Below are 114262 nucleotides of genomic sequence, written 5' to 3' on the forward strand. Positions count from 1 at the left end.
GCCCATCACGACCCGATCGTCGCGCGGACTACTTAAACATTTGTCAGACGGTGGCAGACGTCCGCTCGCGTCATTTCCGGAAATAGAAACGTCGAGGCGGCGTCGGATTCCGGTCGCGTCGGGCGATCAAATCCCGGTCGCGTCGGGCGCTTCCGCATCCTCGACCGCGTCTTCTTCGGGGGTCGACCCGTCCGTGACCCCGCCGTCTCTGCCGTCCGCGAGCTCGTCGGTGTCGTCGAGGTCCTCGAGCGCCGACAGCGCCGCGGCCTTGTACGTCTCGGGGTCGAGGTCGTACTCCTCGCGGGCCATCCGCGCGTACTCGTTCCCCTCGTCGTCGAAAGCGGCCACGCGCTCGATCGTCCGCTCGGCCGTCTCGGCGACCCAGCGGTCGCGGACGGTCGCGTCGACCTCCGTGATCGACTCGGGACGGACTGAGACGCGCACCGTCCCGTCGTCGGTCTCGTACGTCCGGGGCTTGCCGACGACCGCGACGTACGCGGGCGGCTCGAGGTCCCGGAGCTTCGAGGCGGCCTCGGGCTGGTACTGCCCGGCGTAGACGAAGAACGTCCCGGTGGGGTCGACGACCCGACCCCGCCAGTACTCCGAGTCCTCGCCCACGTCCTCCTTCTCGGTGAGGGTGCCGACGAAGAAGACGCGGTTGGCGGACTCACCCGTCGGCAACAGCAGGTAGACGGGCGCGCGCTCGTCGTCGGACTCCTTGAACGTGTAGCCGGCGTCGTTGAACTCGCTCGCGAACACGCGCCGGGCGACCTCTCGGGTGGGGGTTGACTGGCTCATTTCAGATCGACCTCGCTTCGATCAGCGCGCTCTCGACGTCGACGGCGCCGGGTTCCTCCAGCTCGTCGACCAGGACGTACCGGCCGAACGTCGGCCCGGTGACGCGGTAGTAGCGGCCGAGGACGTCCTCGCCCATCTCCTCGGCGACGACGGTCGTGTCGAGCGCGTCCATCGCCATGTCCTTGGCCTCCTCGAGACCCATGCCGGTGAGCTCCTCGGTGGCCTCGCGGTCGAAGATCACCTCGGTGACGGTCTCGCCGTCGTCGAGGACGCCCTTGATCCGGAGGTCGAACTCGCCCTCGACCTGGCCGTGCTCGGAGCACCGCCCGTTCTGGAGGACGCGCGTGCAGTCGTCCTCGGGACAGCGCTTGATCAGCCCGGAGCCGGACTGGATGTCGACCAGCGCGCCCTCGACCGTCTCGGCATTGTCGCCGACCTCGATCTCCTCGTCTATCTCCGTGATCCCTGTCGTGCGGTTGAGCTTCACCGAGTAGCTCCCCTCGTACTCGTCGGTGACGACGTTCGAGAGCTCGTAGGACGCTCCCTCCTCCAGTTCGGGGAGATCGGAGGTCTCGAAAGCGACGAACTTGATCGTGCCCGACTCGTCGCCGACGAGTCCGACCTGCGAGATGGAGTCGCTTCGCGGCTCCCACAGGTCGACCAGCTTCACGCGCAGGTCGACCCACTGTTCGTCCTCGTCGATGTCGTTCACTTGGACCCGTTCCGTCCCGCCGCGACCGAGCTCGTCGCGCTCCATCCCGGCGTCGTCGAGGTAGCTGTTGGTGACGCTCCGACGCGCCTCCTCGAGCGGCACGCGGTACTCGTTGACGAGGTTCTCCAGCCGCTCTTCGATCTCGTCGGGACCCACCTCGAGGTGGTCCGAGAACTGTTCCGCTATCGCTTCCGCTTCCTGTCGCAGTTCGCTCATGGGTGTCTCGCCTCCGGTCGTGTTTCAATGGGAGGCGTACGACGGTTGGTTCCTCATGATATTAAAACGACGGTGACCGCGGTGAAAGTGACCGCACGACCGGAATCGATCGGCCGTCATCGGTCGGTTTTCGACCGGGCGTCGGACGAGAGTCTGACGAACGTCAGCCGCGCGCGGGCTCCGTTTCGAGTGGAACGGTCACACGGGTCGCGTTCACGGACGACGGTCGGGCCGTGGACAGCGATGTGTTGCGGGCGGCAACGGACCTATACTCCGGGCGGCCGAAGCCGAGGTATGGACGACCGGCTCGAACGGGTGATACGCCAGCAGCTCCGGAAGGCCGGACGGCAGTTCGAGGAGGCCAAGAAGGCGTACACGGAGGGTCGGGGGGACCGGGAGGGATCGAACGTCGGCGCGGAGCTGTACGACCTGCCGACCGACGACGGCCGAGCGCGGATCGTCTGTCGACGACACGCCGAGCGGCGGGCGGTCACCGTCGACGCCGAGGGCCGCCCGGACTGCTTCGAGTCGGGCCACGCCGACTGCGAGGGGTGTGCCGAGGACGTCCGGGACGGCTACGTCGAGACGTGGTGACCGGCGGGGGAGCTTTTATTCCTCCGTCGCGTGCGGGAGTGACATGCAACGGAAGCGGGTCGTCGTCGCCCTGCTCGTGGTCGGGGCGGGACTCGTTCTCTCGGGGGCACTCGGCGGGACCGCCGAACACCCGGACCCCGGCGAGGTCCCCGCGGAGTCGCTGATCGCGGTCGAGGGCGACCACGAGCTGTGGCCGTACACGAGCCGACGCCGGTCGGTGTACGGACAGACGCTCGCGATCAACGTCGTGTTCCTGAACGACGCCGAGACGGTCGAGCGGGCGCTCACCGCGGATCCGGAGACGGACTGGCAGGAGACGAACGCCTCGGAGGAGACGGACGAGTTCGGGGAGGGATACGGCGACGCCGGGGCGGACCGGATCTCGGAGACCCGCGACGGCAACGGGTCCGACCCCGTACGGGACATCGTCGAGGGCAACTGGGAGACTGCCACCGGGTCCGACCGGTACTCCTATTTCAGGGGGCCCGACGGCGGCGTGTGGAAGGGCGTCACGTTCGAGCTCCACGACGGGACGTACCTCGGGACGCGCGACCACGTTCGGGCGTACGAGTCCCCCGACGGCGAGTACACCGCGGTACAGGTCCACGAGGAGTACTACGACTGGTTCCGCCTGCGTCACACCGTCCCGAGCATCGACGAGCCGGCCACCCGGCTGGAGGACGAGTTCATCGACAACCCCACCGCCGCGGAGGTGAGCCGGGAGTACCGCGGGATCGACGGCGGCTGGAGCGACGGGTGGCTGTCGGTGATCGAACTCGCGCTCCTGCTCCCGACGGTCGGGGCGCTCCTCAGCCGACGAACCCGCGAGGCGGTCGCGGAGACGTCGATGCGGCTACGTCGGGAGGCTGACCGCCACGCGCTCGACGTGGTCCTCGCCGTCGCACTCGCGGGGGTGTTCGTCTCGATCCGGCACGTGGCGGTCGCCCTGGAGGTCGCGTATCTCTCCCTCCCGCCGAAGGCGATCGCCGCGCCGCTGTATCTCGTCATCGCCGTCGGGCTGCCCGCGCTCGTCGTCTCCGGGACCGAACGGTCGGACCCGACCGCCGCGTTCCTCGGCGTCGTGCTGGGGCTCGGCGCCGGATTCGTCCTCGACTTCGCCGCGCTCGGCGTGGCGGTGCCGCCCGGACTGATCGTTCACCGCGTGGCGATCCTCGCCGCGCTCGGACTGGTCGCCGTGGGTCGAGCCACGAGCGACCGCCCGGTTCTCGTCGCCGGCGCGCTCGCGTGGGTCGTCGGACTGGCGCTCCCGCTCGCGGACGTGATCTGAGGCGGCTCGAACCGGCGCGGGAACCGAAAGCCGGCCGACGGATCGCGCGCGGCAGCACCATAGAACTGATATGGTTCCGGAGACGATTCCGGCTGGAGAATGACGCGACGGATCAGTCGGCGCGGCGCGCTCGCAGGGATCGGTCTCGCGGTCGGGAGCGCCGGCTGCGCCGGACGGGCCCGGAACATCGCCGGCCGCGAGGGCTCCTCACAGCTCGTGTTGAAGATCCGGACCACGCCGGCCGACGAGGACCCGAACGGGATCCGGATCGCGCGGTCGCTCGCGGAGAACCTGGCCGCCGTCGGGATCGACGCGCGGGTCGAGACGATGAACGGGACCGACCTCCACCGGACGGTGCTCCTCAACCACGACTTCGACGTGTACGTCGGCCAGTACACCGAGGTGCTCCCGTTCGATCCCGACGTGCTCTACGGGCTCACTCACTCGCGGTTCACCGCCGAGGCGGGGTGGCAGAACCCGTTCGGATTCACCGACCTCGACGTCGACGACCTCCTCGAGAAGCAGCGGGCCGCGGGCGGCCCGGATCGGCCCGAGGTCGTCTCGGAGCTCCAGCGGTCGGTGTGTGAAAAACAGCCGTTCACCGTCGTCGCGTTCCCGGACGCGCTCGCGGCGGCGCGAACGGACCGGTTCGTCGGCTGGGAGATGGGGCCGCCGATCTCCGCGAGCGGGCTGCTCGGCATGGACTACGTCGACGAGGGGACGGAGGACGACGGCGAGCCGGTCACCCTCCGTCTCGCGACCACCGACGGACGGATCTCCGTGAACCGGAACCCGATCGCTGCGGAGTATCGCCGGTACGGGACGTTCATGTCGATGCTGTACGACCGGCTCGCGATCGCCGACGACGGAACCTCCGTCCCGTGGCTCGCCCGCGGGTGGGAGTGGCTCGGGCCGGAAACGCTCGAACTCGAGCTGCGGGAGTCGACGTGGCACGACGGCGAGCCCTTGACCGCGGCGGACGTCGCGTTCACGTACGCCTTCCTCCGGGACACCTCGATGGGGAACGCGGAGTCGCCGGTTCCGGCCCCGCAGTTCCGTGGGCGCGGGTCGATCGTGAAGTCGGCGCTTCCCGTCGACGACTCGACCGTCCGACTGGTCGTCGACGAGACCGACGAGACCGTGGCCGAACGGGCGCTTCAAGTCCCGATACTGCCGAAACACGTCTGGAGCGAGCGGGCCGAACCGGCGACCGTCGGCGGGTTCGAGTTCGACATCGAGACCACGGAGGCGCTCGTCACGGCCAACGAGAACCCCGTCGGGAGCGGTCCAGTACGGTTCGTCGAATCGACCCCCGGAGAGCGGGTCGTCTTCGAGCGGAACCCCGACCACTTCCTCGTTCGCGACGGATCGGCCGACGCCGGGAGCGTCGATGACGATGAGAGCACCGAGGACGCCGGAAGCGACGGGAACCGGACCGACTCGGCGACCGAGGACGGGGGCGGGGGATCGGTCCCGGAACGCTTCCTGGGGAAGCCGGCGTTCGACCGGCTCGAGGTCGCGATCGTCGGATCGGACGTCGAGGCGGTACAGTGGGTCGCGGACGGGTACGCCGACGGGACGGCCTCGAACCTCGGACCCGATTCCGTTCCGCGGATCGGTCGCGAGAGCGACACCCGCCTCGTGAGCACGCGGTCGGCCGCGTTCTACTACGTGGGATACAACGCGCGACGCGCGCCGCTCTCGAACCCGCGGTTCCGCGGGATCGTCGCGTCGCTTCTGGACAAGGCGACGGTCGTCGACGACGCGTTTGCCGGGTACGCCCGGCCGGCGAGCACCCCGCTCGCCGCCTCGACCGAGTGGGTTCCCGATGACCTCGAATGGGACGCCGACCGCGACGCGGACCCCGTACACCCGTTCCGCGGGGAGGACGGGTCGGTCGACGTGGCGGAAGCGCGCGAGGCCTTCCGGGAGATCGGGTATCGGTTCGACGAGTCCGACAGGCTGCTCGCGCGGGATCAATGAATCCGCTCCTGCCGGTCGTCACGAACGTCCTGTTCTGGGTGGCCGCGATGTGTCTCGTCGCGGGTGTGGCGATCATCGGGCCGCGGCGGCTGTACGGGGTGGGCGGAAACCTCGTCCCGTATCTCCGCGAATCGCGTCGGGAGGTCGCCGTCCTGCTCGCCGTGCTCGTCGTGAGCGGGGTCGGTCGGCCCGCGCTCCAGTCGGTCTCGGAGGTGTTCGGCCTGCGGCTGACCGGTGCCATCCTCGCGCTCGAGGGCGACTTCGTCGCGTGGCTTCAGGGGACCTTCCAGAGCCCGCGGCTGACGCTGTACTTCTCGTCGGTCTACGTGTTCGGGTACGCGTTCCTGCTCGTGTTCCCGTTCATCGCGTACGCGGCGCTCCCGAACTCGACGACCCTGAAGCGGCTGATCGTGGCGTACACGCTCAACTACGCGATCGGGCTCGTGTTGTACACCGTCGTGTTGGCGTACGGTCCGCGAAACGTAATGCCCGACGCCGTGACCTCGCTTCTGTACACGTTCAACCCGAACTTCCAGACGCTCACCGGGGAGGTGAACGTCGAGACGAACGTGTTCCCCTCGCTTCACACCTCGCTGTCCGTGACGGTCGCGACCTTCGCCGCGCTCACCCGCGAGGAGTATCCCGCGTGGACGCCGATCGCCTGGTGGATCGCCGGCTCCGTGGTCGTCTCGACGATGTACCTGGGGATCCACTGGCTCACGGACGTGGTCTTCGGGACCGCGCTCGCGCTCGGTTGCGTGTACGCCGCCTACTGGTACGTGGATCCGAACGAGGGGGGCGGAGTTGACGACTCGGAATCCGACGACTCGGAATCCGACGACTCGGAATCCGACGACTCGGAACCCGAAAGCGGGGAGACGAACGCCTGAACGTGGCGGGACGGAGCTACGCGCCCTCGACGAGCCGCCGGAGGTGTTCGGGCGGGACCGCGCCGCGGGCGGCGTGGCCGTCGTACGCGAACGTCGGGACTCCCGTGACGCCCCGACGTTTCGCCTCCTCGAACCGGCCCGTGACCTCCTCGCGAAGCGCGTCGTCGTCCAGCGCGGAGTGGGCTTCGGCGGGGTCGACGCCGGCGTCGTCGGCGAGCGAGACGAGGAGGTCGCGGTCGCCGATGTCCTCGCCCTCGCGCCACAACGCGGCGAAGACGGACTCGTCGAACGCCAGCCACGTCTCGTAGGGGTGGTGTTGTTTCACGTAGTAGGAGAGGACCTGCGCGTCGAGCGAGTCCACGTCGGTCGCGATCTCGAGGTCCATCTCGACGTCGTACTCCTCTTGAAGCCGCCGGACGTTCTCCTTGGCCTGTGCGTAGTAGTCCTCGTCCTTGCCGTCGTCGACGTCGGTGTCGATGGTCCCGTCGGGTCGCCGCTTCCCGCTCCGGAGGTCGAAGGGGTGCCAGTCGATCTCTAACTCGCCCGTCTCCTCGTCGCGCGACTCACGGTACCCCTCGAGCGAGTGACGGCCCAGATAACAGAACGGGCAGACGTAGTCCGAGAAGACCGTGACGGTGACGGGGTCGGTGTCGGTCATACCCGTTCTCCGGCCTCGAGGCGGAAAGCCCGTTCGACGGCGGCGATCGCCAGCCACTAGTACAACTAATGAATACCACCGGAGCATGACGCCTCCCTTCGATCCCGTCTCACCTCCCGTCGCCCTGACGATCGCCGGCAGCGACAGCGGCGGCGGGGCGGGGATACAGGCCGACTTGAAGGCGATGACGGCCCACGACGTCTTCGGCACGTCGGTCGTGACGGCGACGACCGCCCAGAACACCCGCGGGGTCCACGACGTGGTCCCGCTGTCGGCCGAGCACGTGACCGCCCAGTACGACGCGGTCGTCGAGGACTTCGCGCCCGCCGCGGTCAAGACCGGGATGTTGGCGACGCGCGAGGTCGTCGAGGCGACCACGCGGGCCCTCGAGACGTTCGACGGCCCCGTCGTCGTCGACCCCGTGATGGTGGCCGCGACCGGCGACCGACTGCTGTCGGCCGGGGCCGAGGCCGCCTACGACGACCTGATCGCGTCGGCGACGCTCGTCACGCCGAACGCCGACGAGGCGGCGATCCTCGTCGACAGCGCGGTCGAGACGCCGACCGACGCCGAGCGCGCGGGTCGCGAACTCGTCGACCGCGGTGCCGACGCGGCGCTCGTGAAGGGCGGACACCTCGCGGTCGAAGGCGACGCCGACCGCGACGACGCCGACCGCAACGCCGGCGACGTCGTCGACACACTCGTGATCGTGGACGGGAGCGACGACGAGGACCCGCGCGTACGCCGGATCGAGAACCCCCGGATCGACACGGACGCGACCCACGGCTCCGGCTGTACCCTGTCGAGCGCGATCGCCGCGCGGCTGGCCCGCGGCGAGCCGCTCGAGGCGGCCGTCGCCGACGCCGTCGACGGGATGGGCGAGACGATCCGGCGCGGCTACGACGTGGGCGAGGGGCCGGGGGCGGTGAACCCGACCGCGATGGACCCGTAGGGTTTTAGCCGCCGACGGCGGGAGTACGGGTATGCCAACGGGGATCGTCGGGGAGTTCCTCGAACTCAAGGAGGGGACGGACGCGGACGTCCTCGCGATGCAGTGCGGCGACTTCTACGAGTTCTTCGCCGACGACGCCGAGCTGGTCGCCGACGAGCTCGACCTGACGGTCTCACAGAAGTCCTCGCACGGGTCGTCGTACCCGATGGCGGGCGTCCCGCTCTCGGAGCTGACGCCGTACCTGAAGGCGCTCGTCGAGCGCGGTTACCGGGTCGCCGTCGCGGACCAGTACGAGACGGACGACGGTCACGCGAGGGAGATAACCCGAGTCGTCACGCCCGGTACCCTGCTCGAGACGAGCGACGACGACGCGCGATACCTCGCGACCGTGGTGCGCGGCGGCGATGGCGCGGGGCGCGGCACCGGCGGGAGCGGAAGCGGCGTGAACGGCGAGGGGCGCCGGAAAGACGGCGGAGACGCCGACGACGGCCCCTACGGCGTCGCGTTCGCGGACGTCACCACCGGCCGCTTCCTCGCGGCCGAGCTCGCCGACCGGGGCGACCTCCGCGCGGAGCTGTACCGCTTCGATCCCGCGGAGGTGTTGCCCGGTCCCGACCTCCGGAACGACGACGCCTTCCTCGGCGCGGTCCGCGAGGACCTCTCGGGGTCCGTCTCCGTCTTCGACGCGGAGGCGTTCGCGTCGGGGCGGGCGGCCCACGCGGTCCGCGAGCAGTTCGGGGCGGAGACCGCGGACAGCGTCGGGCTCGACTCCGACCCCGCGACGCGGGCGGCCGGCGCGGCGCTGTCGTACGTGGCCGAGACGGGCGCGGGCGTGCTCGCGTCGATGACCCGGCTGACGACGTACGCCGCGGCGGACCACGTCGAGCTCGACGCGACGACTCAGCGCAACCTCGAACTGACGGAGACGATGCGCGGCGACGCCGACGGGACGCTCTTCGACGCCGTCGACCACACGGTCACCGCCGCGGGCGGGCGACTGCTCCGCGAGTGGCTCACGCGCCCGAAGCGCGACCGCGACGGGCTGGACCGCCGACTCGATTCGGTGGAGGCGCTCGCGTCCGCGGCGCTCGCTCGCGATCGACTCCGCGAGACGCTCGGCGACGCCTACGACCTCGAGCGGCTGGCCGCCCGAACGACGAGCGGGAGCGCAGGCGCGCGGGAGCTGTCGTCGGTCCGGGACACCCTCGCGCTGTTGCCGGCGCTCGCGGAGGCGGTGGCGGGGACGCCGCTCGCCGACTCGCCGGTCGCCGAGGTCCTCCGGCGGCCGGACCGCGCCCGCGCCCGCGACCTCCACGACGAGCTGGACGGGGCGCTCGCGGAGGACCCGCCGAAGACGAAGACCGAGGGCGGGCTGTTCCGGAAGGGATACGACCCGGAACTCGACGACCTCATCGAGCGCCACGAGGAGGCGCTCGAGTGGCTCGACACCCTCGCCGAGCGCGAGAAGCGGCGACACGGGCTCTCACACGTCACCGTCGACCGCAACAAGACGGACGGCTACTACATCCAGGTGGGGAAATCGGTCGCCGACGGGGTGCCGGAACACTACCGGGAGATCAAGACGCTGAAGAACTCGAAGCGGTTCGTCACCGACGAGCTGGAGGAGCGCGAACGCGAGGTGCTTCGGCTGGAGGGGGCGCGCGGCGACCTGGAGTACGAGCTGTTCGAGGAGCTGCGCGAGCGGGTCGCCGGGGCGGCGACGCTGTTACAGGACGTCGGCCGGACGTTCGCGGAGCTGGACGCGCTCGCGTCGCTCGCGACCCACGCCGCGGGCAACGACTGGACCCGTCCGACGCTGACCGAGTCGCGAACGCTCTCGATCGAGGCGGGCCGCCATCCGGTGGTCGAGCGGACGACCGACTTCGTCCCGAACGACCTCGAACTCGACGGAGAGCGCGGCTTCCTGATCGTCACGGGGCCGAACATGAGCGGGAAATCGACGTACATGCGGCAGGCGGCACTTATCCAACTGCTCGCGCAGGCGGGATCGTTCGTCCCGGCGCGCTCGGCCGAGATCGGACTCGTCGACGGGATCTATACTCGCGTGGGCGCGCTCGACGAACTGGCACAGGGTCGGTCGACGTTCATGGTCGAGATGCAGGAGCTGTCGAACATCCTCCACTCCGCGACCGAGGAGTCGCTCGTCATTCTCGACGAGGTCGGCCGCGGCACCGCGACATACGACGGGATCTCGATCGCCTGGGCGGCCACGGAGTACCTCCACAACGAGGTGCGCGCCCGGACCCTGTTTGCGACCCACTACCACGAGCTGACGACGCTCGCGGACCACCTCCCGCGCGTCGCGAACGTCCACGTCGCGGTCGACGAGCGCGACGGGGACGTGACGTTCCTCCGGACGGTGCGGGACGGACCGACGAACCGCTCGTACGGCGTCCACGTCGCCGACCTCGCGGGCGTTCCCGAGCCGGTGGTCGACCGCGCCGACCGGGTGCTCGACCGACTCCGCGAGGAGAAGGCGATCGAGGCGAAAGGGTCCGCGGACGGCCCGCGGGACGGGGTCGACGGATCGGCGACGAAACAGGCCGTCTTCGACCTCTCGACCGGGTCGTTCGCGGGGAGCGAGGACGAAGCGAGCGGCGCGCGAAACGGGGACGAAGCGAGCGGCGAACGGAACGCGGACGGACCCGACCGTGACGACGGAAGAAACCGCGGGGACGGATCGGTCGGCACGACGACCGCGCCCGTCGAGGAAGCACGGCCGAACGATCGGCCGCAACTCGACCCGGAGACGCGCGCGGTGATCGAGGAGCTGGCCGACGTCGACGTCGCGTCGACCGCGCCGGTGGAGTTGCTCTCGCGGGTCAAGGAGTGGCAGGATCGACTCGACGAGGGGGAGTGACTCCCCCGACCTCGCGCTCGAGGGACGGATTCGATGACCGTCGACGGGAGGAGCCGACGACCGCGTCTGACGTAAGAACTAATGTGTGACCTCGTCGTAACACGGGTATGGGTATTATGAGCAAGATCCTCGGCGGGGGCGGACAGCGCTCCGTCGACGACTACGTCGAACTCGATATAGACGACTTCGCCGAGGCGAGCGCGGAGACGGGTATGCAGGTACACATCGCCGAGATCGGCGACCAGAGCGACGTGATCCCGATCAAGGACGCGGTGTACGACGGCGACTTCGTCATCGCCGACATCACCCGCCACTCCACGTCGGACCGGACCGTCGAACACATCATCGACGAGCTCCGCCAGGTTGCCGAGGAGGTCGACGGCGACATCGTCCAGAAGGGCGACGATCAGCTCGTGATCGCGCCGACCGGCGTCGCCGTCTCCCGTCGCAAGCTCTCCTGATCTCCCGTCGGACGTTCTCCTGAGCGCGGGCCGCTCGCGCGCGGGTGGGAAACCGCCCAGCGAGCGCGCGGGTCGGCGATCGACGCTCTCGGCAGTCGAACCGTGTCATATATGCCGTCCTCGCGCCCATGGTAGGCTGAATGGACGATCCGGTCCTACTCACAGGCGCGGGCGGGCGGGTCGGCCAGGCCATCCTCGATGGCATCGGCGAGGAGTACGATTGGCGCCTCCTCGACCGCGAGCCGCTCCCGGCCGCGAAGGTACCCGATCGGGTGACCGACGCCGACCAGTACGTCGCGGACATCACCGACGAGCGCGCCGTCCGCGAGGCCGTGCGGGGCGTGAACGCCGTGATCCACCTCGCGGGCGACCCGCGGAAGACCGCGCCGTGGGACTCCGTCCTCCGGAACAACATCGACGGGACGCAGGTCGTGATGCGCGCCGCTGCCGAGGCGGGCGTCGAGAAGTTCGCGTTCGCCTCCTCGAACCACGCCGTCGGCGGCTACGAGACCGACGACCGGACGCCCGACCTCTACCGCCCCGACGACGACTACCGGCTCGACGGCGACGAACTCCCCCGACCGGGCAACCTCTACGGCGTCTCCAAGGCGACCGGCGAGTTCCTGGGCCGGTACTACCACGACGAGACCGGGATGTCCGTCGTCTGCGTCCGCATCGGCAACCTCACCAAGGACCACCCGCCGCGGGAGTACGAGCGCGGACAGGCGATGTGGCTCTCACACGGCGACTGCGCGCACCTCTTCGACCGCTGTCTCCGGGCCGACTACGGCTTCGAGATCGTCTACGGCATCTCCGATAACGACCGGAAGTACTACTCGATCGACCGCGCCCGCGAGGTCCTCGGATACGACCCGCAGGACAACTCCGCGAACTACACCTTCGAGGGCGAACCGATCGCCGAGGACCCGCCGACCGACGAGCCCTGACGTCCCGTCCGTTCGATCGCTCTGCCCGTTCGACTGCTCTGCCCGTTCGATCGCTCCCGATGCGGCCGCTCGCTCGACGGATTCCTCCCTCCCGTTCACTCGAAGAGTCCCGACACGTCCCGTTGCTCGCGACGGTCGAGGTCGACGTGGTCGGCGATCCGCGCCGCGATCTGCGGGCGCGCTTCGGGTCGCCGGAGGAACGCGAACACGAGCTCCGTGACCTGCGTCCGGCCCGTCCCGCGTTCCTCACGCGCGAGCCTCGCCGCCGCCGACAGCGTCCCCTCGTCCCCGGCGTCGACCGCGGTCGCCAGCGCGGGTGCGGCGGAGAGCGTCGCCGCCAGATCGAGGTCCTCGAACCCGACCGCGACGCCGTGGACCCGGATCGGCGGCGGCTCGGTGGCGGCCGTCTCGGACGTTATATCGGCCGCCCCGGGATCGGCGACGAGCCGGCGACATCGCTCTCGCATCGGCTCGACCGCGATGCCGCGATACCCTTCATCGATCCCCTCGAGGAGGCTCACGGCGCGGCCGCCGTGGTCCGCGGCCTCGGATCGGTCCCCGTCTCGCGCGTGATCGGTCGCGGTCGCGACCGCGGCCAGCCCCCGAAGGAGCCGGTCGTCCCCGTGCTTGGTGTCGTCACCGTCGGCGTCGGTGTTGGGTTCGCGCCGGTCGAGACCCGGCCCGTCCCGATCGGTGAGTGCGCCCCGCGTCGACTCCCACAGACCGCGGGCCGCGAGGACGTGCCCGGCGTTGTACAGGGCGGCTCCCGCCTCGATCGCGGCGACGACCGGCCCCTCACGGTCGTCGTCACTGGCCTCGTGATCGTCACGGACGTCATCGCCACGGTCGCCACGGTTGCCACGGTCGCCACGGTCGTCGCGCGTCACGCCCGTCTCTCGGGCCGGGAGACGAATAAATCCCGAGTTCGGCCGCCGCCGAACCAACACGGTAATGTGCGGTGGGTACAATAATCGGATAGACGTGTCAAGTAGCCTCCTGCCGATCGTCGCGATCATCCTCGTTTCGGGGCTCGGCGTACAGCTGCTCGCACACCGGCTGAAGGTCCCGAGCGTGGTGTTCTATCTCCTGATCGGTGTCGTTCTGGGTCCGGAAGTGCTCGGACTCGTGACGCTGGATACGTTCGGAGACGGCCTCGAGATCATCGTCGGCCTCAGCGTCGCGATCATCGTCTTCGAGGGGGCGTTCGCGCTGCGGATCGACCGGATCCGACGTGCCTCGACGGTGTCGCTCCGGCTGGTCACGGTCAGCGCGGCCGTGATGTTCCTCGGAACCGCGGTCGCGGTCCGCACCCTCGAGGGGGCCACTTGGGAGATCGCGCTGCTCATCGGGGCGCTGCTCGTCGCGACCGGCCCGACGGTGATCACGCCGATACTCGAGGTCGTCCGGGTTAGAGACCACGTCGCGACCGCCTTGGAGACCGAGGGGATCGTCAACGACGTGACCGCGGCGATCGTCGCGGTGGTCGTCTTCGAGACGCTGCTGCTCGACGACCTCGGCGTACCGGCGACGCTCGTGTCGTTCGTCCAGCGGTTCGGCACCGGCGTCGCCGCGGGGGTGCTCGCGACGGTCGTCATCTACCTCCTCCTGGACAGCGAGTTGGTTCCCGAACGCGACGTTCAGGCGTCGCAGTTCCTCGTGTTGGCCGCGGCGGTCGGGTCGTTCGCGGCCGCCGAGGCCGTCGCGGCCGAGGCGGGGATCGCCGCGGCGGCGACGAGCGGGATGCTGCTCGGGAACGCCGACATCGACAACAGGGAGGAGATCGAGCGGTTCGCACAGAACACGACGCTCATCGTGCTCTCGTTCGTGTTCATCTCGCTCGCCGCGCTGATCGACGTGGAGGCGATACTCGGGCTCGGCGTCGGCGCGATCGGGCTAGTCCTCGTGATCATGCTCGTGTTGCGTCCGCTGGGGGCGTTCATCGCCACCTTCGGCGTCGAGCGGTTCACGCGGGCGGAGCGGCTGTTCGTCGCGGCCGTCGGCCCGCGCGGGATCATCCCGGCGAGCGTGGCGACGCTCTTCGCCATCGAGCTGGAGCTGGCGGGGAACGTCGCGGCCGGGCAGCTGCTCGTCGGGACGGTCTTCGCCGTCATCTTCGCGACGGTCGCGATCGAGGCGGGACTGGCGCGGCAGATCGGCGAGTACCTCGGAGTGTCACCAATGCGTACGATAATCATCGGCGGGGGTCGGATCGGCCAGGCGCTCGCCACACGACTGGAGAACAGGGGCGAATTCGTCGTCATCGTCGAGTCCGACGAGGACGTGGTCGAGCAAGCGCGCGCGGAGGGATATACCGTTCACGAGGGCGACGGCAGCGAGGCGGAGGCGTTGCGAAAGGCCGGCATCGAGGACGCGAAGCGGTTCGTCACGACGACGGGCGACGACGACATCAACCTCCTCGCGTGCCAGCTCGCCATCACCAAGTTCGGCGTCGCGTCGGTGTACTCCCGCGTGAACGAGCCGGAGAACGTCGACGCGTTCGAGAGCATCGGCGTCGAGGCCATCGACGCCTCGACGGCGACGGCAGTGGCCATCGACGACGAGATCGAGCGCCCGGCGCTCACCCACTGGATGAACGAACTCGGCGACAGCCACGACGTCCAGGAGGTCGAGGTGACCTCCGAGGCGTTCGCCGGCAAGAGCATTCGGGACCTCAACTCGGACATCCCCGACGGGGTGTTCGTCGCCGTCGTCAGCCGGGACGGCGAGAACCACGTGCCGTCGGCGGACAGCGTGCTCGAGTACGGGGACCACGTCACGTTCATCGGCAACGCCGACGGCGTCAAGCGGGCGATGAACCGGTTCCATCCACACGACTAGGCCGTCGGGAGTCGGCGTTCCAAGGCGAAAGCTCCTCAGGGCGGGAGGACGTCAACCGCCGGTTTCAGCGTCGGTAGGGATCTCGAATTCGAGTCGGCCGTCGAGGACGTGTGTTCGGTCGGTCAGCCCCGATTCGACGAGTTCGACGGTGTTTTCGACGACACAGCGATGGGCTGACTCCGGCCATCGGGTGACCGGAAGATCGATGAATACGGTCTCGTCGGCGACTTCGCCGAACCGATGGACTTCGACGACCGCGGCCGTCCCCTCTCGGAACAGCGACACGGACGGATGTGGTTCGTGGTCACCCATGAACGGGCCTTGAAGCGAGACCCGTGGCGGGGTGCCGTCGCCGCCGAGTGCCACGAACCGCTGTGTGAGCGACTGGAGTTCGGTCTCTTCAGGATGCGAGATCGACGTGTGGAAGTGTTTCGGCAGTGGGGCAAACCTCGGGTCAACGCCCACCGTGGCGAGATCGTCGCCGTCTCCGCGAAACTCGAGATACTTCCCGTCATCCCGGGGACCGTCGTCGGTCTGTACCGTCGGATCCGCGTGTTCGATCCGGGATTCGACGGCACTACACCCCGCAGCGGTGGTGGAGGCGGCGGTCAGTGCGGACGCGAGGAATGCGCGACGGCGCATAGCCGGCGGTTTCGATCGTAGCAGTAATGGCTTTGTTGAAATCCGATCCTTCGGATGTAACGCGAATTGAAACGGTCGGTATACCTCGAGTGCGAACGTGTTGATCCGGCAACGTTCCGATTTCCTGATAGACCCCCAATAACAGTTATCCCGGATCACGGTGTACTATTGGGTATGGGAGAACTCGAAACGGAGGAGGAGAAAACACGAGCGGAGATCGCTACCTATCTCCGGGACTTGGCTGACCAACTTGACAGTGGCGGGAACGTGACTCTCGATCTCGGGGGAACGGGAGTACAGTTAGACCCGACAGAGCCTGTAACCTTCAAACTCGAGGGCGAATCAGACTGGTCTGAAGGGGATACAGAGGCCAAACAGAGTATCGAGTTTGAACTGGTATGGTGGCGGGAAGCCGCCACTGCTGAGGAGGGGGAGTTAGACATTCAAGAGTAACTTTACGCTCATTTTTCGAGTCATGCTGATAGACCGATACGGGAATTCAATGGTCCGTCCCTGATCTGTACTGACCGATCTGGTCCCACGGAGAACGTACACGAGTTGTTCTATAGCGTCCTGACGGAGTCCCACGCGAGCGGAGCGAGGGCGATCGAAGGGAGCCCTCGAAAGTGAGCGGCGAAGCCGCGAACGAGCGAGCGTGGGGCACGTTAGGACGCGAACGCGGCGGCTGTCGAACGAAGTGAGACAGCCGCAAAGTGAGCGTCCTGACGGAGTTTTCGGACACACGCACGGCTCGCGATGCTCGCCGTTTGGTGTGTCCGAAAACGTCCTGACGGAGATTTGAACTCCGGTCCCTGGCTCCGCAAGCCAAGAGGATAGTCCACTACCCTACCAGGACTCGATTACACGTATCGCCGAGATACTTAAGACGGTTACGGTCCGTCGTGCGCCGTGCCCGACGGTCGCACGGATCGATCGAGACGCGGCCGGGGCCGACGCCGACCGGCCGGTGGCGACGACTGAACGTTTTTGTACCGAACCGGGACGAGTGCGGGGTATGCCGAGCGAAAACGCGACCCGAAAGCGGGCGGAGGACGCGACCGGCGAGGGCACGGAAACGACGCAAGGACAACGCTTATCCGCGGAGTCGACGACCCTATCAGGTACGCGTATGGGAGCCATAGAGGACGTCTACGAGGACCTCGAGACGGACGTCGAGTTCGAGGAGTTCGCGGCCGCCGTCGAGGACAAAGTCGAGCAGATGGGCGGGCTCGCGGACGAGGAGACCGCCGCGATGCTCATCGCCCACGAGCTCCGCGACGAGGAGGCCGACACCATCGCCGACATCGAGCCCGGCATGAACGACGTGAAGTTCCTCGGGAAGGTCACGTCCATCGGCGACGTCCGCACGTTCGAGCGCGACGACGAGGACGAGGAGGGACGAGTCTGTAACGTCGACGTCGCGGACGCCTCCGGCTCCGTTCGGGTCGCCCTCTGGGACGAGATGGCGACTGCGGCCGAGGAGGAATTGGAGGTCGGCCAGGTGTTGCGGGTCATGGGCCGGCCGAAGGAGGGGTACAGCGGCCTCGAGGTCAGCGCCGACAAGGTCGAACCCGACGAGGACGCCGAGGTCGACGTCCAGGTGCTCGACACCTACCGCGTCGAGGACCTCACGCTCGGGGCCTCCGACGTCGACCTCGTCGGGAAGGTGCTCGACACCGACACGGTCCGGACGTTCGACCGCGACGACGGGAGCGAGGGTCGAGTGGCGAACCTCACCGTCGGCGACGAGACCGGCCGGGTCCGCGTCACGCTGTGGGACGACAAGGCCGACCTCGTCGCGGAGTTCGAATCGGGCGAGGTCGTCGAGGTGGGCGACGGCTACGTCCGCGAGCGCGAGGGCGACCTCGAGTTACACGTCGGCGACCGCGGCACCGTCGACCGTGTCGACGAGGACGTCGAGTACGTCCCGGAGACGACGGACATCGCCGAGTTGGAGATCGGCGAGACCGTCGACGTCGCCGGCGGCGTCATCGAAACGGACCCGAAACGGACGTTCGACCGCGACGACGGCTCCGAGGGTCAGGTCCGAAACGTCCGGATCAAAGACGACACCGGGGAGATCCGCGTCGCGCTGTGGGGCGAGAAGGCCGACCGCGAGATCGAGTTGGCGGATCGGGTCGTCTTCACCGATGTGGAGATCCAGGACGGTTGGCAGGACGACCTGGAGGCGTCCGCGAACTGGCGGTCGACCGTCTCCGTGCTCGACGCCGACGGTGACGGAGCGGGAGCCGGCCGGTCGAACGACGGACCGGATGCCGGCGCGGCGGACGCGACGAACGGAACGGCGGCCGACGCGGGTCTGGGTGCCTTCGCCGATTCGCCGGGAGCGGACGACGAGGTCGAGGCGGCCACCGGCGGGGACGGGGCCGTCACCGACGGCGACGGCACCGCGGCGGCGACCGCCGACCCCGCGACCTCGGACGAAGTGGAGTTCACGGGAACGGTCGTCCAGACGGGGGACCCGGTCGTGTTGGACGACGGGGAGCGGACGAAAAGCGTCGAGACCGGTGCGAGCCTGCGCCTCGGCGAGGAGATCACGGTTCGCGGCCCGGAGCGCGACGGAACGATCCACGCCGAGGACGTGTTCTGAGACACGGTGACGGGAACTCAGTCGTCGGAGGGACGCCGGAAGGCCACGACGGATCCGAGACGAAACGACCCGCAGAGTGGCTTGGAGGCCGTCGTTCGGGCGCGTAAACGCCGGTAACGGAAAGCGTTATACGGTGGACGAACCCGACTGTGTGTATGAGTGTCGAGTTGCCGTTCGCGCCGGTCGATACCATCATCCGGCGGAACGCCGGCGAACTCCGGGTCAGCGCCGACGCCGCGGAGGAACTGGCTCGGCGGATCCAGTCGCACGGCGCGGAACTGGCGATCGACGCGGCCGAGCGCGCGACGGCCGACGGACGAAAGACGTTGATGGCGTCCGATTTCGGCGTCGAGCAGGTCATCCCCCGCGAAGAACTCTCCCTTCCCGTCGCGCCCATCGATCGCATCGCGCGGCTCCGTATCGACGACCGGTATCGGGTCGGCGTCGACGCGCGGATCGCGCTGGCCGACATTCTCGAGGACTATGCCGACAACGTGGCGAGCGCCGCCGCGACGCTGGCCCGTCACGCGGACCGCCGGACCGTACAGGCAGAGGACATCGAGACGTACTTCGCGCTGTTCGAATAGATGCGCTTCGGCTACAGCGAGCGGTGTCTCGACCACGACCCGGGCGATCGGCATCCGGAGAACCCGGACCGGTTGCGCGCGATACGGCGAGGCCTCGCGAAGCGACACGGCGTCGAGTACACCGAGGCGTCACCGGCGAACCGCGAGGCGGTGACCGCCGTCCACGACGACGACTACGTCGCCGAACTCGAGGCGTTCTGTGCGGACGGCGGCGGCAACTGGGATCCGGACACCGTCGCAGGTGAGGGGACGTGGGAGGCCGCGCTCTCGGCGGCCGGACTGGCACAGTGGGCGGCGGACGCGGCGTTGGACGGAGAAAACGGTCGAAAGACGCCCTTCGCGATCGGTCGTCCGCCGGGCCACCACGCGGTCACCGCCGACGCGATGGGCTTCTGTTTCTTCAACAACGCCGCGGTCGCGGCCGAGAGCGTCCTCGAGGCCGGCCGCGCGGACCGAGTGGCGATCCTCGACTGGGACGTCCACCACGGCAACGGAACGCAGGACATCTTCTACGACCGAGGAGACGTGCTGTACGCGTCGATCCACGAGGACGGACTCTATCCGGCGACGGGCGAGCTGACCGAGACGGGCGAGGGCGACGGAGAGGGTACCACGGTGAACCTCCCGCTCGCAGCCGGCGCGGGCGATGCCGACTACCTCTACGCGATCGACGAGGCGATCGAGCCGGCGCTCGACGGGTTCGCTCCCGATCTGGTCATCGTCTCGGCGGGGTTCGACGCACACCGCCACGACCCCATCTCGCGGATGCGGGTCTCCTCGGAGGGGTACGCGCTGTTGACCGATCGGATCCGATCGGTGGCGGAGGGAATCGACGCGGCCGTGGCGTACGTCCTGGAGGGCGGATACGGCCTCGACACGCTCGCCGAGGGCGTCTCGATGGTCCACGAGACGTACGACGGCCGCACGCCGGTTGATCCCGACGACGACCCCAGCGAGAAGACTGAGAGCCGGGTCGCCGACCTCCAGTCGGCGCTGGGATTGTAGCCGGGATCGTTCGCCCGTCGAGGCACCGACGACGTCCCTCGCACTGGCGGTGGCGTCGCCGGCGCTTTGCGCCGGCTGCCAGAGGCGCGTAGCGCCTCGCTGTCGCCGGCGGCTCTGCCGCCGGCGTCAAGCGAGAGCTTCGCTCTCGCCCTGCGCCAGTGAGCGGGTGCGTCAGCACTCGCGAACCCGACCGCGAGACCCCACTCGTTCCGCTCGCTACGCTCGCTTCACTCCCTGGTTCAAACCCCTATCGAAGCGTTCTCGACGAACGGCTCGCTACGCTCGCCGAGTTGTTCGTCGAGAACGCCCGGAGCGGGATTTGAACCCGCGTCACGACCGTGACAGGGTCGTATGATGGGCCACTACACCATCCGGGCAGACAGCGACGAAGCCCCGAAAGAGGGGGACGCCCGGAGCGGGATTTGAACCCGCGTCACGACCGTGACAGGGTCGTATGATGGGCCACTACACCATCCGGGCGCGTCGCAACCTGTCGTATCCGTGTCTGGCAAATAAGGCTTGTCATCGGCGGCGGCGATGGTGACCGCTCACAGGGAGGGCGGTACGTTTTTGTGTGTCACTCCCGAGCGTGAGAACGTGGAACGCCCCGGCGCGGAGAGCCGTGCGCGGCGGAGTTGGCAAACCTTATGGGACTGGAGTCGGTAACGCACTGTAGTATCTCGTGATAGCTTTTCCCCACCACCACCACCCATGGTAGACGTAAGCCAACACGAACTCGTTCCGGATCACGTCCTGATCGACGATCCCGAGGAGATCGAGGCGGTCCTGGCCGAGTACGACGTGAAGAAGACGAACCTACCGAAGATCAAACGCACCGACCCCGCGACACCCGACGACGCCGAAGTCGGGGACGTGGTGAAGATCGTCCGTGATTCGCGCACGACGGATCAAGCGGTCGTGTTCCGACTGGTCGTCTCATGAACAGGCAAGACCGACGCGTGGTGTCACGCGAGTACTTCTCCGACGAACGACTCGCCGAACACCACTTCCGATCCTTCAACAACTTCCTGGGTCGCGGGATGCAGGAAGTGGTCGACGAAAAGGAAACGATCGAGACCGACATCGGCGACAAGGAGGGCCAGGAGCCGGTCTACGTCGAACTCGGCGACGTGCGGATGGTCACGCCCCGAGTCCGCGAGGCCGACGGTTCCGAGGAGCTTCTGTACCCACAGGAGGCCCGCCTACGGAACATCACCTACTCCGCGCCGGTGTTCATGGAGATGTCCATCGTGCGCGGCGGCGAGGACGAACCCGAGACCGTCGTCGACAGCACGGAGACGAAGGTCGGCCGGATGCCGATCATGGTCGGCTCGGATAAGTGTAACATGGCCGACTTCACCGACGAGGAGCTTATCGACATCGGCGAGGACCCGGTCGATCCCGGCGGCTACTTCATCGTCAACGGCTCCGAGCGCGTGCTGATGACTTCGGAGGACCTCGCGCCCAACAAGATCCTCGCCGAGTACGACTCGAAGTACGGCGACGAGATCCAGGTCGCGAAGACGTTCTCCCAACGGCGCGGCTACCGCGCGCTCGTGCTCTGTGAGCGCAACCGCGAGGGGCTGCTCGAGGTCTCGTTCCCGTCCGTGTCGGGTTCGATCGACTTCGTGACGCTCGTCCGCGCGCTCGGGCTCGAGTCCGACGAGGAGATCGTCCACCGCGTCTCGGACGACCCCGAGATCGTGAAGTTCATGCTGGAGAACTTGGAGGAGGCCTCGGTCCAGACTACCGAGGAGGCCATCGAGACGCTCGGCGAGCGCGTCGCGAGCGGCCAGGGGAAGAACTACCAGCTCAAGCGGGCGAACTACGTCATCGACCGCTACCTCCTGCCGCACCTCCACGAGGAGGGCGTCGACGAAGAGGACGTGCGGATCAACAAGGCGTACTACCTCTGCCGGATGGCCGAGGCGTGTTTCGAGCTCGCCTTGGACCGCCGGGAGGCCGACGACAAGGACCACTACGCGAACAAGCGGCTGAAGGTCTCCGGCGACCTGATGCGCGACCTGTTCCGGACCGCCTTGAACAAGCTGGCGCGCGACGTGAAGTACCAGCTCGAGCGCGCGAACATGCGGAACCGCCAGCTCACCGTGAACACGGTGGTCCGCTCGGACGTGTTGACCGAGCGGCTCGAACACCCGATCGCGACGGGCAACTGGGTGGGCGGACGCTCCGGCGTCTCCCAGCTCGTCGACCGGACCGACTACATGGGCGTTCTCTCTCATCTGCGGCGCCTCCGGTCGCCGCTTTCGCGCTCGCAGCCGCACTTCGAGGCGCGGGACCTCCACGCGACCCAGTGGGGTCGCATCTGTCCCTCCGAGACGCCGGAGGGGCCGAACTGCGGGCTCGTGAAGAACTTCGCGCAGGCGATGGAGCTGTCACAGACCGTCGAGGACGAACAGGGGCTGAAACGAGAACTGGCGTCGATGGGTGTCGAGGGGATCCCCGGCATCGAGGGCGTCGAACGACAGACGGCGGACGACTAACATGGCACAAGCAGAACGCGAAGCGAAGGTGTACGTTAACGGGAGCCTCGTCGGGACCCACCCGGACCCGCACGAGCTCGCCGATCAGATCCGCGAAGCGCGCCGACGCGGCGACGTGAGCGAGATGGTGAACGTCTCCGTGAAGGAGCGAACGCGCGAGGTGATCGTCAACGCGGACGCGGGGCGGGCCCGTCGTCCGCTGATCGTCGTCGAGAACGGCGAGCCGCTGCTCGGCGACGAGGAGGTCGCCGCCCTCGAGCGCGGCGACGTCGACTTCGAGGACCTCGTCGACCGCGGCTACATCGAGTTCATCGACGCCGAGGAGGAGGAGGACATCCTCGTCGCGGTCGACGAGGGAGACGTGACCGACGGTCACACCCACCTCGAGATCGATCCGCAGCTCGTCTTCGGCATCGGCGCGGGGATGATCCCGTATCCCGAGCACAACGCGAGCCCCCGGATCACGATGGGCGCGGGGATGATGAAACAGTCGCTCGGACTCCCCTCCGCCAACTACCGGATCCGGCCGGACACCCGCCAGCACCTGCTCCACTACCCGCAGCTGGCGATGGTGAAGACGCAGACGTCGGACCAGATCAGCTTCGACAAGCGGCCGGCCGCCCAGAACTTCGTGGTCGCCGTGATGAGCTACGAGGGGTTCAACATCGAGGACGCGCTGGTGATGAACCAGGGCTCCGTCGACCGCGCGCTCACCCGTTCGCACTTCTTCCGGACCTACGAGGGCGAGGAGCGCCGGTACCCCGGCGGCCAGGAGGACCGCTTCGAGATCCCCGATCAGGACGTTCGCGGGGCGCGCGGCGAGGACGCGTACACCCACCTCGACGAGGACGGCCTCGTCAACCCCGAGACACGGGTCGACGAGTCCTCGGTGCTGCTCGGCAAGACCAGCCCGCCGCGCTTCCTCGAGGAGCCCGACGACATGGGCGGGCTCTCCCCGCAGAAGCGCCGCGAGACGTCGGTGACGATGCGCTCGGGCGAGTCCGGCGTCGTCGACACCGTCACGCTGATGGAGGGCGAGGACGGCTCGAAGCTCTCGAAGGTGAAGGTGCGCGACCAGCGGGTGCCCGAACTGGGCGACAAATTTGCCTCCCGACACGGCCAGAAGGGCGTCGTGGGCCACCTCGCGCCCCAGGAGGACATGCCGTTCACCGAGGAGGGTGTCGTCCCCGACCTCGTGATGAACCCGCACGCGCTGCCGTCCCGGATGACGGTGGGTCACGTGTTGGAGATGCTCGGCGGCAAGGTCGGCTCGCTTCGCGGCTCGCGCGTCGACGGCACGCCGTTCCAGGGCGAGGACGAGGAGGAACTCCGGGGCGGGCTGGAGGAGCACGGCTTCAAGTCCTCCGGCAAGGAGGTCATGTACTCCGGCGTCACCGGCGAGAAGATCGACGCGGAGATCTTCGTCGGGACGATCTTCTACCACAAGCTGTACCACATGGTGTCGAACAAGCTCCACGCCCGCTCTCGCGGGCCGGTCCAGGTGCTCACGCGCCAGCCGACGGAGGGGCGTGCCCGCGAGGGCGGTCTCCGCGTCGGGGAGATGGAGCGGGACACGATCATCGGCCACGGCGCGTCGATGGTGCTCAACGAACGACTGCTCGAGTCCTCGGACGCCGAACAGGTGTACGTCTCCGCGGAGACGGGCCTCGTCGCCGTCGAGGACAGGGAGCAGCGCCGCGTGTACGACCCGGTCACGGGCGACGAGGACGACATCCACGAGCTGGAGGTCAGCTACGCGTTCAAGCTGCTGCTCGACGAGATGATCGCCTTGGGCATCCGACCGAAACTCGAACTGGAGGACGCGATTTAAATGTCAATGCAAACACCGAAGGTGCTCGGCGGGATCGACTTCGGCCTCATGGACCCGGAGACGTACCGGGACATGTCGGCCACGAAGGTGATCACGGCGGACACGTACGACGACGACGGCTACCCGATCGACATGGGGCTCATGGACCCGCGACTCGGGGTCATCGACCCCGGACTGGAGTGTCGGACTTGCGGCTCCCACTCCGGTTCGTGTAACGGTCACTTCGGACACATCGAACTGGCCGCTCCCGTCATCCACGTCGGGTTCACGAAGCTCATCCGTCGACTGCTGCGGTCGACGTGTCGCGAGTGCGGGAAGCTGGCGCTCACCGAGGCGGAACGCGAGGAGTTCGGAGAGCGATTGGAACGCGCCGAGGAGCTCGGCGAGGACCCCCACGACGTGTTGAAGGCGGCCGTCCGGCAGGCCCGGAAGGCGTCCACGTGTCCGTACTGCGGCGAGCCGCAGGCGGACATCAAACACGAGAAGCCGACGACCTACTACGAGGTCCAGGACGTGCTCTCGGGCGACTACTCCGAGCACATCGCGGCCGCGATGCAGCCCGACGAGGAGGAGGACGACCCGGGCACCTCCCCCCAGGAGCTGGCCGATAAGACGGACATCTCCCTCGAGCGGATCAACGAGATCATGGCGGGCGAGTTCCGCCCGCGCAAGGAGGACCGCCGCGCCATCGAGAAGGCGCTCGACGTCGACCTCACCGAGGAGGACATGAACAAGCTGATGCCCTCGGACGTCCGCGACTGGTTCGAGGACATCCCCGACGAGGACCTGGAGGTGCTCGGTATCGACGCCGAACACTCCCGACCCGAGTGGATGATCCTGACGGTGCTTCCGGTGCCGCCGGTCACCACGCGCCCCTCCATCACGCTGGACAACGGCCAGCGCTCCGAGGACGACCTCACCCACAAGCTCGTCGACATCATCCGCATCAACCAGCGGTTCATGGAGAACCGCGAGGCGGGCGCGCCTCAGCTGATCATCGAGGACCTCTGGGAGCTGTTACAGTACCACGTCACGACGTTCGTCGACAACGAGATCAGCGGGACGCCGCCGGCGCGACACCGCTCCGGGCGACCCCTCAAGACCCTCAGCCAGCGGCTGAAGGGTAAGGAGGGTCGCTTCCGCGGGTCGCTCTCGGGGAAACGCGTCAACTTCTCGGCGCGGACCGTCATCTCGCCGGACCCGACGCTCTCGCTGAACGAGGTCGGCGTCCCCGACCGCGTGGCCAAGGAGATGACCCAGACGCTCAACGTCACCGAGCGCAACGTCGAGGACGCGCGCCAGTACGTCCGGAACGGCCCCGAGGCGCACCCGGGCGCGAACTACGTGCGCCGGCCCGACGGCCGCCGGCTGAAGGTGACCGAGAAGAACTGCGAGGAGCTGGCCGAGAAGGTCGAGGCCGGCTGGGAGGTGAACCGACACCTCGTCGACGGCGACATCGTGATCTTCAACCGGCAGCCCTCGCTCCACCGGATGTCCATCATGGCCCACGAGGTGGTCGTGATGCCGTACAAGACGTTCCGGCTCAACACCGTCGTCTGTCCGCCCTATAACGCCGACTTCGACGGCGACGAGATGAACATGCACGCGCTCCAGAACGAGGAGGCCCGCGCCGAGGCGCGGGTGCTCATGCGCGTCCAAGAGCAGATCCTCTCGCCGCGGTTCGGCGGGAACATCATCGGCGCGATCCAGGACCACATCTCCGGGACGTACCTGCTCACCCACGCCAATCCCGAGTTCACGGAGACGCAGGCGCTCGACCTGCTCCGGGCGACGCGGGTGGACGAACTGCCCGAGGCCGACGGCGTCGACGACGACGGCCGGGAGTTCTGGACCGGGCAGACGCTCTTCTCGGAACTCCTGCCCGACGACCTCAACCTCGAGTTCACGTCCTCGACCGGCGACGCCGTCGTCATCGAGGACGGTCAGCTGATCGAGGGGACGATAGACGAGGACGCGGTCGGGGCGTTCGGCGGCGAGGTCGTCGACACGCTCACCAAGCAGTACGGAGAGACGCGAGCCCGCGTCTTCATCAACGAGATCGCCTCGCTCGCGATGCGTGCGATCATGCACTTCGGCTTCTCGATCGGGATCGACGACGAGTCGATCCCGCCGGCGGCCGAAGAGCAGGTCGACGAGGCGATCGGTAGCGCGTACGACCGCGTCAACGAGCTGATCGAGACGTACCGCGCCGGCGAGCTGGAGTCGCTGCCCGGCCGCAGCGTCGACGAGACGCTGGAGATGAAGATCATGCAGACGCTCGGGAAGGCCCGCGACTCCGCCGGCGAGATCGCCGACCAGCACTTCGGCGACGACAACCCGGCGGTCGTGATGGCCCGCTCCGGCGCGCGTGGGTCGATGCTCAACCTCACGCAGATGGCCGGCTCCGTCGGCCAGCAGGCGGTTCGCGGCGAGCGGATCAACCGCGGCTACGAGGACCGCACGCTCGCGCACTACGAGGCCGACGACCTCTCGGCGGAGGCGCACGGCTTCGTGGAGAACTCCTACCGCGGCGGGCTCACGCCCGAGGAGTTCTTCTTCCACGCGATGGGCGGCCGCGAGGGGCTCGTCGACACGGCGGTCCGGACCTCCAAGTCCGGTTACCTCCAGCGACGGCTCATCAACGCGCTCTCCGAACTGGAGGCGCAGTACGACGGCACCGTCCGGGACACCTCCGGACGGATCGTCCAGTTCGAGTTCGGCGAGGACGGCACCTCGCCGATCAAGGTCTCCTCCGGCGAGGGCGACGGCATCGACGTCGACGGCATCGCCGACCGCGTCCTCGAGTCGGAGTTCGCCTCCGACGACGAGAAGGAGCGGTTCCTCGGCGAGCGTGCGCCGCCGACGAACCTCTCGGAGCACGCGGGTCCGGGCCTGAACAAGGCGGACGAGCTGGGGGTGGAATCCGATGACTGAGTACGAACACGTCACCGACGACATGGAGGCCGTCGTGGAGGCGACGGAGCTCCCGAAGCGGCTGAAGACGAAGGTGTACGAGACGCTCGAGGCGAAAGCCGACGATCACGGCGAGATCACCATCGAGCAGGCGACCGACATCGTGACCGGCGTCGAGAACCGCTACATCGAGACCCGCGTGGACCCGTTAGAGCCCGTCGGGACCGTCTCCGCGCAGTCGATCGGTGAACCCGGAACGCAGATGACGATGAACACCTTCCACTACGCCGGCGTCGCGGAGATCGACGTCACGCAGGGGCTCCCCCGGCTCATCGAGTTAGTGGACGCCCGGAAGACGCCGGACACGCCGATGATGACGGTCCACCTCGAGGGCGAGTACGCGACCGACCGCGAGCGCGCCCACGAGGTCGTCTGGTCCATCGAGTCGACGCGGATCTTAGCGCTCGGGGACGTCTCAACCAACGTCGCGGACATGCTGGTGCGGATCGATCTCAACGACGACACCCTCTTAGAGCGGTGGCCGACCCACACCGACCCCACCGAGATCGCCGAGATCATCGCGGAGACGATCGAGGACTCCCTCGGCGTCGACGCCAGACAGGCTGGCACCGTGATCGAGTTCGGCCCCAACGAGCCGAGCTACCGCGAGCTGCTCCAGCTCGTCGAGCGGCTCCGCGACATCGTGTTCAAGGGGATCGAGGAGGTCGAGCGCGTCGTGATCCGCAAAGAGCAGCTCGAGGACGGCGAGGAGTTCGTCCTCTACACCGAGGGGTCGGCCTTCGGCGACGTGCTCGAGATCGAGGGCGTCGACGCCTCGCGGACGACGTGTAACAACATCCACGAGATCTACCGGAACCTCGGGGTCGAGGCGGCCCGCGAGACGATCATCGACGAGACGAAGAACACGCTCGAAGAGCAGGGGCTCGACGACGTGAACGTCCGACACCTCATGCTCGTCGCAGACATCATGACGAACAACGGCGAGATCGAGTCGATCGGCCGACACGGGATCTCGGGATCCAAGGACTCCGTGCTCGCCCGGGCCGCCTTCGAGGTGACGGTCAATCACCTCCTCGACGCGGCGGTCCACGGCGAGTACGACGAGCTCGACGGCGTCATCGAGAACGTCATCGCCGGCAAGCCGATCTCGATCGGGACCGGCGACGTCGACCTCCGGATGGGGTCACGCGTCGTGGGCGACGACTGATGCGCGTCGAGCTCTCCGACGAGGCGCGGCGCTACATCGGCCGGTTCGACGAGCTGACCGGCGTGGCGCCGAAGGACTGCCTCGTGGAGGGCGACCGACTCGTGTTCCTGCTGCCGGCGGGCGAGATGGCGGCGGCGATCGGCCAGGCGGGAGAGACCGTCGAGGCGGCCGAGCGGGACCTCGGCAAGTCGATCGACCTCGTCGAGGACGCGGACACGGCGGAGGCGTTCGTCGCGAGCGCGCTCGCGCCGGCAGCGGTCAACGCCGTGACCGTCTCGGAGCAGAACGATCGGGTCGCCTACGTGGAGGTTCCCGAACCGGACCGCGGCGTCGCGATCGGCGCGGACGGTCGGAACATCGAGACCGCGCGGACGCTGGCGAAGCGCCACCACGACGTCGACGACATCCAGCTGACCTGATCGGGTCGGTGCGGCTCCGCTCGACCGCGAGCGGCCGTCGACTCCGGCGAGCTTTTTCCGATCCACAGCCACGAGCCGGTATGAACGGACGACGCGCGGACGAACGACACACGAACAGGCGGCGAGTTCTCGCGGCGATCGGCGCGGCCGCCGGCGTCGGCCTCGCGGGGTGTCTCGGCGGGAGCGTCGACGGTCCCTTCTCGGACGCCGACTGGCGCGAGGACGACGGGCTCGACGTCGCGACGCTGGCCGAGAGCCACGTCGAGTTGGCCGTCGAGGCCGGCGGCGTGACGCTCTTCTCGACGGCGGAGACGACGTTCGACGGCGAGGGAGACCCGAGCCCGTGGCTCCCGTCACAGGAGTACGAGTCGCGCTACGACCTCGAGAACGGCCGATGGTACTTCAGACGGGAGCTGACCGGCGGCGAGGAGCCGGAGGTGCTCGAACGGTACGTCGCGGACGGCGAGGCGCTGGTTCGCGAACGGGCGGGCGAGGACGTGCGCTACGGTCGGCAGGCGGTCGATCGAACGGCGGACGACTTCGAGAGAGCGCTTCGCGAGGAGGCGTTGGTGGGGATCCGAGTTCCCCAGGGGAACGGCGACTCGGGTGAGACGACGTACGCGGGACTCGGGAACTGGAGCCCGAAGTCGGACGGGGAAGGCGAAGTCGACGGGCGAGCGACCGCCCGTTTCGTCGCCGACTCCTTCGACGGCGACCGGGACGTTCCGGCGACCGTCGAGACGGCGTCGGCGACCGTCCACGTGTTCGAATCGGGGTTCGTCCCCCGGATCGAGCAGTCGTGGGAGGGGCCACACGACGGCGGCACCGCGACCGTCGAGGTCGACATCGCGTACCGCGACCGGGGCGCGACGGTCGCGGCGCCCGAGTGGGCCGAGGAGGCCCGCGAGGAGACGGCGGGCTGAGACGGGCCGGCAGGGCGGCCGGCGACGACGTCTGTTTCCGGTCAACGACGGCCTCTCAGGGTGGCTTATCGGTTCAACGGTCGCGAGCGTCCGCCGTTCACGATCTGAGAAACGCGCGCAGATCCGACGAGAGGTACCGCTCGAGCGATCTACGCGCGTTTCTTCGAGCGGAAAGACGACGCTTAAGTAGCTCCGTCGGGAAGGAGACGTACGATGGCGAACGGCAAATATGCCGCCCGTAAGCTCAAACAGGACCGGCAGAAGCGCCGCTGGTCCGACTCCGAGTACGCTCGGCGAGAGCGCGGGCTCAAGAAGAAGTCCGACCCCCTCGAGGGCGCCCCGCAGGCTCGCGGGATCGTCTTAGAGAAGGTCGGGATCGAGGCGAAGCAACCGAACTCGGCGATCCGGAAGTGCGTCCGGGTTCAACTCATCAAGAACGGGAAGCAGGTCACGGCCTTCTGTCCCGGCGACGGCGCGATCTCCTTCATCGACGAGCACGACGAGGTCACGATCGCGGGGATCGGCGGCGCGAAGGGTCGCGCGATGGGCGACCTCTCCGGCGTCAACTACAAGGTCGAGAAGGTCAACGGCGTCTCGATGATCGAACTGGTTCGCGGAAACGCGGAGAAACCGGTCCGATGAGCGGGGAGGAAGTCGAGGCGGAGTCCGACGCGGACGTCGCCGCAGACGAGCCGGATCCGGACGCGCCTGCCGCCAGCGAGGCAGCGAACGAGAACGCCGAGCTGTTCGGCGTCTGGGACGTCACCGAGATCGCCTACGAGGACCCCTCGACGAAGCGGTACATGACGGTGACGCCGATCGCCCACACGATGGGGCGACACGCGTCCAAGCAGTTCCAGAAGAGCGAGATCTCGCTCGTCGAGCGGCTGATCAACCGGCTGATGCAGACCGACGAGAACACGGGCAAGAAACAGCAAACCACCCGGATCGTCCGTGACGCGTTCGACGTGATCCACGATCGGACCGAGGAGAACCCGGTTCAGATCCTCGTGCGCGCCGTCGAGAACGCCGCGCCCCGCGAGGAGACGGTCCGCCTGAAGTACGGCGGGATCTCCGTCCCGAAGGCCGTCGACGTCGCGCCCCAGCGCCGCGTCGACCAGGCGCTGTTGTTCATCTCCGATGGCGTCGCGAACGCGACGTACAAATCCAGCACCTCGGCCGCCGACGCGCTCGCGAACGAGCTGATCGCGGCCGCCGACTACGACGCCGACCGTTCCTACTCCATCTCCCAGAAGGAGGAGCGCGAGCGCGTCGCCGCCGCGGCCCGCTGACGCGGGCGACCGAGCGACGGGCGGTTTTCCGTTTCTCGAGATCCTCGAAACCGCGAGCGACTGCGCCGTCGAGACGCATCCTTGCCGACGACCACGGAGAGCGGTCGCTCGGTGGAACGGACGAAAGAGAGGAAGAGAGAAAACGTCGAAACGGACGGGTCTTCAGTCGTCGGCGGGGGCGGCGCCGGAGCCGCCGTCGTGCTGCTGTTTGACCCACGAGAGCTTGCCGCCGGCCGCGAGGATGTCGCGCTCGCGCTCGGAGGCGTTGAGCTCGGCGGTGAACTCCCAGTCGTCGTTGACGCGCGCGGTGAACTCCGTCTGGCCGGAGTCGACGCCCGCGGGCACGTCGTCGACGATCTCGATGTCGTCGCCCTGGTCGATCTTCTCGTACGTCTCCGCGTCGATCGCGAGCGGGACGATCCCGAAGTTGAACAGGTTCGCCTTGTGGATTCGCGCGAAGCTCTGCGCGAAGACGGCCTCGATGCCGAGGTACATCGGACACAGCGCGGCGTGTTCACGCGAGGAGCCCTGTCCGTAGTTCTCGCCGGCGACGAGGACGCCGCCGTCGGCGTCGAGCGCGCGCTTCGCGAACGTGTCGTCGACGCGCGAGAGCGTGAACTCGGAGAGCTTCTCGATGTTCGAGCGGAACTTCAGGATGTCCGCGGTCGCCGGGATGATGTGGTCGGTGGTGATGTTGTCCTCCATCTTGAGGAGCGCCTCGCCGCCGTCCACGTCGATCCCGTCCTTGAGGGGCACGTCGCCGATGTTCGGGCCCTTGACGAGGCCGTCATCGATCGCCTCGTCGGGCGAGATGATGTCCGAGTCGGATTTCCCCATGCCGGGGCCGTACTTCGTTCCCATCTCGAGGCCGGGCGCCTCGAGGTCGCCGAGGTCCTCCGCGAGGTCACGGGGGTCGACGATCTCGCCGGTGATGGCCGCCGCGGTGGCGACCTCGGGCGAGCAGAGGAAGACGGAGTCGTCCTCGATGCCGGAGCGACCCTCGAAGTTGCGGTTGAAGGTGCGCAGCGAGACGGAGTCGGAGGCGGGCACGTGGCCGATGCCGATACAGGCGCCGCACGTCGCCTCGGAGAAGTTGACGCCGGCCGCCATCATCTCCGCGGTCCAGCCCTCGCGGGCCAGCATCTCGGAGGCCTGCTTGGAGCCGGGCGCGACGATCATCTCCGTCCCCTTATTGACCTCGCGGCCCTCCAGCATCTTCGCGCTCGGGAGGATGTCCTCGTACGCGCCGTTGGTACAGGAGCCGACGATGACCTGCTCGACGTCGGTTCCCTCGTACTCGCTGACGGGGGCGACGTTGTCGGGCATCGACGGCGCGGCGACGAGCGGCTCGAGCTCGCCGAGGTCGACCTCGATCGTCTCGGCGTACTCGGCGTCCTCGTCGGGCGAGAGTTCGACGAACTCCTCCTCGCGGTCCTGGCGCGCGAGCCAGTCCTTGGTCTTCTCGTCGGTGCCGAAGATCGAGGAGGTGGCGCCGAGTTCGGTGCCGAGGTTCGTGATGGTCGTCCGCTCGGGGATCGTGAGCTTCTCGGCGCCGGGGCCGGTGTACTCGAAGATCTTGCCGACGCCGCCCTTGACGGTCAGCTCGCCGAGCAGGTGGAGCGCGACGTCCTTCGCGGTCGCCCACTCGGGGAGCTCGCCCTCGAGGTGGACGTTGACGACCTCGGGCATCTCGACGTAGTAGGGGCCGCCGCCCATCGCGACGGCGATGTCGAGCCCGCCCGCGCCGATCGCGAGCTGGCCGAGCCCGCCGGGCGTCGGGGTGTGCGAGTCGGAGCCGAGAAGCGTCTTGCCGGGCGCGGCGAAGTTCTCCTTGTGGACCTGGTGGCAGATCCCGTTGCCGGGCCGGGAGAAGTACGCGCCGTAGGTGCCGGCGGCCGAGCGGAGGAAGCGGTGGTCGTCGGTGTTCTTGAAGTCGAACTGGTACGTCTGGTGGTCACAGTACTGCGCGGCGAGCTCGGTCTGTACCTCGTCGAGCTCGAGCGCTTCGAACTGGAGCCAGACCATCGTCCCCGTGGTGTCCTGTGTGAGCACTTGATCGATGTCGATGCCGATCTCCTCTCCGGGAGTCAGCTCGCCCTCGACGAGGTGATCGCCGAGGATCTTCTCCGTAATCGTCTTTCCCATATCGGTCGAAGATGGCCGTCCCGTGAATATAAAACCCGCGAGTGTTCCGCCGGATCGACCGTGTGGAACCGCCGGATCCAGCAAGAATTGGGTGAACGTGCCCGTGATCACACACCGAACGCGCCTCGTTCGGCGGGAGGTTCCGGCGTCCACGACGCGCGGACGACACGGTTTTGCCCGCGCCGCGGTTCAGAGGTGACATGTTCGAATCGGGGGAATTCGTCTCGGCCGCCCTGGAGGCGGCGGGCGCGACGCTCAGGCCGGAACAGCGACAGCCGAACGGAGTCGATCTCACGGTGGAGGCCGTCTTTCGACAGACCGAACCGGGATGCGTCGGCCGCGAGGGGAAACGCGTCGGTGACCGGACCGCACTCGAGGTCGACGACGACGCGTATCGACTCGACCGCGGCACGTACGTCGTCCGGTACGGCGAGCCGGTTCGGATCCCGGAGGGACACGTCGGGTTCGTCCTCCCGCGGTCGACGCTACTCCGCAACTCGTGTACGCTCGACACCGCGGTGTGGGACGCCGGCTACGAGGGCGTCGGCGAGGGGCGGCTCGACGTGGGACACGAACTCGAGGTCGAACCCGGCGCGCGGATCGCCCAGCTGGTACTCGCGCGCGCCGATCACGACGGGACGTACGACGGCGACTACCAGTACGAGGGGCTCTGAACGGCGACTACGAGGCCGTAGCTCGCGGTTCGAAAGGAACGAACGACCCCGCGTGCCGGCAAAAGGTGGCACGCGGGGTCGTTCAGTAGGTCCCCGCTGACGCTTCGGCCCTCCAAGCGAAGCGTCATCTGGTGTCTAACGCGTGAACCACTTAACGGTGCCGGGGGCGGCAGATACGACGTGTTAACGATAGCTGTTTACTTAATAATCATGAGGGACCCGACCGAACCATCCGCTCGCGGTCGACCGCGGATCTCCTCTGGTTGCCGCGCGGAACGCTCCTGTGAGCGGCGCACGCCGCCGACGGCTCGGGCGTGGCCGTCTCGACGCCGTCGCCTACGACGCGAGCGGCGAGGAGCTGGAGACGTACGCCGCGAGATCGGAGGTGGTGATGATCCCGATGGGGGTCCCCTCGTCGTCGACGACGGGTACGTGGTGGAACCCGCGGTCGATCATGGTGGTCGCGACCGCGGAGACGGCGTCCTGTGCGCCCGCCGTGATCGGGTCAGGCGTCATGTACCGCTCGACCGTGGTCTCGGCTTTCGGCTGGCTCTTCGCGACGATCTCGACGAAATCGGTGGTGGTGAGGATCCCGACCAACCGGCCGTCCTCGACGACCAGCGCCGAGCTGATGTCGTTGTCGAGGAGGACCGCGGCGGCGTCCTCGACGAGCGTGTCCGGGGCGACGGTGTGGAGGTCGGTCGTCATCAGTCGAGCCACGAAGACGTCCTCGATGTCGTTCATACGGATGGATCCCGCCGTCGCCGTATAAGCGTTCTCACGGCGGATACCGGTGATCCCGCCGGATCCGAACGCGATCTCACCGGAACCGCGAGAGTCCCGACTGCCTCCGCGGGCCGTTGCCGTCGGGCTCCGCGACCCACGCCGTCCGGTCGTCGCGGAGGCGGTCGCGGTCGATCACCGGGGGATCGTCGGGGTCGCGTTCGGGACAGCAGGGACCGCACTCCCGACCCGGATCGACGACGCGGTCGAACCGCTCGCAGTTGGGTCGACCGTCGTCCGTAGCCGTCGCGTGCGCGCAGGCGGGCGGCTCCGGTCGCCACCCCTTGCCGTAGGCCCGCTCGGCGATCCGTCGGCGCTTCCGCGCCTTCGCCTCGGGGGAGACGAGCGCGACGTCGGTCCGGAGCGACCGCTCCTCGCGGATCTCGACGCCCGGCGCGTCCGGGTCGAGGGAGGTCGGCTCCCGGACCACCTCGCGCTCGCCCGTCTCCGGGTCGAACCGCCAGACTCCGACCGGGTCGGGGATCCGGTTGAGGTGCGCGCGGGTGACGTAGGAGGCGGTCGCGAGCACGACCCGATCGAAGAGCCCGAGCGCGGCGTCGTACCGGAGCTGGGCCGCCAGGTCGCCCGGTGTCCCGAGGTCGGGCTTGTTCTCGATCGCGGTCAGCGACCCGACCCAGTCGTCGGGGTAGCGGGCGGTCGCGCGCACAACCGGTCGCCCCTCGCGACGCTCGCGCTCGAGATAGCCGGCCTCGACGGCGGCGTCGGCGGCCGCGCTCGCCCGCTCCGGCGGGAAGTCGAACGCCTCGGCGACCGGGACGGCCTCGCCGGGGCCGACGCGCGCCTCGATCGCCCCGTCCGGGATCCGATCCGGCGTCAGGGCGGCGCGCGCGTCGAAGCCGGGTCCCGGCGTCAGCACGCAGACGTCGACGATCCGCGCGCCCGGCCGCGTCACGCCCGCGCCGAGCTGCCGGGCGACCACCCGGTCGGACGACTCGAGGGCCGCACAGAGGGCCAGCTCGAACCGGAACTCCATGTGCGGGCGAGGGTCGCCGAGAGGTAAAACGCGTCGGCCTGCGGCGGGGTCGATACCCTCCGTCCGCGGCCGAAACCCGTATTCGACGCCGACTCCTAACTCGCGCATGCGCCCGGTCACGCGGAACCTCCTCGTCGCGCTCGCGGTGATCGCGCTCGCGCTGCTGGCGCTGGGCGCGCTGCCGAGTTACCTCGGGAGCGGCGACCCCTACTACCTCACCGCCGAACCGATCGAGACGGACGAGCCGACCGCGAACGCCACCGGCCTCTCCGAGCGCCGCTACCCGTACCTGACGGGCGCGATCGGGAGCGAGGACGGCCGCTCGGAGCCGTACCTGATGGGTCCGTACGGCATGAAAGAGTGGTTCACCCACACGCCGTTCGACGAAGTGGACGCGCTCACCCGGCGCGCGCCGGCGGCGGGCACCGACGGCGGCGTCCGGATCGAGCGCGACGGGGAAACGTATTACGTCGAGGTGACGCAGTCCCCGACATGAGCGACGACGGACCCGCGGAGGACCCGCCGGAGACGGACGCGCCCGCGAACGACGACCGCGCCGCGAGCGACCTGCGCGACCTGCCGGCCTTCTCGGACGGGCGGCTCCACTCGCTGCCGGGCGAGCCGGAGTGGCCGGTCCGGGAGGTCGCCGTCGAGTACGACCCCGGCTGGTTCGTCGGGGGATACGACCGGGTCGAACAGCCCGATGGGACGGAGAAGAACTACTACTGGGCGGAGCTGCCGCCCGCGACGGTCGTGGTCGCGGTCGCCGACGACCTCGTCCTGTTCGTCGAGCAGTACCGCCCGACGGTGCGGAACACCCAGCTAGAGCTACCCGCAGGGATCGTCGAGCCCGGCGAGTCCTACACCGCCGCGGGAGCTCGCGAGCTCGCCGAGGAGACCGGGTTTTCCCCGTCGTCGACGACGCTGCTCCAGGAGGTGTGGTGTTCGACCGGCGTGTTGCGCCACCGCCGGGGGTACGTGTTCGCCGAGGGGTTGGAGCCGGTCGACGTCGACCACGACAGCAACGAGTTCCTCGTCCCGCGGACCGTTCCGATCGACGAGGCGCTGGTGCTCGCGCGCGAAACGCCGACGAACGACGCGACGCTGGAGGGGTTGCTGTTGGCCGAACGCGACGGGATGTTGAAGTAGCGCGCCGTCGTCGCCGTGGCGGCGACGACCGTCGGGGATCTCCCTTCTTTGTCCTGCCGGCGACCGCACCGCACCTCACGCCTCCCCAGCCTCGGTCTCGACGACCCGCCGGAACCGCCGGCGGGTCCTCTCGACCTCCCTCGCGCGGGCTCCTCGCGCCCTTTCGGGCGCTCGGAGGCGCGCGCCGCCGACGAGACTAGCGCCGAGCACGAGAGTATCGGTTCGTCCACCGTGGGGTCGTTCACCGTCGTCGACTGGAACTCGACGAACGTCCAGTTCGACTCCGGAACGGGGAGCTATTAGTCGGCGCGGCCCCATCCTCCTTCCATGAGCCAGACGCCGGAGCAGTCCGTGTTGCTGTCGGAGGATCCCCCGATCGACCTGCGGCTCTCGGAGGCGGAACTGGAGGAGACGCGCGAGCGTATCGTCTCGTTCATCGCCGACCTCGTCGACGACGCGGGCGCGGAGGGGGCTGTCCTCGGTCTCTCGGGCGGGATCGACTCGACGCTGACGGCTCACCTCGCGGTCGAGGCGCTCGGAGAGGACGGTCTCCACGGGATCACGATGCCCTCGGAGGTGAACGACCCGGACGTGATGAGCGACGCCGAACGGGTGGCCCACGACCTCGGGATCGAGTACGACATGGTCGAGATCCAGCCGATCGCGGAGTCCTTCTTCGCGGCGTTCCCGGAGGCCGAAGAGGACCGGACGGCGGCGGGGAACGTCTACGTCCGGACCCGCGCGGTCCTCAATTACTTCGTCGCCAACGCGGAAGATCGGGTGGTGCTCGGAACCGGCAACCGCGCGGAGGCGATGACGGGCTACTTCACGAAGTACGGCGATCAGGCCGTCGACTGTAACCCGATCGGCAACCTCTACAAACAGCAGGTGCGCCAGCTCGCCGCCCGCGTCGGCGTCCCCCGCGACCTCGTGATGCAGGAGCCGACGGCCGGGATGTGGGAGGGACAGACCGACGCCGCGGAGATGGGTCTCGACTACGACACGGTCGACGCGATCCTCGCGGTCCACGTCGACGGCGGACTCTCGCGGGCGGCGACGGTTCGAGAGCTGGGCGTCCCCGAGGAGGCCGTCGACCGGGTCGTCGAACTGTACGAGGGAAGCGCGCACAAGCGATCGATGCCGCCGGCGCCGGAACCGTAGCGGAGTCGGTTTCGGTCCCTCCGTTCGGATCCGCGCGGATCAGGCGTCGTGTGCCCGTTCCTTCGCGACCTCCGCGATCCCGGCGTTCGCCGAGCAGTTCGGACACGCGTGTATCCGGCCGCGAGCGTCCGCGAACACCCGGACGAACCGTTCGGAGACGTGCGCCTGACAGTGCTCACACGTCGGCATGATGTGTCGAGGTATCGTGGGTCATGTTCGGTACACGTTCCCTTGGCTCCGGAGACTCAAGACCGCTTTCCGAATTCCGTCCAAAATTCGACCCGGATCGGCGGGATCGGTCGCGTGAGCGGGACCGAAAGCGTGCTCGAGCCCGCGCGGTTAGAAGTCGCGGAGCGCCTCGAGGACCTCGTAGGCGGAACCGCCGTCGATGGCCGTACGGGCCATCTCGAGGCCCTCCTCGATCGAGTCCGCGTCCTCACGGGCGTAGATCCGCAGCGCCGCGTTGACCGCGACCGCGTCGGCGAACGCGCCGTCCCGATCGCCCGACAGGACCTCCTCGGTGATGGCGGCCGACTCGGCGGCGACGTCGTCGACGGCGAGGTCGGCCTCCTCGAGGTCCATCCCGTACTCGGCGGTCTCGATCTCGAAGTCGTCGAAGGACGCGCCCTCCGATCCCGCGTCGTCACCCTCCGCGTCCCACTCGGCGACCTTGGTGTACCCCGGCCGCACGTCGTCGTACCCCTCCATCCCTTGGAACATCAGGACGCGGTCGAGGTCGTGGAACTCGCTCTCGACGAACGTGTCGACCACCTTCTTCGCGAACGCGAGGTGGTAGAAGGAGCCGAGGTGGACCGACGCGCCCGCGGGGTTCGCGAGCGTCTCGATGGTGTTGACGAACGTCCGGACGCCCATCGCGTCGCGGCGCTCGAACAGCTCGTCGATCGCGGGGTTGAACGCGGGCTGGTAGTAGAAGCCGAAGCCGGTCTCGTCGACCATGTCGGCGGAGTCGGAGGGCGTCAGCTCGGTGTGGACGCCGAGCTCGTCGAGGACGTGTTTGTACGCGTCCTGCTTCTGCGTGGGGACGCGGTCGCCCGAGTGGACGACGACGGGCGTGCCCGCGGCGGCCGCGACCGCCCCGGCCGCGACGCCTAAGACCGCGGTCCGGCCCTTTCCGTCGTAGTTCGCGCCGCAGTCGACCGGGTCGCAGTCGGGCTCCGCGTACTCGACGCGCTCGCACATCACGTCGACGTACGCGCCCAGTTCCTCGGGCGTGTTCCGCTTCCAGCGGTTCGCGAGCCAGAACGCCCCGAGCGTCGTCGGGTCGGGCTCGTCCGCGAGGATCCGCTCGAACGCCTCCGTCGCCTGCGCGCGCGTCAGGTCGTCCGCCGACTTGTGCCCTGAGCCGCAGACCTCGGTCATCAGCCGCTTGAGGGGCCACTCGCCGAACTCCTGGGTCGCCTGAGCCATACGCGCCGTTCGGGTTCTCGAACGAAAAGCCTCCCGCTCGACTCCCGCGCGACGGGAACGGGCGGGCGGCGACGCGGTCCCGGTTTCGGACGCGCGCGGGCCGAGGCCGGGATCGACGGAACGCGTCCCGCGGGATCCGTGCCAACCGATCACACAACACAACCGATCGAGCGTTTCTATTCTACTTCTATAAAATCTGTTCTTTCATTTATTTTGGGCTAATAGGTGTGTAGTGGGGTGCTAAATCAGTTAGAACTATATGTGCGTCCATTCTGTGGGAGATCGTACCCGATGACGTCCAAATCCGTGGCGACCGCACTCACGCTGTATCGCTCCCGCACGCTGACGCTCGAGCAGGCCGCCACCGTCGGCGGCTGCTCCGCGGCACAGCTCGAGGAGAGCGCGCGGGCGTTCGCGCCGGTCTCCCCTCGGTCCCCCGACGACGACTGAGACTCCTGCGTCCCGAACGACGCGTACCTTTCGGAACGATCGACACCCTCCGAAACCCGTACGTACCCGCGGCCCCTGCTACCGATAATGAGTCTGGACGCCGACTGGCGGGCCGACCTCGACCCGGTCGACGCCGTCCTCATCGACGAGTACCAGAGCGGCTTCCCCGTCGAGTCGCAGCCGTTCGAGCGGGTCGCCGCGGAGATCGCGACCGAAACGGGCGTCGACGTCGACGGCGACGAGGTCCTCGACCGCGTCCGCGACCTCCGCGAGCGCGGCGTGTTCCGGCGGTTCGGCGCGGTGCTCAACCCGCCCGTCATCGGCTCCTCGACGCTCGCCGCCGTTCAGGCTCCCGAGGATCGGTTCGACGAGATCGCCGAGGTCATCAACGGCTACCGACAGGTGAACCACAACTACCGCCGGGACCACGAGTGGAACCAGTGGTTCGTCGTCACCGCCGGCTCCCGCGAGAAGCGAGACGCGATCCTCTCCGAGATCGAGGAGCGAACCGGTTGTGCGGTGTTGAACCTCCCGATGCTGACGGACTACTACATCGACCTCGAGTTCCCCGTCGTCAACGGTGACCGGTTCGCCAGAGAGTCGCTGGAACGGACGGACGTGTCGGCGACTCGCATCTCGGAGAACGCCCGCGGCGATCTCACCGCACTTGAGGCCGACCTCCTCGTCGCGATCCAGGACGGTTTCCCGCTGTCGGCGACCCCGTACGCCGACGTGGCCCGCGAGATCGGTGCCGACGTCGACGACGTGCTCGCGGCGGTCGACTGCCTGCTCGCCGACGGTTGTATCAAGCGCATCGGCTGCGTCGTCAACCACGTCGTCACCGGGTTCACGAACAACTGTATGGTCGTCTGGGACGTGCCCGACGACGAACTCGACGCGCGCGGCGAGGCGGTCGGGAGCCTCCCGTACGTCACCCTCTGTTACCACCGTCCCCGCCGTCCCGAGCAGGGGTGGGAGTACGACCTGTTCACGATGATCCACGGCCGCGAGGCCGAGGCGGTCGACGCGAAGATCGACGAACTCGCCGCGGAGTACCTCCCGTTCGAGCACGAGCGGCTCTACTCGACGGAGACGCTGAAACAGACCGGCGCGCGGTACGACGAGCTCGTCGCGAACGAGAACGACGCCTGAGCGTTCACCGACTCGAGAGGCGAGCGTTTATGACCGAAGCCGCGGCCACCGTCCCCGTGGCCTGATCGAGGCCCGGAACGGGAGGCGGTCGCGCGGCGGTCGTTCCGGGACGGTGACGCGTCGCCTGTTCGCCATCGGTACCGACGACCGGAGGGTCCGCTACAACCGTTCTCGAAGTCGTCGGGCCGTCGTGTCGCCGACGCCGTCGACGTCGACGAGGTCCTCGAAGGAGGCCTCGCGGACGTTCTCGACCGACCCGAACCGTCGGAGCAGTCCCTTCCGCGTCTCCGGACCGACGCCGGGGACGTCGTCAAGAACCGTCTTCACCTCGTCGCGGACGGTCTGGTGGTACTGAACGGCGAAGCGGTGAGCCTCGTCGCGGACGCGCTGGAGCAGGTGGAGCTCCGGCGCGTCGTCGGGCCACCGCAACGGGCCGTCCGGCGTCACCACCAGCTCCTCGGCCTTCGCTAAGGCGATCACCGGCACCTCCCAGCCGGCCTCCGCGAGCGCGTCGCGAGCCGCGCCGAGCTGTCCCTCGCCGCCATCGATCAGAAGCAGATCCGGATCCGGACGGTCGTCGCGGTCCTCGACCGCTCGGGTCGCACGCCAGCGGACCAACTCCCGCATGTTTGCGTAGTCGTCGTTGCGGTCGGTGAGCTTCTTCCGGCGGTACTCGCTCGTCCGCGCGCTCCCGTCGACGAAAGAGACGTTCGAGCCGACGACGGCGGTTCCGGACGCGTGACTCACGTCGAACCCCTCGATCCGCGCCGGGCGGTCGATCCCGAGGCGGTCGGTGAGCGCGCCCACGGGATCGTCGCGGCCGCCGCGCTTCCGGGCGTTCTTCAGCGCGAGCTCGACGAGCTTCGCCTCCCGGCCGGCACCCGGAACGCGGACCGAAACCCCCTCGCGTTCGAGCCAGTCGACCACGTCGTGGTCGGCGGGGCGCTCCGCGAGGAGGACCGCGTCGGGGAACTCGCGTTCCGCGTAGTACTGGGCGAGGAACGCCGACAGTACCGCCGCCGGGGTGTCAGCGTCCTCGGTGACGGCGTCGTCGCCGTCGCTCTCGTCGGTCTTGCCGTCGCTGCCGACGTCGCCGCCCTCCGCGCCGCCGATCGCCGCCTCCGCCGCCTCCGCCGTCGGCGTGTCGAGCCCGTGACGGCTCCGGTCGACGAGCTGGCCGCGCTCGCTGTGGAGCCGCGCGACGCGGGCGGTATCGCCCTCGACCGCGGCGGCGAGCACGTCGACGGTGCGGTCGTCGGAGCGGTCGCTCACCGCCTCGCCGCCCTCGCCGTGGAACGCCTCGGCGGCCTCGAGCCGGTCGCGGAGGTTCGCCGCGCGCTCGAACTCGGCGTTCTCCGCGGCCGCCTCCATTCGGCGGCGGAGCGGCTCCGCGAGCACGCCGGTCTCCCCCTCGAAGAACCGACGTGCGGCGGCGACGTCCTCAGCGTAGCTCTCGTGGTCGATCTCGCCGGTACAGGGGGCCGAGCAGATCCCCATCTCGTAGTCGAGACAGGGGCGGTCGCGGTTCGCGTACTTGTGATCCGAGCAGCCGCGGAGCCGGTACTCGTCGCGGACCGCCTTCACGACCGTCTCGACGCGGCCCTTGTCCGTGAACGGACCGTACGCGACCGCGCCCTCCTCGGGGTCGCGTGTGACCTCGATCCGCGGGATCTCGTGGTCGGAGAAGGCGACGAGCGGGTAGGACTTGTCGTCCTTCAGCCGGACGTTGTACCGGGGTCGGAGTCGCTTTATGAGGTTGGCCTCGAGCAACAGCGCCTGCGTTTCGGTGTCGGTGACGGCGAACTCGACCCGATCCGCCCGCTCGACCATGCCGCGGATCCGGGCCGATCTGGGGTCGGCGTACGACCGAACTCGGTCCCGAATATCGACCGCCTTACCGACGTACAGCGTGGTCTCACCGGACCGAAACTGGTACACGCCGGGTTCCGTCGGGAGATCGCCCGCACGGGATCTCACGACGTCAGAGTCCATCGGTGACACGTAGCCGTCGGACGCGCTTGAACGCTGCGGGCGGCACCCGCAGCGTCGACGTGATTCGTACTCCTCACGCGAGTATCAGATTTGATTCTTCGGAGGCGGATCTTATATGGGCGGTTCGGCGAGGTTCGGATGAACATGACGGGATTTCGAGGGCTCCTCCGCCGCGTGCTCGGACGGGACCGGGGAACACGATCGGTCCCGGACGGCGGGGTCGTCGTCGACGGGGCGTCAGGCGAGGACTTTCCGGAGGCGGACGCGGGGACCGGGACGGACGAACGCGCGAACGAGCGCCACACGGTCAGCGACGAGGACGGCGTCAACCGCGCGGAGACGCTCGCGGACGCGGGATTCGAGCAGATGTTCAACGCGACGGGCGTCCCGACGTTCGTTCTCGACCGTGAGGGCAACGTCGCCGAGTGGAACGAGGCGATCGCCACGCTCACCGGCGTGGACCGCGAGGACGCGATCGGTCACGGACACGTCTCCGAGCTGTTCTACCCGGACGGTCGTCGAGCCGACACGCTCGCGGACAAGGTGCTCGACGCGCCGGAGAACACGGACGAGGCGTATGACGTCGAGCGCCACGATTCCGTCCGGAACCGCTACCGCGACTCCAGCACGATGGTCGACCGCCACGGCGACGAGCGACACATCGAGTTCACCGCGACCCCGCTGTACGACGACGACGGCGGCGTAGTCGGCGTGACCGAGGTCGTCATCGACCGAACGGAGAACGTCGAGGGACGGAAGGCGACCGCGGCGCTGATATCCGAGATCCGAGGGACCGCAGAGGCGATCGGCGAGGGCGACTTGGAGGCTCGGATCTCTCGTGGGGACTCCTTCGAACGGCTCGACGACGACCTGCTCCGGGTCGTGGGCGCGGTCAACGGGATGGCCGCGAACCTCGAGGAGCTCTCCCGGAGCGTCCACGAACAGGCTCGCGAGATCGACGACACCGTCGAGGAGGCGAGCGCGGCGGCGGGCGAGATCGCGACGAACGTCGACGAACAGAACGGGCTGTTAGAGGAGGGCGTCGCGGAGATGCAGTCCTTCTCGGCCGGGATGGAGGAGGTCGCCGCGACCGCCGATCAGGTCGACGCGGCGGCCTCGAACGCCAGAGAGGCCGCCGAGGAGGGGCTCGACGCCAGTAGCGACGCCCGCGAGGCGACGGAGGACGTGGTGGAGATCGGCGACGAGCTGGTCGACAGCGTCGGCGCGCTCTCGGATCGGATGGACGACATCGAGGAGGTGATCGAGGTGATCTCGGACGTCGCGGAACAGACCAACCTGCTGGCGCTGAACGCCAACATCGAGGCCGCCCGCGCGGGCGAGGACGGCAACGGGTTCGCGGTCGTCGCGGAGGAGGTGAAGAAGCTGGCCGACGAGACTCGCGGGCACACCGAGGCGATCACCGACAGCCTCGCCGAGCTTCAGGCGCAGTCGGACGAGACGTCGGCGGCCGTCGAGCGCTCGCACGAACGGATCGAGGACGCGGGCGAGGAGATAGAGACGGTTCTCGACTCGCTGTCGGAGATCGCAGACGCGGTCGACGAGGCGGCGGACGGCGTCGCCGAGGTGGCGCGGACGACCGACGATCAGGCGGCGACCGTCGAGGAGCTCACTGCGACCCTCGAGAGCGTCCGCGACCGCTCGGACCGGACGGAGTCGGCGACCGAACGGATCGTCGACGCGACCGACGACCAGGAGGCCGTGGTGGCGGAGCTGATAGCGCGAGTCGAACGGCTCGACGCCGCCCGCTGAGCGACGAATCGTCCCGTTTTCGGACCGGCCGAAACGCGGACTGCCGAACGTTTAACACCGTTCAGGACCCAGAAATCGTATGTCCGCCACGCCGCCCGGACCCGTCGGGGATCCCCTCTTCGGCAACGGTCGCCAGTACGCCGACGATCCGTTCGGTTTCATGCGCGCCTGCGCCGACAGCTACGGCGACGTCGTGCGGTTCGACCTCGGTCCGCGCGAGACGTACCTGCTCACGAACCCCGACGACATCGAACGGGTGCTCGTCGCGGAGGCGGAGCGGTACCGCAAGCCCCAGTTCGGCGACGACGCGATGGGGACGCTACTGGGTGAGGGGCTGTTGTTGAGCGAGGGTGAGACGTGGCGTCGACAGCGGCGACTCGCGAACCCGTCGTTTCACAGCCGTCGGATCGGCGCGCTCGCGGGGACGATGGTCGAGCACACGGCGTCACAGCTCGCCGAGTGGGAGGACGGCGAGGTCGTCGACGTCCAACTCGAGATCGCGCGGCTCACGGTTCGGATCATCGTCTCGGCGATGTTCGGCGCGGACGTCACAGACGAGGAGGTCCGGACCGTTCAGGAGAGTCTGGAGCCGCTCGGCGCGCGGTTCGAACCGGACCCGCGCCGCTTCCTGATCCCGAACTGGGTGCCGACGCGCGAGAACCGCGAGTTCGCCGCCGCCGTCGACACGCTGGAGTCGGTGATCGACGGGATCGTCGATCGCCGACGGGGGACCGAGCGCGACCCCGCCGTCGACCCGGCCGGTCCCGAGGGGGTCGCCGTGAGCGGTCCGCCGGGCGACCCCGACGGCGACGTGCCGATGGACCTGCTGTCCGTCCTGCTCCGGGCGCGCGAGCGCGGGGAGCAGACCGACGAGAACCTGCGCGACGAGCTGGTGACGATGTTGCTGGCGGGTCACGACACGACCGCGCTCGCGTTGACGTACACGTTCTACCTCCTCTCGAAGCACCCGACGGCTCGAGAGCGCGTGGAGCGGGAGGCGATGGCCGCGACCGACTCGGGGCCGCCGGACGCCGCGGACGCTAGGAAGATGACGTACACGGACCGGGTCCTCTCGGAGTCGATGCGGTTGTACCCGCCCGTCTACACGCTGTTCCGCGAGCCGAAACTCGACGTGAAACTCGGTGGCTACCGGATCCCGGAGGGGTCCGCCCTGATGTGCTCGCAGTGGGTGGTCCACCGCTCCTCGCGGTGGTACGACGATCCGAACGCGTTCGACCCGAGCCGGTGGAGTCCCGAGCGACGGAGCGCGCGCCCGCGGTTCGCGTACTTCCCGTTCGGCGGCGGACCGCGCCACTGTATCGGGAAGGCGTTCTCGCTTCTGGAGGCGAAATTGATCCTCGCGTGCGTCTGTTCGCGCTACGAACTCGAGTACGAAGGGCCGGACCTCTCGCTTCGCGGGTCGCTGACGATGCATCCCGATCACCCGGTGCCGATGCGGATCCGCGAGCGCTGACGCGGGACGCGTCGTGACCGCCACCGCCGTATCGCCGTCGTTTTCGCTACGTCACCCCGCCCTCGCTCGTCGCGTACGCCTCGTGCGCCCCGGTCTCGAGGATCGCCTCGATCCGGTCGACGACCTCGAGGACGTCCGCGAAGGAGGTGTACGGCGCGGCCGGACACACCCGAACGACGTTCGGCGGCCGGAAGTCGACGACGACTCCCCGGTCCGTCAGGGCCGTGCTCAGCCGCTCGGCGTCGGGATGTTCCAGGGCCACGTGGCCGCCCCGGGCGTCGCGGTCTCGGGGTGTCCCGACCGAGACGTCGGGGAGTCGCTCGTCGACCGAGGCGATCAGGAAGTCGGTGAGCGCGAGCGACTTCGCCCGGATCCGCTCGATACCCGCCTCGCGAAGCGTCTCGACGGAGCCCTCAAGCGGGGCCGCCGCGAGCAGCGGCGGGGTGCCGATCTGCCACGCACCGGCCGAGTCGGCGGGGGTATACGTCAGGTTCATCTCGAACTGCGTCGCCTTCTCGTGGCCCCACCAGCCGGCGAGCGCGGGGGTGAGCCCGTGGTGTCGTTCGGCGACGAACAGCGCGCCGATCGAGCCGGGTCCGGCGTTGAGGTATTTGTACGTACACCAGACCGCGAAGTCGACGCCCGCGTCGGCGAAGGCGTGCGGCACCGCCCCGACCGAGTGGGCGGCGTCGAATCCCGCGTACGCGCCGGCGTCGTGTGCGGCTCGCGCGACCCGCTCGACGTCGAACAGCTGGCCCGAGCGGTAGAGCGCGGTCGGCATGAAGACGATCCCCACGTCGTCGTGCTCCGCGAGCGCGGCCTCGACGTCGGCGGGATCGATCGTCCGACCGTCCCGGCTCTCGACGGTCCGGAGCTTCTCCTCCGGATCGATCCCTCGCGAGCGGAGCTGTGCGCGGATCGCGTAGTGATCGGAGGGGAAATCCAGGTCGTTGACCAGTACCGCGGGGTCGACGTCGGGGTTCCCGCCCGGAGCCCACGTCCCGTCGGCGGCCGCGTGTTCCGTTCGATCCGGGCCGTTTCCCGCGAGTAACTCGTCGAGGAAGGTTCCGACGAGCGTGTGGACGTTCACCGTGATCGAGTTGCCGACGACGACCTCCGCGGGGTCGGCACCGACGAGCGGTGCGAGCGCCGACCCGATCCGCTCGCCGACCTCGAACCACGGCGGGTCCGCATCGGTCCACCCGCCGATCAGCAGCTCGCGCCACTCGTCGACGACGCGGTCGAGGCTCGCGAGCGCGGCGTCGCTCGCGGGACCGAGGGAGTTGCCGTCCATGTACAACACGTCGCCGGGAACCGAGAACCGGTCCGCGAAGCCCGAGAGCGGGTCGTCCGCGTCGAGGCGGGCGGCGGTCTCCACCGGGTCCGATTCAAACCCGCCGCGATCGAGTGCCGCGTTCGCGAGGGCGTACGGGTCGTCTCCATTCGTGGTGGAGGACGCCGTTCCTCCGGATTCGCCGTCCATACGAGGAGGGACGCCGCCGGCGACAAAGTCCTTCCGGGGGCCGTTCTCGGCCCGTGATCGCCGCGAGCGCGACGGCGCTCGACGGTCACTCTCGCGACTCGCCGAACCGGTCGACGGAGCCGGAGGCGAGCGCGCCGCAGACGGCGATCCCCGCGAGCACGAAGAACAGCTCCCGGGTGCCGGCGACCGTGAGGACGAACCCGGCGAGGCCGGCCCCGAGCGATCCGACGCCGAAGATCCCGACGTAGGTGTACCCGAACGAGAGCCCCCGCGTTCCCGGCGGCGAGTAGGCGGCGACGGTCGCCTGCGAGAGCGGCTGGACCGTGAACAGCGCGACGCCGAGCAGTCCGGAGACGAGCAGGAACGACCAGATACGGCCGGTGGCGGGCACGAACGCCAGCGCGAGCGCGGCGAGGATCGACATGAAGTAGACGAGCCCGCGCTCGGGCGGGATCCGGTCGGCGATGCGGCCGCCGAGGTACTGCCCGGGGATGCCGACCATCAGGATCGCGACGTAGAGGTACCGCGCGGGGTCGAACTCCTCGGCGTAGGGGCCCTCGGGATCGACGAGTTGGAGGTCGGCGAACCCGCCGAGCGTGTCGCCGAGCAGGCCCGGGAGGAACGTGAGGAACGTCCGGTAGTAGAGCCCGCTGAACGTGACGAACACCAACACGAGCGCGAACCCGAGCGTCAACAGCGCCCGCGTGTCGCCGACGAAGCCGGCGAGCGAGTCGCCGAGGGTGACGTTCGCGGATTCGTTCGTGTCTCCGCCCTCCTCGTCGGTCTCGCCGGCGGCCGCGAGCGCGGCGTCGACGTCGACGGTGAAGCCGTAGCCCGCGACGAGGAACGCGGGGACCGTGAGCAGCGCGGCGACGACCCGCCAGTCGAAGGCGAGGAGCAGCAGGACAGCCGCGAGCGGGCCGAGCGCGATCCCGAGGTTGCCGCCGATGCCGTGGTAGCCGAGGGCGGTTCCGCGGCGCTCGACCGCCTTCGAGAGCAGCGTGAGCCCCGCCGGGTGGTAGACGCTCGCGGTGACGCCCCACACCGCGAGCGCGAGCGCGAGTACCGGGAGGCTCGGAGCGGCCCCGACGAGCAGGAACGAACCGCCCATCCCGAGCAGGCACGCGATGATGACCGGCTTCGAGCCGAAGCGGTCGACGACCACGCCGCCGGGGAGCGCGCCGACGCCGAAGAGCCCGTAGCCGACCGTGACGAGGGCTCCGAGGGTCGCGGCCGTGGTCGAGAACTCCGCGATCCACACCGTGAGTAGGATCGGGATGGACAGCTCGTAGGTGTGGACGAGCCCGTGGGAACTCGCCGTGAAGGCGACGATGCGTCGCTCGTTCGCGTCCATGTGAACCCGACGTTTACCGGGGGCGGGCATAATCCCGAGGGTACATGACGGAGTTGCCGGGACGGCGGCGTCGTGCGGCTCGCGTACCCCAACCGTTTTCGGGGCGTGCGAGGAACTCGAGGTTCGAGAATGGATCCGGTCCTGCTCAGCCACGTGGCGGTCTTCGCCGTCTCCGCGCTCGCCTGCGTGGCGAGCCTCCCGCACGTGCGGAGCATCCGCCACGCCGATACCCGTCGCGGGTTGGCGGCGCTCCTCCTCTCGGTCGCCGTCTGGTCGGTCGGCTACGTCGGGTACTTGCTCGCTCCGACGGCCGCGGGCAAGATCACGTGGTACACGGTCGGGTTCGTGTTCGCGTTCGTCGCCGTCGGTGCCTGGTTGTACTTCTGTGCCGCCTACACCGGACGCCCCCCGAGACAGGCGCCGTACCGAAACGTCGCGATCGCCGTCTTCGTGGTCCTCACCGCCCTCAAGGTCACGAACGCGTTTCACGGGCTCTACTTCACGACCGCGTGGGCAACGGAGCCGTTTCCCCACCTCGCGATCCGCCATCAGGTGCTCTACTGGCTCGTCCTCGGGCTGTCGTACGTCGTGATCGCCATCGGCTTCTTCATGCTGCTCGAGCGGTTCCACTACACGGGCGCCGACAGCCGTCCGCTCGCGGTCCTCGTCGGCGTGACGGCGATCCCCGTCGCCGCGACGCTCTTTGGCGACCGGGTGGAGTGGCTGCTCCCGCTGATGTACGAGCCGCCGGGGGTCGCGCTGTTCGCGGTCGGAACGCTCTTCGTGTACAGCAACCGCCTCGAGACGATCCGGCTCACCGGGGCGTCGGACAAGCCGGCGATCTACCTCGACGCCGACGGCCGCGTTCGCGACTACAACACCGCGGCACGGGAGATCCTTCCGTCTCTCGCGGACTCGATCGGAGATCCGCTCGCGTCGGTGAACGCCGTCGTCGCCGAACGCCTGGAAACGGACGGGGTGTGTTCGATCGATCGGGACGGCGATCCGCGATCCTACGAGGTCGTGAACACCCCTTTCACCGTCGGGGACGTTCCGACCGGACGGCTCGTGACGCTCACGGACGTGACCGACCGGGAGGCGTACCGGCGACAGCTCGAGGTGAAAACGGAGCAGCTCGAGGCGTTGAACCGCGTCGTCAGACACGACATCCGGAACGACATGGCCGTGATCCTCGGCTGGATGGAGACGTTCGAGGGGCGCGTCGACGACGACCTCGAACCGGTCCTCGACCGCGTCCTCCGAAAGGGGACGCACGTCGTCGAACTCACCGAGAACGCCCGCGCTTTCGTCGAGTCCCTCTCGGAGGGCGAGATGACGAACCTCCGCCCGATCGACGTGCGGGAAACGGTCGGTGCGGAGATCGCGGCCGTTCGAGAATCGTTCCCCGACGCGACGTTCCGCGTCGACGGCGAGATACCGGACGTGCGGGTTCGCGGCAACGAGATGCTCTCGTCGGTCCTCCGGAATCTCCTCGAGAACGCGGTCCGGCACAACGACGAGGCGGTCCCCGAGGTGGCGGTCGCCGTCGAGACGACGGACGAGACCGTCAGGATCTCGGTGCGGGATAACGGGCCGGGGATACCCGACGAGCGGAAAGAGGAGGTCTTCGGCAAGGGCGAGAAGGGACTGGAGAGCCCCGGAACCGGCATCGGGTTGTATCTCGTTCACGTGTTGACGAGCCAGTTCGGCGGCGAGGTGTGGGTTGAGGACAACGATCCCAAGGGGTCGGTGTTCGTCGTCGAACTCGTGGACGCGAACCGATCGGACGAGGCAGATCGGTCGGACGAGGCAGATCGGTCGAACTCGTGAACGCGGACCGATCGGACGAGGCAGATCGGTCGGACGAGGCAGATCGGTCGGACGAGGCAGATCGGTCGGACGAGGCGGGCGACGCGGATCGGTCGGTCGATGGAAACCCGAACCTATCTTTCCACGAGGAGAGAATCCCGGCGTTTACGCCGGGAGTGAATCCGACAACGCTGACACGATCCTGACAACAATCGGGTCCGACTCTCGAAAGGCTCGAATCTGAAAGAACACTTCTCAGACTTCCTGCTTTGCGAGTACCAGACCCGGCCAGACGTTGACCTCTCGGAAGTCAACAGCGTACAGAACGTTCGTGCCGTCTGGAACGGTGACGAATGGGAACTTCATTTCGTCTGTAAGGTCGAACTCGAAACAGTGGATTCGGCTGGCGACGGCATCGCAGGGATCGACCTCGGCATCACAAACATCGCCACGGTCGCGTTCCCCGATGAATACGTGTTGTATCCCGGTAACTCGCTCAAAGAAGACAAACACTACTTCACCAGAGCCGAGTACGACACCGAGGGAGAGAACGGCCCGTCAGAGCAGTCGAGGTGGGCGCGTCGGAAACTCTCTGAACGTGAGACACACTTCTACCACACGCTGACGGACGCCATCATCACGGAGTGTGTCGAACGCGGTGTTGGCACGCTCGCGGTGAGTTGGCCTGAAGACGTGCGTGAGTCAGATTGGGGCAAAACCGGCAATAAGAAACTACACTCGTGGGCGTTCGACCGCATCTACCAGTACCTCGAATACAAAGGCGAGATGCGGGGTGTTGCGGTGCTGAAAGAGAACGAGTGGAATACCTCGAAAACGTGTTCCCGCTGTGGAGACGATACGAGATCGAACCGTGTCGAACGTGGCTTGTACGTCTGCTCGTCGTGCGAGTTGGTAGCCAACGCGGATTGTAACGGGGCGGAGAATATGCGTCAGAAGATAACTCCGAGTCCTCACGGCGAGGATAGGAGTAACGGCTGTGTGGCACAGCCATCGACACACTTGTTCGACCGCGAGAGCGGGACGTTTCACACGAGAGAACAGGTCGTGTCGTAGACCAGCAAATATCCCACCTGCGGCACGGGAAGCCTCGCCGTTTACGGCGAGGAGGATGTCACAGCGCGGTCGACCGGGAACGCCCACCCGACATGTCGTGGTACCTCCTGATACTCGCCGGGCTCTTCGAGATCGCGTGGACGGTCGGACTCGAGTACTCCGAAGGGTTCTCCAAACCCGTTCCCACCCTCGCGACCGGCGTCGCCATCGTGGTCAGTATGGTCCTCTTAGCGCGGGCGGTCGAGGACCTCCCCGTGGGCACGGCCTACGCGGTGTGGACCGGAATCGGGGCCGTCGGCACCGCGTCCCTCGGAGTTGTCCTCTTCGACGAACCGGCCACGCTCGTCCGTGCCGGGTGTATCGGCCTGATAGTCGCCGGTATCGTCGGCCTCCACCTCGCGTCCGGCGGGCACTGAGGTCGCCGGGGATCGCTCGCCGGGAGCCGATTCGCCGGCGATCACTCCACCGCGTTCAGATCGTAGGCGTCCGGGTGGTCGGGCTCCTTCCAGCCCTCCTTGCCGCTCCAGGAGTCCACGTCGAGCCGATAGACGGCGGTCCGGTCGATGGACTCGTCGGCCATCTCCTCGTAGTCCTCCCCCGGCGTCAACTGGGGGGCGAACTTCCCCATGAAGCGCTCGAGGACGCGTCGTTTCTCCGCCCGTTCCGTGACGAAGCCGACGGTGCCGTAGGCGACGACGCTCGAGTACTCGACGGTGAAGTTCACCGGCTCGTCGGCCGGGACGTATCGGCCCTTCTCGCTCGTCGTGAAGCTGGCCTTCGGCCCGTCGCCGTCCTCGACGAGATCGTGTGCCCGCCCGGCCTGCGCGCCGTGGAGGTAGATCGCGCCCGCCTCGGGATCGTAGACGAAGAGTTGTGTCACGAGGTGCGGCGCGTCGTCGTCGACGAGCCCGAGCACCCCCGTCTCCTGCTCGGCGAGGAACTCCGGGATCCACGACGAGTCGTCGACCGCCTTCCCCTGATAGCGGATCGAGTCGGAGACGTCGTCGGGCGTTCGGTCGGTCATGCGGGGTGATAGCGATGACGTCGGTAAAATCTTATCGTCGACACGACCCAAAACTCATGGCGGTACGTACGATACGGTCCGTCGAGAGAGATCCGAGGAGATGGATTCGTGATAGTCGAGCAGTTCTCCCAGACGTTCGGCACGAACCCGGTCGTCCACGGCTTGGTGGGCGGCCTGGTCATCGCCACCCTCAACCTCCTTGGTGCCTCCCTGATATTCGTCTGGCGGAACCCCTCGGAGCGCGCCATGGACGGCGCGCTCGGATTCGCGGCGGGCGTCATGCTCGCCGCGAGTTTCACGAGTCTCATCATCCCCGGTATCGAGACGTATACCCCGAGCGGAAGCCCGCTCCCGGTACTCATCGGGGTGGCTCTCGGTGCGCTGTTTCTGGACCGTTCGGACGTGTTCATCCCGCACGCCCACTTTCTCCTCTCGGGGCGGCGCCGAGGGGACGCGGCGGATCCGGGCGATGACCTTCCCGTGGACGACGACCGTCTCGCCGGCGTCGTGTTGTTCATCTTGGCGATCACCCTTCACAACATGCCGGAGGGGCTCGCCGTCGGCGTCGGCTTCGGCAGCGGTGACCTGGAGAACGCAATCCCGTTGATGCTCGCCATCGGGATCCAGAACATCCCCGAGGGGCTCGCGGTGTCCGTGGCGGCGATCAACGCCGGCCTGGACAAGCGGTTCTACGCGGTGTTCACCGGGATCCGATCCGGTATCGTGGAGATCCCGCTCGCGATTCTCGGCGCGTACGCCGTCCAGACGGTGTCGGCGCTGCTCCCGTACGCGATGGGATTCGCCGCCGGGGCCATGCTGTTCGTCATCAGCGATGAGATCGTTCCGGAGACCCACATGGAGGGGAACGAACGGGTCGCCACCCTGGGGACGATATTCGGGACGATCGTCATGCTCTATCTGGACATCTCGCTCGGCTGATTCACGCAGATCACCCCGATTTCCCTCGATGAAATCAGCAGACAGCGAGGACCCGGATATACGGTAGATGTGAACTCTCCGTTCCGGAGTGAGTTAGTTCCGTATTCTAAATAGAGTATTTTGGAGAGAAAGAGCCCGTGCTGTCGAATTTAGGAACCTTCGAAAAGATAACCAACAGTTATGGACTCGCGGGGTCCCCGCGAGCGAAGCGAGCGGGGGCACGCGAGGAAACGAGACGAACGAAGTGAGTCGAGTGGACTCGCGGGGATTTGAACCCCGGGCCTCTTTGCCTTGCTCGGAAGGTTCGGCGCTTCGCGCCTCACAACCTTCCGCACCGCGCCGCAAAGGGGCACACGGGTTCGGTTCAAATCGCCCGCTCGTCCATCCCTCGGCCTTCGGCCATCGGTGCCGCACCGCACAACGGAGCTCGTGTGAACGGTTACAGCAACATCCATGCTCGAACCAACCGCACCACGAGAAGCCGTCGAAAACTACATCGACGACATCAAACACGAACTCGCAGCAACCACCGTCGCAAACCACCGATACAGGCTGGAACAATTCATCCAGTGGTCCGACGAAGCCGGCATCGACGACATGAACAGCATCACCGGGCGGAAACTCCAAGAGTTCAAAACCTGGAAGCAAGGCACCGTCGCGAAAGTGACGCTCAAGAACCACCTGAGCACCCTTCGCCAATTCATCGAGTTCTGCGAAGACACCAACACCGTGTCCACGGGCGTCGGAAGGAAAATACGGCTTCCCACAATGCAACTCGGCGAAGACGTCAACGACACGTTCCTGATGGCCAAAGAAGCCGACCGAATCCTCGACTACTGCGAGAAATACGAATACGCGACGCTCAGACACACCGTCTTCCACATCCTCTGGCACACAGGAATGCGCTCCGGCGCACTCCGAGGACTGGACGTTAGCGACTTCGACAGCCACAACGGGCTCCTATCTATCAGACACCGGCCAGAGAGCGACACGCCGCTGAAAAACAAACAGCGAACCGAGCGGGACGTCGTCATCGCAGACGAGCTCGTCACCCTGATCGAAGACCACCTCGACATGCACCACCCATACGTTGACGACGACCACGGGCGTACGCCGCTCATCGGGACCCGCGCCGGACGAATGGAACAGACGACGCTCCAACGGAATATCTACACACTGACCCGACCGTGCCACTACACGAACGAGTGCCCGCACGACAGAGACATGCAAGAGTGCGAAGCAACGAGCTACAACACCGCCAGTAAATGCCCGACAAGCGTCTCACCACACGCACTCCGGAAAGGTGCTGTGACCGAGCACCGAAAGCAGGACGTTCCAAAAGAGATCGCCTCCGAACGGATGGATATGAGCGGTGATGTCCTCGACAAGCACTACGACAAGCGGACTGAACGCGAGAAAGCGGAGTTACGGAAAGAGTACCTCGACGATATTTGAACCGAGTCTGATTGTATCTCCGGGCTATTACTAATACAAAGTTTAAGAGTGAAAAATCAGACAAGCGTTTATAATACTAAACTGATATACTATCTAACGTTCTGGGCCCAGACTTTGTCTTGGATCGATTCGTTTGTATAAAAACGATAGAAAGCTCGAAATAGTCTCTTTCATCGATGGATTTTGACCAATCATAATGTTAACTCCGAATGAAAAATAAACTGAACCAACAAATAAGAATAGGCCGAATCCTATAAGAATAAGAGACAGAATTAGCAACGAAGGGAGTATAATCGGACCAAGACCCGTGCCTAAGGAAGGTGTTTCAATTATAAGCAGATGGCTCTGTTGAAATCCTTAGCAAGTGATATATTCTCACCCAGTCGCGGTCAGTACAGCACCTGCGCGGATTGACGCACAACCCGGCCAGTAAAGTGTAGTGTGAGCGAACGGCCACTATGCGACGGTCGATTCGGTACGCCCTCTCGACGGTTGTCGGTCTGGGAGTGATGACGCCGGTGGTAATCGTCGGTGGCAGTAGTCTCAGCGTCCTCGTAGTGATTCCGTTCATATACGGGGCGACAACAGAGCTCATGCTCGACAATCTCACAAAATTCCAACAAACTATGCGTGGCGAGTCACGGAAGATCGGGATGATTGGCGCCGGTATCAGCGCTGGAAGCACAACCGGCCTGCTACAGCAGTCAGTCGCAGTAGGAATTGTGGGATTCGGGCTATTCATTTTCGGCATAGCGCTGACCATCGCAGATCCTGTAATCGTTGTAGACCCTGACAGTCAGTAGACCGGTACGGCTCGCGGTAACGGGCTGTATTGAGTGTTAAATACGCAGTTTTCATCGACCGGCTGTTTCAGGCGAGAATATATCTGAAGAATAGGATTTCAACAGAGCCAAGCAGATATAATACATTGATTATCCCGGAAATAGTTATAATCAATATACCAGACTTGGCTAAATTGAAGTCTAACATACTGTCCGTACTGTCAACGCCAATCTCTGCGTCTGGTCTGGGTCTATGGAGATCCCTCAAGGCTTGTAAATAAAGTGCAACCGCAGGAAGTGCCAACGCCACCACCTGTAAGAGTGTCAGTATGGTTTCTTTTGACATCAACTGCTTTTCAACCCACTCACGTTAGTAATATTGGGACAGTTGTTGTGAGTGCCTTGCCCCGCCACGATGCCGACTGAACTGCGAGGCCATGTCCCGCAAATTCTTTTTCGGTCTCGTCCACGTGATACAGCCTATACGAGAAAATTCAAAATGAATCCGTGATGTCAAAATCCTATTTTATTCAGGGAAGACTATTTAATAGAGACTGTTAATAGAGTGATATGAGCCAACACACCGAGCGAGATATGGTGTGGGATCAGGCCCTCCAGTACGCAACTACAGAGCAGTCTTTCGATCTCATAGAAATCCAAGATTCGATTGACCGGGATGTGAGTGAGCTCATAATCCGAGACACCCTCAGCGCGATGGTCGATAAAGAGTGGTTGTCAGAAGAGGACTCGGATATTGGTAAGTGGTCTCCCGGTTCCCAGCTACAGGATGAGGAACCCAGTGAAGAAACAGAAGTAGAAATGGACGACGAACAAGAGATGCCAGACGTGATTTCTATATCGGAGTGCAGTGCCTCTGCGCCGAGTAGTCTTTCAGAAGATCAAGTATATGTCGGAGTGGTTGATCGAGTAACGAGTGGAGGAAGTGGCAATGCGATCGTCGATTTGCCCGATGGTAACGGAGAACTCAATTTAGGACCAATTGATGGATCTGCGGAAGGTCAGAAGGTTCGTTTCATTCCAGAGAATGGTATATGGGCTCGATGTCTTGATGAGGAGTATACCTATGAATCGTATAGTCCACAAGATGGCCAATCACGCTCCAAACGTAAGAAGAGGCGTTCCAGCCGAAGGAGTAGGAAGGTAAACTCGCCGAATCCATACAAATCCAATAACTCCTCTCGATCAAAAGATCCAGATAATTTGAATAAGTTGCTGACAGGCAATCAATAAAGTACGATACTCTAACGGCGGCCTGTGTCGGCCTCATATAGTGCGAGATTCGCTTCGATATCGCTCATCACGTACTCGTGGATCACCGTCTCGAGCTCGTCGATGGTGGCCGCACGATCCTCTGTAATTGCTTGGATGTACTCGGGAGCAAGCTCTTCACCAAACAGCGTATTTGTGAGTTCCTCGCCGCGCCACAGTGTCGGTTGAACTGTTAGACCGTGTTTGTCAAGCACTTCTTCCAACGAAGGCCACTTCACACCGGCTTCGTCGGCTGACCTCTTCCGAGGGACAAACAGGTCAACGTGGTTCTTCGCGCAATTGAGCTCGGGTTGCTGACGGAACTGAAGCGACTCGATGCGTTTTGATAGATAGTCCAAATCGAAGGCCTCGCCGTTGTATGTCACGAGTGCGTTGGGATCAAACTCGTTTATGCGCTCAAACGCTCGACGAATCATGGTTCCCTCATCACCGAGTGCACCTCCAAGGGTCAGCACGTCGATAGACTGCTCGCCAGCCACGGTGTCCTTCAGACCGATCCCGATTGCAACTGTCCGGCCGCTCGTCGGATCGAGGGAATTGCACTCAATATCGATGCTGGCGTATCGAGTGGTAATCTCATCCGAACCGAGTGACTGGCGAAAAACGAACTCTTCCATTGTGTGTAGAACACTGAGCGAGATCATCAAACTGTCGACTTTCTTACGGTACGTATTGGCATTGATATGTAATCTCGGGCTCACGGTTACCCGCATTTCAGTTGCCTCTGGTTCTTAGTCTATATCTGCTATAGGAGCCCGACAGACGCCCGTGGTGGCATTTCAGCTTTATTGTGAATACTATGACACATGGAAATAAGACCCCCTCACACAGCCGCTATCAGCGGTTACAATATCGGTTAGTGACTACTATAATACAGGAATAAACACCCACAGTCGACGAGCGGCGGCACCATCCTACGAACAGCGGAAACACACAATCAATGCAATCACCAACCAACTATAGCGAGACAGATCTGGCCTACACTATGGGGCTGATAGCTGGCGAATCAAGCTTCTTCATCACGTTCAGCCGGGATGATCGGTACACACACGATGTCTACTACGGTCCCAAGTTCAGCATCTCAATGGGCGAGAAGGAGCAAGAGCTACTTGAGAATCAGTGTCAGCTCTACGGATTAGGAACGGTCAATACGACGATGAAGGGCCATCAGTGGGTAATCTCAAGCCGAGCCGAGTGTCGCGAACTGATCGAACTTATCGACCAGTACCTCGAGCAAAACCCTTCCACGGAGTTCCAGAGCGCAGCGAAACACAACGCATATCTGAGCTGGCGAGCCGCGCTGGAACTGCTCCGACCCGGTCGACAACTCACCGCAGATGAAGTGGTCGAACTTGCCGAGCTCCGAGACGAGATCAACTATATTGGCGCGACAAATGCGATACCGACGGAAGAAATCAAAGAGTTAGTCAGAGCGGCTGAAACAGAACAGAATGTCGTATAACCAGAAGGAATATCCCTGGAAAGTGACTATCTCCATATGAGGCCCAGTTAGAGGCCTCACTAACCTGGGGAGGTTAGATATCCATCCGGGTAGCGGACGCTCCGCCCCTACTGGAGGAACGGCATCCAGAGGCCGGGTTATCAGCCCCGGTCGGAACCGTTTCTGCGATTAGTTACTCTACAGCACTGAGGGCCCAGTACACTTGATTTCTCATGAAACTGGCTTCGAGTGCCACGCACAAGCGGTATCAGAGCAAGATGACTGTGTTCCGCATTTACGAGACGTCCGTAATAATTTCTTGACTATCCACTGTGAATAGAAGTAATTACCCATGATAATACGGCGGGGACAATGCGCTTCAACCCGGCAACTCGATCAACTGGATTTTCGCGCGGATACGTAAGGTCGAGTGGGTACGTACGGATGTCATTTTGAACCCCTCCTGCTCGGAGCCCCCAAACGGGTGTTATTTGGGTGGAGATACGTCCTGACCCACTGGTGCGGGCATACTGCTGTGTGAGAAGGAGACGACCGTGGGTACCTCCTGCTGCGTTTGAACTGGAAGTTGGTTCCCTATCACCATGAGCCGACAAATGCCGTCTCGGATCTCACAGAGCCGATGTGTGTTAATCTACCTCGCAGCTATTCGTCACCACCCTCTTCGACTTCGTCCTCGGCATCCGGCTGGAGTCTTACACCCAAGTAAATCAAAACCAGGCCGACAGGAATCCCGACCAACGTTAAACAAAATAGAGCCCCAACCGTCATGAACATCTTGCCAAGATTCGTGTTGCGATCTCTCTTGTGCTCGGCTGGTGTCTTTTTATTTCGGGCTTCCTGTTTGGCGGCTCGTCTCTCAGTGATTTTGTCTTTAAGCTTGCCAACTGTCCGTAGATCCTGATCCGTACCGTGGATCTCGTAGCCCATCCCACAGCTGTAACAGACGAAGGCCTCGTCAATCTCACCAGGTGGAATACCGACGGTGTGAGAGCCACATTCCCCACAGTCACCGTTTCGATCGAAGGAATCGTGTAACCATTCTGGAAGCTGACCGACATCCAGATCCTCGGTTCCGATGAGCGACCCAATCTCCTGTTCAGTTAGCTCGTCAGTCATGCGTCTCTCCCTGGGGATCAGCAAACGCTTCGTGGCCCAGGCGCACCAACGTCGCAAACGCACCTGCAATCTCGTCGCGTAGATCCTCGTCGAGATCGTCTGCTCCCTCGATCTCCCACTTGCGAGTCACAACACGATACGTTTGGTTTCCAGTGATGTCGAGTCCCTGCTCTTCGAACTCAGCTCGCATCCCTTGGAGCTCGGAGACACCATCCACGCTGTTGCCCTTAGCGTCAATGGCGATCACGACAGTTCCGTCATCTGGCTTCGGAGCGAGTCGATACCTGATCGACGTTGGATGATCCACATTCTGACTGACGAGTCGGGGCTCGCGCACGTCGATCCCCTCCGAGAACAACTCACCGACTGACGCCGCGCTCGCTACCGATCGGAAATCCGGATATGCTCTCTCAAGAAGATCGTTGACCAGGCTCGGATACGTAGGACTTGGCCGATCCTTTGGACGGACTCTCCCCTGTGGATAGTCGACGACAGTGGAGCTCGCAATCATCGTCTCAGTATCGTCACCGCTCGGCGAACTGAACGCCTGGATCTCCACGCACTGGAAATTAAGGCCTTCCTCAAGCAGGTACCGTACATTCTGCTCTGTTCGCCTGGTGATCTCCTCTGCGACGACGACCATCCGCTGTGTGCTATTGAACTGATGAGGTTCCAGTGACTCCCCGAATGCCGTCTCAAATCCTGTCAGGAGATTGCCACCACGATCGGAGCCCTCGCTAACATCCCACTCACCACGAGTCAGCCTCGCCCGGTGGTCTTGATAAAGATCGTTGAGTCCCTCGTAGTCGTACGAGCTGAGTGACTGTGCGTAATTCTGCGGTTGACTGAGGATGGTCTCCTCGCTCGCAGAGCCCGATCCCGACCGGCCGATCTTCACCTCAAAAACTACGATATTGCCGTAGTGGTCAATCCCAATCAGATCGGCGACGCCAGTCTCCAGCCGTACTTGCCGCCCGATAATGAGAATCGGCTCCTGCAATAGGAGCTTGGGGCTCCGGTGTAGCCGGTCCTCAAGCATTTCCTCAGACGCAGGGTGAGATTGATCGTACGCAACTAAACTCGATTCTCTGTCCGTCGTAGTCGTCTCATATAGCCGCACGGTTGCTCGTCGCGACCAACCACCCTATACTTTCGTACCGGTAGGATTTCTTGACCGGTCAAGATTTCTTTTATATACTACACGGCAAACCGGTGGAATTTCTTGAGTGAATGTCTCTCATCGGCGCAACAAAGGAGTCGATACTGCGTGAGCTCGACGGCGAGCCGAAGCACGGCTATGCGATTGCGAACGTGGCCGATATCTCGAAGGGCGGGATCTACTCCCATTTGCGGGATCTCGAAGAGGCTGGGATGGTGGCCGTCGACGAGGAGGAAGAAGACGGGCGAGGAGTCAAAACATACCGCCTGACCGAAGCTGGCGAACTGCTTGTTGAAGCATTGAAAAAGGCTGAGTAGCGCGATCCCACCGATTTTGGTGGCATGGATCTGATAGGTCGTCTCACTTGGTCGAATGGATCGGAGCGATAATCTTCGATTCGTTCGTGGTTGCCATTCTATAACACGCTCTGGTAGTCCTCCGAGTAGAGTGTCACATGAACGTACCAGTCTAACTGACAAGTCCACCCCGACGTGGGCTGCGGGTTTTGTCGTATTTCGACTACGAGAATCGCCAGATTACGTTAATTAACGAAGAGTAGATCGACAATTAGTATGAATCGACCGCCGCACATGTTGATATAACAGTAGAACAGACTAACCAGTATACTTATAATACCTCAAAACATATATAAAATATGGTAGAAGCCACACTCCCCGTTTCTCATGATACCCATGAGATTGTCCGGTCAAAGAAACGCGGCGGTGAAACCTTTGATACCCTTATCAAGAGAGTATTTGAGGAGTATGAGCCGAACGTATAGTCAAGGAAAGTGTTGAACGGCTGGCGAAGGTGAGAGATCTGTATGAGGGCCTCTCTCGCCAGCTTCCTACCACACTGGTGACAACCGACTCCAAGGCAAACTGATGCCTTCCGTACAAATACAAACGTACGAAGGCTATTTAATTGCTTTGTAGCTGGTTGTCGCCGAGGTATGCGCCCCACCCTATGAACGGCGCAAACAACAAATGAGAAACGACAATCAGCAAACTGAGGAGGAGGACAGAGCAGACTCAGGCATCCAAACCTGGAAGAAAGAGATCGAGCAGCAAATAACGGAGGTCGATGAGTGATGTCATCCGAACTGGAAACAGACGTTCAGACGGATCTGGGCCCCGGTGACATAGCCGATCTCCTCGAGGAACACGACGGGAAGCCGGTCGTTCTCCTCCAACACAACCAGGCGAAGTACGACCTGGCCGAGTGGAAGGACAACCCAGTTGAGAACAACTTCGCTTGGAACGTCATCCTCGGAGAAGTCAACTGGCACGGCGTCACCATGGCAAAGAGCGACTTCGAAGATTCCGTCGACAAGATCATCGCGGCCTCCGACGGCGACAACGATGTCGGAGCGGATGATGGGTCGGTCGACATTCCGCAGCTGTCGGCGGCCGAGTTCCAGGCCGAGTTTGACTGGAATGGGATGCAGGACCGCAAGATGGCGAAGTTATGCCACGAGTGGATCGTCGAGAACGAGAACATCATCTTCAGTAACGACACTGTCCTGCTGTTTGATGATGGAATCTGGGTGCCTGACGAGCCCCGTGTCGCACGGATACTCCAGGAGCTGCTCGGTGGACACTACGGCAACAACGTCAAGGAAGAGTATATCAACGGCTACGTCAAGGCTCACGACGAATATCGAGTAGACTGGGACGACGGCATGGGGCTCGACCCTGGCATGACCGCCGTCGAGAACGGACTGCTCGACCTCAAGAAGGGGGAGATCATCCGCGATCTCGAACCGGACGACAGAGCGATCGTGAAGCTCTCCACCACCTGGGACGGGATAGATGCCGAGTGCGAGGAATGGGAGAACTACCTCCGAACGAGTGTCGAAGCGAATGGTCGCCCCGTGCTCCAGGAGTACGTGGGTCTGTGCCTCGACACCGGACACTACCCACACAAGAAGGCCCTGATGCTCCTCGGTGGTGGGGACAACGGCAAGGGTGTCTTCGAGGGAATCGTCACCAAGATGCTCGGCAATAACAACGTAAGCAACGACGATCTCCGTGATATGGGGAATCAGTTCGGTCTCCAGCGTCTCCGAACAATGGCGGCGAACATCAACTCCGACATCCACGGCGGCAAGATCAAGGAGACGTCGATGTTCAAGAAGCTGACCGGCGAGGACTTCGTTCGGGTAGAGGGTAAACACCAGACGGCGACTCAGATGAAGAACCCGGCCAAGATGATCTTCGCCGCGAACAGCATCCCGTCTGTGGAAGATGCCCAGCGAGCGTTCTACGCCCGGTGGCTCCTCGTCCAGTTCCCCAATCGGTTCACCAAGAACCCCGACGACGGGTATATGAACGCCGACCTCAGCCTTGAGGCCCGGATCAAGGAGAACGAGCTTTCGGGAGTCCTGGCGTGGGCCGTCAAGGGCTACCAGCGTCTCAACGAGCAGGGGCACTTCACCGGAACGCACACGGCCGAGTACAACCGTGAACAGTGGACCAACTACCAAGACACGACTGGGACGTTCATCCGGAACTACATCCAGCAAGGGAACCCCGTCGTCGACGAGGGTGCCAACGGTCGGATGCCTGTCGATCAGGTGTTCGAGCTCTACAAGAAATTCATCTCTACCACTCCGACTGGGGAGAAGTCCAAGAGAATGCTCAACAACTACATCACGGCCGACTTCCGATACCCGGACGCGGAGACGGTCGTCGACAGCATCCCCGACGGAGAAGGTGGAAAGAAAGCTGGCCGCGTCTGGGACGGCATCTACGTACCGAAGGAAGCTCGAGACGAGATCAGCGAGCAGTACAAAGAATCACTGTAGGGCCTTGTGTGGAACTTCTGACACCACCCCTTCCGACCTGTAGCTGGCCGATCTCGTTCTCCACCCGTGTTAGACCTCTGAGCTGACATACCACCACAATCGCCGGTTTGGGTGCCGTGGATTTACAGAAGGATTTTCAGATTCCTGAGGGTTCCCCCTGAAAACGGACCTTAGAATCCCTCTCGCGTAAGATTTACACTTCTGAAAAGAACTGTAAACGGGTCTCACCCCACTCATCTCCCCGATATAACCGTTTAACCCCGATTTACAGATTTACAGTTTGAGAAAATATAGAGTAGACAAAACACACACTGCGAAAGGAGTTGGAGTACTTAAAGAAAGGAGTGTGTGCAAGATCATAATAATATAAAATATCGACCCCGATCTGTAAATCTCGATTAAATGCTTTTTTCGAGGGCCTAAGGGGTCTGAGACCCATTTACAGTTCTTTTGGGTAAAAAATAGTACTGTAAACAATGGGTACAGGACCATAGGCGCGTGTTTTCGAGGTGTGAAGGTTTTGAGTCTCAAAATCGTCTGTAAATCTGGTGTTCCCCTTCTAAGCAGACATTCGCCGTTGACGATCGATTGCGCCTATCCGATGGCTTCCGGGTGGCTCAAACCCCCCCTATGGGGATGAATATGGCTCTCCACGGGTGTACTCCCTTGTATAACCCAATTCGCTGAAGTGCCACCAGAGACGGTTATAGAGATTCTACTGTCCAGAGAAAGTCTATCTTATTTTTTGGAAGACTTGTAAATGAAACGAATCCCATCCCGCTGTAGTTTCTGATTTATCGGTAGAAGTCTCCGATGTGATCCAGTATTCTCTACTTGGTAGCTCGAAAGGCTACTCGTTCGTGTACTCGATTGCGTATACCGGTATGTGGATTGGGAAATGCTTCGTGAAGAACGGGCCCTCGAGCTCTCGGCGAGTCCGGCGCAGCGACGGGTCCTGATCCGCCGGGAAGATGAGGACGGCGACGTCGATATCAAGCGTTTCCTCGCGCTCGTGAGCCGCCTGGATTTTCATCAGATGCCACCGGGCTCGCATCTGCTCCTTCTTTTCGTGTTCGATGGCAACGCGATGCTTCCGATGATAGGCGTCCAAGAACGGCGTCAAACGCTCGTGATGATCTCGGTGTTCCGGCCCGAGATCGACTTGGACTTGCGTCTCCCATCCACCCAGTTCGTCTAAGGCATCGGACCGCTCCGAGTAGTTCCGCTGACCGGCGTTTGCCGCCCAGATAGCTGGGATTTCGAGAACTTCCTCGAGCACGTCTTTCTCGCGGAGCTGTTTCTCCCCGCCGTTCCGTGAGTAGGCCTCAATTTCCACCATGCTGTTTGACAAGTAAGATCCCGTTCGCATGGATTTCAAACCCCAAGTTCACCAGGTGAAAAGCCTTGACGCTGGTGGTGGCATTCAGATGACAGGATGGATACGGCGATTCGGTAGCAGGAAGATTTAGACGAACGTACCTCGGCCAACCCACGACGTGGGTGTTATAGTACTGGCCTGTAATCCAACACGTATGGCTAACGGGGATCAGACAACTTTGTCTGAAACTGAAACGGATTTACTCACACTTCCTATTTTGGAAAAACATCTGTGGGCGGCCGCGGACAAACTCCGTGGAAGCATTGACTCCGCGGACTACAAGAACTACATCTTCGGGTTGCTCTTCCTCAAGCGGGCCAACGACCGTTTCGAAGAGGAAACTGAGGAGGTTGCTGAGGAGCTCGGTATTCCGATCGAAACAGCCAGAGACGACCGTGACCTCCACGAAGAGTTCTGGATTCCTGAGCGCGCCCGGTGGGACCACATCAAGGCCCAAGAGACCGACGTCGGCGCGGCACTGAACAAGGCGCTCGCGGCGGTCGAAGACGAGAACGATCCCATTGCCGACCGCGTGCTCACCACGGTCGACTTCAACGATAAGGAGCGGTTGCCCGACTCACTGCTCTCCGATCTCGTCTCGCACTTCTCGAAGCACCGCTATCGGAACGTGGATCTGGAAGACCCCGACATATTCGGTCGGGCCTACGAGTATCTCATTCGCGAGTTCGCCGACGACGCAGGCAAGAAGGGCGGTGAGTTCTACACGCCGCGCGAGGTCGTCCGTCTCATCGTCAAGTGCGTGAATCCGGAGCCGGGCCACCGCGTCTACGACCCTTGCTGTGGCTCCGGTGGGATGCTCATCTACTCCGCCGAGCACATCCGTGAACAGGGCGGCGACATGACGGATATCTCGCTCTACGGCCAAGAGAAGAACCTGAACACGTGGGCCATCGGTCAAATGAACGTCCTGCTCCACGAACTATACGACGCGAAGATCGAGAAAGGGGACACCATCACCGGTCCCAAGTGCCTCACGAAACACGACGAGCTGATGGTATTTGATCGGGTCATCGCGAACCCGATGTGGAACCAGAAGGAATGGAACAAGGATTGGGTACAGGAAAACGAGCCGTACAACCGCTTCCCGTACGGGCTCCCGCCGTCGAACCGTGGCGACTGGGCATGGATTCAGCTCATGATCGCCTCGCTCAACGAGACCGGAAAGGCGGGCGTCGTTATGGACAACGGTGTACTGTTCCGCTCGCGCTCGGAGAAGAAAATTCGCAAGCCGATCCTGAAGGAAGATCTCGTCGAGGCCGTGATCGCGCTCCCGGAGAACCTGTTCTACAACACCTCGTCGCCAGGCTGTATCCTCATTCTGAACAAGGACAAGCCAGAGGAGCGAGAGGGCAAGGTACAGTTCATCTACGCCGAGGATCAGACGCTCCGGGAGTCAGGGGTACAGGTGTTCAAGGAGCTCTCGAACCAGAACCAGTTGACTAATGAAGGCGTTGAGTACCTCGCTGAGACGTTCCTAACGGGACGTGAAGAGGACCATCACAGTCGGCTTGTTGATATTAAAGAGATTGAGGAGAACGACTGGAACCTGAACGTTCCGCGCTACGTCGATACGATCGAACCTGAGGAACCGATTGACGTGAGCGAGAAACTACAGGCATTGGATAAGCTGGCCAAGGAACGTCGAAAAACCGATGAGGAACTACAACAGTATATGGAGGAGTTAGACTACCGATGAGCCAGGTACAGAGCGGAAACGGGGAACTACAGGAGGAATATCAAGAAGTTCAAATCGGCCCGGAGAAGCTTGAGATACCGGAAAAATGGACGGTAACAACGGTGAGTGACGTTGCGTCGAGATTCATTTCTGGTGGTACACCGGACTCGGGCAATGAGGATTACTGGGGAGGAGAGATCCCGTGGACAACGGCTGCTGTAGTAGAAGGTCCACAATTCGATGGGGAGAAAGATTTCATAACCCGAGAAGGTCTTGAGAATAGCTCCGCTTCGATCGTTCCGGAGGGTAGTATACTCTTTGGAACCCGCGTAAATGTAGCTAACGTAGGTCGCACAGCGAAAGAAATTGCTATTAGTCAGGACTTGACCGGAATAGTTCTCGATGAGAGTAAAGTTGATCCTGACTTTTTTACTTGGTATTTATTATTTAACCAAAGTAAGATAAAGAATAGATATAGTCAGGGTAGCACTATTCAGGGAATGTTAACAGATGATCTGAAATCTCTTCCATTAATTTCACCTCCACTCCCCGAACAGCGCCGCATCGCCGAGATCCTTTCGACGGTAAACGAGCAGATTCAGCAGACAGACGAAATTAAAGGGAAATTCGAAGAATTGAAAAAGGGGATTGCTCAGATGCTCCTTGACAAAGGGGCTCGAAGCGAATCTGAAAATGAAGTTGTGGTCGGGCCACTCTCTGTATCCCTACCTGAGTCATGGGAATTGAGGCGGCTCGAAAACTTTCCCACTCCAGCGTCAAGTGTGGTTCAAACCGGACCATACGGAAGTAAGCTCCAAAAAGAAGAGTTCACCGATTCGGGATACAAAATATACCGACAAGCGAATATCAATTCTGGAGATTTCGAAGAAGGGGACCAGTACGTGACGGAAGAAAAATACCGTGATTTAGAAAAATATCAAGTTGTACCTGGCGATGTCCTTTTAACCCGGATGGGAACGATAGGAGACGCTGCTGTACTCCCTGATGATGCAAGAAAGGGAATAATGGACTACCACTTGTTCAGGATTCGTATCGATCCTTCGTTCTGTCTTCCGGAATATCTGAGTGGAGTTCTACGAAGTTCACGTATTGTCAAGCATCAAATCGAGTCATTCAGCCACGGAGCGATAATGGACGGATTGAATACTGGTTTGATCAATGAAATTCGTATTCCGGTTCCACCTACCGAAGAACAGCGCGAAATAGTCGACATCTTATCTACTATTGACCAGACAGTATCAATAGAGGAGGAACGAAAGACCGAACTAAAACAACTAAAACGGGGCCTTATGCAGGACCTCCTCACTGGCAAAGTTCGCGTCAACACCGACTAACCATGTCCGACGAGTACGCCGAGTCCGAACGCCCCGCCCTCGACTCGCTCCAGCAACTCGGTTGGGAGGTCGTCGACCAGCAAAGGTCAGCTTGGCACGATCCCCGTGAGACCGAATCCTCGGCTGTACTCGAACCTCGGCTACGAAACGCCGTCAAGCAACTAAATCCCTGGCTCAACGAGAACAATCTGAACAAAGCAGTCCGAGAGATAACGCAAGTTGCTGGGACGAGCACGATGGACGAGAACGAGCAGATCCACGAAAATCTCGTCCGCCACATCTCTGTCGAGCAAGACCACGGCCACGGTAAGCAGCACCAGACCGTCCAGTATATCGACTACGAGAATCCCGAAAACAACGATTTCTTCGCCCTCAACCAGTTCCGGGTTGCGGGACCGGTCGAGATCGTCAAGCCCGACATCGTACTGTTCGTCAACGGCATCCCGCTCGGTGTCGTCGAGTGTAAAAGCCCGCAGATACCGGAGCCCCGTTCGGAGGCACTCGACCAACTCACCCGCTATCAGAACGAACGAGACGGAGAGGCGGAGGGGGCCGAGGAGCTGTTCCGGTACAATCAGTTCTCTGTCGCTACTTGGATGGAGGGCGCAGTTATGGGCACGTACGGAACGCCGAAGGATCAGTACAAGCCCTGGCGGGACGCATACCCGCTGGAAGACGACGAACTCATCGACCTGTTCGACCTCGACGGCTACCTTCCGGATCAGTACCGGATGCTATACGCGCTGTTCGAGCCCTCGCGCCTGCTCGACCAGTTACGACACTTCACAGTGTTTGAGAACCGACAGAGCGGCGCGATCAAGATGGTCGCGCGGTATCAGCAGTACCGGGCTGTTCGGAAGGCACTCGAACGGATCGACAAACGCGGACAGCGTGAGGCCAACGGCGGCGTCGTCTGGCACACGCAGGGCTCTGGGAAGTCGCTCACGATGCTCTTTCTCGCGCTGAAGCTGCGCCGGAACGAGGACGATCCGACACTCCTGCTCGTTACGGATCGTCGGGCGCTCAACGACCAGATCCACGCGACGTTCGAACGCTGTGGCTTCCCGAATCCAAAAAAGACCGAGAGCATCGAGGATCTCCGCGACCGGCTCTCGTACGACGCTGGCGAGACGATCACGACGCTGATCCACAAGTTCCAGACAACGGACGACGAGGAGGAGTTCCCGGTTCTCTCCCGCAACGAGAACGTCTACGTAATGGCCGACGAGGCCCACCGGACGCAGGACAAGGAGCTCGCGAACAATATGCGGACTGCGCTCCCGAATGCCTTCTATGTCGGCTTCACCGGGACGCCCATCGAGAAGGACGAGCGCAACACCCGCCGCACGTTCGGCAACTACATCGACACGTACACCATCGACCAATCGCTGGAGGACGGCGCGACGGTCGAGATCCTGTATCAGGGTCGTCTCGCGGACATCCACCTCGAAGGAGAGACACTCGATCGACTGTTCGATCGCATCTTCTCGGACAAGACGGACGAGGAGAAGGCGGAGATCCAGAAGCGATACGCCCGCACGCAGGACCTTGCTGAGGCCCAGCCTCGAATCGACCGGGTCGCACTGGACATCATCGAACACTTCGAGAATGACGTACCTGAGCCGTTCAAGGGGATGGTCGTCACCACAAGTAAGGAGGCCGCGATCCGCTATAAGGAAACTCTCGACAGTCTAAATGGCCCTGAGTCGCGAGTAATCGTCTCCGAAGGGCACAACGACCCTGAACACATCAAGAAGTGGACGCCCAGCGACTCCGAGAAGAGCCAGTACAAGGAGTCGTTCGTTGACCCGAACGGCGAGGTCGAACTGCTCATCGTTTGCGACATGCTCCTGACGGGCTTCGACGCGCCGGTAGCTCAGGTGATGTATCTCGATAAGCCGCTGCGGGAGCACAGTCTGTTGCAGGCCATCGCCCGCGTGAACCGGCCGTTTGAAGAAAAGACCCACGGGCTCATTATCGACTACTACGGCGTCTCGGACGAGCTGAAGGAGGCGCTTGCGATGTTCAGCTCGAAGGACGTCGAGCGGGCAATGGTGCCGGTCGAGGACAAACAACCCGACCTCGAGGCGGCCCACAGCAAGGCGGTCTCATTCTTCGACGATCTCGATGATGTGGAGCAGTGCGTTCAGTCGCTCGAACCTGATGACCGCCGGATCGAGTTCAAGAACGCGTTCAAGCGGTTTTCACAGCTGATGGATGTCGTCCTCCCTGACCCGATGGCGAATCCTTACCGGGAGGATCTTGAGCGTCTCAGCGAGATCTACGGGACAGCCAAGGAACGGTACCGCGATGAGACGATGAACCTCGAAGGGGCTGGAGCAAAAGTTCGTGAGTTAATTCAGGACCACATCACGTCGCGGGGCATCGAGGTTCTGAACGACGAACCCGTCTCGATTATGGAAGAAGTAGAGTACGACGCGAAGCTTGAAGGCTTAGAAAGCGACGAAGCTCGTGCGAGTGAGATGCAGAATGCGATCAAGCACGAGATCAACGTCCGGTTCGACGAGGACCCGGTACAGTACGGCTCCCTCAGAGATCGCCTTGAGGAGCTCATCGAAAAATACCGAGAAGGGCGATACAACGAGCGTGAGACCATCGAGGAGCTCCGAGAACTGATGGACGAGATACGCTCCCGCGACAAGCAGGCCCGGAACAAAGGGCTCCGTGACGAGACCGACCTCTCGTTCTACCACGCCGTTGAAGACGTACTGAGCGAGCACGATGCTGGCGAGGAAGATCTCATAGAGCTCACGGCCAATCTGGTTGGTACCGTTGAAGGGTTCGTGACGAAGGTTGAATGGAAAGAGAAGACCCAGCTGCAAAACCGGATGCGAAAGAAAGTTACGGGGGAGTTGTATCGGTCTGAGATCGACATCTCTGGTGACGAGCGCAAAGAGCTCACCAACCGCGTTATCGAACTGGCGCGGAATCACTACCAATGAGTGAACGTCTACAGCGCCAACATCATATCGGCCAGACTGTCGTTCCCTACACCATCGATTGGTCTGAAAACCGCGAGACGGTAGGATTGTCAATCGATAGTTCTCTGGAATTGACTGTTACAGCCCCGATGACCGCCACGGTAGCCGAAGTGGAGGATGTACTTAAGTCTCGCCAGGAGTGGCTACTACAGAAGCTCTACGGCCTCCAGGAGCAGGAAGGGCCGCCGTATCCGAAGGAGTACATGACCGGAGAGAAGCTCCAGTATCGGGGGCGACAGTACCCGTTGGAAGTTGTTGAGGCGGACGTCCCTGAACCCACGCTATCATTCGACGAGCAGACGTTCACCCTTGGAGTCCACCGATTTGACGAAGGCGTAGATGACGTGAGCGTTCGTCGCAAGCACCAAGCAGTCGTCGACTGGTTTATTGAACATGCAGAAGTAGAACTTCCGGATCGAGTGTCGCGGTTTGAATCGAGATTGGGGATCGACGACGTGCCAGTATGGGTCGGGGAAATCGACGGTCGGTGGGGTGAATACGACAGCGGAACCGTTCGCCTCAATTGGCGATTGATCCGAGCACCTGTTCGAATCCAGGATTACGTCATCGTTCACGAGCTGGCTCATTCGGTACATAATGAGCACTCTGGCGCGTTCTGGAACACCGTGGGTGCTCTCATCCCGGATTATGAGGACCGCCGAGAATGGCTCCGAGTAAACGGAAACTCTCTGACCATCTAATTACCACTTAGTTCAATCTTAGCCACGGGACGACGTTTTGATACTGATGATCAATAATCGATTACGAGCCCCAGAGGGTGAAGATCCGGACACTACGCCGTTCTCAGCCGATGAACGACTGAATCCGCTCGATGGCTGGCTCGATGTCGTTGAATCCGCGAAGTCCTTGGATTACGAACCGTCCAGTCGAGAACAGTAGGAACGTTACCGGTGGCTCATCGAGTTTGATGATGGCGGCGGGGAATTGCTCAGGTTCATATTCGACATCGACGCCATGCTCACCGATCTCGATAGATAGTGATTCCAGTTTGAGTGGCTTCCCGAGATCACCGCTCACAGCGATGTTAGTGATCTCCGGCCCGTCAACCAGTTCCGCGTCGTGGTCAATCGCAGTCACACGTTTGATAACCGTCTCGACGTGCTCGCGGGCTTCCTCGGATGACTTACTTCCGTAGACGAGAATCCGCTTTTCAGACCAGTCACGGCCAGTAGCTATTACACGTACATTTGAGTTGTCTGGAGTAAACTTGTGTCCAGAGTCTGTACGCTTGAAGCCGTCAAGCATCTCCAATTTCGTCGGGTCCATGCGGACGATGGCCTTGTGCATCATCGAGTGAGGCGTGTACTCGACGCCATCCGCGGTTTCGTAAGATTCGGCCTCACTCGTTGTACCAGTCACGATGTAGTATTTCGGGCAATAAGGCCTAAGACCACCGGTTGATGTTGAGTCCACTGAGCCAGAGTCGTGGAACCGATAGACGAGAGACCGAATCCATGCCACCAGCAAGGTCGGCTCGGACTCCGAACACCCCGAGAAGCGTCCCTCACGGTTTTGGCCTCCGGTCACTTCTTTGCGGATATGACGTTCAGTGGCTCGTGGCACAGACTCCTTGACGAACTCGACGATCTCCCCGAGGGAGCGACGCTAATCACGCCCCTGTCGCACAAGCGATTCCGGATCGACGACGTACAGGAGCAACGCGTCATCATCACCGGAGAGAGCACAGACGAGAAGCGACCACTCCAGCGTGACCAATTCGAGACGTTGTACCGACGTATCACCGACGAGCCGGGGGGCTTCGAACTTGACCGGCTCCCAACTGACGCGGACCCGTACCCGGCGGTGTTGAGCCTACATCCCAAGTTCGAGATCGACGAGGACGCGGGTGTGATCACCGAGATGGACAGCCCGACCTCAACACAGATTCTCGATAACGATGCCGAGCCCGAAGAACGGTCAGAACCGGATTTGGACGTGTATGCGGACTCACTGCTGCTCGTAGACGCCCTCGAACGCCACGACGTGACCACGTTGTCGGAAATGGAGACGGACGCCCTGGTGAACCTCTACACGCTGTTGTCGGATGTTCAGCGCAACGCTAACGACCTCCGCCAGGACGTCGCTGAGGTGCTCCTGACCCGGCTTCACCACGATCGTCCGGTGAGCGGTCCGTTTGGCTCTGTTCAGCGCACGACCCGTCGCAATCGGTCGCTGAAAGATGAGGATGAGGTGCTGGCGAAACTGGAGGCTGAAGGGATCGACCGCGAGCGTGTGACGGGCATTGACCGGAGCGAGGTCGACGACGCGTTAGAGGTCACAGACTTGTCCGAGACGGACGTGTACGACATCGAGGAGAGCGAGTACGTCCGCAAAGCCGACGTCGACGAGGAGGTCAAGGAGACACGCCTCCAGGGCCTCAAGGAGCAACTCGCGGCTACGGAGGGAGAACAGGCTGAAGAGCTGCGTCAGGAGATTGAAAATCTGGAGGATCGCATTGACGAGCTCACGAGCTTTCGGACAGGAACAGAAGTCCACGAGTGAGATGTCGGGTTCGTTTCTTCGGTTGAATCTGGGTATAGCCTCAGAGTAGTATTATCGGGGAGACCGAGGAGGTGCCACTCACAAACGGTTGACAGATAGTGACGGTCTGCGTCTGAACTGACTCCCCTCTATTATCCTGCACGTACGTACTTACGCGCAAATATGTACGTACGGCCGCAGTCTATCGGTTTCTGAAATGGATTATATACTACCGATGGAGATTTCGCCCGACACTCCCCGACTCCTTCTCAATAAAGAGGTCGTGAGTGAAACTCACCGGCAAAAGAAGGAGGGTATTTCAATACTTTTGCTACCGGCGAGAGAGCACACTACGCGTAACCGCCACATGGTAGCTCCAGGGGGATGAGACATCATCCACGCGGACCGGCATAGGTTGCCGATAGACCTCACCAAGTCACTGTCGCTGTGGAGAATGACGGTATAAGCACCCCTACGCCGTCTGCGATATACGGAGAAAGCGGCCTCGGGATGGACTCGCGGGGATTTGAACCCCGGGCCTCTTCCTTGCGAAGGAAGCGATCTGCCGCTGATCTACGAGCCCGCACCCGAAACCAGTCCCCGTCCGTACTTGTACCTTACTTTTCGTCGATCCGCGAGCGAGAGGTTCACACCCGACGAGCCGGTCCGTCAGCCCGCCGGCCTGCGGCGATCGAGGGGCTCGCCGCGACCGCCGCGACCGACGCCCTTAGGTGAGAGCCGGTCGGAGTTCGACACGAAACGAGAGGATCGCATCGGGCGATCCCATACTACGTAACGATTTTGAGAAGCATCGCATATTCGTTATGCTTTTGCGTGCGGAGGTTCTCGATCGAGGTATGTCAGAAGCGACGGCGGCGGCCGATCCGGCGGCGATGGCGGCGTTGAAACACGTCGCGCTCGCGGGCGGGTTGACTGAGACGAAGGTGTCGTGTGCGGCGCTCGGTGACCGCCTCGACGCGTCGACACAGACCGCCTCCAGACGCCTCCAGACGCTCGAGTCCGCGGGACTGCTCGAACGCGACGTGGTCGGCGACGGCCAGTGGATCCGGATCACCGACGCGGGTGAGGCCGCCCTGCGCGGCGAGTACGCCGACTACCGTCGACTCTTCGAGAGCGACGTCGAACTCGTGCTTCGGGGATCGGTCACCGGCGGGATGGGCGAGGGCCGCCACTACATCACCCTGCCGGGGTACGCGAAGCAGTTCGCTTCCCGGCTGGGGTACGAGCCGTTCCCCGGCACGCTCAACCTCGAACTCGACGAGGAGAGCGTTCGTCGACGCGGCGAGATCGCGGGGATCGACGCCGTCCCGATCGACGCCTGGGAGGACGAGGACCGCACCTACGGCGCGGCCGCGTGCTACGCGGTCACGCTCGTCGCCGACGGCGGCCGCTACGAGGACGCCCACGCGATCGTGCCCGACCGCACCCACCACGACGACGACAAGCTCGAGGTGATCGCCCCCGACGAACTCCGGGCGGAACTCGACCTCGCGGACGGCGACGCGGTCGAGGTCCGCGTCGAGGCGACCTCGCGCGCGGACGCGCTCGACGAAGCGGACGAGATCGCGGATTCGAGTGGATCGGAGAATCCCGACGAGCCGCTCGGGGAGGTGGCCTGATGCGCGCCGACGCCGAGGGTCCGGAAGCGGAACCGGACCCGGCCGACGCGCCGGTCGGAGTCGGTGACGCCGACGTGGACGCGGACGTCGAGGCGGAAACTGACGCCGACGCGACCGCGGCGGTCGACCGCGCGTTGGCGGCGTTCCGCGCCGGCGACCCGGTCTGCGTCCACGACTTCGCGGACCGCGAGGGCGAGACGGACGTCGTCTACCCCGCGGGCGCGGTGGACGCCGCGGCCGTGGCGCACATGCGAAACGACGCCGGCGGGCTGATCTGCGTCGCCGTCGACGACGCGGTCGCCGACGCGTTCGGGCTCCCGTTCCTCGCGGACGCGCTCGATCACCCCGCGGTGAACGACGACCCTGCCTACGACGACCGCTCCTCCTTCTCGCTGCCGGTCAACCACCGCGAGACGTTCACGGGGATCACGGACGCGGACCGCGCGCTGACGATCACCGAAGTGGCGAACGCAGCGGCGGCGGCCGCCGCCGACCCGGAGGGGTACACCCCCGAGGACTTCGCGGCGTCGTTCCGCGCGCCCGGCCACGTCCACGTCCTGCGCGGCGCGGTCGACGGGCTCACGGAGCGCGTCGGTCACACCGAACTCGGGCTGGCGCTCGCTGCGGCCGTCGACGCCCCGCCCGCCGCCGTGGTGTGCGAGATGCTCGACGACGAGACCGGCGACGCGCTCGCGCCCGAGGACGCCGCCGCCTACGCGGATCGACGTGGGATCCCCTACGTCGAGGGCGCAGCCCTCGTCGAGGCGCTCCGGTAACGTCGGCAGTGTCGTCCGTGAGGCTCACTCCGTTCGCGAAAACGTAGATCCGGCGGATCGGGGTGGTATGTCATAATTTTAAGCCCGGACGTCTCGACTCCGGTAGTATGGGATTCGACGAGATGGACGTCGATACGATCTGGAAGAACGGGGAGTTCCTCGACTGGGAGGACGCGACCACGCACGTTCTCACGCACGCGCTCCACTACGGCACCGGCGTGTTCGAGGGACTCCGGAGCTACGAGACCGAGCAGGGTCCCGCGATCTTCCGGCTTGAGGAGCACCTCGACCGGCTCTTCGACTCCGCGAAGATGTACGACATGGAGATCGACCACTCCCGCGAGGAGATCACGGAGGCGATCGTCGAACTCCTCGATCGACAGGACCTCACCTCCTGTTACATCCGGCCGATCGCCTACTACGGCTACGACTCGCTCGGCGTCTCGCCGGGCGACTGCCCGACCGACCTCGTGCTCGCCGCCTGGCCGTGGGGGACGTACCTCGGCGAGGAGGCCTTAGAGGAGGGCGTCGACGTGATGGTCTCCTCCTGGCGGAAACACGCCTCCTCGCAGGTCCCCACGAACGTGAAGACCACCGGTCTCTACGTCAACTCCATGCTGGCGGGCGAGGAGGCCCGCCGGAACGGCTACGTCGAGGCGATCGTCTTGAACAAGGAGGGGAACGTCGCGGAGGGTCCCGGCGAGAACGTGTTCATGGTCAACGACGGCGAGGTGTACACCACCGGCCAGGCGCAGTCGATCCTCGAGGGCATCACCCGCGACACCGTGATCACGCTGGCCGAGGAGCGCGGCTACACCGTCCACGACGAGGCCGTCATCTCGCGGGGGCAGCTGTACACCGCCGACGAGCTGTTCTTCACCGGCTCGGCCGCCGAGGTGACGCCGATCCGCTCGGTCGACGACACGGAGATCGGAAGCGGCACGCGCGGTCCGGTGACCGAGGAGCTTCAGGAGGCGTTCTTCGAGGTCATCGAGCGTCGGACGGACGACCACGACGAGTGGTTCACGTACCTCTAACTCGGCTCTCGAGCCGGTAGCCCGGGATAGCTCACGATCCGCCGGCCGGGTTCGACCCGTCGTCGCCGTCGGATCGGTCCGCAGCGGTCTTCTCCGGATGCCCGACGCCGGGGCGGTGGTCCTCGGGGCCGTCGTCGGCGGGCGGGCGCTCCTCCTCGACCGGGATCTGGTGGGCGGACTCGCCGAAGCCGGCCGAGAGGATCCGGGTCATTCCCTCCTCGACGCTCTCTCCGGTGTCCTCGACCCGCTCGGGCTCGACCTCGATGACGAAGCCGGTGGTGATGTTCGGCGCGGTCGGCATGAAGAGGACGATCTTCCCGTCGCGGGTCTTCTTGCCCGTCCGGAACGCGGTCATCCGGATGCCGGGCCACGTCTCGAGATACACCGGGTTCTGAAGCTCGTCGGTGCCGGAGATGGCGGTCTCGGCCGCCAGCTTCGAAGCGTTGTACACCACGCGTAACGCGGGGATCCGGTTGATTGTGTCGTCGACTTTCGCCTCCGCGAGCCGGCCGAGCGTCGTCCGCATGAAGTACCCGACCGCGAGCACGAGCGTCGAGAGGACCGCGATGGCGATGACGACCCGCGAGACCGGCTCCAGCGGAGCCGGGATCCAGTTCGGCTGGAGCGCGTCGATGAGCGGGATCGACGCGATGTGGAGGTAGATCCACCGAACGACGAGGAGCAGAACGAGGAGGGGGGCTAACACGATGAGCCCGCTGGCGAAGTCGCGTTTCCACGTGGACATCTATCGTACCGTTATGCGACGGGGACGCTTAAGAGGGCTTCTCATGTCGTGCGATCGAGGGATTTCCGTCGGGAGGCGACGAGGAAATGCCGCGAGCGACTCACCGACCGACGATCGCCCGCAGCGCGAACGTCAAGTTCTCCTTGCGCTCGCGCACGCGCCGGTAGAAGTACGAGAGCCACTTGTCGCCGTAGGGCGCGTACTGTTTCACGTCGACGCCCCCTCTCGCGAGGTCGCGCTGGGCGTCCTCGCGGACGCCCATCAACATCTGGATCTCGTAGTCGGTGCCGTGTTCGACCGCGAGCCGGTTGGCGAGCGAGACCATCTCGGGGTCGTGGCTGCCGACGGCAACGCCCCGATCGCGGTGCTCGAAGAGGAACTCGATGTCGCCGCGGTACGCTTCGTCGACGTCGGCCTTGTCGGTGTAGGCGATCGACTCGGGCTCGTCGTACGCCCCCTTCACGAGTCGGATCACTCCGGGGACGTCGATGAGGCGTTCGAGGTCCTCGCGGGTGCGCTTGAGGTTCGACTGGACGCACTGACCGACGCTCCAGGGGTAGTCGGCCGCGATCGACTCGAAGGCGTCGAGGGTGGCGTCGGTGGTGTCGGCGTCCTCCATGTCACACCAGACGAACGCGCCGTGTTCGTGGGCGTGCGCGACCAGCTCGCGGTACTGTTCCTCGAAGAGGTCGGCGGAGACGTCGAGGCCGATCTGCGATGGCTTCACTGAGATACACGCGTCGAGGTCCGTGTCGGCCAGATCATCGAGGAGCCGGCAGTACGCGTCCGCGTCCGCGCGGGCCTCCGCGGGGTCGTCGTAGTGTTCCCCGAGCAGGTTCAGGATGACGGCGATGCCCTCCTCGTTGCGGGCCCGTGCGTGATCGAGCGCCTCGGGAACGCTCTCGCCGGCGACGAACCGGCGCGCGATCGGGGGGATCATACCCGGAGGTGGGTGTCACCCGACTTGAGCGTTGTCACCCGTCGATCCGCAGGCGTCGAGGGGGCGACCGCCCCGTGGGTCGCATCCGCGGCCTCCTCGTCGGATCCGCGGTTTATATGACCCGGACGGGCGTGGGATCGTCATGGTCGGTTCCCTCGTCGCGACCGCGTTCTGGGCGATGGTGCCAGCGTACGTGCCGAACAACGCCGCGGTGCTCGCCGGGGGCGGCCGCCCCATCGACGGCGGCCGCGAGTGGCGGGGCGCGCGCCTGCTCGGCGACGGGAAGACTTGGCGCGGAACCGCCGTCGGGACGGCCGTCGGCGTCCTCGTGGCGCTCGGACTCAACGCCGTCGTCGACCCGGCGAGCACCGCTGTCGGGGTGGACCTCCCGACGTTCGAACTTCCCGCGGCGGTCGCGCTCGCGTTCGGCGCGATGGCGGGTGACATCGGCGCGTCCTTCCTCAAGCGGCGCTCCGGTCGCGAGCGCGGGGCGTCGTTCCCCGGGCTCGACCAGCTCGACTTCGTCGTCGGCGCGCTGCTCGCCGTCTTCCTCGTCGCACCCGACTGGGCGACGGCCGTCTTCACGCTTCCCGTCCTCGTCGTCGTGGCCGTGATGACGCCCCTCCTCCACGTGACGACGAACGTCGCCGCCTACGCGCTCGGATTGAAGAACGAGCCGTGGTGACGTTTCCGGTCGATCCCGGCTTTCCAATGAAAGTCCGATTTCCGGGAGAGACGACCCGAACGGAGCGGTCCGCTCGCGTCGCTATCGCTTTCGATGGATCGACAGGTCGACGATCACCTGATCGCCGACCGCAGTGATCGCGTCGCCGGCGATCCTGATGATCTCCTCGTCGATTTCGCGTTCACCGTCCGTGTCACGTTCGATCGGCTCGATCGCGTCGCGTTCGGGTACGGGCGGGTCGGGATCGACGAGGAGCGTCTCGAAGTCGCCGGACCGCGGATCGATGGTGAGGTTGTGAACGGTACCGAGTTTCCTGCCGTCTGCGCTGAGCACCGGCTTTTCGGGGAGGGCGCTCGCGAGGACCGTGGACATGCCGCCTAGAAGTGGGCGAGAAAGTGGCAAAAAAGTACGGATCCGTCGGGTGTACCGACCGGGTGTATCCGCTGTAGGAATCAGTACTGATATCTCGGTCGGAAGCGATTTACGTTGAATCGAAAAAGCGGTGCGTACCAAATACGAGGCTTTCACACGCCGGCTACGAACGGGACGTCCGTCTCGAACGCTCGATCTACAACAGAATGGAGACGAGGAAGGATGAAATACTCGGATCTGCTTTCCAAAGTCAGCGTTCTCTTCCTCGAAGAAAACGACGTTCAACGAGACCTGTTCTCACGGTGGATCACGACCGTCTCGACGAAGACGGTCACGGAACCGGAGGAGGTCTTTCGCGAGTTCGATTCGAGTGTAGCGCTAGTGATTCTCTCTCATTCGGCTCTCGAGGACGAGGAGGCCGAGATCCAGCGGTATATTTTGACACGGAATCCGTCCTGTCAGGTGGTCTTGCTCACCTCCCCGGAAGCGGACGAGGCGCGTTACAGGGCCGAGTACGACGCGACGATCACGCGGCCCGTTTCCGAACGCGAGCTTACCACCTTGGTCGAGAAACGCCTTCGATACGGGATCTATAGCGCGCTTATCGAGGAGTTCTACGCGTTGAACTCCCGGTTGATTACGCTCGAACGGAGCGATTCGGACAGGGACAGTGAACGTACGGAAACGATCCGAGATCGCATCCGGAAGGTGGAGGTCCCGATCCAGCACCTCCGATCGACCATCGATCACGAGGACACCCGAGAGTTGCTCAAAAGCCTCAATTCACACAGGGAGTTTCTGAACAGCCCGTCCCGCGAGACGGAGGCTTCCACGACGTCGACGTCTCCTTCCGGACCGGTGTCCGAATCGCTCACGTACTTGGGGCGTCGATCACGGTAATCTGCTCGGACGGGGGTATACGCGGATGGGCGCGAGCGTTTGGAAGTGCGAAGACCGTGGCCACACCGTCCATCGCGCCGATGCGAGTCATCGATACGTCTCTTGATCACTCACGGTACCCGAGCAGCCGTAGGCCGTTCAGGGAGACGAGCACCGTCGATCCTTCGTGACCGACCACGGCGAGCGGAAGCGGGATCCCTCGGAGCAGGATCGTGCCAACCATGACCGCGATCGCCCCGAACGCGATTGCGAGGTTGACCGTCAGCGTCCGGCGGGTCTCGCGCCCGAGAGTGAGGACGTAGGGGATCTTGCTGAGGTCATCGCCCATTAGAACCACGTCGGCGGTGTCGAGCGCGACGTCAGTTCCGGCCCCACCCATCGCGATGCCGAGCGTCGCGGTCGCCAGGGCCGGCGCATCGTTCACGCCGTCGCCGACCATCGCCACGTTCTCGTGTCGATCGACTAGGGATTCGATGGTTGCCACCTTCTCCTCCGGCAGCAGTTCTGCCTGTACCTCGTCGATCCCGACTTCCTCGGCGATCCGGGTAGCGACGCGCTCGTTGTCGCCCGTCAGCATGACGATGTGGCCGATCCCGAGCGAGCGGAGGTCCGCGATCATCTCGGCGGCGCCGGGACGGACCGTGTCGGTGAACGCGAGCCACCCCAACACGGTGGCTCCGGCGTCGTCTTCTCGAACGACGATGACGCTCGTTTTCCCCTCCGTCTCGAGCGTCCGGAGGCGCTCGAGCCCGGGTTCGATCCCCTCGATCGCCGCGTCTCCGAGAACGGTTCGGTAGTAACTCCGATTCCCGATGTGAACGGTACCGGCTTCGACGTCGGCACGGACGCCCTTTCCCGCGACCGACTGAAATCGCCGTGCGTCGGGGACGTCGAGTGATCGCTCCTCCGCTGCCGACACGGTCGCACGAGCGAGGTGGTGCTCCGATCGGGTCTGTACCGCGGCCGCCAGCGCGAGAAGCCCGTCGTCAGTCAGTGACCCGTTGGCCGTCTCTCGGACGGAGACGTCCGTCAACTGCGTGTCTCCCCGCGTGAGCGTCCCCGTCTTGTCGAACGCGACCGCATCGATCGCCGCCGCCGACTCGACGTGTTCGCCGCCTTTGAACAGAACGCCCTGCCTGCCACCCGAGGCGATCGCCGAGAGCACCGCCGCGGGCGTCGAGATGACGACCGCACACGGCGAGGCGGCCACCATGAGCGTCATCGCCCGATAGAACGTCCCCGTGAACGCGCTCCCGAGCGCGAGAGGAACCGCGATAGCCGCCAGCGTGAGCGTGAACACGCCGAGGACGTACGGTTGCTCGAGGCGGTCGATGAGCCGCTGTGTGGGTGCCTTCTCGCTCTGTGCGTTTTCGACCATGTCGATGAGGCGACTGATGGCCGACTCGTGAGCCCGCCGCGTGACCGTTATCTCGAGGCTTCCGCTCTCGTTTATCGTCCCGCCGAACACCTCGTCTCCCGGCTCCTTCGGCACGGGAACGGACTCGCCGGTGAGCGAGGCCTGGTCGACCGTCCCTTCGCCCGACGTGACGACGCCGTCGAGCGGGATTCGGTCGCCGGGGCGGACGACGAACAGGTCGCCGACGGCGACGTCCTCGATGGGAACGGCGATCTCCTCGCCGTCGCGGAGCACCTGGGCTTCGTCCGGTCGCATCCGGATGAGGGACTTGATCGCCCGGCGTGAACGCCCGATCGCGTAGTGCTGGAGCGCGTTCGACAGCGAGAAGAGAAAGAGGAGCATCGCACCCTCGAACGGCGCTCCGATCGAGAGGGCACCGAGCGCTGCGACGATCATCAGGAGGTCGATGTCGACCGCGCGGTGACGGAGGGTCTCGACCGCGCCCTTGAACCCGTACCAGCCGCCGAACGCGTACGCGACGCCGTATCCGGTCCACCCGAGAGCGGACGGGCCGTCGAGCCACCCCGTCACCAGACCGGCGACCATCCCGAGCAGCGTCAGTCCGACGAACGCCCCTTCCCGTCCGAGTTCCGAACGGGTACTCGCCTCGTCGGTTCCCGCGTTCTCGTCGTTCCGGATCGTGACGTCCCGGTCGCGGACCGCGTCCCTGATCGCTTCCTCGGACGTGAGTTCCTCGTCGTAGGTGACCCGGACGCTCCCGGTTCGGAAGGAGACGTCGACGTCGTGGACGCCGGATACGCTCCGGAGGCGTCGCTCGAGCGCCCGTGCGCCCGCTTCCCCACGACCGCCTCGCCGTTCGATGCGGACCGTACACGTCGAGCGAGACGGTGAGTCGGGATCGGTCACGGTCTCGGTACCTACGGGCTGGTTGGACTTCACGTTTTATCGGCTCTAGTCGACTCGAGAGGCGTTGAACGGAGCGTGATCGGGATCCTCGATGGACCTACTCGTCTCCCCGCGAGCGCTCTCCCGCTCGCACTGATAACGCTCGGCGTCGTCTGTGACGGGGAGTGTCTCGCGAACCGCGCTCCACTGATGCCACGAGACGCCTCCCACGGATCGAACGGTGACTCCATCGTCAGACGTCCCGTCGATAAAAGAGGATCTGACTGAGAAGTACGAGTCCCGCGAAGGTGACGAGGAGTATTCCGGTGTCGATCAACTCGTACGACCCGTCGATCAACAGCGGAGTCGGATCGTAATACTGCGTCGGGCTGACGTATTGGATCCACTCGTACTCGCTGGCACCCCCCACGATGGACTCGACGAGGAACAGCACGAACACGACCCCGACGGCGCCTCTCTCGGCGATCGCCGCTCGATCGGCGGCGACGGAGAACACCAACCCGATCGCCGTACACACGAAGAGATACGGGATCGACAGGGCGTGAGTCGCCGCGAGGTGTGTCACGTTCATCTGTTCACCGATCGCCGCCGCCAAGAGGTACACGACGCATCCGACGACGACGTTGACGACGACGATGGGTAGCAGTAACGAGGCCAACCTCTCGACGAGGAGTTGTGACCGGGTGATCGGAAAGGACAGCAGTATCTCCATTCGATCGCTCTCGATGTCGGTGGCGATGCTACCGCCCGCGACGTACGCGAAGTACAGCCCTAACCCGAGTATCCACACGAAGTTGTAGATCTGTGCCCCGAGAAACCCCTCGATCGTCGATAACGTCTCGATGCCGAACGCCTCCATCATCGCCGGCGGCAGCTCTTCGAACACCTCCTCGATCGCGACTCCCTCCAAGACGGTGTAATACCAGACGATGAACGCGGCATAGAGGCTGACGGCGACCGAGAGAAACGCCGTTTCACGGAGGCGCCGACCGATCTCGTACCGGGCCGTTTCAAACATCGGCACCGCCGATTCCGTCAGTATTCTCGGACTCGCTTTCGCCGTAATAGTGGATGAATACGTCCTCTAATGGGGGTTCGGCGATGTCTATCTCTCGAACGTCGTGTTTCACGAGGGCTCGGAGAAGCGCGTTGTACTCGCCCGTGTATATGAACTGAACTCCGTCGGGGAACCGTTGTATATCGACGACGCCGTCGAGCGACGCCAAACGGGAACCGGACTCGCCGCGCGTAGTGACTCTGACTCGTTTCCCGCCTCGGCTCAACAGGGTGTCGACGTCCTCGAGTTCCACGAGGGTCCCCTCCCGAATGATACCGACCCGATCGCAGATGCGACGGACCTCGCTGAGAACGTGTGAAGAGAGGAACACGGTCGTACCCTGGTCCCGTTCGGCTCTGATGAACTCGTTGAACTCCTCCTGTTTGAGCGGGTCCAGTCCGGACGTCGGCTCGTCCATGATCACGAGGTCCGGATCGTGCATGAACGCCTGGATCACGCCGAGCATTCGTTTGTTCCCGGTCGAGTACTCTCGTATCGGGCGCTCGATGGGCGGCGTGAACATCTCGAGGAGCTCGGCCAACCGGCTGTCCCCTTTGATCGAGGCGTGGTACTCGAGGACGGCTCTGCCGGTCACTTCCTCGTTGAACCCGAGACGTGCCGGCAGGTACCCGATACGCCGCTTCGCGTCGACCAGCGCGGGTTCGTCGTGGACGTCCGCCCCCAGAACGGTCGCCGTCCCCGAGGTCGGCCGGATCAGTCCCAACAGCAGCCGAATGGTCGTCGACTTACCGGCGCCGTTCGGTCCGAGAAAGCCGAACACTTCCCCCCTTTTGACGGTGAACGACAGCGAATCGTTCGCGATCACGCTACCGTACTCCTTGGTGAGGTCGCGTGTTTCGATCGGCGGGACGGTCGACGCGTCACCTCGCATAGAACCACCACCCACCGGCGGCGACGAGCAGCAGCAGGACGACGAATACGACGACCTCGACGGGGAGGTCGTTTCCTCCCGTCTCCGTCACCGTGATCGCGACCGTCGCCGGGCGAGTCGCGTTGCGGGTCTCGTCCCCGTCGGTGTATTCCACCTCGACCGTCGCCGGAAATCGACTCGCCGGTGCGCCGCCATCGACTTCGAGGTCGAACGCGACGCGAGCGGTTTCCCCCGGCCGTAACGACGGAATCACCGTCGTACCGAACTCGCTCTCCAGCGGTTCGTCGACGTTCAACCTGAGATACACGTCCCGGATCTCGGCGTCTCTCCGGTTCGTGACGTCCAATTCGAGAACGCCGTCCTCGCCGGCAGCGAAGCGAGGCTCGACCGCCGTTACGTCGACCGCCTCCCGACGCTCCGCGATCGAAACGACGACCGGATCCTCGGACGTCCCCTCGGTGTCTCCGGGATCGCGGTATCGGGTCGTGACCGAGACCTGTTGGGGTACCGCGTCGGAGTCGGATGGCACGGTGCCCCGAAACCGAAAGGTCGCGGATTCGTCGACGTCGAGATCCCCGATCGCGTAGGTCGGATCCCGCGGAGCGAACGGCGCGTCTCCGAGGCTCACTACGACGTTACGTGCGTCGACGGGGCCGGCGTTCCGGATCGTTCCCCGGACGGTACCGGTCTCGCCGACTCGAAGCGATGAGTCGGTGACGGACACTCGGAAGTCCTGTCGTGGATCGATGGGGACGTATATCCAACTCTCGCTCGTCCGTTCGCCGTCGGCACGCGTCCGATAGCGGGTCGTCACCTCGAACCGCCGAGGCACCGCCTCCGCCTCGGTAGGAACGGTTCCGCGGAACCGGAAGGCCGCGGATTCGCCGACTGCGAGGTCTCCGATGCCGTAGGTGGCGTTCGGTGCGCCGAGTCGTGTCCCATCGAGGGCGAGGACGACGTCGCTCGCGTCGACCGGTCCGTCGTTCCGTATCTCTCCCCGGACGATCCCGGTGCCGCCGACTCGGAAGGTCGCGTCGGTCATCGACACGGAGAACGCCTGCTCGGGTTTCGGTCGTACGCCGACGATCATCCCGGTACGAGCGTCTCGTACCCCGTTCGAGTCGGTGAACTCGACTCTCCCCGTGACGGCGAGATCGCGGAGTGTCGTGCCGGATCGAACGTCAGCCTCGTACCTGAGCGTCGCGTTCTCTCCGGGATCGAGCCGATCGACGTGAGCCGTGTTTCGATCGGTTTCACCCAGCCTGAGATCGTCGCTCGTGGTCTCCAGTTCGACGGTGACGTCGCGGGCCGTCTCCTCGCCTCGGTTCGTGACCTCCGTGGTGAGCGTCCCGGATCCGCCGACCTGGACGTCGCTCCTGACGGTTCGAAGATCGAACGCGGGACCGTCGTCGACGACCACGTCTATCGGTTCGCTCACGGTTCGTGACCGCTCCTGAACGACGTTGCTTCGGGGGGCGTACTGGGACGTGTGTGAGTATCTGAGCCGCACGTCGAGCGTGTACTCCGCTCGTTCGACGTCCTCGGGAGTGGTCACCGTGATCGGGACGTCCCGCACGTCTCCATCGGCGATCGTTCCGATCGACTTCCGCCGCGTCTCGACGGTGAACGGAACGTCGTCGTCTTCGATCTCGACGGTGACGCTTCGGGCCGTCGTCACTACCTCCCGCTGTGTTACGGCCCCCGAGTGGACTTCGCCGTCGTTGGCGACCTGTACGGTCAGTTCGGCCGTACTTCCCGGCGTGAGCGTCGGTTCCGGGACGTACACACGGAGATCGGGCTCGCCGCGAACGTACTGCCCCTCGTCCTGTGCGGCTCCGATCCCGGCCGTCGCTCCCGTTAGAACGAGTAACACGAGGGCGACCCCACAGACCCGTCGGGTCATTCGCGATCTCCACGACGGTTCGTGACTGCCCCTCGGAGGCGATCTCCTCCTCTGAGGCGATCCTTCCGTCTATTATCATATATGCTGAATTTCTTCATGAGTGGTGTTTCGTTCACGACTCGATATGTGTTTTGGCGGACCCGTGACGGCCGATTCACGGAAAGATACTTATGCTGCCGTGGCATACATTCTCACGCAATGTCTAGCGCACCCAGCACGAACGACGACGTGTTCGACGAGTTCCTGTCCGACCGGGGCCACGAGACGGAGATCGTACGCTGGGAGCGATCGTATAACAAGCTTCAGTGCCCCGAGTGCGGTGCGCTCCATCCGGAGGGAACCGCCAGCTGCTCCGTCTGCGACTGGCGGCCGACCTGACGCCGACGGCATCGATCGACCGGTTAGCGGTTTTCTTTCCGTCCGATCCTGCCGGCAGTATTATGTATAACGATTAGCTAGTGGGGCACATGCCGACCTGCCAGAACTGCGGTTCGTTCGTCACGACCGACTACGTCCGGGTGTTCACGCCCAACGAGGTGGACCGTCCCCGCGTCTGTCCGGGCTGTGAGGACTTGGTCCGTGACGGCGCCGACGTGCGGGAAGCGCGCGCGACCCGAAGCAACTGATCCCGGTCGACCTCGCCGATCGGATCCCCGCCCACCTCCTTCCGATCACTCGGCTCCACCGCCGCCTGACGCCCGTCCCCGCCGGGGCGTAGACGGCTCGAACGGCCCTCACCGAGCCACGGCGTTTAAGGAGAGCCGCGATCAGTAGTCGGTAATGAACGACCCCACCGTAACGCGACTGTTCGGCGGCCCCGGAAGCGGGAAGACGACCGCCCTCCTCGATCGGGTCGAGGAGATCCTCGAGGACGACGAAGCGGACGTCCGCGACGTGCTCGTCGTCTCCTACACCCGCGCGGCCGCCGCGGAGATCCGCGAGCGACTCGCCGAGCGCCTCGACGTCTCCCCGCGAAGCCTCCAGGGGAACGTCTGTACGATGCACGCGAAGGCCTACGAGCTGCTCGACCTCTCGCGGGGGGACGTGGTCGGCGAGAGCGACAAGGAGGAGTTCTGTGGGGAGTACGGCATCGAATTCGAGGATCAACACGGCGGGGCCGGCCGCCGGACCGCGCGGTCGACGACCATCGGCAACAAGATCATCGCCACCTCCCAGTGGCTCCAGCGAACCGAGCGGGGCGTGGCCGACTGGTACGACGTGCCCTTCCAGTGGAACGTCGAGGAGGTCAGGCTCCCGCCCGAGGAGGACCCCAACGCCCAGCAGGGCAACAAGTACACGCCGACGTGGCCCTCCGACGACGACCGAATCGACATCCCCGAAGCGATCCGCGCGTGGCGAGCTTACAAGGGCGAGCACGGGCTCGTCGGGTTCGCGGACATGCTCGAGCGCGTGGCCCAGCGCTCGCTCGTCCCGAACGTCGAGTACCTGATCATCGACGAGTTCCAGGACATCACGACCCTCCAGTACGGCGTCTTCGAGGAGTGGAAACCCCACATGGAGAAGGTCCTCATCGCCGGCGACGACGACCAGGTCGTCTACGCCTGGCAGGGTGCTGACCCCGACCTCCTCCTCGAGACCGACGTCGACGAGGACGTGATCCTCCCGAACTCCTACCGGCTCCCCTCGGAGATCCTCAACGTCGTCAACGCGGAGATCCGCCACATCGACAAGCGCCAGGAGAAGGACCTCCACCCGCGAAAGGAAGGCGGCAGCGTCGAGGCGATCGAGTCGCCGTCGATGCTCGAACTCGTCCGGAACGTCCGCTACACCGTCGAGGACGACGAGGGCAGCGTGATGTGTCTGTTCCGCGCGCGCTACCAGATGTTCGACTTCATCGACGAGTTCATCGACCACGGGATCCCCTTCACGATGCTGACCGACGGACGGATGTGGACCGATCGGGTACAGGACTACGTCTCCGCGATCGAGAAGCTCGACGACGACGATCCGATCACCCTGCTGGAGGCCCGCCGGCTGGCGGACATGCTCCAGGAGTCGGCGTTCGGCACCCACGACCGCGAGGACTTTTACGACTTCATCGACGACCGTGAGGAGGCCGCGGACGCCGAGGACATCTCGCTCATCGAGGTGCCGACCGACGAGGTCCGCGACCGGATCCCGTTCATGCCCGACGCGGCGAGCGCCGACGACATGGTTCGGAAGGTGACGAGCTTCCAGCGGAAGTCGATGGGCGCGTACTTCGAGGGCGAGTACGCGGGGATGGACCCGACCCGCGTTCGGGTGGGCACCATCCACTCCGCGAAGGGCCGCGAGGCCGATCACGTGTTCGTCGCGACCGACCTCACGGAGAAGGTCGTCGAGCAGATGGCCGCCTCCATCGACGACCCGACGGACGTCGACGGTGTCGACGAGTTCACCAAGACGACCAGCCCCGTTCCGGTGCTCACGGACAACGAGCGCCGGGTGTTCTACGTCGGGATGTCCCGCGCCCGCGAGCGCCTCGTGATCATGGAGAGCCTCATCGGCGGCGCGCCGACGCTCCCGATCAGCGTTCTGCTGTTCAACGAGCTCCGCGACGAGCCGCCACAGCAGCTCATCGAGGAGGTCCAGGACGAGGTGGCGGTCCCCGAACCCGAGCCGTGAGCGGCGAGCGCTCGGAACCCCGCCCGCTTCGGACCGACCTCTCCCCCGTCGCCGAGGCCGTCTCGGAGGCGGACGCCGCCGGGTTCGTCGCGGTCGGCGACCGCTTCGACGACGACCTTCGCTACCTGACGCGCGTTTCCGGCCCGGACCGGTCGTACGGGGTCGTCGTGACTCCCGAGTCCGCGTCGTCGCCGGCGCGGGCGGTCCTTCTCGCGGCGCCCTCCTTCGCTCGAACCGTCGAGCGGCGATTCGTCGACGCCGCCAGAGTCGACGGGACTCGAGACGCCTCTGTTCCGCCCGGTCCCGACGCCTTCCACGACGGGGTCGTCCGCGCGGTTCGCACCGGTGACGACGGCGATCCGGTCGGCGTCCGGGCCGCGGCGGTCCTCGAGGAGAGCGGATCCGACCACCGTCCCGTCCTCGTTCCGCGCTCCGTCCCTCACGACGCGGCCGTCTATCTCGAGCGCGCCGGCTACGACGCCGCGTCGACGCCGGTCGTGACCGACGCGCGGGCGATCAAGAGTCCGGCCGAAATGGACCGGATCCGGCGGGTACAGCGCGCCGCCGAGGCAGGCATGGCGCGCGCGGAGACGATCCTCGCACGGAGCGAGCCGGCCGAGGAGTCCCCGCGGGCGGGCCACACCGACGCCGGTACGGAGGCGCGACCGGTCCTGCGCTGGAAGGGCGGCCCGCTCACCCCCGAGCGACTCCGGCGCGCGGTGAACGCGACGCTCGCGGAACGGGGCGTCGGCGACGCCGGAAACACCGCCGTCTTGGCGGGTCGGGCCGCCGCGGATCGGTACGGGGGAAGCGGGTCGACCGCCGATCCCGACCGAACCGTCCCGATCCGGGCGGGCGAGACGGTCGTGGTCGATCTCGCCCCGCGCGGCCCGGACGGCTACCACGGCGCGCTCGCGCGGACGTTCGTGGTCGACGGCGACGGCGGCTGGGAGCGGCGAGCGTACGTCGCGGTCGAGTCGGCCCGCGAGGCCGCGCTCGCGGAGGTGGAACCGGGAGTCCCCGCGGCGACCGTCCACGGGGAGGCGGCCGCCGAACTGGCCGCCTACGGCTTCGATCCGAACGCGTCGCCAGGCGAGGCCGGATACACCCACGACACGGGTCGCGGGGTCGGGCTCTCCCGACGGGAGCCGCCGGCGCTGCCGGGCGGGCCGGAACTCCGTACCGGAGCGGTCCTCACGGTCGAACCCGGCGTGTACGACCCCGCGATCGGCGGCGTTCGGCTGGGTGACCTCCTCGTCGTGCGCGAGGACGGCCACGAGGTCGTCTCCGGGTATCCGTTCGGGACGACGCCAGTCGATCGGGAGGGATCCGACGGCGCCGAGACGACGGATGGGACGGTCGATAGCCGCGCCAGCCGATAGCTACGACGATCGTTTGAGCCATCAGCGGTCCTATGTCGTCCCCGTTCGACCGTCGAACCGCATGCCGACACAGCCCTCCACGGCCGACGAGGCCGAATCGAGCGGACGAATCGCGAGGAAACTGCTCCCCGCCGCGGGCACCGTTCTCGTGGCCGCGCTCGCGGTGGTCGGGGTTGCGCTCGTCGGGAGCGCGTTCGCGGGGACCGCCGCCGCGGACGGCACCGCCGACCTCGACGCGTCGATCGTCACCGTGAACGACGGTGGAACCGCCGAGATCGCGGTCGAAACCGACGGCGTCGACGAGTTCTCGATCGCGATCGGCGACGAATCGGACAGCGGATACGCGCTCCACGCGACCGTGACTCCGGACGACGACGGCACCACGTCGCTCGTCCTCGATCACGCCGAGACCGGCGGAGGCGGGACGTCCCTGAGCGCCGAGGGCGACGCCTCGGTCTCGATCGACGACGAGACGGGTCTCGAGGAACCGATCGCGCCCGGATCCTACGACGTGGAAGTGTCCACGGGCGGCGACGAGCCGGACGACGTCGGGAGTCTGATGGTCGAGCCGGCGTCGACGGCTGACGGTTCCAGTGATGACGGCGGAGACGGCGGAGACGGCGACGACGGCGGGTCCGAGGACGGCGGTTCGGCGGACGGATCGAGCGATCCGACCGTCGTCACCGAGTCGGACGTCGAGGCGGCCGACGTGGTGGTCGAGCCGGCCGAGACGGACGTGACCGTCCCGGTCGACCTCGCGGACGGGGAGACCGTGACCCTCCGGATGCGGTCGACCGGGGACGCGACTCCGGCGTACATCAAGACCGCGGAGCCGACGGTCGAGGGTGGCGAGGCGACCGCGACGTTCGACCTGAGTCAGGCGAGCCACGGCGACCGCGCGACGCTGACGGTCCGCGGGAACGACGGGCTCGACGGCGAGACCGAGCACGACGTCCTGATCGTCGACGAGTCGATCGGGGTCGAGGAGGACGACGGGACTGAAAGCGCCGACGACGGCGGCCCCGGTGACGGAACCGACACAAGCGTACCCGGATTCGGCGTCGTCGTCGCCGTGCTCGCGCTGTGTGCGACCGCGCTCGTCGCGAACCGGCGGAGCGCGTAGATCGAGCGAGCGCGGTTTCTCCGACCCTCCTTCGATCTACTTCTCGACGGGTTCGCCGTCGGATCCCGTCTCGGCGTCGTCACCGCGGAGCTGTCGCGGGAGGAGTCCGCGGACGAACCCCCGGAAGATCCGGCCCGGGTCGAGGAAGTACTGCGGCAACACGACCATCGCGACCGCGACGACGAGCAGTCCGCCGCCGAGAGCGATCTCGCCCGCGAGGAGGCGGACGACGGCGTAGTTCGCGAGCGGCAGCGCGAACACGAGCGACGCCGCCAGCCCGATCATGTCGAACAGCCCGAGGCTCATGTGGCACCCCTCTCTCCTCGTTCGGCATAAGCGGCTCTGTTGATGTTCGCTTTTCGAGAGGTGCTCGAGTCACTCCGTTTCTGCCCCGCCGAGCCCTCCCCCGCGACACCGAACCCGGGGGCGCCCCAGCCTCGTCGCCGGACTACGTCCGGCCGTCGGAGGTGCGCGCGACGCACGGAGTGGATCGTTCCGCCGGGAGAAGGGCTTCTCGGAAAGGGGAGTTCAACCGGTTGATGAGTTCCACGAGAGAGGAGTCCAAAACGGCGGGCTTTCCCTGATCTCGGCAGGGAAACCGATCCGCGTCGCGAGGAACACCACCCTTCAAGTCGGTTGGACGTCTCCAGTCCGACATGTCCAACCGACCGACGACCGCCGTCGTCCTCGCCGCCGGCGCGGGGCGACGGCTGAGTCCGTTGACGAACCGGCGGCCGAAGCCGATGGTCCCGGTCGCCAACAAGCCCCTCCTCGAGTACGTGATCGAGGCCGCGAGCGCGGCCGGCGTCGACGAGTTCGTCCTCGTCGTGGGCTACGAGCGCGAGCGGATCCAGACCCACTTCGGCGACGGCGACGACTGGGACGTCTCGATCCGGTACGTCGTACAGGAGAAGCGGCTCGGCACCGCACACGCGGTCTCGCGGGCCGAGTCCCACGTCGACGGGCCGTTCCTCGTGTTGAACGGCGACCGGATCGTCGAACCCAGCGCGGTCGAGGACGTCCGCGACGCGCTGGCCGCCGGCGACGCCGCGGCCGCGATGGCGGTGACCCGAAGCGACCGACCGCGGGCGTACGGGGTCGTCACGGTCCGTGGCCACCGCGTCGAGACGATCGTCGAGAAGCCCCTCAGACGCGCGGATTCCGAAGTCATCAACGCGGGCGTGTACGCGTTCACGCCGGCGGTGTTCGACGCCATTCGCGACACGCGGTCGTCCGAGGAAGGCGAGTACGAACTCCCCGACACCGTCGCCCGGCTCATCGACGAGGGCGGCGTCCGCGCCGTCAGGTACGACGGCGGCTGGCACGACGTGTCGTACCTCTGGGACCTGCTCGCGGTCACCGACGACGTCCTCGACCGCGACGGCGGAGCCGTCGAGGGAACGCTCGCATCCGGCGCGAGCGTTGACGACCGCTGCGTCGTCGCTCCGACCGCCTCGGTCGGCCGAGGCGCGGTCGTCGGCGCGGGAACGACCGTGGGCGAGAACGCTCGGATCGAGCCCAACGCGACCGTCGAGGGCTCCGTCGTCTTCCCGGACGCGACCGTCGAGGCCGGCGCGGTGCTCCGCGACTGCGTCGTCGGCGCGGGCGCGACCGTCGGCGCCAACGCCACGGTCCGGGGCGGGACCGCCACCGTCGCCGTCGCCGGCGAGCTGTACGAGGGGGTGCGGCTCGGTGCGGTCGTCGGCGACGACGCGACCGTCGGCGGCGCGGCAGCGCTCTCGCCGGGGACCGTCCTCGGCAACGACGCCGTCGTCGGCGACGGCGCGTCGGTGAGCGGGCGGGTAGAGGACGGCGTGACGGTACGGAGGGGATAACATGTGTGGAATCATCGGCTACGTCGGCGACCGCCCCGCGCTGCCTATCCTCTCGACCGGGCTCTCGAACCTGGAGTACCGGGGGTACGACTCTGCCGGGGTCGCGCTCACCGACGACGCGGTCTCGGTGTACAAGAAGTCGGGCGAAGTGAGCGAGCTTCAGGGAGTCCTCCCCGAGTCGACCGACCACACGCGGGGGATCGGCCACACCCGCTGGAGCACCCACGGCCCGCCGACGGACGGGAACGCGCACCCCCACACGGACTGTACCGGGCGGGTCGCGGTCGTCCACAACGGGATCATCGAGAACTACGACGCGCTCCGCGAGGAGCTCTCGGACCACGAGTTCACGAGCGACACTGACACGGAGGTCGTCCCGCACCTGATCGAGGAGTCGCTCGACGCGGGCGCGGAGCCGCGGGCGGCGGTCGAGGCCGCCGTCGACCGGCTCGAGGGCACCTACGCGGTGGTCGTGACGATAGCCGGCGTCGACGAGGTGTACGCGACCCGCCGCGACAGCCCGCTCGTCGTCGGTCACGCCGAGGACGGGACGTTCCTCGCCAGCGACGTGACCGCCTTCCTCGAGCACACCCGCGAGGTGACCTACATCGAGGACGGCGACTTCGCCGTGATCGGCGACGACGGCCTCTCGCTGTATCGGGACGGTGAGCCGGTGGACCCGACGGTCGAGACGCTCGAGTACGAGGCCGACGCCGCCGAGAAGAGCGGCTACGACCACTACATGTTGAAGGAGATCCACGAGCAGCCGCGGGCGCTCAGACAGACGATCTCCGGGCGGATCGACGCCGAGGACGGGACCGTCAACGTCGACGTCGACCTCCCGAGCGAGTACGTCGACTCTGTCGATGAGATCCAGATAGTCGCCTGCGGCACCTCCAACTACGCGGGACGGTACGCCGCGGAACTGCTGGAGTCGATCGTCGACGTCCGCACGACCGTGGAGGTCGCGAGCGAGTACGAGTTCGACGGCGGCCGCGACCCCTGGCGAACGCTCGTCGTCGCGGTGACTCAGAGCGGGGAGACTGCCGACACGCTCTCGGCGATCCGGCGGGCGAAACGCGCCGGCGCGCGGACGCTCGCCGTCACCAACACGCTCGGGAGCACGATCGTCCGCGAGACCGACGACAGCGTGTTCATCCGCGCGGGCCCCGAGATCGGGGTGGCGGCGACGAAGACGTTCGCCTCGCAGGTGGCGACGCTGACGCTGCTCGCGGTCCACGTCGGTCGTGCCCGCGGGTCGCTGTCGTACGGGCGAGCGCGAGAGCTGCTGGAATCGGTCCGGAGGCTCCCGAACGCGATCCAGGGCGTCCTCGACCGCGAGGACCGGATTCGCGAGGTCGCCCGCGAGTACGCCGACAGCGACGCGTTCTTCTTCGTCGGGCGAAAGCTCGGACACCCGGTGGCGCTGGAGGGCGCGTTGAAGCTGAAGGAGATCTCCTACGACCACGCCGAGGGATTCGCCGCCGGCGAGTTGAAACACGGCCCGCTCGCGCTCGTCACCGAGGACACCCCCGTGTTGGCGCTCCTGACCGACGGCTCCCGGCCGGGTGAGACGCTGAACAACGTCAAGGAGGTCCAGGCGCGCGGCGCGCCCGTGATCGGCGCGGCGACCGCCGATGGCGACGGCGAGGCCGCGGCCGACTCGACGTACCTCGACGTCGAGTTGCCCGTCCCCGCTACCGGCGCGCTGGAGCCGCTCGTCGCCAACGTCTACTGGCAGCTGTTCGCCTACCACGTCGCCGACGAGAAGGGTCGCCCGATCGACCGACCGCGCAACCTCGCGAAGAGCGTGACGGTCGAGTAGCACGTTCCGGGCCTCTCGCGGTCTCCTCACGGTCCTCGGGCTCCCCCCAGCCCGCGGTCTCCGCCTCAGTCGTATCGGCCGAAGGCCTCACGCAGGTGCTCCGCGGACTCCTTGAGCCGCTCCGTGTACGCCGGCTCGTCCCAGGTCGGCGGGACGTACGCGACCGTGTCGAGCCGACCGCCCTCGATCCCGGGGACCGCGTGCGCGAGGTTCGTCGATCGCGAGTCGATCGGCTTCGCGGCGGTGGAGTCGGAACCGCCCTCACCGTCTGCCGGCACGTAGGTGGCGGCCGCGACGTCTATCGCCTCGAACGGCTCGTACGCGTCGACCCCGTCGGTCCAGAGGTCGCCGAGCCGCCGGCGTCGACTCGGGTCGGCGACGTTGAGGAGCAGCCACGGGAGCCGGATCTCGATCGCGTCCGTCGACGGCGAGACGTGGACGTCCGCAAGCGAGTCGTACTCGGGCGAGTCGGGGTTTCCGTTCCCGTAGCGGAGCGCGCCCGTCTCGACCGACTGGAACGGGACCCGCTCGCCGGTCGGCGGGATCGTGTACCCGCGACCGATCGTCATCCGAAGCGGCGCGAACGCGCCGGGGTCGGGGTCGCGGTACGCTGAGAGGTCCAGCCCCGCCTCCGCGCCGTACAGGTACGCGAACGCGTCGTAGCGGGGGTGGACCGTCACGCGGGAGTCGTCGGGACCGCCGAGCCGGACGACGAAATCGGTCGACGACGAGACCGCGTCGACGCCGTGGGGGAGTTCCACCCCGCTCCGACCGGTCAGGCCGAGCGTGACGAGGTAGTTGGTCCGATCCCAGTCGACCCCGCCGCCGTCGCCCCCCGTACCGCCGATGTCGGCGAGCTCGAGCCGGATCGAGAGGTACGCGGCGTCGCTCGTGACCCGGAGCGCGGTCAGTTCGCGGTCGCCGTCCGCGCCGTCTGCGCCGTCCGCGCCGTCTGCGCCACTCGAGCCGTCGTCGACTCGGACCGGTGAGCCGGCCGACGTCGCCGCGGTCGCGTCGGTCCACGCGCCTTCGGAGCCGTCGAGCGGGACCCCGTTCGCCGGGTCGAACGTGAGCAGGCCGAACCCCTGTTCCGGCGTCTGGACGTTCGACCACTCCGGCCGGCGGTTCGAGTCCGAGACGGGGGCGAGGTTCCACGTCCGCTTGAACCACTCGTCGTGCCAGCTGAAGACGAGTCCCCCGGCCGCGCCGACCTCGCGGACGTCCTCGTACATCGCCGCGACGATCTCCCCCTGCTCGTTTTCGGTGTGTCGACCCTGATCGCGGCCGTGGACGTGTCGCTGAGCGATCCCCCGCGAGTCCGGGACGCCGAACTCGGCGACGACGAGCGGGTGGTCAGTCGTGCCGACCAGGTCGTTCAGGTAGCCGGCGTAGCTGTTGGGCTCGCCGCGATGGTCGACGTAGTTCGCGTACTCGGGCGTCTCGTTGAGCAGCGGCGGATAGTACGGGTAGACGTGGTACGCCGCGAACGTGCCCGCGTCGTAGGCGTCGGTCGCGACGACGGCGTCGGGATCGACGGTGACCGCGTCCTCCGCCTCGAACGGCTCGTAGGGGTGCGAGAGCGGGTCGGTCGTCACCCAGTTCGTGAACGCCGCCGGGCGTTGGGTCCCGTACTCATCGATCTCGTGGGCCACCGCCCGATCGAGCCGCTCGGCGAGCCAGCGCTCGAAGGGACGATCGACGGTCGAGGAGAGGTACTCGCCGTCGTACGCGCCCGGATCGTTCGCCCGGTTCGTCTCGGCGACGACGGTCGGCGGCCACTCGATCCCGGCGATGTAGCCGAGGACGACGTCGCTCACGTCGGCGTCGTACGTCCCGCTGGCGTGGCCGGGCTCCGGATCGAGCGTCGTCGCGCCGTGAACGACGTCGACCGCCTGCCGGAGCGACCGGTCGAACTCCGCGGAGAGCGCGAAGGCGTCTCCGGCGTCGGCCAGGAGTTCCTCGCCGATCCAGTTGCCGTGGAGGAGGTGGATCGGGTCCGCGTGCTCCCGGTTGTACGCAGCGAGCGCGCGGTAGAACGCCGGCGGGTGGACCGTGTACACCCGGACGACGTTGACGTTCAGCTCTCCCATCCACGCGAGCCACCGGTCGTACTCCTCGCGGGTGATCGCCGCCTCGCCGGGGAAGCGTCCGGGCTTGGCCATTCCGAGGTTCACCCCGCGCGGAACGAACGCCTCGAACGGCCCGCCGTCGACGGAGACTGCGAATCCGTCGTCGACGACGCGGACGCGTCGGTCGGGGCCGTCGGACTGGCCGGGGTCGTCACCCGCCCCGTCGTCTCCGCCCCCGGCGTCATCGGGTCCGCTCTCGCCCCCCCCCGTCGGTTCCGCTGCCGTCGCCGTCCGATCCGGCACGGAACCCGCAGCCGGCGGTTCCGACCGCGCCGGCGGCACCCATCCTGCCGAGGAACGCGCGTCTGTTCACGGAGAATCCACTCGCTGGGGAGGGAAAACCCTGCTCCCGGCGTGACGCGTCGGCGAACGTCTCGGTTTTTTTTCACCCGGCGTCGACAACGTCGGCGACGACCCTCCCGAGCACGACCATGAACACCGAGCCCGACCACTCCAACCCGTTCGAGAGCCTCCTCCGGCTTGCCGACGCCGACCTCACACCCGAAGAGCGGATCCGCCGCGCGATCGACGTCGGCCGCGAGTACCTCGACGTCGACAACGGCGTCCTCTCGTACACCGCCGAGGGGCGCTACGAGGTTATCAGCACGAACATCGACTCCGGTCCCTACGCCGAGGGCGGGATCGTCGATCTCGACGGAACGTGGTGTCGCCACGTCGTCACGGACGGCGAGATGATCGGATTCGCCGACGCCGCGGAGAGTCCGTACCGCGACGACCGCGCGCTCGGGATCACCGGGCTGAATTGTTACGTCGGCGCACCCGTCGAGATCGACGGGGAGACGTACGGGACGCTGTGTTTCTCTGACGAGGACGCGAGAGAGGAACCGATCACCGAGCGGGAGCGCGACTTCGTCTCCGTGCTCGCCGACTGGGTCGGCCACGAGCTCGAACGCGACGAGGTCGACCTGGAAGCGTTAGTTTTCGACGCTTGGGAGACCGTCCGGACCCAGAACGGCTATCCGTCAGCCGTTCCCAGTCGAGGTATGTTCACCGGCATCGTCGAAGGAACCGGGACCGTCCGGACGCGAACCGAGACGGCAGACGGCCTTCGGCTGCGGATCGGCGTCGACGGCGTCGACGGCTTCGACGACCTCGCTCACGGCCAGTCGATAAGCGTGAGCGGCGTCTGTCTGACCGTCGAGGAGCACGGGAGGGCTGCTGACTCCGGCGGCGGGGCGACCGCACCCGCGAACGGGACGGGTGCCTGGTTCGAGGTCTTCCTCGCCGCGGAGACGGTCGCGAAGACGTACCTCGGGGACCTCCGTGCCGGCGACGCGGTCAACCTCGAGCGCGCGATGCCCGCCGACGGGCGGTTCGACGGCCACGTCGTCCAGGGACACGTCGACACGGTGGCCGAGGTTCGGGCGATCGAGCGCGTCGGCGAGGACTGGCGGTTCACCTTCTCGATCCCGGAGGGACACGGCCGCTACCTCGTCGACAAGGGGTCGGTGACGCTCGACGGGATCTCGCTCACGATCGCCGAGAAGCGCGACAAGGTCTTCGACGTGGCGATCATCCCGACGACCTACGAGTTGACGACGCTCTCGGAGAAGTCCGCCGGGGATCCGGTCCACCTGGAGGTCGACGTGATCGCGAAGTACGTCGAGAACATGCTCGACGGCTACGCGTAGCCGGCTCAGCCCGTTCAGCCGACTCAGGCGCCCGTCGCGTCCGTGGTCCGCTTCGCGTCCTTCGCGCCGCGGACCGTCTCCCGGACCGCGTCGACGCCCTCGTCGTGGAGGAGGTCGCCGACGACGATCACGTCGCTGTGTGCGGCCATCGTGTTCGCCGACTCGTAGTCCGAGATCCCGCCGCCGTAAAACAGCGTGGCGTCGTCGAGCGCGTCGTGGGCGGCGGCGACCTTCTCGGTGTCGCCGAAGGTGCCCGAGTACTCGAGGTAGACGATCTCCTGGCCGAACATCCGTTCGGCGACCTTGGCGTACGCCTCCACGTCGTCGGCGTCGAGGTCGCAGTTCGCCTCGGTCAGCTCCGCGACCGAGGCGTCGGGGTTCATCACGATGTACGCCTCGGTGTGGGTTCGGTCCCAGTCGAGGTCGTCGATGCGGACCCACTCCTTGTGTGCGCCCGTGATCCAGAAGGGACCGCCGGCGTTGAACACGGTCGGGATCAGGTACCCGTCGAGCGCCGGCGATTCGATGACGACGCCGGGGTTCGACGGCTCCTGGTAGAGCGGGACGTCGTACTCGGCGGCGGCGTCGATGACCCGCGTCATCTTCTCGGCGGTGACGTCGAGGGTCCCGCCGATCTCGATCGCGTCGGTCCCGGTCCGGCACACGTCCTCGAAGGTCTCCCCCTCACAGAGGTCCTTGTCGGGATCGACCTTCAGCACGTGGTCCCAATCGTCCCACGGGTTGCTCATCGCTCGAGTGTCCTCCGGGAAGAACCAAAAAGGTGCGGAAGCGTCTCGAGGGGGTGATCCGCGTCGGCGGACGCTCCGCGGCGAGCGCCCTAGACTCTCACAGCAGGTCGTCGATCTCGTCGTTGTGGAACGCCGTCGCCGGGTCCGGCTTGGCCTCCGGCTCGTCTCGAACGGCCTGTCTGGCGCGCTCGAGGAACTCCTCGACGCGCTTCGAGCGCTCGACGCCCGCAAGCAGCACCACGGCGGCGATCCGGTCTGAGTTCATCGGGAAGTCGCCGCCGCGGACCTGCATCGATCCCGTCTCCTCTTGAAGCCACTTGCGGGCCTTCTCGGCGCCCTTGCGGGATATCCGGTCCGGGTCGCCGGCGACCGCGACGAGACCCGCGTCGGCGTCGGTGGCGCTCGGCAGCGAGAGTCCGGTCATCACCGCGCTGCGAACCGCGCTCGTCACCGTGTTGACGTTCTCTCCCGCGTCCTCGGCAGCGGGCGAGGAGGCGTAGCCGACCGCCGCCATCCCGCCGGCCCGCAGGGTGTTGATCACCTCGCTGGTGTCGACGACGGACTCGCCGACCCCCTGCGTGGCCTCGCCGGCCGCGAGCAGCAGCCCGACGCGTTTCGCCATCGACTCGTTGATCGCGGCGTACCCGCCCTCGACGCTCTCGCCCGCCGATCGCCAGGCGTCGTTGTCGAGCAGGATCGTCGCGTCGGCCTCCCGCACGATCGTCTTCAGCGACCGGCCGGCGTTCACCTGATACAGCGCGCCCTCGTCGCGCCCGGGGAGCACGCCGAGCGCGTAGATCGGCACGTCGTACACACGCGAGAGCTCGCGAACGAGCACGGGCGCGCCGCCGGAGCCCGTGCCGCCGCCGAGTCCGGCGACGACGACGACCGCCTCGATCTCCGCGGTCATCCGGGGCGCGAGCGCGTCCAACACCTCGATCGAGTCCTCGTCCATCAGCTCCGAGCCGAGTTCGTTGTCGCCGCCGACGCCGTGGCCGCTCACGCGAGACTGGCCGATGAGTACCGTATCGAGAGGAAGCGGATCGAGGTCGGCGGCGGCGGTGTTGACGGCGAGGGCGTCACGGACCGCGCCGAACCCCATCTCCGCGTCGAACTCGGAGAGGGCGGTCGTGAGCTTCCCGCCCGCCTGTCCGACGCCGACGAGGAGGGCCTTCATGAGTTCACGATGTGGCGCTGACAGTAATACTCTTTCCCCGACCGCTTAAGTGTGAAACCGAAGCCAGCCGGGGCATGGCAAGCGAGACGAACGCCGCCGGATCGACGCCCGACCGCGCCCGCATCGAGGAGCGACTCGACGCGGTCGAACGCGCGCTCACCGGAACGGACCGGCCGGTCGCCGGGGTCGCCGATCGCGCGACGGCAGACGCCGAACGCAAGGCGATCGCCGAGCGGCTCGACGCGATCGAGACGCGGATCGAGGAGCTGGAGGCGGCGACGCAGGCCGTTCGCGGGTACGCGGGCGCGATCCGCGCGGTCAACCGGGAGGTGGAGCGCCGGGCCGACCTGGCGCTCGCGCGAGCCACCGCCGCCCGGGACGGAGACGTCCCGGCCTCCGAGGAGCCGAACGACGGCGGAGCCCTCGAGAACGCGGCGGTCGGAGAGGACGAGCTACCCGGAGACGACGCGCTCGATGCGGCGGTCCCGGAGGACGCTCGATCGCCCGGAGACGGACCGAACGGGGGATCCGAGGAGAAGCCAAATCCGCTCGAACGGCTCCGTGAGGCTCTGTAGGCAGCGTCGACGCGCAACCGATCGCACGGCCGCCGTTCACGGGGGCGGACGGCGGTGATCCGCGTCGTCCTGACGGTCTTCCTTGCGATCGCGCTCCTCGCGGTCTCGATGCCCGCGCTCGAGGACGCCAGACGAGACACGACCGTCGAGCGACTCGAAACCGAGACGCATCGACTCGAGCGCGTCGCGGGCGGGCTGGCTGCCCACTCGGTCGCCGTCGGCGACCCGGACCTCGCGGCCCGAACGTCCCTCGTCGTGTCCGTGCCGACCGGATTCGCTGCGACCCCGATAGAGCGGATCGCGCTCGCGGAGCCGCCCCGAGCCGCCGCGATGACGGAGCGTCGCGTCCACCGAGGGGCCGTCGTTTTAGTGTACCGACTCCGACACGGTTCGGTCCGGACGTTTCCGATCGCGCCGCCGACGGGCGCGGTCGGGGTCACTCTCCGCGACGGACCGATCGAACTCGAACCGGGCGGCGAGACGGGCCTCGAGCTGCGGCTGGTCGACGACGGCGGACCGACGGTCCGGATCGGTCGGATCGCGTGATCGGGGACACCGAACCGCCGGACGACTCCTTATATACGATGTCGCGGCCACGGCCGCCATGAGTCTGGATCTCCTCTCGCTCCCGTCGTTCGGAACGGACGGCGAGTGCGACTGTGACGTGTCGTTCGAGCGACCGGTCGGAACGGGGGTCGACGACCGCGTCGTCCTCGCGATCGACGCGAACGCCTGCCCGGGGCGTGGCGATCTCGCCGAGAGTCCGTCGTGTCTGGCCACCGTGATCGACGCGCTCACCGACCGCGACGCCGACGTCGTCCGAACCGAGCGCGCGGGCCGAGAACGGGCGTACGCCGGGCGGGCGGCGGCGTGTCTGCTCGCCGCGGGCCGGTTCCGCGAGCGCGTCGACTTCCACGAGACCCGCCTCGCGGAACGCGCGGTCCGTGATCCGGTCGGAGCCGCCCGTGAGGCGATCGGACGCGCGGGACCGGTCGGACGGATCGTCGCCGAGACCGGACTCGAGGAGGCCGTATCCGGGTTCGATCGGACGGCGGACGTGCTCCGCGCGCACGTCGGGCCGACCGTGGCGGCGACGCGGATCGCGGCGGATCCCCCGTCGGGGGCGACGCTCGTCGATCGGTGGGAACTCGAGACGGGCGCGACCGTCAGGCTCTACGAGGGAACCGGCGCGCTCCGGACGTACCACCTCACTCCGCCGGTCGCGGCGTTCGACTCGGACGCGTTCGAGACGCTCGATGCCGCGAAGAAGCGGCTACTCGCGGATCCGGCGGGCGGCGATCGGGCTCCCGGTCGAGCGGTCCGCGCGGTCGCGGACCCGGGCGATCCGGTCGACGCGATCGCGGACGCGCTCCGACGACACACCCACGGATACGGCGCGTTCGAACACGTCTTCGCCGACGACCGCGTCAGCGACGCGACGCTCTCGGCACCGGTCGCCGAGAACCCGCTCCGCGTCGTCCTCGACGGCGAGCGCTGTCACACGAACGTCAGGCTCCCGCCGGAGGGTGCCGCCACGCTCGCATCCAGACTCCGACGCACGAGCGGTCGGTCGTTCTCCCGTGCGGCGCCGACGCTCGACGCGACCATCGGTACCGAGTCGGGGACGGTGCGGGTGGCGGCGACGACCGCGCCCGCGAGCGACGGGCTCTCGTTCACCTTCCGCCGCGGCGACCCGGAGGCCTGGACGCTCGCGCGCCTCGTCGACGTCGGGACGCTCTCGCCCGCGGCGGCCGGACTCCTCTCGGCCGCCGTCGAGCGCGGCGTCACGGGACTCGTCGCCGGTGGACGTGGTGCCGGGAAGACGACGGCGCTCGGCTCCCTGTTGTGGGAACTCCCCGCCGACGCGAGGTCGATCCTGATAGAGGACACGCCGGAACTCCCCGCCGCCGCGCTCGCGGCCGCCGACAGGGACGTCCAGCGACTCCGCGTCGGCGACGGCGCGGAGCCGACGCCGACGGAGGCGGTGCGGACCGCGCTCCGGCTCGGGGGCGGGGCGCTCGTCGTCGGCGAGGTCCGCGGCGGCGAGGCGAAGGCGCTGTACGAGGCGATGCGGGTCGGAGCCGCCGGCGAGACGGTCCTCGGGACGATCCACGGCGAGGACCCGGCGGCGGTTCGCGAACGCGTCGTCACGGACCTCGGCGTGACGCTCTCGTCGTTCGCGTCAACTGACCTGCTCGTGATGTTGAACGATCACCGAGTGGAAACGATCGTCGAGGTGACGGGTCACGACGGCGAAGTGAGCTTTGACGCGCTCTTCGACCGGACGGCGGAGGGACTCGCGTCGACCGGGCGGATCGACAGGGGCGAGAGCCGTCTGGTCGGTGACCTCGCCGAAACCAGTGAATCGTACGCGACCGTCAGGGAGGCGATCGATCGACGTGCCGCGCGGATCCGCACGGCGTCGACGACCGGACGGACGGCGCCCGACCGCTACGCGGGGTGGGAACGGTGACGACACCGCGCTCGAGCGGACGCGTCGGGGGCGTCGTATCGGAGGATCGAGCGGAGTCGAGGTGGACGGGAGTCGCCGCGGACACGGCGAACGACGACGCGAACGAGGACCGGTCGACGGTCGAAGCCGCGCTGGTCAGGCTCGCCGCGATCGCGAACGGCGACGGCGCCGGGAGCGGCGGACCGACCGAAACGGGATCGGACGAGCTCCGACGAGCGATCGCGTTCCTCGAGTGGGAGTCGACGCCCGAACGGGTGATCGAGACGGGATACCGCGCCGGCGTCGGCACGGGCCTCTGTTTTGCCGTCGTCACGGTCCTCGTCGCCGGAGCCGTCCCGAGTCTGCTCGCGGGGGTCTCGAGCGGGCTCGCCGCGACCCACGCGGTACATCGAGGCCCCGTCTGGATCGCGGCGCTCCGGCGAACTCGCGCGCTCGGAGCGACACCCGGGCTCGTCGGACGCCTCGTCCTTCGGATGCGCCTCGACCCGTCGGCGGAGCGCGCGGTGCGATTCGCCGCTCGAACCGGTCGCGGGCCGCTCGCGGAGAACCTGCTTCGACACGAACACCGGAGCGTCGACGGGCCGACGAGCGGGCTCCGCGAGTTCGCCCGCGAGTGGGGACCGTGGTTCCCGGCGATCGAACGGGCGTCGACGCTCGTCCGGACGGCGGCGGCCGCGCCGCCGGAGCGCCGCGGCCGGTGTCTCGATCGGGCGCTCGAGACGACGCTCTCGGGGACGACGGAGCGGCTGGCCGAGTTCGTCGGGGACGTTCAGGGGCCGGTCTCGGCGCTGTACGCCTTCGGCGTTCTCCTCCCGCTGGCGCTCGTGGCGCTGCTCCCGGCCGCGGCCGCCTCGGGGGCACCGATCCCGCCGTCGGTCGTCGTCGGTATCTATCTGATCGCGCTTCCCGTCGGCCTCCTCGCGGCCGCCGCGTGGCTCCTCTCGAAGCGCCCCGTCGCGTTCCCGCCGCCGACGATCGGAAGCGACCACCCCGACGTCCCCGACAGGCGATTCCACGCCGTTGCCGTCGGAGTCGCTTCCGCTGTCGTCGCCGGGATCGCGGCGGGATCGCTCGTCGCGTCGTGGGCGGCGCCGATCGGCGCGGCCGGCGTCGGAGTCGGGATGGTGCTCGTCGTCCTCGTGCGTCCGAGGCGAGCGGTGCTCTCGCGGGTCACGGCGATCGAGAGCGGGCTCCCGGACGCGATGACGATCGTCGGCGGCGACGTCGCGGAGGGCGTCTCGGTCGAGCACGCGGTCGCCAACGCCGGCGACAAGCTCGACGGCGCGACCGGCGAGGTCTTCGAACTCGCCGCACGGCGGAGTGACACCCTCCGCGTCGGCGTTCGCGAGGCCTTCTCGGGCGATGGCGGGCCGGCGGCGACGGTCCCCTCGCCGAGGGTACAGGGAACGGTCGCCCTGTTGGCGGTCGCCGCGAGGGAGGGTCGACCGGCCGGGGACGTGGTGTTGGAGCTCGCGGACCAGCTCGAGCGGCTTCGCGAGCTGGAACGCGACGCGCGAAGACAGCTCGCGACGGTGACGGGAACGCTATCGAACACGGCGGCGGTGTTCGCCCCACTGGTCGGCGGTGCGACGGTCGCGCTCGCGACCGGCGTCGAGGCGATCGGGACCGGCGGGCTCGAGACGACCGCCGCGATGGCGAGCGATCCGCTCGCGGTCGACGCCACCGGGTCGGTTCCGCCGACCGGGAGCGAAAGCGAGGAGGTCGGGACTGCTCTGTCGGTGCCGGTTCTCGGTCGGATCGTCGGCGTCTACGTGATCCTTCTCGCGGGGATCCTCACCGCGCTGGGGACGGGGCTCGAACGGGGATTCGACGGAACGCTCGTCGCGTATCGGATCGGGATCGCGTTACCGACGGCGACGACGACGTACCTCCTCGCGTTCGCCGCGGCGGAGATGCTGTTGTAGTTCGTTCACGACGCGGAAACGCGTTCGCGACGTGACGATCTTCCTCGGCCGACGGTTTATATATCATACCGAGGCCATCCGGCGCATGTTCGAGATCCACCTCGACGCCGCCTACGCGTGGGTCGGCCTCGCGCTGGTGAGCGTCGTGACCGTCGGCGTGGTCGCCGCGCTCCCCGCGGCCCCGCCGCCGGACGTGAACGGAGCCGCACATACGATCGGATCGATCGCCGACGGCGAGTACGTCGCGACCGCCGAACACGGGTTGGCGGCCGACCGAATGCGGCTCACGCCGCACACGATCGAACTCGAAAACGGCGGCGGTTCCGCTCGGTCGACGTTCCGAGGACCACCCGTAACGCCGGTTCCGACGGCCGGTTCTCACGATGGCGATCCGCCACTTCGTCGAGTGTTGAACGGCGTTCCGCCGCGGACCGTGTTCGAGGATCCCGAGGCGTTCGCCGACGCAGCGGCCCGGTCGCGAGCGAGGGATCACCGGTGGCGGACCGCTCCGAAGCGACTGACCGTCCGACAGGTTCGGTACGGAGGAACCCGTGTCACGCTCGTCGGGTGAACGGTTCGGTGACGCGGACCGCGCAGCGGTCGAACCGCTCGTCGCGCTCGTCGCTGTACTCGCGATCGGCGTGGCCCTCGGGCTGTACACGACCGCCCTCGACGACGCGACGCCGGTGACCGAAGACCCCGCCGCGGATGCCGCTGACGCCGCGCTCGACCGGATCGAACGCGACACCACGGTCGGGGGGATCGTCCGTCCGAACCGGTTGCGTCGTCTCGAGGACGAAACGCCGGCGGTCGTCGAACTGGAGACGGAGCGGCGACGGTGGCGGGTCGGCGTGGGTGCGGCCTCTCCTGACGCCGGCGGCCGGATCGATCCCCGATCCCCCGCGGTCGCACAGCGACCGGTGACGGTGGCAGTCTCTCCCGGAGAGAACGTTCGCGGCGTGCTTCGGGTGGTGGTCCAGCAATGACGAACACCGTTCTCGACGTGACGGTTATGCTGCTCTGTGTCTCCGCGAGCGTCGTCGCGCTCGGAACCGTCGAAAGCGGAATCGAAACGGAAGAGTACGCCGCCGCGGACGCCGCCGACCGCCTCGCGACCGAGACCGCGACGGTGACCTACGAGATCGACGGTGGAGACCACGAGTCACGAACGGTTCACGCGACTCTCGTCGAACTGCTCGCGACGGCCGTACGGGAGCCGCCGGGGACCGACGGCGGGATCGGAGATCGATTCCGCTCCCGGGTGATCGAACGCGTTACGGACGCGCTCGGCGGACGAACTCGCATCGACGTGCGGTACGAGACGGGCGCGCCGATGCTCACGATCGGAAACGAACCGCCCGCGACTGCCGAGGTGACCGCGGCCGTCCTCACCCATCCCGGATCGGAGCGGATCGAAGGCGACGGACCGGGACGGTTTCGGATCGTCGTGAGGGCGTGGTAGATGCCCGATTCACGACGCGCTCGGTCGGTATCGCTCGCCGACGACGAGCGCGCCCGCGTCCCGTTCGCGCTGATCGGCGTGCTGCTTCTCGTGACCAGTTCGGCGTACGCGTCCGGCGTCGTCGATCAGGGGCTCGTGAGCGAGGACCGAAGCGTCGAGCGGGCCGTCGAGCGCGCCGACGCGGACGCGACGGCGGCGCTCAGACACGCCGCACGGGAGGCGGCACACGAGGCCGCCGCGAAACCGGTCACCACGGCGTCGGAGATCGGCGGTGGCGCGGATCCCGCGTGGCGGGCCGCCGGCGGGACTCCGACGGACGCGGTACGGTCCGGCTCCGCCTTCGAGGACGCGTTCCGGATCCGAGCGGCGCTCGCCGGCGCGGAGGCGATGGACGCGGTGATCACCGAAGTCGGCGACGTCTCGGTCACGGTCGGCTTCGAGCGGGTCGATCGTCCGCTCACGCCGAGCGATCTGAAGACGCTCCGCGAGACGGTTCGGGTGAGTGCCGCCGCGGACGGGACGGCGACTCGCGTGGTCTTCGAGGACGTGACGCTGACCGCGACGCGGGGAGGACGCACCGTCGCCGAACGGACGGAGAACCGAACCGTCGTCGTCGCCGTGCCGACGTTCGCCGCCCACGAACGGACCGAGCGGTTCGAGACGCGCCTGAATCGCGGTCCCGTCGAAGGGCCGGGGCTCGGCCGGCAGCTGACCGCCAGCATCTATCCGATCGCGTGGGCGCGAGGGTACGGCCAATACGCGCGTGCGCCGATCCAGAACGTGATCGCGAGCCGGCACGTCGAGTTATCGACGAACGCGGGGATCGTCAGGACTCAGCGGGACGTGTTCGGCACGAGCGACCCGGACGCTCGCGGCGGCGTCGCCGAAGCGACGGCGAGGACCGGACTGACCGACCTCCTCGCGCCGACGGACCTGGACGAGTCGGCGTGGAGCGATCGCGTCCTCGACGCGCCGACGCCGGATCCGAAGGCCGGAGCGGACGGGTTCGGGCCGGCGAGAAACCACACCGACCAGACGACGTCGGTGTCCGTCGGTCACGCGGCCGACGTGGCCGCCGTGTCGATCCACGACGACCTCGGATCCGAGATGCGGAAAAGCTACCGCGTGGAGGCGTCGCTCGACGTCTCTGCTCATAGATTCGTCGACGGAGGACGGCCGCGACCGCCCCGCCCGAGCGGCGGTGCGGGCAGGTGGCAGCGCGTGGGCGTGAGCGTCGACGAGGCCACGCGCGTCGTCTCCGACGACGAGATCCCGACGGACGTCCCGTCCGGGACCGTCGAATCGGGCGAAGACGTCGACTTCGGGGCGACGAGTCGCGAGGTCCGGATCGAACGGGTCGCGACCGGTCGGTGGAAACAGGTCGTCAGGCGGAAGGTCGTCGTCGAACCGGCGGTGGTGGACGAGAACGGAACCGTCCTGGAACCGGCGAGATACGGGATGCGTGACGTGGTGATCGACCGGGAGACGACGCGGGCGAGCGCGACGGACCGGTATCGCGTCTCGGTCGACGTGACCGGGAGATACGAGCCGCGGGATCGCGCTCCCGGCCGCCCGACCGCGACGTTCGGGGCCGGACACGGGTCCACCGGACTCGACCTCACCGGAACGCCCGCCGCCGCTCGCTCGGACCTCGGCGTCGACGACGCGAGCGCCGTCGACCGGCTCGCTCGGAGGGCGGTCGATCACGGCGACGTCGATCGGTCGACCATCGTGTTCGGCGAACGGTCGGAGCGGGCGGTGGATCGGGTCAGATCCGACCTCGACGACCTCCGAGAGGAGGTCCGTGGGATCGATTCCGAGCTGTCCATGGAGGATATGGCGGTCGGCGAGGCCGACCCGTACGGCGGGCTCGCCGGCGAGCTTCGTGACCGCCGCCGCGACCTCGTGGACGCGCCGCGAACCTACGACGGCGCGGTCGATCGGGCGCGGATCTCCGTTCGGATCGCCTATCTCGAGGCGGTCATCGACGAGCTGGAGTCGGCGAGCGAGGACGAGGAGGTCGCCACCGACGCGTTCCTCGAACGAGTGGAGGACGCGTTCGGCGGGCCCTCGATCGGAGAGATCATCGCCAGCCGCGAGGCCGCACGCGACACGGAGGCCTACCGGATCGGCGAGGACGGCCCCGGCGGCTCCGTCGAGTTGACGCCGAACGCCTCGCCCGGGTACCTCCCACGAACCGCCGTCGACGGGGCGAGCGTCGAGGCCATCGACGGAACGACGACCCGGCCGCTCGCCGTCAGAAACCTCAACTACGTGACCGTCCCGTACGGCGACGTGGCGAGCGGCGTCGCCGATCGAGTGCTCGGAAGCGGCGACAGCATGCGGATCGGCACCGCCGGACGCGTCCTCCTCGCGGCCGACCGATCGCTCGTCGGCCGCGACGATCCGGACCTCCGTGCCGATCGGGACGAACTCGCCGATCGAGTCGAATCGGCGAGGGCGATCGTCGATCGCGAACTGGTCGCCGCCCTCGGCGAGCGGAGCACGCTGACTCGTGCCGAGCGGCGATCCGTCGTCGAGTCGGTGGCCGCAGAGTACGGTTCCGAGGGCTCACGGGCGGTCGCCATCGACGGCGGGGAGTACGCGGATCGCGTCGCCGCGGAGACCGCGAGCGTCGAGTCGCTCTCGGACGGAGAGGAAGGAGCGCTCGCCGCGCGGCTCCGTGTCGCGCTCACGGACGCGACCGGCCGGGACGCCGTCCGGATCCCGGCGAGGTTCGTCGACGGTCCCGCAGAGACGGTGCGCGGACACGTCCGGAGCGAACTCGAGAGCGCGGCCGAAAACGAACTGCGCCGCGGCGGCGAGGCGGCCGTCGAGCGCTGGGCGGCGGACTCCGATCGAGCGGTCGCACGCTGGGTGAGACAACGCAACCGGAGCGTCGGGGCGGGCCTTCCCGTCGCTCCCGTTCCGGGGTACTGGGTGGCGACGGTCAACGCGTGGCAGGTGGAGGCACGCGGCGAGTATCCGCGGTTCACGCTGTCCGGCGACGTGGGGGCGCCGGACCGACCGTTCGAGTACGTCCGCGAGGAGTCGACGGTGACCGTCGACGTCGGGGGCGAGCGGGTCCAGTTGGGGCGGACGGAGCCGGTTCGGTTCGAGACCGAGACGGTCGTCGTCGTCGCGGTTCCCGCGGGGCCGCCGGGCGTCGGCGACGTGGACGGGGTGCGGGACGAGACGTCTCCCGGTTGGTGAGGAGGACCGAGACGACGTGTGCCGCCGATCGGAGGCGTTTTGGGACGCGACCGCCGATCGCGGGTATGTTCCACGAAGTCGTCGACGGGTCGGGCGGACCCACCTCGATCGACGGCGGAGAAACCGGCGGTGCCGAACGCGAGAGCGACGAGGACGTCCCGTCATCGGCGCTGTTGACGGCCTTCGAGACGATGCTGGTCGAGGCCGTCGCGGAGATCGATCACGCCGCCACCGACGAAGGAGACGCCCCCGACCCGGCGACGATCGAGACGATCCGTGAGGGCGACGCCGCGGACCTGACCGTCGAGGAGGCGGCGGCGGTCCTCGCGATCGCCGGCGGTCGCGACGCCGACGCGATGGTCGCCGAGCTTCGGGATCACCTCCTGATGGGGATGGCGACGGCGGTACTCGACGTCGACACGATCGCGGCCTCGATCGACGCCGACCTCACCGGCCAGGAGGTCCAGCAGGTCCTCGAGGGGCGCGCGGCGATGACGCTCGAGCAGCTCGCGGAGGTCATGGCGGTCGTCGAGACGCGAAAGCCATGAGGGTCGTCGTCGTCGGCTGCGGCTACGTCGGGCTGGAGCTCGCGCGGGGGCTCGCCGCTCGCGATCACGACGTGACGGGCGTCCGGCGATCGGACGACGGGATCGAGGCGATCGAGGCGGTTGCCGGGGGCGTCGAGGCGGTTCGCGCGGACGCGACCGATCCCGGGTCGCTCGCCGCGCTTCCCGACGCGGACGCGGTCGTCTTCGCGGCCAGTTCGGGCGGTCGGGGGGCGGAGGCGGCCCGCGAGGTCTACGTCGACGGACTTCGGAACGTCGTCGAGGAGTACGGCGGCCGCGCCCGCGCTCCCGACCGGCTGGTGTACACGTCGTCGACCGGCGTGTACGGCGACCACGGCGGCGCGTGGGTCGACGAGTCGACGCCGATCGAGCCGACCACCGAGAAGACGAGAGTGCTCGCCGAGGCGGAGCGCGTCGCGCTCGAGGAGGCAGTCACGGTCGGGATCGACGGGACGGTCGCGCGGTTCGCGGGGCTGTACGGGCCGGACCGGTATCGACTTGAGCGATACCTCGAGGGACCGGTGACCGCCGGCTACCTCAACATGGTCCACCGCGACGACGCCGCGGGCGCGATACGGTTCCTGCTCGAGACCGGGAACGCCCGCGGCGAGCCGGTGGTCGTCGTCGACGACGAGCCGGTCGAGAAGCACGCGTTCGCCGACTGGCTCGCCGAGGAGTGCGAGGTCGACCGCCCCGAGAAGCGCTCGAAGGACGCGCGGATCGCCGCGGGCGACCTCTCCTCGGCGGCGGAACGCCGGATCCGGACGAGCAAGCGCTGTTCCAACGAGCGGCTGCGCGGACTCGGCTACGAGTTCGCGTATCCGACGTTCCGCGAGGGCTATCGCGACGCGGTCGACGAGTTTCGTCGCCGCCGGAAGTGAAGCGATCGTCCGCGCAGTCGCTGGTTGTGACCCGGTCGGACCACACTATCCGGTCGGATCTACGCGGTCGGAAATCCCACGAAGCTTCTTGTGGCACCGGTGACTCCGGGGGGACGTATGTGGACCCCAGCAACGGTCAGCGGGCGGCTCTCGGAGGCGGAGGCGTTCGTCCGGGAGAACCCCGAACTGGCCGCCAGCGCGGTCCTCGGAGCGGTCGTCGTGCTCGTCAGCACGTACGCGTTCGTCCGGGCGCGGCGGCCGGCGGGCGAGGAGTTCCGGCGCTTGCTGTCGGACGAATCGGAGATCGCGGTGCTGATGCATCCCAATCCGGACCCGGACGCGATGGCGGCGGCGATCGGCGTCTCGTCACTGGCGGACCAGCTCGACGTCGACGCGACCATCCAGTATCCCGGGCAGATCCGCCATCAGGAGAACCGGGCGTTCCGGACGGTGTTGGACCTCGAACTCGACCGGATCGAACACGTCAGCGACCTCGCGGCGGAGACGGTCGTCCTCGTCGACCACAACGAGGCGCGCGGGTTCGCCGGAGCCGACGGCGTGTTGCCGACCGCCGTCGTCGACCATCACCCGGGGGACGGCCGCGGCGAGGAGTTCACGGACGTCCGGACCGACTACGGGGCGACCGCCTCCGTCATCGCCGAGTACTTCGACGACGTGGGGGCGGTTCCCGTGCCACCGGACAAACACGCGAGCGAAACGGGCGGCGACCTCGTGTTGTCGACGCGGACGGCGACCGGTCTCCTCTACGGGATCCTCACCGACACCAAACACCTAACGGTCGGCGCGAGCGAGCCGGACTTCGCCTCGGCGGCGTACGTCTACCCCGGCGTCGATCAGGACCGACTCGATCGGATCGCCAACCCAGCCGTCGACGCGGAGGTTCTGGAGGTGAAAGCCCGCGCGATCGCCGGTAGACAGGTCGAAGGGTCGTTCGCGGTCGCAGACGTCGGCGGCGTGAACAACGTCGACGCGATCCCGCAGGCGGCCGACGAGCTGATCCAGCTCGAGGGCGTCAGCGCGGTCGTCGTCATCGGGGAACGCGACGGCACGATCCACCTCTCGGGACGGTCCCGAGACGACCGGGTCCACATGGGCAACGCCATCGATTCGGTGCTCTCGGAGGTCACGAACGGCAACGGCGGCGGCCACTCGCGAATGGGCGGCGGCACGATCTCCCCGGAAGTGGATCCCACGGGGGAGACGGAGCCGGAGACGATCGACCGCGACGGGCTGACCGACGCCCTGTTCCGGGCCATGGCCGGCGACGTGTGACGGATCGAACGGGTCGACCGAACGGTTAAGCCGGCACCGCCGTATCGGTGGATATGGAAATCGAGGAAGTCGACGGCAGGTGGTTGACGCTCGCGGGAGTCGGCGCGGGCTACGC

Annotated in this window: 104 protein-coding genes, 4 tRNA genes and 2 pseudogenes (2 of these 110 cut by a window edge); 73 read left to right on the forward strand and 37 right to left on the reverse strand. The window is 66.0% G+C overall.

What is annotated here, in order from left to right; all coding sequences use genetic code 11:
- From FN829_RS00805 to FN829_RS00815, 3 genes are all read right to left on the reverse strand, one after another.
- Window positions 1-6, reverse strand: the beginning of a protein-coding gene (locus tag FN829_RS00805) for a CopG family transcriptional regulator (protein ID WP_066412396.1). Its footprint begins 399 nt before the window's first position; the window shows 6 of its 405 coding nt (coding positions 1-6); the start codon lies at window positions 4-6; its stop codon lies off the left edge, out of view.
- Between the two features lie 120 nt (window positions 7-126).
- Window positions 127-798, reverse strand: coding sequence for an RPA family protein (locus FN829_RS00810; protein ID WP_142985114.1), 672 nt, complete (start codon window positions 796-798; stop codon window positions 127-129).
- 1 nt (window position 799) lies between these two features.
- Entirely contained in the window at window positions 800-1726 is a 927-nt protein-coding gene (locus tag FN829_RS00815; protein ID WP_142985115.1) for a replication factor A, read from the reverse strand.
- Window positions 1727-2020: 294 nt separating this feature from the next.
- Between FN829_RS00815 and FN829_RS00820 the strand changes: the two genes are divergently transcribed.
- The 4 genes from FN829_RS00820 (at window position 2021) to FN829_RS00835 (ending at window position 6481) form a co-directional block, all read left to right on the forward strand.
- The gene (locus FN829_RS00820) at window positions 2021-2320 is read left to right on the forward strand and encodes a DUF7091 family protein (protein ID WP_142985116.1); all 300 of its coding nucleotides are present in this window, start codon (window positions 2021-2023) and stop codon (window positions 2318-2320) included.
- A 43-nt stretch (window positions 2321-2363) separates the two neighbouring features.
- On the forward strand, window positions 2364-3608 hold the full coding sequence (locus tag FN829_RS00825) for a hypothetical protein (protein WP_142985117.1): 1245 nt from the start codon (window positions 2364-2366) through the stop codon (window positions 3606-3608).
- 99 nt (window positions 3609-3707) lie between these two features.
- Window positions 3708-5591 (forward strand): ABC transporter substrate-binding protein, encoded by a 1884-nt coding sequence (locus FN829_RS00830; RefSeq protein ID WP_142985118.1) that lies wholly within the window; start codon window positions 3708-3710, stop codon window positions 5589-5591.
- Window positions 5588-6481, forward strand: a complete 894-nt coding sequence (locus FN829_RS00835) for a phosphatase PAP2 family protein (RefSeq protein WP_142985119.1) — start codon at window positions 5588-5590, stop codon at window positions 6479-6481. Before FN829_RS00830 ends, FN829_RS00835 begins: the two co-directional genes overlap by 4 nt.
- Window positions 6482-6497: 16 nt before the next feature.
- On the opposite strand, the gene FN829_RS00840 is transcribed toward FN829_RS00835, so the two are convergent.
- On the reverse strand, window positions 6498-7139 hold the full coding sequence (locus FN829_RS00840; protein WP_142985120.1) for a DsbA family oxidoreductase: 642 nt from the start codon (window positions 7137-7139) through the stop codon (window positions 6498-6500).
- Window positions 7140-7224: 85 nt separating this feature from the next.
- On the opposite strand from FN829_RS00840, the gene thiD reads away from it, so the two are divergent.
- The 4 genes from thiD (at window position 7225) to azf (ending at window position 12380) form a co-directional block, all read left to right on the forward strand.
- Complete coding sequence (gene thiD / locus FN829_RS00845; protein WP_142985121.1) at window positions 7225-8091, forward strand: bifunctional hydroxymethylpyrimidine kinase/phosphomethylpyrimidine kinase; 867 nt, start codon at window positions 7225-7227, stop codon at window positions 8089-8091.
- 31 nt (window positions 8092-8122) lie between these two features.
- Window positions 8123-10972 carry a DNA mismatch repair protein MutS gene (gene mutS, locus FN829_RS00850; protein ID WP_142985122.1) on the forward strand — a complete coding sequence of 950 codons (2850 nt, stop codon included), beginning with the start codon at window positions 8123-8125 and terminating at the stop codon, window positions 10970-10972.
- A gap of 107 nt (window positions 10973-11079) precedes the next feature.
- Entirely contained in the window at window positions 11080-11433 is a 354-nt protein-coding gene (locus FN829_RS00855) for a cell division protein SepF (RefSeq protein ID WP_142985123.1), read from the forward strand.
- A 140-nt stretch (window positions 11434-11573) separates the two neighbouring features.
- Complete coding sequence (gene azf / locus FN829_RS00860) at window positions 11574-12380, forward strand: NAD-dependent glucose-6-phosphate dehydrogenase Azf (RefSeq protein ID WP_142985124.1); 807 nt, start codon at window positions 11574-11576, stop codon at window positions 12378-12380.
- 95 nt (window positions 12381-12475) lie between these two features.
- Here azf and FN829_RS00865 read toward each other — a convergent pair whose 3' ends face one another.
- Window positions 12476-13267, reverse strand: coding sequence for a DUF309 domain-containing protein (locus FN829_RS00865; RefSeq protein ID WP_246066416.1), 792 nt, complete (start codon window positions 13265-13267; stop codon window positions 12476-12478).
- Window positions 13268-13382: 115 nt separating this feature from the next.
- Between FN829_RS00865 and FN829_RS00870 the strand changes: the two genes are divergently transcribed.
- Window positions 13383-15218, forward strand: a complete 1836-nt coding sequence (locus tag FN829_RS00870; protein WP_185955664.1) for a cation:proton antiporter domain-containing protein — start codon at window positions 13383-13385, stop codon at window positions 15216-15218.
- A 51-nt stretch (window positions 15219-15269) separates the two neighbouring features.
- Here FN829_RS00870 and FN829_RS00875 read toward each other — a convergent pair whose 3' ends face one another.
- Window positions 15270-15860, reverse strand: coding sequence for a hypothetical protein (locus FN829_RS00875; RefSeq protein ID WP_142985126.1), 591 nt, complete (start codon window positions 15858-15860; stop codon window positions 15270-15272).
- 174 nt (window positions 15861-16034) lie between these two features.
- On the opposite strand from FN829_RS00875, the gene FN829_RS00880 reads away from it, so the two are divergent.
- Complete coding sequence (locus FN829_RS00880) at window positions 16035-16313, forward strand: amphi-Trp domain-containing protein (protein WP_004595520.1); 279 nt, start codon at window positions 16035-16037, stop codon at window positions 16311-16313.
- Between the two features lie 330 nt (window positions 16314-16643).
- On the opposite strand, the gene FN829_RS00885 is transcribed toward FN829_RS00880, so the two are convergent.
- Window positions 16644-16716: transfer RNA gene (locus tag FN829_RS00885), tRNA-Arg, on the reverse strand.
- Between the two features lie 273 nt (window positions 16717-16989).
- Here FN829_RS00885 and FN829_RS00890 point away from each other — a divergent pair.
- From FN829_RS00890 to FN829_RS00900, 3 genes are all read left to right on the forward strand, one after another.
- Window positions 16990-18471, forward strand: a complete 1482-nt coding sequence (locus FN829_RS00890; RefSeq protein ID WP_142985127.1) for a single-stranded DNA binding protein — start codon at window positions 16990-16992, stop codon at window positions 18469-18471.
- Between the two features lie 155 nt (window positions 18472-18626).
- On the forward strand, window positions 18627-19058 hold the full coding sequence (locus tag FN829_RS00895; RefSeq protein ID WP_142985128.1) for a histone: 432 nt from the start codon (window positions 18627-18629) through the stop codon (window positions 19056-19058).
- Window positions 19059-20063 (forward strand): histone deacetylase family protein, encoded by a 1005-nt coding sequence (locus tag FN829_RS00900; protein WP_142985129.1) that lies wholly within the window; start codon window positions 19059-19061, stop codon window positions 20061-20063. It abuts the gene before it with no gap.
- Window positions 20064-20367: 304 nt separating this feature from the next.
- Here the strand turns inward: FN829_RS00900 and FN829_RS00905 are convergent.
- Both FN829_RS00905 and FN829_RS00910 read right to left on the reverse strand, forming a co-directional pair.
- Window positions 20368-20440 (reverse strand) — tRNA-Asp (locus FN829_RS00905).
- Between the two features lie 30 nt (window positions 20441-20470).
- Window positions 20471-20543 (reverse strand) — tRNA-Asp (locus FN829_RS00910).
- Window positions 20544-20774: 231 nt separating this feature from the next.
- Here FN829_RS00910 and FN829_RS00915 point away from each other — a divergent pair.
- The 9 genes from FN829_RS00915 (at window position 20775) to FN829_RS00955 (ending at window position 31173) form a co-directional block, all read left to right on the forward strand.
- A complete protein-coding gene (locus FN829_RS00915) occupies window positions 20775-21005 on the forward strand; it encodes a DNA-directed RNA polymerase subunit H (RefSeq protein WP_142985130.1) in 231 nt (76 codons plus the stop codon).
- Complete coding sequence (locus FN829_RS00920) at window positions 21002-22567, forward strand: DNA-directed RNA polymerase subunit B'' (RefSeq protein WP_122105404.1); 1566 nt, start codon at window positions 21002-21004, stop codon at window positions 22565-22567. Before FN829_RS00915 ends, FN829_RS00920 begins: the two co-directional genes overlap by 4 nt.
- A gap of 1 nt (window position 22568) precedes the next feature.
- A complete protein-coding gene (rpoB, locus tag FN829_RS00925; protein WP_142985131.1) occupies window positions 22569-24398 on the forward strand; it encodes a DNA-directed RNA polymerase subunit B in 1830 nt (609 codons plus the stop codon).
- A gap of 6 nt (window positions 24399-24404) precedes the next feature.
- Window positions 24405-27332: a DNA-directed RNA polymerase subunit A' gene (locus tag FN829_RS00930; RefSeq protein ID WP_142985435.1), complete on the forward strand. Its 2928-nt coding sequence runs from the start codon at window positions 24405-24407 to the stop codon at window positions 27330-27332.
- Window positions 27325-28539: a DNA-directed RNA polymerase subunit A'' gene (rpoA2, locus tag FN829_RS00935; protein ID WP_142985132.1), complete on the forward strand. Its 1215-nt coding sequence runs from the start codon at window positions 27325-27327 to the stop codon at window positions 28537-28539. Before FN829_RS00930 ends, rpoA2 begins: the two co-directional genes overlap by 8 nt.
- A complete protein-coding gene (locus tag FN829_RS00940) occupies window positions 28539-28958 on the forward strand; it encodes a NusA-like transcription termination signal-binding factor (RefSeq protein ID WP_142985133.1) in 420 nt (139 codons plus the stop codon). The genes rpoA2 and FN829_RS00940 overlap by 1 nt, the downstream gene beginning before the upstream one ends.
- Window positions 28959-29038: 80 nt before the next feature.
- Window positions 29039-29881, forward strand: coding sequence for a hypothetical protein (locus FN829_RS00945; RefSeq protein ID WP_185955651.1), 843 nt, complete (start codon window positions 29039-29041; stop codon window positions 29879-29881).
- A 213-nt stretch (window positions 29882-30094) separates the two neighbouring features.
- On the forward strand, window positions 30095-30523 hold the full coding sequence (locus tag FN829_RS00950; RefSeq protein WP_004048726.1) for a 30S ribosomal protein S12: 429 nt from the start codon (window positions 30095-30097) through the stop codon (window positions 30521-30523).
- Window positions 30520-31173, forward strand: coding sequence for a 30S ribosomal protein S7 (locus FN829_RS00955; RefSeq protein ID WP_142985134.1), 654 nt, complete (start codon window positions 30520-30522; stop codon window positions 31171-31173). Before FN829_RS00950 ends, FN829_RS00955 begins: the two co-directional genes overlap by 4 nt.
- 162 nt (window positions 31174-31335) lie before the next feature.
- On the opposite strand, the gene FN829_RS00960 is transcribed toward FN829_RS00955, so the two are convergent.
- Entirely contained in the window at window positions 31336-33318 is a 1983-nt protein-coding gene (locus tag FN829_RS00960; protein WP_142985135.1) for an aconitate hydratase, read from the reverse strand.
- Between the two features lie 200 nt (window positions 33319-33518).
- Here FN829_RS00960 and FN829_RS00965 point away from each other — a divergent pair, with 200 nt between their 5' ends.
- Window positions 33519-33992 carry a deoxyuridine 5'-triphosphate nucleotidohydrolase gene (locus FN829_RS00965; RefSeq protein ID WP_142985136.1) on the forward strand — a complete coding sequence of 158 codons (474 nt, stop codon included), beginning with the start codon at window positions 33519-33521 and terminating at the stop codon, window positions 33990-33992.
- A 336-nt stretch (window positions 33993-34328) separates the two neighbouring features.
- Here the strand turns inward: FN829_RS00965 and FN829_RS00970 are convergent, their stop codons facing one another.
- Complete coding sequence (locus tag FN829_RS00970) at window positions 34329-34736, reverse strand: CBS domain-containing protein (RefSeq protein ID WP_142985137.1); 408 nt, start codon at window positions 34734-34736, stop codon at window positions 34329-34331.
- A gap of 76 nt (window positions 34737-34812) precedes the next feature.
- Window positions 34813-35769 carry a DUF5787 family protein gene (locus FN829_RS00975; protein WP_142985138.1) on the reverse strand — a complete coding sequence of 319 codons (957 nt, stop codon included), beginning with the start codon at window positions 35767-35769 and terminating at the stop codon, window positions 34813-34815.
- 106 nt (window positions 35770-35875) lie between these two features.
- On the opposite strand from FN829_RS00975, the gene FN829_RS00980 reads away from it, so the two are divergent.
- The 3 genes from FN829_RS00980 to FN829_RS00990 all read left to right on the forward strand — a co-directional run bounded on the left by FN829_RS00980 (window position 35876) and on the right by FN829_RS00990 (window position 38079).
- On the forward strand, window positions 35876-36265 hold the full coding sequence (locus FN829_RS00980; RefSeq protein WP_142985139.1) for a hypothetical protein: 390 nt from the start codon (window positions 35876-35878) through the stop codon (window positions 36263-36265).
- Window positions 36262-36918: an NUDIX hydrolase gene (locus tag FN829_RS00985; RefSeq protein WP_142985140.1), complete on the forward strand. Its 657-nt coding sequence runs from the start codon at window positions 36262-36264 to the stop codon at window positions 36916-36918. The genes FN829_RS00980 and FN829_RS00985 overlap by 4 nt, the downstream gene beginning before the upstream one ends.
- 327 nt (window positions 36919-37245) lie before the next feature.
- Window positions 37246-38079 (forward strand): NAD+ synthase, encoded by an 834-nt coding sequence (locus FN829_RS00990; RefSeq protein WP_142985141.1) that lies wholly within the window; start codon window positions 37246-37248, stop codon window positions 38077-38079.
- Window positions 38080-38118: 39 nt separating this feature from the next.
- On the opposite strand, the gene FN829_RS15755 is transcribed toward FN829_RS00990, so the two are convergent.
- On the reverse strand, window positions 38119-38268 hold the full coding sequence (locus FN829_RS15755; protein ID WP_179234045.1) for a DUF7563 family protein: 150 nt from the start codon (window positions 38266-38268) through the stop codon (window positions 38119-38121).
- Window positions 38269-38418: 150 nt separating this feature from the next.
- Window positions 38419-39507 carry an anthranilate phosphoribosyltransferase gene (locus FN829_RS00995; protein ID WP_142985142.1) on the reverse strand — a complete coding sequence of 363 codons (1089 nt, stop codon included), beginning with the start codon at window positions 39505-39507 and terminating at the stop codon, window positions 38419-38421.
- Between the two features lie 291 nt (window positions 39508-39798).
- Here FN829_RS00995 and FN829_RS15760 point away from each other — a divergent pair, with 291 nt between their 5' ends.
- Both FN829_RS15760 and ahbB read left to right on the forward strand, forming a co-directional pair.
- Window positions 39799-39957: a DUF7317 family protein gene (locus FN829_RS15760; RefSeq protein ID WP_185955652.1), complete on the forward strand. Its 159-nt coding sequence runs from the start codon at window positions 39799-39801 to the stop codon at window positions 39955-39957.
- A gap of 87 nt (window positions 39958-40044) precedes the next feature.
- Window positions 40045-41109 carry a siroheme decarboxylase subunit beta gene (gene ahbB / locus FN829_RS01000; RefSeq protein WP_142985143.1) on the forward strand — a complete coding sequence of 355 codons (1065 nt, stop codon included), beginning with the start codon at window positions 40045-40047 and terminating at the stop codon, window positions 41107-41109.
- Between the two features lie 159 nt (window positions 41110-41268).
- Here ahbB and FN829_RS01005 read toward each other — a convergent pair whose 3' ends face one another.
- On the reverse strand, window positions 41269-43101 hold the full coding sequence (locus FN829_RS01005) for an excinuclease ABC subunit C (RefSeq protein ID WP_142985144.1): 1833 nt from the start codon (window positions 43099-43101) through the stop codon (window positions 41269-41271).
- 144 nt (window positions 43102-43245) lie between these two features.
- On the opposite strand from FN829_RS01005, the gene FN829_RS01010 reads away from it, so the two are divergent.
- Both FN829_RS01010 and FN829_RS01015 read left to right on the forward strand, forming a co-directional pair.
- Window positions 43246-44871 (forward strand): methyl-accepting chemotaxis protein, encoded by a 1626-nt coding sequence (locus FN829_RS01010; protein WP_142985145.1) that lies wholly within the window; start codon window positions 43246-43248, stop codon window positions 44869-44871.
- A 79-nt stretch (window positions 44872-44950) separates the two neighbouring features.
- The gene (locus FN829_RS01015; RefSeq protein WP_142985146.1) at window positions 44951-46345 is read left to right on the forward strand and encodes a cytochrome P450; all 1395 of its coding nucleotides are present in this window, start codon (window positions 44951-44953) and stop codon (window positions 46343-46345) included.
- Between the two features lie 46 nt (window positions 46346-46391).
- On the opposite strand, the gene kynU is transcribed toward FN829_RS01015, so the two are convergent.
- Together kynU and FN829_RS01025 are read right to left on the reverse strand one after the other, a co-directional pair.
- Complete coding sequence (kynU, locus tag FN829_RS01020) at window positions 46392-47828, reverse strand: kynureninase (protein WP_142985147.1); 1437 nt, start codon at window positions 47826-47828, stop codon at window positions 46392-46394.
- An 85-nt stretch (window positions 47829-47913) separates the two neighbouring features.
- The gene (locus FN829_RS01025) at window positions 47914-49182 is read right to left on the reverse strand and encodes an MFS transporter (RefSeq protein ID WP_142985148.1); all 1269 of its coding nucleotides are present in this window, start codon (window positions 49180-49182) and stop codon (window positions 47914-47916) included.
- 129 nt (window positions 49183-49311) lie between these two features.
- Between FN829_RS01025 and FN829_RS01030 the strand changes: the two genes are divergently transcribed.
- The 3 genes and pseudogenes from FN829_RS01030 to sugE all read left to right on the forward strand — a co-directional run bounded on the left by FN829_RS01030 (window position 49312) and on the right by sugE (window position 52481).
- A complete protein-coding gene (locus FN829_RS01030) occupies window positions 49312-51012 on the forward strand; it encodes a sensor histidine kinase (protein WP_142985149.1) in 1701 nt (566 codons plus the stop codon).
- Between the two features lie 174 nt (window positions 51013-51186).
- A pseudogene (locus FN829_RS01040) lies at window positions 51187-52065 on the forward strand (RNA-guided endonuclease InsQ/TnpB family protein); the annotation flags it as partial.
- A gap of 92 nt (window positions 52066-52157) precedes the next feature.
- Entirely contained in the window at window positions 52158-52481 is a 324-nt protein-coding gene (sugE, locus tag FN829_RS01045; protein WP_142985150.1) for a quaternary ammonium compound efflux SMR transporter SugE, read from the forward strand.
- A gap of 41 nt (window positions 52482-52522) precedes the next feature.
- Here sugE and FN829_RS01050 read toward each other — a convergent pair whose 3' ends face one another.
- A complete protein-coding gene (locus tag FN829_RS01050) occupies window positions 52523-53089 on the reverse strand; it encodes a pyridoxamine 5'-phosphate oxidase family protein (protein WP_142985151.1) in 567 nt (188 codons plus the stop codon).
- A gap of 108 nt (window positions 53090-53197) precedes the next feature.
- Between FN829_RS01050 and FN829_RS01055 the strand changes: the two genes are divergently transcribed.
- From FN829_RS01055 to FN829_RS01065, 3 genes are all read left to right on the forward strand, one after another.
- Window positions 53198-54028, forward strand: a complete 831-nt coding sequence (locus tag FN829_RS01055; RefSeq protein ID WP_142985152.1) for a ZIP family metal transporter — start codon at window positions 53198-53200, stop codon at window positions 54026-54028.
- Between the two features lie 453 nt (window positions 54029-54481).
- Window positions 54482-55483, forward strand: coding sequence for a tyrosine-type recombinase/integrase (locus FN829_RS01060; RefSeq protein WP_142985153.1), 1002 nt, complete (start codon window positions 54482-54484; stop codon window positions 55481-55483).
- 458 nt (window positions 55484-55941) lie between these two features.
- Window positions 55942-56286: a hypothetical protein gene (locus FN829_RS01065; RefSeq protein ID WP_142985154.1), complete on the forward strand. Its 345-nt coding sequence runs from the start codon at window positions 55942-55944 to the stop codon at window positions 56284-56286.
- Window positions 56287-56353: 67 nt separating this feature from the next.
- Here FN829_RS01065 and FN829_RS01070 read toward each other — a convergent pair whose 3' ends face one another.
- Window positions 56354-56611: a hypothetical protein gene (locus tag FN829_RS01070; protein ID WP_142985155.1), complete on the reverse strand. Its 258-nt coding sequence runs from the start codon at window positions 56609-56611 to the stop codon at window positions 56354-56356.
- Window positions 56612-56835: 224 nt separating this feature from the next.
- On the opposite strand from FN829_RS01070, the gene FN829_RS01075 reads away from it, so the two are divergent.
- Entirely contained in the window at window positions 56836-57516 is a 681-nt protein-coding gene (locus tag FN829_RS01075) for a hypothetical protein (protein WP_142985156.1), read from the forward strand.
- A gap of 11 nt (window positions 57517-57527) precedes the next feature.
- On the opposite strand, the gene FN829_RS01080 is transcribed toward FN829_RS01075, so the two are convergent.
- Window positions 57528-58172, reverse strand: coding sequence for a 3'-5' exonuclease (locus FN829_RS01080; protein WP_185955653.1), 645 nt, complete (start codon window positions 58170-58172; stop codon window positions 57528-57530).
- A gap of 323 nt (window positions 58173-58495) precedes the next feature.
- On the opposite strand from FN829_RS01080, the gene FN829_RS01085 reads away from it, so the two are divergent.
- A complete protein-coding gene (locus tag FN829_RS01085) occupies window positions 58496-59017 on the forward strand; it encodes an LAGLIDADG family homing endonuclease (RefSeq protein ID WP_142985158.1) in 522 nt (173 codons plus the stop codon).
- Window positions 59018-59659: 642 nt separating this feature from the next.
- On the opposite strand, the gene FN829_RS01090 is transcribed toward FN829_RS01085, so the two are convergent.
- Window positions 59660-60133 (reverse strand): hypothetical protein, encoded by a 474-nt coding sequence (locus tag FN829_RS01090; protein ID WP_142985159.1) that lies wholly within the window; start codon window positions 60131-60133, stop codon window positions 59660-59662.
- Entirely contained in the window at window positions 60126-61172 is a 1047-nt protein-coding gene (locus FN829_RS01095) for a hypothetical protein (RefSeq protein WP_142985160.1), read from the reverse strand. Before FN829_RS01095 ends, FN829_RS01090 begins: the two co-directional genes overlap by 8 nt.
- A gap of 191 nt (window positions 61173-61363) precedes the next feature.
- Between FN829_RS01095 and FN829_RS01100 the strand changes: the two genes are divergently transcribed.
- The 3 genes from FN829_RS01100 to FN829_RS01105 all read left to right on the forward strand — a co-directional run bounded on the left by FN829_RS01100 (window position 61364) and on the right by FN829_RS01105 (window position 64098).
- Entirely contained in the window at window positions 61364-61609 is a 246-nt protein-coding gene (locus FN829_RS01100) for a PadR family transcriptional regulator (protein WP_142985161.1), read from the forward strand.
- Window positions 61610-61947: 338 nt separating this feature from the next.
- Window positions 61948-62073, forward strand: a complete 126-nt coding sequence (locus FN829_RS16315; RefSeq protein ID WP_281286006.1) for a hypothetical protein — start codon at window positions 61948-61950, stop codon at window positions 62071-62073.
- Window positions 62074-62382: 309 nt separating this feature from the next.
- Entirely contained in the window at window positions 62383-64098 is a 1716-nt protein-coding gene (locus FN829_RS01105; protein ID WP_142985162.1) for a DNA primase family protein, read from the forward strand.
- A gap of 850 nt (window positions 64099-64948) precedes the next feature.
- On the opposite strand, the gene FN829_RS01110 is transcribed toward FN829_RS01105, so the two are convergent.
- Window positions 64949-65467: a hypothetical protein gene (locus tag FN829_RS01110; RefSeq protein ID WP_142985163.1), complete on the reverse strand. Its 519-nt coding sequence runs from the start codon at window positions 65465-65467 to the stop codon at window positions 64949-64951.
- 163 nt (window positions 65468-65630) lie between these two features.
- Here FN829_RS01110 and FN829_RS01115 point away from each other — a divergent pair, with 163 nt between their 5' ends.
- Genes FN829_RS01115 through FN829_RS01130 form a run of 4 tightly spaced genes read left to right on the forward strand, consistent with a single transcriptional unit; the run spans window position 65631 to window position 72230 of the window.
- Window positions 65631-67193 carry a type I restriction-modification system subunit M gene (locus FN829_RS01115; RefSeq protein ID WP_142985164.1) on the forward strand — a complete coding sequence of 521 codons (1563 nt, stop codon included), beginning with the start codon at window positions 65631-65633 and terminating at the stop codon, window positions 67191-67193.
- On the forward strand, window positions 67190-68527 hold the full coding sequence (locus FN829_RS01120) for a restriction endonuclease subunit S (RefSeq protein ID WP_142985165.1): 1338 nt from the start codon (window positions 67190-67192) through the stop codon (window positions 68525-68527). Before FN829_RS01115 ends, FN829_RS01120 begins: the two co-directional genes overlap by 4 nt.
- Window positions 68528-68529: 2 nt before the next feature.
- The gene (locus FN829_RS01125) at window positions 68530-71490 is read left to right on the forward strand and encodes a type I restriction endonuclease subunit R (RefSeq protein ID WP_142985166.1); all 2961 of its coding nucleotides are present in this window, start codon (window positions 68530-68532) and stop codon (window positions 71488-71490) included.
- Window positions 71487-72230: a M48 family metallopeptidase gene (locus FN829_RS01130; RefSeq protein WP_142985167.1), complete on the forward strand. Its 744-nt coding sequence runs from the start codon at window positions 71487-71489 to the stop codon at window positions 72228-72230. The genes FN829_RS01125 and FN829_RS01130 overlap by 4 nt, the downstream gene beginning before the upstream one ends.
- Window positions 72231-72333: 103 nt before the next feature.
- Here the strand turns inward: FN829_RS01130 and FN829_RS01135 are convergent, their stop codons facing one another.
- A complete protein-coding gene (locus FN829_RS01135) occupies window positions 72334-72963 on the reverse strand; it encodes a hypothetical protein (protein WP_185955654.1) in 630 nt (209 codons plus the stop codon).
- Window positions 72964-73089: 126 nt separating this feature from the next.
- On the opposite strand from FN829_RS01135, the gene FN829_RS01140 reads away from it, so the two are divergent.
- Window positions 73090-74052, forward strand: a complete 963-nt coding sequence (locus FN829_RS01140) for a hypothetical protein (protein WP_142985169.1) — start codon at window positions 73090-73092, stop codon at window positions 74050-74052.
- A 490-nt stretch (window positions 74053-74542) separates the two neighbouring features.
- Here FN829_RS01140 and FN829_RS01145 read toward each other — a convergent pair.
- Window positions 74543-74614 (reverse strand) — tRNA-Ala (locus tag FN829_RS01145).
- A gap of 274 nt (window positions 74615-74888) precedes the next feature.
- Here FN829_RS01145 and FN829_RS01150 point away from each other — a divergent pair.
- The 3 genes from FN829_RS01150 to FN829_RS01160 all read left to right on the forward strand — a co-directional run bounded on the left by FN829_RS01150 (window position 74889) and on the right by FN829_RS01160 (window position 77484).
- Complete coding sequence (locus FN829_RS01150) at window positions 74889-75671, forward strand: DUF120 domain-containing protein (protein ID WP_142985170.1); 783 nt, start codon at window positions 74889-74891, stop codon at window positions 75669-75671.
- Window positions 75671-76447, forward strand: coding sequence for a 3,4-dihydroxy-2-butanone-4-phosphate synthase (ribB, locus tag FN829_RS01155; protein WP_142985171.1), 777 nt, complete (start codon window positions 75671-75673; stop codon window positions 76445-76447). The genes FN829_RS01150 and ribB overlap by 1 nt, the downstream gene beginning before the upstream one ends.
- A 107-nt stretch (window positions 76448-76554) precedes the next feature.
- Entirely contained in the window at window positions 76555-77484 is a 930-nt protein-coding gene (locus tag FN829_RS01160; protein ID WP_142985172.1) for a branched-chain amino acid transaminase, read from the forward strand.
- A 31-nt stretch (window positions 77485-77515) separates the two neighbouring features.
- Here the strand turns inward: FN829_RS01160 and FN829_RS01165 are convergent, their stop codons facing one another.
- Together FN829_RS01165 and FN829_RS01170 are read right to left on the reverse strand one after the other, a co-directional pair.
- Window positions 77516-78229 (reverse strand): DUF502 domain-containing protein, encoded by a 714-nt coding sequence (locus FN829_RS01165; protein WP_142985173.1) that lies wholly within the window; start codon window positions 78227-78229, stop codon window positions 77516-77518.
- Window positions 78230-78329: 100 nt separating this feature from the next.
- Window positions 78330-79169 carry a proline dehydrogenase family protein gene (locus FN829_RS01170; protein WP_142985174.1) on the reverse strand — a complete coding sequence of 280 codons (840 nt, stop codon included), beginning with the start codon at window positions 79167-79169 and terminating at the stop codon, window positions 78330-78332.
- Between the two features lie 142 nt (window positions 79170-79311).
- Here FN829_RS01170 and FN829_RS01175 point away from each other — a divergent pair, with 142 nt between their 5' ends.
- The gene (locus FN829_RS01175) at window positions 79312-79854 is read left to right on the forward strand and encodes a CDP-2,3-bis-(O-geranylgeranyl)-sn-glycerol synthase (RefSeq protein ID WP_142985175.1); all 543 of its coding nucleotides are present in this window, start codon (window positions 79312-79314) and stop codon (window positions 79852-79854) included.
- Window positions 79855-79935: 81 nt separating this feature from the next.
- Here FN829_RS01175 and FN829_RS01180 read toward each other — a convergent pair whose 3' ends face one another.
- Window positions 79936-80226: a PRC-barrel domain-containing protein gene (locus tag FN829_RS01180; RefSeq protein ID WP_142985176.1), complete on the reverse strand. Its 291-nt coding sequence runs from the start codon at window positions 80224-80226 to the stop codon at window positions 79936-79938.
- A 222-nt stretch (window positions 80227-80448) separates the two neighbouring features.
- Between FN829_RS01180 and FN829_RS01185 the strand changes: the two genes are divergently transcribed.
- The gene (locus FN829_RS01185) at window positions 80449-81126 is read left to right on the forward strand and encodes a hypothetical protein (protein ID WP_142985177.1); all 678 of its coding nucleotides are present in this window, start codon (window positions 80449-80451) and stop codon (window positions 81124-81126) included.
- 1 nt (window position 81127) lies between these two features.
- Complete coding sequence (locus tag FN829_RS16405) at window positions 81128-81232, forward strand: hypothetical protein (protein ID WP_394348698.1); 105 nt, start codon at window positions 81128-81130, stop codon at window positions 81230-81232.
- On the opposite strand, the gene FN829_RS01190 is transcribed toward FN829_RS16405, so the two are convergent.
- From FN829_RS01190 to FN829_RS01205, 4 genes are all read right to left on the reverse strand, one after another.
- Window positions 81233-83410, reverse strand: coding sequence for a heavy metal translocating P-type ATPase (locus FN829_RS01190; RefSeq protein WP_142985178.1), 2178 nt, complete (start codon window positions 83408-83410; stop codon window positions 81233-81235).
- Between the two features lie 232 nt (window positions 83411-83642).
- The gene (locus FN829_RS01195; protein WP_142985179.1) at window positions 83643-84428 is read right to left on the reverse strand and encodes an ABC transporter permease subunit; all 786 of its coding nucleotides are present in this window, start codon (window positions 84426-84428) and stop codon (window positions 83643-83645) included.
- Window positions 84421-85359, reverse strand: coding sequence for an ABC transporter ATP-binding protein (locus FN829_RS01200; RefSeq protein WP_142985180.1), 939 nt, complete (start codon window positions 85357-85359; stop codon window positions 84421-84423). The genes FN829_RS01195 and FN829_RS01200 overlap by 8 nt, the downstream gene beginning before the upstream one ends.
- Complete coding sequence (locus FN829_RS01205) at window positions 85349-87262, reverse strand: COG1361 S-layer family protein (protein WP_142985181.1); 1914 nt, start codon at window positions 87260-87262, stop codon at window positions 85349-85351. Before FN829_RS01205 ends, FN829_RS01200 begins: the two co-directional genes overlap by 11 nt.
- 198 nt (window positions 87263-87460) lie before the next feature.
- Here FN829_RS01205 and FN829_RS01210 point away from each other — a divergent pair, with 198 nt between their 5' ends.
- The 5 genes from FN829_RS01210 (at window position 87461) to FN829_RS01225 (ending at window position 92392) form a co-directional block, all read left to right on the forward strand.
- Window positions 87461-87640, forward strand: coding sequence for an HVO_0416 family zinc finger protein (locus FN829_RS01210; protein ID WP_066412020.1), 180 nt, complete (start codon window positions 87461-87463; stop codon window positions 87638-87640).
- A gap of 89 nt (window positions 87641-87729) precedes the next feature.
- Window positions 87730-87888, forward strand: a complete 159-nt coding sequence (locus tag FN829_RS15770; protein WP_185955655.1) for a DUF7563 family protein — start codon at window positions 87730-87732, stop codon at window positions 87886-87888.
- 154 nt (window positions 87889-88042) lie between these two features.
- Window positions 88043-89887 carry a UvrD-helicase domain-containing protein gene (locus tag FN829_RS01215; protein ID WP_142985182.1) on the forward strand — a complete coding sequence of 615 codons (1845 nt, stop codon included), beginning with the start codon at window positions 88043-88045 and terminating at the stop codon, window positions 89885-89887.
- Complete coding sequence (locus FN829_RS01220) at window positions 89884-91269, forward strand: M24 family metallopeptidase (RefSeq protein WP_142985183.1); 1386 nt, start codon at window positions 89884-89886, stop codon at window positions 91267-91269. Before FN829_RS01215 ends, FN829_RS01220 begins: the two co-directional genes overlap by 4 nt.
- Window positions 91270-91330: 61 nt before the next feature.
- The gene (locus FN829_RS01225; protein WP_142985184.1) at window positions 91331-92392 is read left to right on the forward strand and encodes a BGTF surface domain-containing protein; all 1062 of its coding nucleotides are present in this window, start codon (window positions 91331-91333) and stop codon (window positions 92390-92392) included.
- A gap of 36 nt (window positions 92393-92428) precedes the next feature.
- On the opposite strand, the gene FN829_RS01230 is transcribed toward FN829_RS01225, so the two are convergent.
- Window positions 92429-92698 (reverse strand): DUF7533 family protein, encoded by a 270-nt coding sequence (locus FN829_RS01230; RefSeq protein ID WP_142985185.1) that lies wholly within the window; start codon window positions 92696-92698, stop codon window positions 92429-92431.
- A 350-nt stretch (window positions 92699-93048) separates the two neighbouring features.
- Here FN829_RS01230 and FN829_RS01235 point away from each other — a divergent pair, with 350 nt between their 5' ends.
- On the forward strand, window positions 93049-94227 hold the full coding sequence (locus FN829_RS01235; RefSeq protein ID WP_142985186.1) for a sugar phosphate nucleotidyltransferase: 1179 nt from the start codon (window positions 93049-93051) through the stop codon (window positions 94225-94227).
- 1 nt (window position 94228) lies between these two features.
- A complete protein-coding gene (glmS, locus tag FN829_RS01240; protein ID WP_142985187.1) occupies window positions 94229-96052 on the forward strand; it encodes a glutamine--fructose-6-phosphate transaminase (isomerizing) in 1824 nt (607 codons plus the stop codon).
- Between the two features lie 65 nt (window positions 96053-96117).
- Here glmS and FN829_RS01245 read toward each other — a convergent pair whose 3' ends face one another.
- Both FN829_RS01245 and FN829_RS16410 read right to left on the reverse strand, forming a co-directional pair.
- Window positions 96118-98424, reverse strand: a complete 2307-nt coding sequence (locus FN829_RS01245) for a hypothetical protein (protein ID WP_246066417.1) — start codon at window positions 98422-98424, stop codon at window positions 96118-96120.
- Window positions 98363-98494, reverse strand: coding sequence for a hypothetical protein (locus tag FN829_RS16410; protein WP_281286007.1), 132 nt, complete (start codon window positions 98492-98494; stop codon window positions 98363-98365). The genes FN829_RS01245 and FN829_RS16410 overlap by 62 nt, the downstream gene beginning before the upstream one ends.
- A 118-nt stretch (window positions 98495-98612) precedes the next feature.
- Here FN829_RS16410 and FN829_RS01250 point away from each other — a divergent pair.
- Window positions 98613-99074 (forward strand): annotated as a pseudogene (locus FN829_RS01250) (GAF domain-containing protein); the annotation flags it as partial.
- Window positions 99075-99185: 111 nt separating this feature from the next.
- The gene (locus FN829_RS01255; RefSeq protein ID WP_142985437.1) at window positions 99186-99833 is read left to right on the forward strand and encodes a riboflavin synthase; all 648 of its coding nucleotides are present in this window, start codon (window positions 99186-99188) and stop codon (window positions 99831-99833) included.
- Between the two features lie 23 nt (window positions 99834-99856).
- Here FN829_RS01255 and FN829_RS01260 read toward each other — a convergent pair whose 3' ends face one another.
- Window positions 99857-100582 carry a phosphoglycerol geranylgeranyltransferase gene (locus tag FN829_RS01260; RefSeq protein ID WP_142985188.1) on the reverse strand — a complete coding sequence of 242 codons (726 nt, stop codon included), beginning with the start codon at window positions 100580-100582 and terminating at the stop codon, window positions 99857-99859.
- Window positions 100583-100679: 97 nt separating this feature from the next.
- Window positions 100680-101759: a tubulin/FtsZ family protein gene (locus tag FN829_RS01265; protein ID WP_142985189.1), complete on the reverse strand. Its 1080-nt coding sequence runs from the start codon at window positions 101757-101759 to the stop codon at window positions 100680-100682.
- Between the two features lie 74 nt (window positions 101760-101833).
- On the opposite strand from FN829_RS01265, the gene FN829_RS01270 reads away from it, so the two are divergent.
- From FN829_RS01270 to FN829_RS16325, 12 genes are all read left to right on the forward strand, one after another.
- Complete coding sequence (locus FN829_RS01270; protein WP_142985190.1) at window positions 101834-102334, forward strand: DUF7310 family coiled-coil domain-containing protein; 501 nt, start codon at window positions 101834-101836, stop codon at window positions 102332-102334.
- A 54-nt stretch (window positions 102335-102388) separates the two neighbouring features.
- Window positions 102389-102880 (forward strand): DUF7311 family protein, encoded by a 492-nt coding sequence (locus tag FN829_RS01275; protein ID WP_142985191.1) that lies wholly within the window; start codon window positions 102389-102391, stop codon window positions 102878-102880.
- 58 nt (window positions 102881-102938) lie between these two features.
- Window positions 102939-104807 (forward strand): ATPase, T2SS/T4P/T4SS family, encoded by a 1869-nt coding sequence (locus FN829_RS01280; RefSeq protein WP_142985192.1) that lies wholly within the window; start codon window positions 102939-102941, stop codon window positions 104805-104807.
- A 149-nt stretch (window positions 104808-104956) separates the two neighbouring features.
- Complete coding sequence (locus tag FN829_RS01285) at window positions 104957-106732, forward strand: type II secretion system protein (RefSeq protein WP_221929815.1); 1776 nt, start codon at window positions 104957-104959, stop codon at window positions 106730-106732.
- Window positions 106733-106817: 85 nt separating this feature from the next.
- Window positions 106818-107303 (forward strand): DUF7283 family protein, encoded by a 486-nt coding sequence (locus tag FN829_RS01290; protein WP_142985193.1) that lies wholly within the window; start codon window positions 106818-106820, stop codon window positions 107301-107303.
- A complete protein-coding gene (locus FN829_RS01295; protein WP_142985194.1) occupies window positions 107284-107718 on the forward strand; it encodes a DUF7285 family protein in 435 nt (144 codons plus the stop codon). The genes FN829_RS01290 and FN829_RS01295 overlap by 20 nt, the downstream gene beginning before the upstream one ends.
- Window positions 107715-108194, forward strand: coding sequence for a DUF7284 family protein (locus FN829_RS01300; RefSeq protein WP_185955656.1), 480 nt, complete (start codon window positions 107715-107717; stop codon window positions 108192-108194). The genes FN829_RS01295 and FN829_RS01300 overlap by 4 nt, the downstream gene beginning before the upstream one ends.
- Complete coding sequence (locus FN829_RS01305) at window positions 108195-111407, forward strand: DUF7286 family protein (RefSeq protein WP_142985195.1); 3213 nt, start codon at window positions 108195-108197, stop codon at window positions 111405-111407.
- A gap of 65 nt (window positions 111408-111472) precedes the next feature.
- On the forward strand, window positions 111473-111955 hold the full coding sequence (locus FN829_RS01310) for a DUF5791 family protein (RefSeq protein ID WP_142985196.1): 483 nt from the start codon (window positions 111473-111475) through the stop codon (window positions 111953-111955).
- On the forward strand, window positions 111952-112854 hold the full coding sequence (locus FN829_RS01315; protein WP_142985197.1) for an NAD(P)H-binding protein: 903 nt from the start codon (window positions 111952-111954) through the stop codon (window positions 112852-112854). The genes FN829_RS01310 and FN829_RS01315 overlap by 4 nt, the downstream gene beginning before the upstream one ends.
- Before the next feature lie 117 nt (window positions 112855-112971).
- Window positions 112972-114147: a DHH family phosphoesterase gene (locus tag FN829_RS01320; protein ID WP_142985198.1), complete on the forward strand. Its 1176-nt coding sequence runs from the start codon at window positions 112972-112974 to the stop codon at window positions 114145-114147.
- Window positions 114148-114200: 53 nt separating this feature from the next.
- Window positions 114201-114262: the beginning of a hypothetical protein gene (locus tag FN829_RS16325; protein WP_281286008.1), read on the forward strand. The gene runs 67 nt beyond the window's last position; 62 of the gene's 129 nt are visible here — the first part of the coding sequence; the start codon lies at window positions 114201-114203; the stop codon falls past the right edge of the window.

The organism is Halorubrum cibi (assembly GCF_900182635.1).
In the GTDB taxonomy this organism is placed as follows: domain Archaea; phylum Halobacteriota; class Halobacteria; order Halobacteriales; family Haloferacaceae; genus Halorubrum; species Halorubrum cibi.

Excerpts from the sequence above, each read along its gene's own strand:
- FN829_RS00810 (WP_142985114.1), bottom strand. The coding sequence starts at position 798 with ATGAGCCAGTCAACCCCCACCCGAGAGGTCGCCCGGCGCGTGTTCGCG.
- FN829_RS00815 (WP_142985115.1), bottom strand. The coding sequence starts at position 1,726 with ATGAGCGAACTGCGACAGGAAGCGGAAGCGATAGCGGAACAGTTCTCG.
- FN829_RS00820 (WP_142985116.1), top strand. The coding sequence starts at position 2,021 with ATGGACGACCGGCTCGAACGGGTGATACGCCAGCAGCTCCGGAAGGCC.
- FN829_RS00825 (WP_142985117.1), top strand. The coding sequence starts at position 2,364 with ATGCAACGGAAGCGGGTCGTCGTCGCCCTGCTCGTGGTCGGGGCGGGA.
- FN829_RS00830 (WP_142985118.1), top strand. The coding sequence starts at position 3,708 with ATGACGCGACGGATCAGTCGGCGCGGCGCGCTCGCAGGGATCGGTCTC.
- FN829_RS00835 (WP_142985119.1), top strand. The coding sequence starts at position 5,588 with ATGAATCCGCTCCTGCCGGTCGTCACGAACGTCCTGTTCTGGGTGGCC.
- FN829_RS00840 (WP_142985120.1), bottom strand. The coding sequence starts at position 7,139 with ATGACCGACACCGACCCCGTCACCGTCACGGTCTTCTCGGACTACGTC.
- thiD (WP_142985121.1), top strand. The coding sequence starts at position 7,225 with ATGACGCCTCCCTTCGATCCCGTCTCACCTCCCGTCGCCCTGACGATC.
- mutS (WP_142985122.1), top strand. The coding sequence starts at position 8,123 with ATGCCAACGGGGATCGTCGGGGAGTTCCTCGAACTCAAGGAGGGGACG.
- FN829_RS00855 (WP_142985123.1), top strand. The coding sequence starts at position 11,080 with ATGGGTATTATGAGCAAGATCCTCGGCGGGGGCGGACAGCGCTCCGTC.
- azf (WP_142985124.1), top strand. The coding sequence starts at position 11,574 with ATGGACGATCCGGTCCTACTCACAGGCGCGGGCGGGCGGGTCGGCCAG.
- FN829_RS00875 (WP_142985126.1), bottom strand. The coding sequence starts at position 15,860 with ATGCGCCGTCGCGCATTCCTCGCGTCCGCACTGACCGCCGCCTCCACC.
- FN829_RS00880 (WP_004595520.1), top strand. The coding sequence starts at position 16,035 with ATGGGAGAACTCGAAACGGAGGAGGAGAAAACACGAGCGGAGATCGCT.
- FN829_RS00890 (WP_142985127.1), top strand. The coding sequence starts at position 16,990 with ATGGGAGCCATAGAGGACGTCTACGAGGACCTCGAGACGGACGTCGAG.
- FN829_RS00895 (WP_142985128.1), top strand. The coding sequence starts at position 18,627 with ATGAGTGTCGAGTTGCCGTTCGCGCCGGTCGATACCATCATCCGGCGG.
- FN829_RS00900 (WP_142985129.1), top strand. The coding sequence starts at position 19,059 with ATGCGCTTCGGCTACAGCGAGCGGTGTCTCGACCACGACCCGGGCGAT.
- FN829_RS00915 (WP_142985130.1), top strand. The coding sequence starts at position 20,775 with ATGGTAGACGTAAGCCAACACGAACTCGTTCCGGATCACGTCCTGATC.
- FN829_RS00920 (WP_122105404.1), top strand. The coding sequence starts at position 21,002 with ATGAACAGGCAAGACCGACGCGTGGTGTCACGCGAGTACTTCTCCGAC.
- rpoB (WP_142985131.1), top strand. The coding sequence starts at position 22,569 with ATGGCACAAGCAGAACGCGAAGCGAAGGTGTACGTTAACGGGAGCCTC.
- FN829_RS00930 (WP_142985435.1), top strand. The coding sequence starts at position 24,405 with ATGCAAACACCGAAGGTGCTCGGCGGGATCGACTTCGGCCTCATGGAC.
- rpoA2 (WP_142985132.1), top strand. The coding sequence starts at position 27,325 with ATGACTGAGTACGAACACGTCACCGACGACATGGAGGCCGTCGTGGAG.
- FN829_RS00940 (WP_142985133.1), top strand. The coding sequence starts at position 28,539 with ATGCGCGTCGAGCTCTCCGACGAGGCGCGGCGCTACATCGGCCGGTTC.
- FN829_RS00945 (WP_185955651.1), top strand. The coding sequence starts at position 29,039 with ATGAACGGACGACGCGCGGACGAACGACACACGAACAGGCGGCGAGTT.
- FN829_RS00950 (WP_004048726.1), top strand. The coding sequence starts at position 30,095 with ATGGCGAACGGCAAATATGCCGCCCGTAAGCTCAAACAGGACCGGCAG.
- FN829_RS00955 (WP_142985134.1), top strand. The coding sequence starts at position 30,520 with ATGAGCGGGGAGGAAGTCGAGGCGGAGTCCGACGCGGACGTCGCCGCA.
- FN829_RS00960 (WP_142985135.1), bottom strand. The coding sequence starts at position 33,318 with ATGGGAAAGACGATTACGGAGAAGATCCTCGGCGATCACCTCGTCGAG.
- FN829_RS00965 (WP_142985136.1), top strand. The coding sequence starts at position 33,519 with ATGTTCGAATCGGGGGAATTCGTCTCGGCCGCCCTGGAGGCGGCGGGC.
- FN829_RS00970 (WP_142985137.1), bottom strand. The coding sequence starts at position 34,736 with ATGAACGACATCGAGGACGTCTTCGTGGCTCGACTGATGACGACCGAC.
- FN829_RS00975 (WP_142985138.1), bottom strand. The coding sequence starts at position 35,769 with ATGGAGTTCCGGTTCGAGCTGGCCCTCTGTGCGGCCCTCGAGTCGTCC.
- FN829_RS00980 (WP_142985139.1), top strand. The coding sequence starts at position 35,876 with ATGCGCCCGGTCACGCGGAACCTCCTCGTCGCGCTCGCGGTGATCGCG.
- FN829_RS00985 (WP_142985140.1), top strand. The coding sequence starts at position 36,262 with ATGAGCGACGACGGACCCGCGGAGGACCCGCCGGAGACGGACGCGCCC.
- FN829_RS00990 (WP_142985141.1), top strand. The coding sequence starts at position 37,246 with ATGAGCCAGACGCCGGAGCAGTCCGTGTTGCTGTCGGAGGATCCCCCG.
- FN829_RS15755 (WP_179234045.1), bottom strand. The coding sequence starts at position 38,268 with ATGCCGACGTGTGAGCACTGTCAGGCGCACGTCTCCGAACGGTTCGTC.
- FN829_RS00995 (WP_142985142.1), bottom strand. The coding sequence starts at position 39,507 with ATGGCTCAGGCGACCCAGGAGTTCGGCGAGTGGCCCCTCAAGCGGCTG.
- FN829_RS15760 (WP_185955652.1), top strand. The coding sequence starts at position 39,799 with ATGACGTCCAAATCCGTGGCGACCGCACTCACGCTGTATCGCTCCCGC.
- ahbB (WP_142985143.1), top strand. The coding sequence starts at position 40,045 with ATGAGTCTGGACGCCGACTGGCGGGCCGACCTCGACCCGGTCGACGCC.
- FN829_RS01005 (WP_142985144.1), bottom strand. The coding sequence starts at position 43,101 with ATGGACTCTGACGTCGTGAGATCCCGTGCGGGCGATCTCCCGACGGAA.
- FN829_RS01010 (WP_142985145.1), top strand. The coding sequence starts at position 43,246 with ATGACGGGATTTCGAGGGCTCCTCCGCCGCGTGCTCGGACGGGACCGG.
- FN829_RS01015 (WP_142985146.1), top strand. The coding sequence starts at position 44,951 with ATGTCCGCCACGCCGCCCGGACCCGTCGGGGATCCCCTCTTCGGCAAC.
- kynU (WP_142985147.1), bottom strand. The coding sequence starts at position 47,828 with ATGGACGGCGAATCCGGAGGAACGGCGTCCTCCACCACGAATGGAGAC.
- FN829_RS01025 (WP_142985148.1), bottom strand. The coding sequence starts at position 49,182 with ATGGACGCGAACGAGCGACGCATCGTCGCCTTCACGGCGAGTTCCCAC.
- FN829_RS01030 (WP_142985149.1), top strand. The coding sequence starts at position 49,312 with ATGGATCCGGTCCTGCTCAGCCACGTGGCGGTCTTCGCCGTCTCCGCG.
- sugE (WP_142985150.1), top strand. The coding sequence starts at position 52,158 with ATGTCGTGGTACCTCCTGATACTCGCCGGGCTCTTCGAGATCGCGTGG.
- FN829_RS01050 (WP_142985151.1), bottom strand. The coding sequence starts at position 53,089 with ATGACCGACCGAACGCCCGACGACGTCTCCGACTCGATCCGCTATCAG.
- FN829_RS01060 (WP_142985153.1), top strand. The coding sequence starts at position 54,482 with ATGCTCGAACCAACCGCACCACGAGAAGCCGTCGAAAACTACATCGAC.
- FN829_RS01065 (WP_142985154.1), top strand. The coding sequence starts at position 55,942 with ATGCGACGGTCGATTCGGTACGCCCTCTCGACGGTTGTCGGTCTGGGA.
- FN829_RS01070 (WP_142985155.1), bottom strand. The coding sequence starts at position 56,611 with ATGTCAAAAGAAACCATACTGACACTCTTACAGGTGGTGGCGTTGGCA.
- FN829_RS01075 (WP_142985156.1), top strand. The coding sequence starts at position 56,836 with ATGAGCCAACACACCGAGCGAGATATGGTGTGGGATCAGGCCCTCCAG.
- FN829_RS01080 (WP_185955653.1), bottom strand. The coding sequence starts at position 58,172 with ATGGAAGAGTTCGTTTTTCGCCAGTCACTCGGTTCGGATGAGATTACC.
- FN829_RS01085 (WP_142985158.1), top strand. The coding sequence starts at position 58,496 with ATGCAATCACCAACCAACTATAGCGAGACAGATCTGGCCTACACTATG.
- FN829_RS01090 (WP_142985159.1), bottom strand. The coding sequence starts at position 60,133 with ATGACTGACGAGCTAACTGAACAGGAGATTGGGTCGCTCATCGGAACC.
- FN829_RS01095 (WP_142985160.1), bottom strand. The coding sequence starts at position 61,172 with ATGCTTGAGGACCGGCTACACCGGAGCCCCAAGCTCCTATTGCAGGAG.
- FN829_RS01100 (WP_142985161.1), top strand. The coding sequence starts at position 61,364 with ATGTCTCTCATCGGCGCAACAAAGGAGTCGATACTGCGTGAGCTCGAC.
- FN829_RS16315 (WP_281286006.1), top strand. The coding sequence starts at position 61,948 with ATGGTAGAAGCCACACTCCCCGTTTCTCATGATACCCATGAGATTGTC.
- FN829_RS01105 (WP_142985162.1), top strand. The coding sequence starts at position 62,383 with ATGTCATCCGAACTGGAAACAGACGTTCAGACGGATCTGGGCCCCGGT.
- FN829_RS01110 (WP_142985163.1), bottom strand. The coding sequence starts at position 65,467 with ATGCGAACGGGATCTTACTTGTCAAACAGCATGGTGGAAATTGAGGCC.
- FN829_RS01115 (WP_142985164.1), top strand. The coding sequence starts at position 65,631 with ATGGCTAACGGGGATCAGACAACTTTGTCTGAAACTGAAACGGATTTA.
- FN829_RS01120 (WP_142985165.1), top strand. The coding sequence starts at position 67,190 with ATGAGCCAGGTACAGAGCGGAAACGGGGAACTACAGGAGGAATATCAA.
- FN829_RS01125 (WP_142985166.1), top strand. The coding sequence starts at position 68,530 with ATGTCCGACGAGTACGCCGAGTCCGAACGCCCCGCCCTCGACTCGCTC.
- FN829_RS01130 (WP_142985167.1), top strand. The coding sequence starts at position 71,487 with ATGAGTGAACGTCTACAGCGCCAACATCATATCGGCCAGACTGTCGTT.
- FN829_RS01140 (WP_142985169.1), top strand. The coding sequence starts at position 73,090 with ATGACGTTCAGTGGCTCGTGGCACAGACTCCTTGACGAACTCGACGAT.
- FN829_RS01150 (WP_142985170.1), top strand. The coding sequence starts at position 74,889 with ATGTCAGAAGCGACGGCGGCGGCCGATCCGGCGGCGATGGCGGCGTTG.
- ribB (WP_142985171.1), top strand. The coding sequence starts at position 75,671 with ATGCGCGCCGACGCCGAGGGTCCGGAAGCGGAACCGGACCCGGCCGAC.
- FN829_RS01160 (WP_142985172.1), top strand. The coding sequence starts at position 76,555 with ATGGGATTCGACGAGATGGACGTCGATACGATCTGGAAGAACGGGGAG.
- FN829_RS01165 (WP_142985173.1), bottom strand. The coding sequence starts at position 78,229 with ATGTCCACGTGGAAACGCGACTTCGCCAGCGGGCTCATCGTGTTAGCC.
- FN829_RS01170 (WP_142985174.1), bottom strand. The coding sequence starts at position 79,169 with ATGATCCCCCCGATCGCGCGCCGGTTCGTCGCCGGCGAGAGCGTTCCC.
- FN829_RS01175 (WP_142985175.1), top strand. The coding sequence starts at position 79,312 with ATGGTCGGTTCCCTCGTCGCGACCGCGTTCTGGGCGATGGTGCCAGCG.
- FN829_RS01180 (WP_142985176.1), bottom strand. The coding sequence starts at position 80,226 with ATGTCCACGGTCCTCGCGAGCGCCCTCCCCGAAAAGCCGGTGCTCAGC.
- FN829_RS01185 (WP_142985177.1), top strand. The coding sequence starts at position 80,449 with ATGAAATACTCGGATCTGCTTTCCAAAGTCAGCGTTCTCTTCCTCGAA.
- FN829_RS01195 (WP_142985179.1), bottom strand. The coding sequence starts at position 84,428 with ATGTTTGAAACGGCCCGGTACGAGATCGGTCGGCGCCTCCGTGAAACG.
- FN829_RS01200 (WP_142985180.1), bottom strand. The coding sequence starts at position 85,359 with ATGCGAGGTGACGCGTCGACCGTCCCGCCGATCGAAACACGCGACCTC.
- FN829_RS01205 (WP_142985181.1), bottom strand. The coding sequence starts at position 87,262 with ATGACCCGACGGGTCTGTGGGGTCGCCCTCGTGTTACTCGTTCTAACG.
- FN829_RS01210 (WP_066412020.1), top strand. The coding sequence starts at position 87,461 with ATGTCTAGCGCACCCAGCACGAACGACGACGTGTTCGACGAGTTCCTG.
- FN829_RS15770 (WP_185955655.1), top strand. The coding sequence starts at position 87,730 with ATGCCGACCTGCCAGAACTGCGGTTCGTTCGTCACGACCGACTACGTC.
- FN829_RS01215 (WP_142985182.1), top strand. The coding sequence starts at position 88,043 with ATGAACGACCCCACCGTAACGCGACTGTTCGGCGGCCCCGGAAGCGGG.
- FN829_RS01225 (WP_142985184.1), top strand. The coding sequence starts at position 91,331 with ATGCCGACACAGCCCTCCACGGCCGACGAGGCCGAATCGAGCGGACGA.
- FN829_RS01230 (WP_142985185.1), bottom strand. The coding sequence starts at position 92,698 with ATGAGCCTCGGGCTGTTCGACATGATCGGGCTGGCGGCGTCGCTCGTG.
- FN829_RS01235 (WP_142985186.1), top strand. The coding sequence starts at position 93,049 with ATGTCCAACCGACCGACGACCGCCGTCGTCCTCGCCGCCGGCGCGGGG.
- glmS (WP_142985187.1), top strand. The coding sequence starts at position 94,229 with ATGTGTGGAATCATCGGCTACGTCGGCGACCGCCCCGCGCTGCCTATC.
- FN829_RS01255 (WP_142985437.1), top strand. The coding sequence starts at position 99,186 with ATGTTCACCGGCATCGTCGAAGGAACCGGGACCGTCCGGACGCGAACC.
- FN829_RS01260 (WP_142985188.1), bottom strand. The coding sequence starts at position 100,582 with ATGAGCAACCCGTGGGACGATTGGGACCACGTGCTGAAGGTCGATCCC.
- FN829_RS01265 (WP_142985189.1), bottom strand. The coding sequence starts at position 101,759 with ATGAAGGCCCTCCTCGTCGGCGTCGGACAGGCGGGCGGGAAGCTCACG.
- FN829_RS01270 (WP_142985190.1), top strand. The coding sequence starts at position 101,834 with ATGGCAAGCGAGACGAACGCCGCCGGATCGACGCCCGACCGCGCCCGC.
- FN829_RS01280 (WP_142985192.1), top strand. The coding sequence starts at position 102,939 with ATGAGTCTGGATCTCCTCTCGCTCCCGTCGTTCGGAACGGACGGCGAG.
- FN829_RS01290 (WP_142985193.1), top strand. The coding sequence starts at position 106,818 with ATGTTCGAGATCCACCTCGACGCCGCCTACGCGTGGGTCGGCCTCGCG.
- FN829_RS01300 (WP_185955656.1), top strand. The coding sequence starts at position 107,715 with ATGACGAACACCGTTCTCGACGTGACGGTTATGCTGCTCTGTGTCTCC.
- FN829_RS01305 (WP_142985195.1), top strand. The coding sequence starts at position 108,195 with ATGCCCGATTCACGACGCGCTCGGTCGGTATCGCTCGCCGACGACGAG.
- FN829_RS01310 (WP_142985196.1), top strand. The coding sequence starts at position 111,473 with ATGTTCCACGAAGTCGTCGACGGGTCGGGCGGACCCACCTCGATCGAC.
- FN829_RS01315 (WP_142985197.1), top strand. The coding sequence starts at position 111,952 with ATGAGGGTCGTCGTCGTCGGCTGCGGCTACGTCGGGCTGGAGCTCGCG.
- FN829_RS01320 (WP_142985198.1), top strand. The coding sequence starts at position 112,972 with ATGTGGACCCCAGCAACGGTCAGCGGGCGGCTCTCGGAGGCGGAGGCG.